The sequence below is a fragment of the Tsuneonella sp. HG222 genome, assembly GCF_053819185.1.
The window spans coordinates 1,759,042-1,871,471 of the sequence record NZ_JBSOQZ010000001.1; the positions used below are offsets into that span (position 1 = coordinate 1,759,042).

The window sequence follows — 112,430 nt, forward strand, 5'->3', positions numbered from 1 at the left end:
GATCGGCCCAGGCCTGGTAGACCCGCTCGATCGGCGCGTCGAACGTACGGGTGATGACGAACACGGGGACATCGCTGGTGGTCATGACTGATCCTTGGTCTGCTGGAGAAATTCGTCGAGCCGGTCGAAGCGGTCGGGCCAGTAGCTCGCCATCTCGCTCAGGAAGCGCTGCGCCTGTTCGATCCCTTCGGGCCGGAGGCGACGCGGGCGCGCCTTGCCCTCGCGGCCAGCCTCGATCAGGCCGGCCTCTTCCAGCAGCCTGAGATGGCGCGAAATGGCAGGTTGGCTGATGGGGAAGCCGGCGGCGATTTCCCCGACGCTGGCCTCGCCCGACGCCAATCGCAGCAGGATAGCGCGGCGGGTGGGATCCGAAAGGGCGGCGAACGCGAGGTCGAGCGGCTCTTGCATAACCGCTCGTTTATATAACAATCAGGCTATGTCAATCCCGCAGCGAAATCGGCGGCAATGACGACCCGCTCGTCGTTCCACGCAGGCACCGCGTCCGCGATCATCGGGATCATGAAACGCTTGCCCGGGCTACCGTCCACGGGCGGCCGTTCGATCTCGAGGATGTCACCCGCGCCGAAGTTCTCGATCGCCACGACGGTGCCCAGCGTCTCGCCGGCGTCGGACACAGCGGGCAGTCCGATCAGGTCGGCGTGGTAGTATTCGCCCTCTTCGAGCGGGGGGAGTTGGGCGCGCGGAACGGTCAGCAGCGTGCCGCGCAGCGCCTCGGCGGCGTTCCGGTCGGGCAGTTCGGCAAAGCGGGCGATCGCCCCGCCCTTGCCGTCGTCGCGCAGCTTTTTGAGCGTGAGCGCGCCCTCGTTGAAGCTCTTGTGCGGCTTCAGGCTCTCGAAGCCGTCACCGAACAGCTTCAGGCGGACTTCGCCCGTCACCCCGTGCGCGCCGGTGACGGCGGCCAGGGTAACGGGCTTGTCCTGTGCCAAGCGGCTCAGCCCTCGGCCTTGTCCTCGGAAGCATCCGCAGCGGGCGCTTCCTCGGCGGCGGCTTCCTCGACGACCGGGCCGCCCTCGGCGGTCTCTTCGGCCATCGCGGCGGCGTCGGCTTCGGTCGCGTCGGCCGGGGTTTCCTCGGCAACGGCGTCGGCCACGGCTTCGGCGGTGTCTTCCGACTTCACCGAACCGGTCGCGTCGTTCTCGGCTTCGGCCGGAGCAGCTTCCTCAGTCGCCTCTTCAGCCGGAGCGGCGGCGGCGGCCTTGGCCTCTTCCTCGGCCGCGGCGGCGGCTTCGGCGGCTTCGGCTTCCTTCTGAGCCCTCATCTCGAGGCGTTCCTTGGCGGCAGCACCGGGTTCACCCTTCTTGGGATTGTTGCGCGCGGGACGCTCCTGGATGCCGGCGACATCGAAGAAACGGGCAACGCGGTCGGTCGCCTGTGCGCCGACGCCGAGCCAGTAACGGGCGCGGTCCTCGTTCAGCACCACGCGCTTTTCGTCGTCCTTGGCGAGCAGCGGGTTGTAGGTGCCGATCTGCTCGAGATACTTGCCGTCGCGCGAGCTGCGCGCGTCGGCCACGACGATACGATAGTAGGGACGCTTCTTCGCACCACCGCGCGAGAGCCTGATCGAAACTGCCATTGTGTCTTACCTTTCGAATGTAATCGTTTGAAAATTATTTCTTCTTGAGAAGATTCATCATGTCCGGCGGCATTTGGCCGCCGCCCAGGCCGGGAAGTGCTGGCGGCGCGCCTGCGCCCCCGCCAATTCCGCCCATTCCGCCGCCCAGCATGGCGCCGAGGCCCTTGAGCCCGCCCATCTTGCGGATCTGCTTCATCGCGCGGCCCATCTCCATGTGCATCTTGAGCAGCTTGTTGATGTCCTGCACTTCGACGCCGGAACCGGCCGCCACGCGCTTCTTGCGCTTGGCGTTGAGCAGTTCGGGCCTGGCGCGTTCCTTGGGCGTCATCGATCCGATGATAGCGTCCATGTGGACCAGCACCTTGTGGTCCATGCCGCTGTTCGCCATCGCCGCCTTGGCCTTCTTCATGCCCGGCAGCATTCCGGCCAGCATCCCCAGACCGCCCATGTTCTGCATCTGGCGAAGCTGGGTGCGCAGGTCGTTCATGTCGAACTTGCCCGCCATCATCCGCTTGGCGAGTTCTTCGGCCTCTTCCTCCTTGATGTGGGCGGCCGCCTTCTCGACCAGGCTGACCACGTCGCCCATGCCCAGGATGCGGCCCGCCACACGATCGGGGCTGAAGGCCTCGATCGCGTCGAGCTTCTCGCCCGTGCCGGCGAACTTGATCGGCTTGCCGGTGACGGCCCGCATCGACAGCGCCGCGCCGCCGCGGGCATCGCCGTCCATCCGGGTCAGCACGACGCCGGTGAGCGGGACCTCGTCGGAGAAACTCTGCGCGACGTTGACCGCGTCCTGCCCGGTCAGGCTATCGACGACCAGCAGCACTTCGGTCGGCGTGGCGACCGCAGCCACGGCCTTCATCTCGGCCATCAGCGCTTCGTCGACGTGGAGCCGGCCTGCGGTGTCGAGCAGCAGCACGTCGACCGCCTGCAGCCTGGCCGATTCGAGCGCCCGGCGAGCGATGTCGACCGGCTGCTGGCCGGTCACGATCGGCAGCGTCGCAACCGAGACCTGCTCGCCCAGCACGGCCAGCTGTTCCTGCGCGGCCGGGCGGTTGACGTCGAGCGACGCCATCAGTGCCTTCTTGCCGTACTTTTCCTTGAGCAGCTTGCCCAGCTTGGCGGTCGTGGTCGTCTTGCCCGAGCCCTGCAGGCCGACCATCATGATCACGGCCGGCGGGCGGACGTCGAGCTCGAGCGGCGCGGTCCCGGCCCCGCCCAGCATTTCGACCAGTTCGTCGTTGACGATCTTGACGACCTGCTGGCCCGGCGTGACCGACTTCAGCACCTGCTGGCCGACGGCCTTTTCGGTGACGGCATCGATGAACTTGCGCGCCACCGGCAGGGCCACGTCGGCCTCCAGCAGCGCGACGCGCACCTCGCGCATCGCCTCGCGCACGTCGCCTTCGTTCAGCGCACCGCGCCCGCGCAGGCGGTCGAAGACCCCGGTCAGGCGATCGGACAGCGTATCGAACATCGGCTCAGCAGCACTCCAAAGCAAAAGACGCCGGCGGACGAAACCTCGTCAGCCAGCGGGAAACTCGGCAATCAAGCCATGCGATACGCATGGCGCATTTCGGTATCCGGAATGGTGGAGCCTAGCGGGATCGAACCGCTGACCTCTACAATGCCATTGTAGCGCTCTCCCAGCTGAGCTAAGGCCCCGTGCCATTCTGCCCGGCCCACCCTGGGAGGTGGACCGTCCCGGGCCAGCAGGCTCGGGAGGGCGCCCTTTAAGTGCCCGCCCGCGCGCTTGCAAGCCTGAAAATTTCCGACCCGAAGGCCTAGTTGTCGTCCTCGTCGTCGTCGGTAGCACCCGGCACACCGAGATCGTCGTCTCCGCCCAGGTCCACATCGTTGTCCGGCGAATCCTCGCCGTCGTCGATGTCTTCCAGATCCTCGTCTTCGTCCGCCAGATCGGAGTCGGCTTCCTTCGACTTGACCTTCTCTTCCTCGAACGGGATCGGCTGCTTCGACTTCAGGACCGGCTCGGGATACCACTTGTTCCCGCACTCGATGCACTCGATCGGGTCGTCCTTCGTCAGGTCGTAGAAGCGCTCAGCGCACTTGGGGCAGGTACGCTTGCTGCCCCACTCTGGCTTGACCATTGTAAATCCTCGATGCTGCCGCGCCACCGGGCGGGCGGATGTCGTGTAACTTGATGGGAACGTGTAGCCCCTGAATCAAGAGCGCGGGCGCCTTGCCACAGGCCCGGGGCGCTGTCAAAGACCCGCGCCGTGAACCACCTCGACGCCCCTCGCCCCCGGCGCTTCCTGCCGGCCGGTCCGCTGCGCGGCCGCATCCGCGTTCCGGGCGACAAGTCGATCAGCCACCGCGCGCTGATGTTCGGCGCGCTGGCGGTGGGCGAAACCCGCGTGACCGGCCTGCTCGAAGGCGAGGACGTGCTCGCCACCGCAACCGCGCTTCGCGCCATGGGCGCGACGATCGGGAAGGATGGCGACGTCTGGTCGATCCACGGCGTGGGCGTGGGCTCGCTGCTGCAGCCCGGCGGTCCGCTCGACATGGGCAACTCGGGAACGTCCACGCGGCTGCTCATGGGCCTGGTCGCCAGCCACCCGCTCACCGTGCAGTTCACTGGCGATGCCAGCCTGTCGAAGCGCCCCATGGCGCGGGTGACAGAGCCGCTCGGCCTGATGGGCGCCCAGTTCTCGGCCACCACCCTGCCCCTCACGGTACGCGGCATCAGCCCGGCCGTGCCGATCGAATATCGTCTGCCGGTCGCCAGCGCGCAGGTGAAGAGCGCGGTGCTGCTTGCCGGTCTCAACACTGCGGGCGTGACCACCGTGATCGAGCCGGTGCCGACGCGCGACCATACCGAGCGCATGTTGCGCGGTTTCGGCGCCGACCTGACGGTCGAGACCACCGGAACCGAGCGCTTCATTTGCATCCGCGGGGAAGCGGAATTGCGACCCCAGGTCATCGAGGTCCCCGGCGACCCGTCGTCTGCCGCCTTCTTCGCCGTCGCCGCGTTGATCGTTCCGGGTAGCGAGCTGGTGATTGAAAACGTGGGCTTGAATCCGACCCGCGCCGGCCTGTTCGAGGTCCTGCGCCAGATGGGCGGTCAGATCGAGGAACTCGTCCGCCGCGAAGTGGGCGGCGAACCGGTAGCCGATCTGCTCGTCAAACATTCGAACCTGAAGGGTATCAAGGTCGACCCGGCCATTGCCCCGGCAATGATCGACGAGTTTCCCGTCCTCTTCGTCGCCGCCGCGCTGGCCGAGGGGACGACCACCACCAGCGGCCTCGACGAGTTGCGCGTCAAGGAGAGCGATCGCCTGTCTGCCATGGCCGCAGCGCTCATTGGCGCGGGCGCGCGGATTTTGGAGCGCGAGGACGGCCTGGTCATCGAAGGCACCGGGGGCGAGCCACTGCCGGGCGGCAATACCGTCGCCACGCACCTCGACCATCGCATCGCCATGAGCATGGCCATCGCCGGTCTCGCCAGCCGCGCGGGCGTGGAGGTCGACGACACCCGCCCGGTCGCCACCAGCTTCCCCGCGTTCGAGGACCTGCTCGACCGCGCCGCGCGCTAGGCCGGGCTGGAAAACTTCATTAGCCCGATCCCCGCGACGATCAGCCCTGCGGCCAGCAAGCGCAGGGGTGTTGCCGCCTCACCCAGCACCACGATGCCGACGACGAACGCGCCGACCGCGCCGATCCCCGTCCAAACCATATAGGCCGTGCCCAGCGGAAGGGATTTCATTGCCAGACCGAGTAGCGCGATACTGATTGCCATCGCGGCAAACGTCGCCACCGTGGGACCGGGTCGCGCGAAACCATCCGACAGCTTCATGTAATAGGCCCAGACCGTTTCAAAAACGCCGGCGGTAATGAGCAGTATCCAGGGCATGGCAGCCTCCTGTGTTAGGTTAGCTGCCGGGCCGTCCCGGTCTTGACCGCCCCAACGTCAGTCGATCCGGGGCGCGGGGGACGTGGCCGCCCGCAGGCGCCAGATAGGTCGCACATGGGCGGTTCTCAAGCCGATTTTCCCGCTCTACAGCCGCCCCCATGATCATCGCCGTCGACGGACCGACCGCCTCGGGCAAGGGCACTATCGCCAGGGCGCTGGCCGCCCATTTCGGGTTGCCACACCTCGACACGGGGCTGCTCTATCGCGCGGTCGGCCGGCAGGTGTTCCTCGATGGGGGCGATCCCGACAATTCGGGCGATGCCCTCGCAGCAACGACCTTTCCCGATAGCCTGCTGCTCGATCCGGTTCTCCGCTCGGAGGAAAGCGGCGGCCTAGCAAGCCGGGTGTCGGTCCATCCTTCGGTGCGCGAGGCCCTTTACGAGCGCCAGCGAAGCTTCGCCAAGCAGCCGGGCGGCGCGGTCCTCGACGGGCGCGACATCGGCACGGTCATCGCGCCCGAGGCCGACCTGAAGCTGTTCGTCACCGCCAGCGTCGAAGCGCGGGCAGAGCGTCGCTGGAAGGAAATGGAAGCGCGCAGCGACCGTTCGTCGCTCGAGGAAATCGTGGCCGACCTCCGGCGGCGCGATGAGAGGGACACGAACCGCAAGGACGCCCCCCTGCGTGCCGCGGACGATGCCATGATCCTCGATACATCGGCGCTTAATCGTGAGGCTGCCATCGCCGCGGCGATACGGCTGGCCGAGGGGCGGCTGGCTGCTGGAAACCGGGGAAGCGCGACGTGAAACTGTTGTTCGGTGCACTGGCACTGTGCCTTGCAGTTCCGGGCGCGGGCAAGGGGTATGGCCCCGCGCCGGTCGAAGCCATCCATTACGAGATGTATCGCGGCGACACGCTCGATGTCCCGATCGGCAGGGAAGCCTCGTGGGTCGAAGTCGACGGTAATGCCGTGGCCGCGCAGATCCTCGAAGGCGGCAAGGTACGGATCGTTGCCATCAAGAAGGGCTCGGCCAAAGTATCGCTCAAGGATGGCGAGGCCCTGGTCTGGCAGGCTGAAGTCATCGTCCGCTAGACTGCGGCGACCGCCGTGCGATCGGCACCCGCCTTCAAGGCTGGATTTTCACCCAGAGATTTCAGGGCCTTCCGCCATCGCGGATCCACAAGTGTTCCGAGCAAAGCGGCTCCGGCCAGCGATAGAAGCAGGCTGACGGTCCAGTGCAGTCCCGCCACGAAGGCTATCGTCTGCAGCGGATAATGCATTGCATAGAGCGGGAACGAGAATGCCCCCAGCAAAACGGCAATTCGCGAAGGTCCCGTCGCCAAACTCAGGACGAGAATCGCCGGCCCGCCGAGCAGCACGAAGGCGGGCTCGGCTGCACGCGGCAACCACCACGCAGCAGCCATGATAAGCAGGGGAAAGATCGCCACCGCTGCCCAGCCGGCCCAGGCCGGCGAGCGCGCTTTGTCACCGAGAGTACGCCAGAGAGCGATTCCGGCCAGATAGGACATCGCGACGCGGACGAAACCCAGAGCGAACGTCTCGCCTTGCCCGACGTCCAGTCCGTGCGGACCGGCGGTCGCAGTCAACATGACGGCGCACCCCATTACGATTGCCAGCAACGCCACCGTCGGCAGCCTGCCGAACACGAGCGCATGACACCAGTTCGCGACCAGTTCGAAGAAGATCGACCAGGCTGGATGGTTGAACAAGATCGCGAAACCGAAGACGGGAAGGATCGCAAGGCCCGCGACCAGATGCATCGCGTAAGTCCAGCCTTCGATCGGCGCGACCGAGAAAAGGACGGCTCCCAATCCGACACCCGCGGCGATCGGCGGCCAGAGCCGGACCAACCTCAGCCTCAGAAAGGTGGAGGCGCCCGGCATTCGCCCTTCGAAGGCCCGGGCCAGGATGTACCCCGACAACAGGAAGAAGAAGTCGACCGCGAGATACGACCGCGACAGAAGATGCGAAATTGCATCGGGATACCCGGCAATGAATCCGGCATGGTTGATTGCGACCACCAAGGCAGCAATGCCGCGCAGAGCTTCAAGGCCGAACAACCGGTGCTGCATGGCAACGACCTACGCCGATCGGCTGAAGAAAGGGTGAAACCGGGCTGTTGTGCACGGCCCCGCTGCGCCGGTTTCCCTTGCTTTCGGGTAACATTTCACCTAGGCGCGCGGCCGTCCGACGGACCTCTCCCGACGATGCCTGACAACGCTGTGCCACACGGCGCGGCCGACGGCATCTTGCGGGAATGGTCCCAAGGATGTTCGCGGCGGCATGCGGCCCCGCGGGCAATTCGGCCTCTTGGCCCGCCGACGCAATGGTGCGGAAGGCGGAGAAAAGACCGGCGGATACAACCGCCTGGCCGGAACAACGTGAAGGAAATTGCCTTATGGCCACTACTGCCAATCCCACGCGCGCCGATTTCGAGGCGATGCTCAACGAACAACTCGGCGGCGCCGGCGAAGAGGGCTTCGAAGGCCGCGTCGTCAAGGGCACCGTCACCGCCATCGAGAACGGCATGGCGCTGATCGACGTCGGCCTGAAGAGCGAAGGCCGCGTGTCGTTGCGTGAATTCGGCCGCGGCGAAGATGAAAACCCCGCAGATTTGTCGGTCGGTGACGAAGTCGAAGTCTTCGTCGACCGGGTCGAGAACGCCGACGGCGAAGCCATGCTCAGCCGCGACCGCGCCCGCCGCGAAGCCGCCTGGGACAAGCTCGAAAGCGAATTCGGCGAAGGCAAGCGCGTCGAAGGGCGCATCTTCGGCCGCGTCAAGGGCGGCTTCACGGTCGACCTCGATGGCGCCGTGGCCTTCCTTCCCGGCAGCCAGGTCGACATTCGCCCCGTGCGCGATGTCGGCCCGCTGATGGACATGCCGCAGCCGTTCCAGATCCTGAAGATGGACCGCCGCCGCGGCAACATCGTCGTCTCGCGCCGCGCGGTGCTGGAAGAGACCCGCGCCGAACAGCGCAGCGAGCTGATCGACAAGCTGGCCGAGGGCCAGGTGATCGACGGCGTGGTCAAGAACATCACCGATTACGGTGCGTTCGTCGACCTGGGCGGTATCGACGGCCTGCTGCACGTCACCGACATGAGCTACAAGCGGGTCAACCACCCGAGCGAAGTGATCAACATCGGCGACACCGTCACCGTGCAGATCGTCCGCATCAATCCCGACACCCAGCGCATCAGCCTGGGCATGAAGCAGCTCGAAAGCGATCCCTGGGACGGCGTCAGCGCCAAGTACCCGATCGGCGGCAAGGCCACCGGCACGGTCACGAACATCACCGAATACGGCGCCTTCGTGGAGCTGGAGCCGGGCATCGAAGGCCTGGTCCACGTTTCCGAAATGTCGTGGACGAAGAAGAACGTGCACCCGGGCAAGATCGTCAGCACCTCGCAGGAAGTCGAGGTCCTGGTGCTCGAAGTCGACAGCGAGAAGCGTCGCATCTCGCTCGGTCTTAAGCAGGCCCAGCGCAATCCGTGGGAAGAGTTCGCCGAAGCCCATCCGGTCGGCTCGAAGGTCACCGGCGAAGTCAAGAACGCCACCGAGTTCGGTCTGTTCATCGGCCTGCCCGGCGACGTCGACGGCATGGTCCATATGTCGGATATCGCTTGGGGCATCTCGGGCGAAGACGCGCTGGCCCTGCACCGCAAGGGTGAAGAGGTCGAGGCCGTCGTGCTCGACGTCGACATCGAGAAGGAGCGCATCAGCCTCGGCATGAAGCAGCTCGAGAAGGGTGCCCCGTCCGCCGGCGGCGCGACCTCGGGCGGCACCAGCGGCCTGAAGAAGAACGACGTCGTCACCGTGACCGTGCTCGAAGTCCGCGATGGCGGCCTCGAGGTTCAGGTCGGCGAGGACGGCGCGACCGGCTTCATCAAGCGCAGCGACCTCGGCCGCGATCGCGACGAACAGCGTCCCGACCGCTTCCAGGTCGGCAGCAAGCTCGATGCGATGGTTACCGGCTTCGACCGTTCGAAAAAGCCGAACTTCTCGATCAAGGCGCGCCAGATCGCCGAAGAGAAGCAGGCCGTCGAACAGTACGGTTCGTCCGACTCGGGCGCCTCGCTGGGCGACATCCTGGGCGAAGCACTCAAGAAGCAGGGCGAGTAACCCGCTCCGGCTTCATCGTTGAGGCAGACAGGAAGGCCCGCCCGCTCATCAGAGCAGGCGGGCCTTTCCTATGGCGGCACAGCGCCCTAGGCTCCCCTGATGCTGCAAATTCACCAGTTCCCCTGCCTGTCCGACAACTACGGCTATCTTCTGCACGATCCCGACAGCGGCGAGACCGTCTGCATCGACACGCCCGATGCGGATGAATACCTGCGCCAGGCCGCGGCCAAGGGCTGGCGCATCACGCAAATCTGGAACACCCACTGGCACCCCGACCATGCCGGCGGGAATGAGGCGATAAAGGCTGCAACCGGCTGCACCATCGCGGCGCCGGCCGTCGATGCGCCGAAGATCGCGGCGGTCGACCGGACGGTTTCCAACGGCGACACGGTGACGATCGGCGCGTTCGAGGCCACCGTCATCGACGTTGGCGGTCACACCATGGGCCACTGCGCCTATCACCTGCCGGAAGCGGGAATCGCCTTCGTCGGCGATTCGGTCTTCGCGCTGGGCTGTGGGCGCATGTTCGAAGGGACGCCCGACCAGTTCTGGACCAGCCTTTCGCGCATCAAGGCCTTGCCGCCGCAGACCAAGCTGTACTGCGCGCATGAATATACGGCAGCCAACGCCCGGTTCGCGCTGCACGCCGATCCCGACAACATCGAGCTGCAACTCTACGCGCGGGAAATAGACGACCGGCGCGCGCGCGGCGAACCCACCGTGCCGATGGGCCTGGCCCGCGAACTGGCGACCAACCCGTTCCTGCGCGCCGACGAAGAGAACATCCGCAACCGTTGGGGCGGCACCTCGGCCCCCGAGACGTTCGCGCGGCTCAGGTCGGCCAAGGACAATTTCTGACGATATCGCACTTGGCGACAGCCGTCGTCTGAGTGCTGCGGTCCCTCCAGGCGTTCAGGGGCCGCCGCCCCCCCTGACGTCTACTTGTAGCCGACGGTGAACCGGCTGCGGATCGAGTTGCCCTGCTCGAGTTCGTCCACCATCGCGATGGCGTAGTCGGCGTAGCTGATCCGGCTCTCGCCGGCGTCGTCGAACACCATGTCGTCCTTGCCGAGACGGAAACTGTCCGGGCCCTGCCGGTCGCCGACGAAGATGTTCATCGCGGGCGAAAAGAACGTCCAGTCGGTCCCTTCGTCCTTCTTCAGGTCGTCGAGGAAATCCATCCCCGGCTTGACGATCGGCTTGAGGAACTCCGGGAAGCCCTCGGAATCGTAGACCCGGATGCCTTCCTTGTTGTTAAGGCTCGCCGCGCCGCCCATGACCAGCAGGCGCTTCACGCCCGCCTGCTTGACCGCGTCCAGCAGCGTGGCGGCAGGGACGTTGAATTGCAGCGCGCTGATGACCGCGTCGGCACCCGCAATCAGGCCAGGCAGGGCAGAGCCGTCCGATGCATCGCCGGGCCGCTGCTCCACACCGTCGCCGCTGGGCAGTGTCTCCACATTGCGCCCTACCGCGATGACCTCGTGCCCGCGCGACACCAGTTCCTTGACGATCTCCGAACCGCCCTTGCCGCCCGCTCCGAGTACTGCAACCTTCATCATGCTCTCCTGCCTGTCTTTGCGCGGCAGGCTAACGCCTTGGCGCCGCGCGCGCTAGCCGGGATAGGGCGCATCCTTCAGCAGCCCGGCAAGATGAGCAGCGTTGGCCGCGACCATGCCCGCCGTCTGGCTTACCTTGCGCGGCCGATGCTCGAGATCCTTGAAATCGACCGAACCCATCGCTTCGCCCACCCAGTAGCAGGCGGCGACGGCCGGGATCGTCCATCCGGTGTCGTTGAGGCTCTGGAACAGCTGCGACGATGCCCAGTGCGCCCCGTCCTCGTTCCCCACGATGGCCGCGACAGCCACCTTGGAATAGCTCGGCATGCGTCCCTGGTCGTCGGTTTCGGAGAGGAAGGCGTCCATCCGCTCGAGCACGCGTTTGGCGATCGAGCCGATCTGGCCCATCCAGATCGGTCCGCCGAAGATCAGGATGTCATGGTCGAGGATCTTGCGGCGGATTTCCGGCCAGTCGTCGCCCGGTCCCTCGTCCGAACTCACGCCCGGCAGCACGTTGAAGTCCGCGATCCGGATCGTCTCGCTGACGGTGACGTCGTGCTGGGCGAAGGCTTCCTCGAGCACGCCGATCATGGCGTCGGTCGAGCTCGGGCGCGCGCTGGTCTTCACCAGCGAGCAGTTGATTGCGATTGCGGAAAGGGCCACGCGTTTCTCCTCGGTTACCCGAGGAAAGCGCGCGGCCCCGTCACGATGTTCCGAAAAATCAGATGCCGGCGATGATCTTGTCGGCCAGAGCCCGATCGTCGGCCTCGCCATGCTTCGCGGCAATAAGCTGGCGCGACGCGACGGCCGCCGCGGAGGCGACCTTGGCGCGCACTTCCTCGATGGCGGCGCGCTCGGCCGAAGCGATCTTGTCGGCGGCGAGAGCCTTGTGCCGGGCAATCAGCGCGGTCGCGTCGTCCTTCGCCTTGGCGACGATTTCCTCGGCCTGGCGTTCGGCACCGGCACGCAGAGCGGCGATGTCCTGCTCGGCTTCGGCAGTCTTCTTCGCATACTCGTCGCGCAGCCGCTCGGCCTCGGCCCGCAGGGCCTTGGCTTCGTCGAGCTGCTGGCGGATACCGGCGATCTTCTGATCGAGCATCCCTGCGACCAGGCCGGGGACACCCTTCCACAGCATGATCCCGATGACCACGAGCATGGCGGTGGCCACGAAGAACCCGGGGCCGAGCGCTTCGATGCCGAAAGCACCCGGAGCGGCATGTTCCGCCTCGGCGGCGTGAGCAAGGATATCAAGCACGGGCCAGGGCCTCTGCAACGGCGGCGCGGGCGGTGGGTTCATCCACCTGCGCGCCAGTCAGCTTGGACACGATGTCCCGGGTGGCATCGGCAGCCATCGCCTCGATCTCGGTCAGCGCGGACTGCCGCGCGGCATCGAGCTCGGCGGAAGCCTTGTCGGCTTCCTCGGCGATCTTCTTGTCGGCGGTGGCGAGGCGCTTGGCCGCATCCTTCGCCGCAGCTTCCTTGGCCGCCCCGGTCACTCCCTGGGCCTCGCCATGCGCCTCGTTGATCCGGGCGCGCCAGGCATCCTCGGCCGCGTCGGCCTCGATACGCAGGCGCTCGGCCTCGGCAAGATCCGCCGCGATCTGCGCATCGCGCTGATCGACGGTCGCCTCGACCTTGGGCAGGATGCCGCGGCCGACGACGAAAAAGATGATCGCCAGGGTCAGCAGCAGCCAGAACCACTGCGACTGGTACACGAGGGCAAGTTGGGAGATCTGGGGCATCGGTCTCTCTTGACGGTCAATTGAGCGGACCCGGCGAGCGCAAGCCCGCCGGAAACCGGATCAACGCGCGTAGAGGATGATCATCGCCACGGCGAACGCCATCAGGCCGAGCAGTTCGGCGGCGGCGAAGCCGATGTAGAGAACCGTGGTCTGACCGGGAGCGGCCGACGGGTTGCGCAGGGCACCCTGAAGGAAGCTGCCGAACACGGTGCCGACACCGGCGGCCGCGGCACCCGCACCGATCGCCGCGAGACCGGCACCGATGACCTGAGCAGAAGCGAGATCCATGTTATTAACTCCGTTTCAAAAGCGATTGAAAGATCAGTGAAGATTGACCGCGTCGTTGATATACAGCGCGGTCAGCAGCGCGAACACATAGGCCTGGATACCGCCGACAAGCAGCTCCAGCGCGTTCACGAAGATGAGGAACACGAAGCACAGCGCCGCGATGACCGGGCCGAGCGCGCTTTCCGCGTTCAGGCCCTGCACCACGAAGTTGCCGAACACCTCGAGCAGCACGTGCCCGGCGAACATGGCCACGAACGGGCGCAGGCCGAGGCTGAACGGGCGGACCAGGAAGCTGACGAATTCGATCGGCGCGACGAACAGCTTCACCGCCAGCGGCGCGCCCTTAGGCACGAACAGGCTGAGGAAGTGAAGACCGTGCTTCCAGAAACCGACGCCCAGCACGATGGCGAAGCTGACGATGCTGAGCAGGCCCGTGATCGTGAACTGGCCGGTGACGGCGAAGGGATGAACGCCCGGGATGACCGCGAACGGCATCGCGCTGAGCCAGTTCGACACCAGGATGAACATGAAGGCGGTGAAGATCCACGGCAGGTACTTGCGGCCTTCCGGCCCGATCCCCTGCCTAGCGATATCGCCGACGAAACCGGTGATCCCCTCGACCGCGGCCTGCCAGCGGCCGGGCACGAGCTGGCGCTTCATGCCGCCCCACATGAAGACGATGATCGCGGCCAGCACGAACATCATCCACATCGCCGAGTTGGTGAACTGGAACGGCGTGGCTGCGAGTTCGCCGCCCCCGATGGGGGAGATGGCGAACTGGTGCATCGGGTCCATTTTGGCTTCAGCGGCCACGTCTGGTCGTATCCCTGATCTGATCGCCGGCCGTCAGCCGGCCTTGTTGGAACGGACGACCTGCAGGCAGGCGCCGAAGAAGGCGAGGAACATCAGGCCGATCATGATCCACGGACGGGTGTCGAACACGCCGTCCAGGACCCAGCCGATGATGATCCCGCCTAGCGGATAGCCGACCATGGTCGATGCAATCTGCATCGCCCGGCTGCGGCCGTCGAAGGTGTCCGGCTTGTCGCGGCCAAGCCGGTGGTCCTCAGCCTTGCGCGCGGCTTCGATACGGTCCTCGAGCGAATCGAGGGCCGGGTCTTCTCCGACAGGTGCGTTCTCGGGATCGTTTGCCACGATGAAGCGGGTGCCTCGCGCAGGGTTGCAATGAAGTGCGCGGCCGGGGTGCCCCAGCCGTCGACGCGCCGCCATTAGGGGGGGCATGGGCCCGAGTCAACCGCGCGTGCCGCACTGCAAAAAAGCAAAGCGCCGCCCGCAGGCCTTCAACCTGCGAGCGGCGCCGTGTCTCAGTCGATAGCAGCCGTCAGGGGCAGCGCGGATCGCGCATCGGCGCCCCGGCGCCGCGGGTCTGCCACGAACCGTCGGGTCCCTGGTACTTTTCCCCGGCCGCGGTGCGGGCGATGGCGAGGCAGCCGGCGGTGAAGGCATATTCCTCCAACGTGGCGTTGGCCGCCTGCGCCTTTTCGGCGTAGACGGCCCGGCGCTTAATATTGATGTCGTCGACCATGGCGCGCAGCGCCCCGTCGGCCGCCCCGACGATGCCGAGGTAGCCGTCCATCTTCTCGCCAACCCGCCCCTGCGAGCGAGCCGATTCATAGGCCGGGTCGCGCTGGGCGAAAACCGGCGAGGCGACCCCGGTCACGGCCAAGGCAAGCGCCGAAAGGGCCAGCGTGGCACGCGTCGAAATGGTCTTCATCACACACTCCATTAAAAATATCCGCCCATCAGAAGATGTCGGCATTCTGGTCGATCGTGTTCCCGGCGTCGGCCGCCAGGCGATAGATCACTTCCTGCTTGATGTTGATATTGAGCTCGATGACGATGGGCTTGTCCGGCGCATTGACCGAAACGCAGCCCCCCGCCAGGCCGGCGCCCAGCATCACCATCAGTCCGATCCGCGCCCTGCCCCTCCGGTCCATCGGAGGTTTATGCGCACGGCGCGCACGGTTGGTCAATTTCACGGCTGTCATGGCATGTCCTCGCTTTCGCGGCGCTGAATGGTGGCATCATCGGGTATGAGATCGTCGGGGGTGACCGGCGGCTCGGGTGGCGGCCCCTCGGTCTCGGTGCGCAGGGCGTTTCCTTCGGCGTCGATCAGGCCCAGCTCGCGCGGATCGCGCACCGCCGCGGGGTCGTAGAGCGACTTGAGGTTGCTCAGCAGCTGATAGAACGCGGCCTTCACGTTGATCACGAAGCGGATCGGCAGATTGGCGAAGCGCCGGGTGATGAAGTTCTGCTTAGCCCCCTCGCCCTGCCTGACGCCTTCGATATTGACCTGCGTAATGAGCTCGCCGGTCAGCGGGCCGTCGACGGTGAGCGTCATGCGCTGGTAATCGAGGGACTTGAGCGCATCGAAAGCGAAGTTCGCCATCGCGCCCATATCCTCGTAAGTCAGCGCGCCGACGTAGGAGACATTTCCGGGGCCGCGCGAGGTCAGTCTGCCGCCGATGATCCGGCCATTGCCGTTGGCATCGAAGACCAGCGGCAGCGTGCCGTCGAACACGCCGGTCGCGTTGATGTTGCCCAGCTTCATCCGCTCGACGAACTGGGCCGCTTCGAGCCCGGCGATCTCGAGGATGTAGCTGCGCACCTCGCTCGCCCCGAGATTGAGCGTGACCGGCCGCATGGTCAGCGTACCGCCCATGAAAGGCCAGGTGCCGCCCGTCAGCGCGAGCACGCGGCCATCGTGAAGCTCGATGCCGATCTCGCCGTCGTAGACCTCGATGCCCGGATTGATCGCCGCGACCTTTATCCGCTGGTTGGGGGCGGTCGTCATGCCCAGCAGGTCGGTGAAGACGACCGTGCCCGACGCGCCGCGCACCGGTCCGAAGGCGGCGGCGAAGTCCAGCGAGTCGCTGGAGAACTCCCCGCTGCTGGTCACCCCGGCGGCGCCCCAGTCGATCACGCCCTTGCCGGTCACCGTGCCCTTGGCGAGCGCGATGACGCCCTGCATCAGGCAACTGAGGCCCGGGGTGCCGCGCCCGGTCGGCAGCGGGCTGCCCGCGGGCCGCGCGGCGCAGTCGGCCGCTGCCGGCTGCAAATCCTGGTCGAACAGAATGCCCGGCACGAGCAGGTCGGCATGACCATCACCGGTCTGCAGGCTGTGGCGGATGTCGACCTGGGTCACCGTGCGCCCCGTCCGCGGTTCACGCAAAAGGGCATCGGCGGTGATCAGGTTGTCGCGCAGCCGCAACGATGCGCCTTCGGCCACCAGCGGGTCGAAGCGCGGTGCCGCCTGGCGATCGACCAGCCGGAACTTGCCGCCGCCGATCGACAGCACACCCCCGGTGTAGTCCCACGCACCGCTAGCATCGACGAGGTCGAGCGGCACGGCATAGAGGCGGACGTCGGTTCCGTCGAAGCGGCCGTTGATCGTCTTGCCGATATCCGCGGTCAGGTTGCTGATCGAAAAAGTGGTGGCGTTCGCCGGCGGGCCGAGCGTGACCAGCATCTGCCGGGCCGAGACGGCGCCGGGATAAGCGATGCCGATCGGTCCGCTGCGGATCGTCATGGGCGTTTCGCCCAGCCGCCCGGCAAGGTCGAGCGACGGCGCCCCGGCGCCAATGCGCAGGCCCCGGCCGTCATACCGCACGATCGGCTGGCCGCGTGCCGGGCACAGCGTCAGGCCGCGCCGCTCCAGCGTGAGATTGGCCAGCCGCAGCGCGTCGAACCGCAGGTTGGTGCAACTGCTCCACAGCGCGAGTTGCCCGCCCGACGTCCAGTTGCCCGACAGCGGCAGTTGCAGGTTCCGGGCGAAGCCGCCCGGCAGGTCGCCGCTGATCGTCGCATTGCCGGCAAAACCGACCCGCGACCCGTTGGTGACGAGCGTGAGGCCGGGGATGGCCAGGCTGGCCTGCCCGGCGGCGTAGCGCGCCGTCGCCAGCTTGGCCGTGAAATCGTCGGTGCCCCGCCGGTCGATCCGCCCCTCGATCGCCGGCAGGTCGGGGCCTCCGGTCGCGAAGAAGCCCGACAGGCGGGGCAGCCCCCTTTGGCTCGTCGCGTATTGCAGGCGCGAAAGGGCGAGCAAGGTATCCCCGCCGCGGTTGCGCACCTGCGCGGACGAGACGACTACCGCCAGTGCGTCGGCGGTCTTGCGCAGGCTCAGTTCCCCCGAGACCCCGCTCCCCGCGGTTTCGCGCAGCAGGGCGGTGCGGAACTTGGCCAGGAGGCTTGCGGCAAACGTCCCCTCGGCCGAGCGGACCGCGCCGGCAAGCGTCGCATCGAGAGTCTGGCCCTGGCGCAGTCCCGTGCCTTCGAACTCGGTTTCGGCGCGGATCCAGTCGAAGCCGTCGCCAGCGCGAACCGTGCCGTCGACCGCCAGGCTGGCAAGCCGCACCTGAGGATGGGAAACCTCTGCGCCGGCGAGATCGTAGGCGGCAGTCAGCGCCCCATCGCGGAAGGTCACGTCGCTCGCAATCTTCAGTTCGTCGACGGCCGCACCGAGAGCGGCAACCTGCGAGGCCGATCCGCCCAGCTTGCCCTCGACGCCCTTGAGGTCGCGATCGAGCCGGAAGTCCGCCGTCAGCGCCGATGTGCCCAGCGAAACGCCGCTTTCGGCGCAGTCGAGCGACGCCAACCTGAGGGGTCCCTTGAACGAGGGGCGCTCCGCCGCGATCGCGACCGATCCATACAGCGTCGTGCCGACCGCCCTGCATCCCGGCAAGGCCAGGTTTGGCGCCGTTGCGGCCAAGGCGCCCTTGAAGCCGCTCCGTAGATGGCCCCTGCCCTCGGCCTTGATGCCGACAGGTCCGTAGTCGGTCTCCAGCAGCGCGCGGCCGTCGACCAGGTCGAGCGCGAAGTCGGGGAATTCGAACGGCTCGTCCCCGCCCGTGAAGATCAGCGGATCGAGCGTGCCGAAACTCGGCTTGCCGTCCACCAGCGTGCCGAAGAGTCGGGGCCGGACGAGCCGGATGCTGGAAATCGCCGGGAAGCCGAGCCGGTAGCGGATGACAACTTCCGCACGCTCCACAGTCAGGTCCGGGCGGGCCGGATCGCCGACTACGATGTTGCGCAGGACTTGCCGCGTGCCGCCGATCCGTTCGATCTCGTAAGTCGCGGGAACGCCCTTGTCGACCATCGCCCCGGCGATCACGTTATCGGCGATGTCCTTGCGCTGGATCCAAAAGGCCAGGATTGCCAGGCCGAGGATTAGGACCAGCGGGAGCGCGAACCAGCGCCACCAGAAGGGTGAACGCTTGCCGGAACGAGCCTGCTCGTCCGCACCGGGTGCGGTTTCGATCGCCTCGTCCTCAGCCATTGGCGCCACACTTGCGCGAGGGGCGCTCTAAAGGCAATGCGTCATCCAAGGGTCGAAGGGGCGCATGTGGCGGAAAACCGGCAGGAACGGGATCGAGCGAATGCAACGGGAGCCGCGGGCCACCGTTCCCGATTGCGCAGCAAATTGCTGACCGGCGGCGCCGAGGCGCTGGCCGATTACGAGGTGCTCGAATACCTGCTGTTCGCGGCCATCCGGCAGGGCGATACCAAGCCGCTGGCTAAGGCCCTGATCGCCCGGTTCGGCTCGCTCTCGGCCGTTCTCAACGCGGCGCCCGGCGCGCTGCTGCAGGTCAAGGGCATGGGCGAAACCAGCGTCGCCGCGCTGAAGTCGGTCGCGCTCGCCGCCCGGCGCATGGCGCGCAACGAGGTGCAGGATCGGCCGGTGCTGGGCAGTTGGCAGGCGCTGCTCGACTACCTGACCATCGACATGGCGCACCTGACGGTCGAACGCGTGCGCGTGCTCTATCTCGACACCCGCAACCGGCTGGTGCTCGACGACCATGTCGGCGACGGGTCGATCGACGAGGCGGCGATCCATCCGCGCGAGGTCATCCGCAAGGGCCTCGACATCGGAGCCTCGGCACTGATCCTGGTGCACAACCACCCCAGCGGCAATCCCGAGCCCAGCCGGGCCGACATCCAGATCACCCAGCGCATCGCCGAGGCGGGCCGCCTGCTCGGCATCGTCGTCCACGACCACGTGATCGTCGGGCGCGAAGGCCACGTGAGCCTGAAGAGCAAGGGCTTGATCTAATGCGGCATGGGGTCGACCGGCTCCAGTAGTTCCAGCAGGCGCTTGGCAATCTCGCGCTCTCCCATCACGACCATATCGACGCCGTGGCGCTCCAAATGCAGGACCTCGTCGTCGGAATGCGCCCGCGCGAAGATCGTCAGATCGGGGTTGAGCTTGCGCGCCAGCTGGGCGATCGCGCCTGCTTCGTAGCCCTCCGGGATGGCGATGATGAGCCGGTCGGCGTTCTCTATCCCGGCCTCGATCAGCGTGCCCTTTTCGGCGGCGCTTCCGCGCACGGCGGTGAAGCCGTCGGCATTGGCGGCGCGGGCGACGTCTGCCTCACTCTCGACGATGACGACAGCCTTGTCCTTCTCGCGCGCACCTTCGGCAAGCAGGCGCCCGACCCGGCCGTAACCCACCAGGATAGAGTGGTCGTGGCGCCGCAGTTCCCGTTCCCGCTCCACCGCCTTGGCCTCGGCCGCGGCGGCGATCTTGGCCGCACCGACACGGCCCGCCACGGCTGAGAAAACGAAGGGGTTGGCCAAGATCGAGAAGATCGCGCCGGCCAGGATCAGGTCGCGCCCTTCCGCAGGGAGGATTTGCAGGCTCGTCCCCAGCCCCGCCAGAATGAAGGAGAACTCGCCGATCTGGGCGAGGCTGGCCGAGATGATCAGCGCGGTGCGCGTCGGGTGGCCGAATATCCGCACGATGGCGAAGGCTGCGGCGGACTTGCCCAGCACGATGATCAGGAAGGTCAGCAACAGCGGGATCGGCTGTTCGACGACCACTGCTGGATCGAACAGCATCCCCACTGAAACGAAGAACAGCACGGCGAATGCGTCGCGCAGCGGCAGGGTCTCTTCCGCGGCGCGCCGGCTGAGCTGGGTTTCGCCCAGGATCATCCCGGCGAAGAACGCACCCAGCGCGAACGATACGTCAAAAATGAATGCGGCACCGAATGCCACGCCCAGGGCGATGGCCAGCACGGCAAGCCGGAAGAGTTCACGCGACCCGGTGTGCGCGGCCCAATGCAGCGCAGCCGGAATTGCCCGGCGACCGATGATGAGCATGAACGCGATGAAGCCCGAAATCTTCAGCAGCGTCACACCCAGGGTCTGGGCGATGTAGGCGCCGGAGACTTCGCTGCCGTTGAGGATCTGCGCCATCGGCGGCAGGAGGACCAACGCGATGACCATCACGAGGTCTTCCACGATGAGCCAGCCGACGGCTATGCGCCCGCGCTCCGTATCGAGCAGATCCCGGGCCTGGATGGCTCGCAGAAGCACGACGGTGCTCGCGACCGACAGGGCCAGGCCGAACACCACCCCGGCGGCAATCGGCCAGCCGAGCCACTGCGACAGCGCAATGCCCAGGGTTGCGGCCACGGCGATCTGGACCAGCGCCCCGGGTATCGCGATATTTTTCACCGCCAGCAGGTCGCGCAGGGAAAAGTGCAGGCCGACCCCGAACATCAGCAGGATGACGCCGAGCTCGGCTAGTTCGTTGGCAAGCGAGACGTCGGCCACGTAGCCGGGCGTGAACGGCCCCACCAGAACCCCTGCGAAAAGATAGCCCGCCACCGGCGAGACGCGCAGGCGATGCGCGATGGCGCCCATGATGAACGCTGCGACAAGTCCGACAACGATGGTGGCGATCAGCGGCGTGTGATGCGGCATCCGGATCTCCGAAGTGTCGCGGGATCCCAGGGGATCCCGCGAACGATTCCTATTCGATCGCCGCCGCGACGATCAGGGCGATGATTCCGCCCCCGCCCGTCGCAGCGATGATGACTGCAGGGGCGAACCAACGCGGCGCCCTGCGCTTTTTCTTTTCCATGACAGCCTCCGGAAAGGCGCACCCGATCGTCTCGATCAGGTGCAGGACATGATGGCTTCGCAAGAAGCCGGTCGTGTCACGCCGTCGGAGGCCCGCGCGGGGCAAGGTTGCGGGAGACGGTGGAACCGTGCGGCCGCGCAAGTTCGGACGGAACCACAGCCGGCCCGGCGCCAGCTTGGCGCGCCGCCAGCGCAGGTGCGGCGAGTGCCTGGGTGGCAAAATCGCCTATCGAAGTGACGGGTTTTGCCGGTGGTTCGAGCTGTTGGTAGCGCTGTTCGGACGGCGCGCGGAAACGCTTGGCGCCGGTCGTGAGAGAATAGGTCGACGGGTCGAAGGCCGAGCCGATCCACTGCGTGCGCAAGGCACCGCCGGTGGGCGCAGCCGACAACAGCACCACGACCAGAGTCATCCAACCCCAGACGTCGAACGCGAAAAGCGCCTTAAGGGCGTGAAGGGGCTGCGATCTCGCCATTATCCACTTCCTATCTAGTGACCTGCCCGCGGGTTGTAAGTGCGCAGTGTTTGCAATGCCCAGCTTGCCAAGCTTTCGCGCTCGGCATAGCGGCGGGGCACCGATTTTCCGGAGTTTTCGATGGTCCCCCGTTATTCCCGCCCAGCCATGACCGCGATCTGGGAGCCGGAGGCGCGTTATCGCATCTGGTTCGAGATCGAAGCGCACGCGACGGACAAGCTCGGCGAGCTGGGCGTGGTGCCGCCAAGCGCCGGCCAGGCCCTGTGGGACTGGTGGGAGACTGATCCGAAGATCGACGTCGCCGCGATCGATGCGATCGAGGCCGTCACCAAGCACGACGTCATCGCCTTCCTCGACTGGGTGGCGCAGCAGGTCGGGCCCGAGGCGCGCTTCATGCACCAGGGCATGACCAGTTCCGACGTGCTCGACACGACCCTGGCGGTCCAGCTGGCGCGCTCGGCCGACATCCTGATCGACGATCTCGACCAGCTCCTCGCGGCGATCCGGCGGCGGGCGGAAGAGCACAAGTTCACCCCCAGCATCGGCCGCAGCCACGGCATCCATGCCGAACCGGTCACCTTCGGTCTCAAGCTGGCGGAGGCCTATGCCGAGTTCAGCCGCAATCGCGCGCGCCTCGTCGCCGCCCGGGCCGAGATTGCCACCTGCGCGATCAGCGGCGCGGTCGGCACCTTCGCCAATGTCGATCCTGCGGTGGAGGAGCATGTCGCCGAGCGGCTGGGCCTCGCGGTCGAGCCGGTGAGCACGCAGGTCATCCCGCGTGACCGGCACGCGATGTTCTTCGCCACGCTGGCGGTCATCGCCAGTTCGATCGAGCGGCTGGCGGTCGAGATCCGTCACCTCCAGCGCACCGAGGTGCTCGAGGCGGAGGAGTATTTCAGCCCGGGCCAGAAGGGTTCGAGCGCGATGCCGCACAAGCGCAATCCGATCCTGACCGAGAACCTGACCGGCCAGGCGCGGATCATCCGCAGCTATGCCATCCCGGCGATGGAGAACGTGGCCCTGTGGCACGAACGGGACATCAGCCACTCCTCGGTCGAGCGGTTCATCGGCCCGGATGCCTGCATCACGCTGGACTTCGCGCTCGCCCGCCTGACCGGCGTGGTGGACAAGCTGCTGGTCTACCCGGAACGGATGCGCAAGAACCTCGACCGGATGGGCGGGCTCGTCCATTCGCAGCGGGTGCTGCTGGCGCTCACGCAGGCCGGGCTGACGCGCGACGATGCCTATCGCCTGGTCCAGCGCAACGCGATGAAGGTCTGGGAATCCGACGGGCAGCTGTCGCTGCTCGAACTGCTCAAGGCCGATCCGGAGGTGTCCGCCGCGCTGTCCGACGCACAGCTCGAGGAAAAGTTCGACCTCGATTACCACTTCAAGCACGTCGAGACCATTTTCGCCCGGGTCTTCGGCTAGGCGTTTCAGCCGGAGCCTTCCCTTGCCGCGCCAATCGACCTAGTGTCGGGGCACTTCGGGTCAGGAGACTTCTACGATGCAGATCGTCCGCACGATCGTCTGGGTGCTGCTGCTTGTGGCGCTGCTTATCTTCTCGGCGTTCAACTGGAACCCGGTGGAGGTGAAGATATGGGAAGGTCTCGTGCTCGAGACCAAGATTCCCGCGCTGGTGGTGGTCTCCTTCCTGCTCGGGCTGATCCCGATGTGGCTGCTGCACAAGGCCAACGCTTTCTACATGAGCCGGCGCATCTCCTCGCTGGAGACGGCAGCGCGCACTGCGGCAACCACTCCGGTGGCGCCCGCCGCACCGGTTACGGAGACCGTCGTGGTCGAAAAGCCGGTCGTGGTCGATGACACGGCAACCTCCACCGATCCCGTCGTGCCCGAGAACGAAAAGCCGCGCGACAACCTGAGCCCCGAGCCGCGGTGAGCAATCCGGTCTATCTTGCGCTCGACGTCGCCCAGCTCGATGCGGCGGCGGCGCTGGCCAACAAGGTCAAGGCCCATGTCGGCGGGTTCAAGCTGGGCCTCGAATTCTTCTGCGCGCACGGCCACCACGGGGTCCACGAGATCGCCCATGTCGGCCTGCCGATCTTCCTCGACCTGAAGCTGCACGACATCCCCAACACCGTCGCCGGCGCGATGCAGGCGATCCACGTGCTCGAGCCGGCGATCGTCACCCTTCATGCCAGCGGCGGTCGGGCGATGATGGAGGACGCGAAGGCTGCGGCGGGCGAACATTGCAAGGTCGTGGCGGTGACGATGCTGACCAGCCTCGACGAGCGGGACCTGGTGCGCACCGGGGTGGCCGGGTCGGCGCACGATCAGGTCATGCGTCTGGCCGAACTGGCCGAGGCGGCCGGGCTCGACGGGATCGTCTGTTCCGGGCACGAGGTCGGCGCGGTGCGCAAGCAATGGAAGAGCGGCTACTTCGTCGTGCCCGGGCTGCGCCTGCCCGATCACGGCAAGGGCGACCAGAAACGCGTCGTCACGCCCCGCCAGGCGCGCGACGACGGGGCCAGCGTGCTGGTCGTGGGCCGCCCGATCAGCCGCGCGGACGACCCCCTGGCCGCGGCCCGGGCGATCGAGGCGACGCTCTAGCGCCATGCCGGAAACGCTGATCAAGGTGTGCGGGCTCTCGACGCCCGAGACGGTAGACGCGGCGGTCGATGCCGGGGCGACCCATCTCGGCTTCGTCCATTACGAACCCAGCCCGCGCCATGTCTCGCTCGATGACGCCCAGAAGCTCCGCCGGCGGGTTCCCCCGCGGATCAAGGTCGTGCTGCTGCTGGTCAACATGCAGGCCGAGCCGACCGCGCTGGCGCTGCAGGCGGTGCAGCCCGACGTGGTGCAGTTCCACGGCAGCGAAACGCCCGAATGGCTCGCGCTGATCAGGAACAACACGCCGTTCGAGGTATGGAAGGCGTTCGGCGTGCGCAATGCCGATTCGCTGACCAACGCGCTGAAATACAAGGATGCCGTCGACCGCATCCTCTACGACGCACCGGCCAAGTCGGCGCCCGGGGGCCAGGGCCTGGCGATCGACTGGTCGCTGCTCGCCAATCACCGCCACCAGATCGCCTGGGGCCTGGCGGGCGGCCTTTCGCCCGCCAACGTGGCCGAGGCGATCGCCCTGACCGGCGCGCCGCTGGTGGACGCCTCGACGGGGCTGGAGACCGCCCCGGGGGTGAAGGACCCGGCCCTCATCCGCGCCTATTGCGAGGCCGCCCGCGCGGCATAGGTGAGGTCGATCCGCGCCTAGCGAAGGTGTCTCGACTTCGCTGCGTGCGAACGGCATGGGGGCGCGATGACCGAGCAGCAACCCACCTCCTTCCGCAACCAGCCCGACGCCAACAGTTTCCGGCAGATGCCGGACGAGCGCGGGCACTTCGGCCAGTTCGGCGGGCGCTACGTCGCCGAAACGCTGATGCCGCTGATCCTCGACCTGGAAAAGCACTACCGCGCGGCGCGGCAGGACCCGGCCTTCCAGGAAGAGTTCGACGACCTGCTCGAGCACTACGTCGGCCGCCCCAGCCCGCTCTATTTCGCGCCGCGCCTGACGGAAGAACTGGCCCGCAATGCCCCTCCCGAGAAGGGCGCGCAAATCTGGTTCAAGCGCGACGAGCTGAACCACACCGGCGCACACAAGATCAACAACTGCGTGGGGCAGATCCTGCTCGCCATGCGCATGGGCAAGACGAAGATCATCGCCGAGACCGGCGCCGGCCAGCACGGCGTCGCCACCGCCACGGTCTGCGCGCGCTTCGGCCTGCCCTGCACGATCTTCATGGGCGCCACCGACGTCGCCCGCCAGCAGCCCAACGTGTTTCGCATGAAGCTGCTCGGCGCCGAGGTGATCCCGGTCACCAGCGGCGCGGCCACGCTGAAGGACGCGATGAACGAGGCGCTGCGCCACTGGGTCGCCAATGTCGAGGACACGTTCTACATCATCGGCACCGCCGCCGGCCCCCACCCCTACCCCGAATTGGTGCGCGATTTTCAGAGCGTGATCGGCAAGGAAGCGCGCGAACAGATGCTCGCCCGCACCGGCCGCCTGCCCGACCTGCTCGTCGCGGCGATCGGCGGCGGCAGCAATGCCATCGGCCTGTTCCACCCCTTCCTCGACGATCCGGACGTGAAGATGCTCGGCGTCGAGGCTGCCGGCCATGGCCTCGACAAGCAGCACGCCGCCAGCCTTGCCGGGGGCTTCCCCGGCGTGCTCCACGGCAACAAGACCTACCTGCTGCAGGACGAGGACGGCCAGATCGCCGAGGCGCATTCGATCAGCGCCGGGCTCGACTACCCCGGCATCGGGCCGGAACACGCCTGGCTGAAGGAAACCGGCCGCGTCGAATACACCGCCATCACCGACACGGAGGCATTGGAAGCCTTCCAACTGCTCTGCCGCACCGAAGGGATCATCCCCGCGCTCGAGCCGAGCCACGCCATTGCCGCCATCGTCAAGGTCGCGCCGACAATGCCCAGCGACGCGATCATCTGCGCCAACCTGTGCGGCCGCGGCGACAAGGACATCTTCACCGTGGCGGAGCATCTTGGGGTACAGATGTGAGCGGCAGAAATTAGCATCAAATGAGAACGCAAGCTTCGAGAACTCTTGGATGTTTTATCGTCGCCTGGTTGGTGATGTGGGTTTATCGAGCCTCAAATTGGCAAGGTTCTCATGTCCACGAAGCATGCCGAGATCTCGTCGAGGGGCAATCAAAGTTGGCATTGCAAATCTGTCAGCAGAATAATCCCAATTCATGGTCTTTCGCTGATGTCTTTTACTTGACGTCTATCGCTATCGGAGTGCCAATTTTGTTTTACCTCGTTGCACTGACACTAGTGTGGATAAATCGAGGCGACCATTGACCCGCCTTTCCGTCGCCTTCGCCAAGGGCCGGCCCGCCCTGGTCTGCTTCATCACCGCGGGTGACGGCGACACCGCGGCCAACCTCGACGCGCTGGTCGCGGGCGGCGCGGACGTGATCGAGCTGGGCATGCCGTTCACCGATCCGATGGCCGACGGTCCGGCAATCCAGGCGGCGAACCTGCGCAGCCTCGGCAAGGGCACGACCACCGCCGAGGTCTTCACGATCGCCAACGAGTTCCGCGCGCGCCATCCCGACGTGCCCCTCGTTCTGATGGGCTATGCCAACCCGATGATCCGACGCGGGCCCGAATGGTTCGCCGGCGAATGCATGGGCTGCGGCGTCGACGGGGTGATCTGCGTCGACATCCCGCCCGAGGAGGATCCCGACCTCGGCCCCGCGTTGCGCGCGCAAGGCGTCAGCCTGATCCGGCTCGCCACGCCGACGACCGATGCCGCCCGGCTCCCCGCCGTGCTCGATGGCTCGTCGGGCTTCCTCTATTACGTTTCGGTCGCGGGCATCACCGGCTTGCAACAGGCCGCCCAGGCCAGCATCGCCGATGCCGTGGCGCGCCTCAAGGCGGCCACCGACTTGCCCATCGCGGTCGGATTCGGTGTGAGAAGTCCGGAACAAGCCGCTCAAATCGCTCGCGTTGCGGACGGCGTCGTCGTCGGTTCGGCATTGGTCGAACTGGTCGGCAAGCACGGCGCCGATGCGCCGGATCACCTCAGGGAATTGACCGCGGCTCTTGCGCAGGCGGTGCATTCGGCGGCAAGGGCCTCGGCATGAGCTGGCTCACCCGCGTCCGCAACGCCCTGCCTTTCGTGCCCAAGCGCGAAACGCCCGACAACCTCTGGGTCAAGTGCCCCTCGTGCAGCGAGATGCTGTTCACGCGCGAATTCGAGGACAACCTCTACGTCTGCCCGCGCTGCGAATATCATGGTCGCATCGGCGCGGATACGCGGCTCGAACAGATCCTCGATCCCGGCTACCAGTTGCTTCCGGCGCCCGAGGTCCGCGAGGATCCGCTCAAGTTCAAGGACACCAAGCGCTACACCGACCGCCTCAAGACGGCACGCGCCAACAACGTCCATGACGATGCCTTTACCGCCGCGTTCGGCACGATCGAGGGCATCAGGGCCGTGGTCGGCGTGCAGGATTTCCTGTTCATGGGCGGCTCGATGGGCATGGCCGTGGGCGAGGCGTTCTGCGCCGGCGCCCAGCGCGCGATCGACGAGGGCTGCGGCTATGTGGTGGTCACAGCCGCGGGCGGTGCGCGGATGCAGGAAGGCATTCTCAGCCTGATGCAGATGCCCAAGGCCACGGTGATGACCCGGCGGCTGAAGGAGGCCGGCCTGCCCTACATCGTCGTGCTGGCCGATCCGACCACCGGCGGCGTCACCGCCAGCTATGCGATGCTGGGCGATGTCCATATCGCGGAGCCCGGCGCCCTGATCGGCTTCGCGGGCCAGCGGGTGATCCAGGAAACGATCCGCGAGAAGCTGCCCGAGGGATTCCAGCGCGCCGAATACCTGCACGAACACGGCATGGTCGACATGGTCGTACCGCGCAGCGATCTGCGCGCGACGCTGGCCAGCCTGCTCGGCTACATGCGCGCGGCCGAAGCGGCGTAATCCTCCCGCCGATCGGGGAGAAATTCGCTTTCCTACACGTCCCGATCCGTGCTTCAGAACGGGCCCCGACGCGATTCATTCGCCGGGGGCCGTGGCGGTGCCAAATGGTCAAGTAGAACAAGGCGTTGGCAACGCGTTTCAGTGTATAATTAGTGTCACCTTTCGATCGTCGCCGGAGTAATGTTTTGAAGGATTTCGCCACTTCCGACGACCCCCGCGTCCAGGCCCAGCTCGACCGGCTGGCGAAGCTGTCGTTGCCGCAGGGCCGGCTCGGGCTGGAGACGATCCGCGCGCTGCTCGCCCGGCTGGGCGATCCGCAGAAGCGCCTGCCGCCGGTGTTCCACGTCGCCGGCACCAACGGCAAGGGTTCGACCTGCGCATACCTGCGCGCGATGCTCGAGGCGGAGGGACTGACCGTCCATTCGGCGATCAAGCCGCACCTCGTCCGCTACAACGAGCGTATCCGCATCGCCGGTGAGCTGATCTCGGACCAGCTGCTGGCCGATCTGCTGGCAGAGGTACTCGACGCTGGCGAGGATCTGGAACCGAGCTTCTTCGAGATCACGACCGCCGCAACCTTCCTTGCCTTCGCCCGCCACCCGGCCGACGCCTGCGTGATCGAGGTGGGCCTGGGCGGCCGCTTCGACGCGACCAACGTGATGGAGCGGCCCGCGGCCTGCGGCATCGCGACGCTGGGGATCGATCACGAGGCGTTCCTGCTGGTCCCGGAGGACGGCGTTCCGCAGGAGCCGATCGTGCGTATCGCGTTCGAAAAGGCGGGCATTGCGCGGCCCGGCTCACCGATGGTGACGCAAGGCTACGAGCAGAAGGTCGAACTCGAGATCGAGCGCCGAGCCGGGCTGGCAGGCGCGCCGCTGCACATGCGCGGGCACGACTGGTGGGCCGACATCGGCGAGGCCATCTCCTATCGCGACCGCCACGGCGAACTCGACCTGCCGCTCCCCGCCCTGCCCGGCCGCCACCAGGGCGACAATGCGGCTCTGGCGGTGGCCATGCTGCGCCACCAGGACGACGTCACGGTGTCGGGCGCCGCGATGGCGCAAGGCCTGCGCTCGGCCCGCTGGCCGGCCCGCCTGCAACTGCTCGGCCCCGGACCGCTGACCGCCCTGGCGCGGGGCCATGACGTCTGGCTCGACGGCGGGCACAACCCCGACGCCGGGCTGGCGATCGGGCGCCATTTCGCGGGCGGCCGGCTGCATCTGGTGATCGGCATGCTGGCCAACCGGTATCCGTCCGCGATCCTCGACCCGCTCGAAGGCAGCCTGGTCTCCGTCACCGCCGTGCCGATCGCCGGCAGCGAGAGCCACGGTGCGGCCGCCTACGGCGAACGGGCAATATGGGCCGACACGGTCGAACAGGCGCTCGCGGCGCTGCCGCAGGACGGCGCGCCCGTGCTGATCGCGGGGTCGCTCTACCTCGCCGGCAAGGTCCTGCAGGCCAACGGCGAAGTGCCCGACTAGGCTCGCCGCGGATTTAAAGGGGCGGGTCGGCCCGCGCGTCGCCCTCGCCCACTTCGCCCGCCGTGCCCATCGCGGCATCGACCAGCCCACTGCGCATCATCCACCAGAACACCAGGATCCCCGGCAGCGCCAGGACCGTCGTCAGCAGGTAGAAATTGACGTAGCCCATGCCCTCGATCAGCGAGCCGGCCGTGGTGCCCGTCACGAACCGGCCTACCACGCTCGATCCGGCGGAGATCAGCGCGTACTGCGCCGCCGTGAAGCGCAGGTCGCATAACGCGGAGAAGTAGGCAACCACCACGACCCCGCCATAGCCGCTGGCGAAGTTCTCGAACCCGATCGCGCCCGCCATGCCGAGGTTGGAGTGCCCAGCCGCCGCCAGCCCGGCGAAGCTGAGGTTGGAGATCGCCATCAGGATCAGCGCGATCATGACCGAGCGCTTGAGGCCCAGGCGGGCGTAGATCACCCCGCCAACGAACACGCCGATCAGCAGCGCCCAGAACCCCACGCCAACGTCGTAGAGCGCGATCTCGTCGTTGCTGTAGCCTAGGTCATCGAACAGCAGGCGGAAGGTCAGGTTGGCCAGCGTGTCGCCGACCTTGTGGACGAGGATGAACAGCAGCACCAGCCAGGCGCCGTGGCGCTGGAAGAACTCCACGAACGGCCCGGCGATGGAGGCCCATATCTCGCCCAGCCCCCGCTTCTGGGCGACGATCTGCCGCCGCTCAGGCTCGCCTAGGATCAGGGCGGTGAGCATGGCCGGCAGCGCGAATGCGGCGCAGGCCATGTACGCAGCCGACCAGCCGTAGCGCGCCGCGACGACCAGTGCGACGGCCGCCGCGCTGGCCGAACCGATGCGCCAGCCGTACTGGCTCATGCCCGAGCCGACGCCGAGCTGGTAGGGTTTGAGGGTTTCGATCCGGTAGGCGTCGATCACGATGTCGAACGTCGCGCCGGCAAGCCCCAGCAGTACCGCGGAGGTTGCCGTCCAGGCGATATCTGCGCCGGGATCGGCCAGCGCCAGGTTGATCGTCGCCGCCATGACCAGCACGCCGGCGAGCAGCATCCACGATACCCGTTGGCCGAGCCCACCGAGGAGTGGCAGGCGCACACCGTCGACGATCCATGCCCACAGCGGCTTCAGGTTATAGACCAGGAACGCCAAGCTGAAGGCGGTGATGGTCGACTTGTCGATCCCGTCCTGCGCCAGCCGGGTGGTCAGGGTCGCGGCGATCATCGCGAAGGGGAATCCGCTCGACACCCCGACGAAGAAGGCGGCCAGTGATTCCTTTTCGAGATAGGGCTTGATCGATCCCCAGAGGCTGCGTTCTTCTGCCGGAACCGTCTGCTCGATCTCCGCCATCGCGGCATTCCTCCTCAAAGCGTGCATGATTAGCGCGCCCGACCGTCATGGGAAGGGTGGATGAACCGGGCATCAACAGCTAGGGCGGCGCCATGGACTCTCCCGACAGGCCCAAGGGCGAACGCATCGCCAAGCTCCTCGCGCGGGCGGGCGTCGCCAGCCGGCGCGAGGTCGAGCGGATGATTGCCGACGGGCGGGTGGCGCTGAACGGCGAGAAACTGACGACCCCGGCCACGATCCTACCCGACCTGCGCGGCATTTCCGTCGACGGCAAGCCGGTCGGCAAGGCGGAGGACACCCGGCTATTCCGCTTCAACAAGCCCAGCGGGCTGCTGACCGCCGAGAGCGATCCCAGGGGCCGGGCGACGATTTACACCGCATTGCGCAACGCCCTGCCCAGCAGCACCCCGCGGCTGATGCCGGTCGGCCGGCTGGACCTCAACACCGAGGGGCTGTTGCTGCTGACCAACGACGGCGAGCTCAAGCGGGCGATGGAACTGCCCGCCAGCGGCATTCCGCGCACCTATCGCGCGCGGACCTTCGGCGACATCAGCCAGAGCCAGCTCGAGGACCTGATCGAAGGCGTGACGATCGAGGGGATCAACTACGGCCGGATCGACGCCAACCTCGAGCGCCGGACCGGCCGCAACCAGTGGATCGAGCTGACCCTGACCGAAGGCAAGAACCGCGAGGTGCGCCGCGTGCTCGAGCATCTCGGGCTTCAGGTCAGCCGCCTGATGCGCACGTCCTATGGCCCGTTCGAACTCGGACCCTTGCCGCGCGGCACGGTGGCCGAGGTGAAGAAGGGCGAACTCGACCGGTTCCGCGGCAACCTCAAGAAAGGCCGCGCGTGAGGATAATCGCCGGCGAATGGCGCCGCCGGCAGCTCAAGGCCCCGCCGGGCGACGCCACGCGCCCAACCGCCGACCGCACCCGCGAGACGCTGTTTTCCATGCTGGCCAGCCGCCTCGGCAGCTTCGAAGGGCTGGCGGTTGCGGACCTGTTCGCGGGATCCGGCGCGCTCGGCCTCGAGGCGCTGTCGCGCGGCGCTGCCACGTGCTTGTTCGTCGAACAGGACGCCGCCGCGATCCGGGCCCTGCGCGCCAACATCGCAGCCCTGCGCGCGCAGCAGCAATGCGATGTGATCGCCGGCTCGGTTCTTTCGCTCGGTCCGCCGACGCGCGCTTACGACCTCATCCTGCTCGATCCGCCCTATCGCAGCGGGGCGGGAAACGTGGCGATCGACAAACTCGCGCGGCTCGGCTGGATCGGCGCGGGGACCTGGGTCTGTCTGGAAACGGCGGCGGACGAGCCTGCTGCCGCCAAGTCGCTCGAGATTGAGAGCGAACGCAACGTGGGTTCCGCGAAGCTCAGTTTGCTACGGCTGCCGGCTGTCTGAGCTGCCCGGTACATCCTTCAGTCTTGCAAACGAAAGGGGCCGATCCTTGCGGACCGGCCCCATCGGTGACGAACCGCTGTGCTTACGATTCGCTGGCAGGCTTGCCCGGCCAGTAGCTCAGCGCGCGCGAGCGGCCCGGGGCGCCGCCTTCGCCTGAGTTCTGGCAGTTGTCCTGCATCTTCGCGGTGCAGACCGGATAGTCCTTGTTCATGGCCGTGGCGGGCGGCGGGGTCAGCGCGCCCTTGTACGGACCACCCTGGTAGGCCGGATCGGCCGGCATGGCGGGGCGCACGTCCTGCGAGGCTGACTGCGGGGCCGGAACGCCCGTGGTCGGCACGCCGGTTCCCGGGGGGTTGGCCTGACCCGCCGGAGTGGCCGGGGTCGCCCCGGCAAGCTGCGCTTCGATCGCCCGCCAGGCAACCGTGCGCTGTTCAGGGGTCATTTCGTAGACCTGAGTGCGCTGCTCGTCCGTCAGCGCCCAGTAACCGCGCTGCTGGGCCGGGGTGAGGGTCCAGAAGTAGGTCTGATATTCCGGGCTCCAGTCGAGATAGATGGTCTGCTGCTCGGCAGGCCAGCCATCGTACATGGTCTGCTGGTCCGTGCTCATCGTGTAGCTGCCGGGGGCTGCAGCCTGAGCCACGGGTGCGGTCTCCTGACCGATGGCGGGAACGGCAGCCAGCGCAATGGCGGCGGCGCCGGCAAAGAGGAAGTTACGCATGACAATCTCCAAACTCGATATCTCCTGTCGGGCCTGAGAACGGCGCTTCCCGCCTTCAGGTTCCGGGCCCGGCGGGGTGCCGGGGTTGCGCACGCAGCGCGTGTTCCCTAGCTGTTCACGGGTGACCGACGTTTCCAGCGATACCCTGCCGACCACGGCGAGCGAGGCACCGTCCTGGGTTGCCGGGCTCAATGAGCCCCAACGCGAAGCCGTGCTGACCACCGAAGGGCCGGTGCTGATGCTGGCCGGCGCTGGTACGGGGAAAACCGCCGCCCTCACGGCGCGCCTGGCCCACCTGATCCGCAGCCGACGCGCCTGGCCGAGCGAGATCCTGTGCGTCACCTTCACCAACAAGGCGGCGCGCGAAATGCGCCACCGTGTGGGCGACCTGATCGGCGACGCGGTGGAAGGGATGCCGTGGCTTGGCACATTCCATTCAATTTGCGCCAGGATGTTGCGCAGACACGCCGAACTGGTGGGTCTGCAAAGCAACTACACGATCATCGATACCGACGATCAGATCCGGCTCCTGAAGCAGCTTATTTCGGAGAGCGATCTCGACGAAAAGCGCTGGCCTGCGCGGCAGCTGGCGGGCCTGATCGACCGCTGGAAGAATCGCGGACTCAATCCCGAAGATCTCGATGCGGTCGAGAACGAGGCCTATGCCAACGGCAAGGGCCAACAGATGTACGGTCTCTACCAGCAGCGCCTCAAGAGCCTGAACGCCTGCGACTTCGGCGACTTGCTGCTGCACATGCTCAACATCCTGAAGCGCGAGCGTGACGTGCTGTCGATGTACCAGCAGCGCTTCAAGTACGTGCTTGTCGACGAGTACCAGGACACCAACGCCGTTCAGTATCTGTGGCTGCGGTTGCTGGCGCAGGAGCGCAAGAACATCTGCGTTGTGGGTGACGACGACCAGTCGATCTATTCCTGGCGCGGGGCGGAAGTGGCCAACATCCTGCGCTTCGAGAAGGATTTTCCCGGCGCCAAGGTCATCCGCCTGGAACAGAACTATCGCTCGACGCCGCCGATCCTTGCAGCCGCCTCGGGCCTGATCGCATCCAACTCCGAACGCCTTGGCAAGACGCTGTGGACCGAACGCAACGGTGGCGACAAGGTCCGCGTCATCGGTGTGTGGGACGGGCCTGAAGAGGCGCGCCGGGTGGGCGAGGAGATCGAGCGGATCGAGCGCGAAGGCGCGTCGCTGGAACAGGTCGCCATCCTGGTGCGCGCGCAGTACCAGACGCGCGAGTTCGAAGATCGGTTCATCCAGATCGGCCTCAACTATCGCATCGTCGGCGGCTTCCGGTTCTATGAACGGGCGGAGATCCGCGATGCCCTCGCCTATCTGCGCGTGATCGCCCAGCCGCAGGACGATCTGGCGTTCGAACGGATCTACAACCAGCCCAAGCGCGGCCTTGGCGCCAAGACGCTGGAGACCATGCACCGCCATGCCCGCGCCACCGGCATGCCGCTGGCCGCCGCCTCGCTGCAACTGGCCGACAGCGACGAGCTGGCCCCCCGGGCCCGCGGCACCATCGCCGCGCTCATGGGCCAGTTCCTGCGCTGGCGCGAGCTGGCGGAGACGACCGCGCCGGGCGAACTGCTGCGCACCGTGCTGGCCGAATCCGGTTACGACGCGATGCTCAAGGCCGATCGCACCGCAGAGAGTGCCGGCCGGGCGGATAACCTAGCCGAGCTGGCCCGCGCGATGGAGGAATACGACACGCTGGGCGATTTCCTCGAGCACGTCAGCCTGGTGATGGACAACGACGCCAACGACGACGAGGAGAAGGTCACCATCATGACCATCCACGCCGCCAAGGGCCTGGAGTTCGACAATGTCTTCCTGCCCGGCTGGGAGGAAGGCGTGTTTCCCAGCCAGCGCTCGCTCGACGAAGGGGGACTCGCCTCGCTCGAGGAGGAGCGCAGGCTGGCCTATGTCGCGATTACCCGCGCGCGGCGGCGCTGCACGATCCTCCATGCGGCAAACCGGCGCATCTACGGCCAGTGGACCAGCTCGATACCGAGCCGCTTCGTTGGCGAATTGCCGGCCGACCACGTCGACAGCGAAACGACGATGACCGGCGGCGCAAGCCTGTGGCGGGCCAACTGGACCGAGCAGGAGGACCCCTTCGCCAATGTCGCGCGGCAGCAGCCCGCCCGCACCCTGACCCGCGGCCCCGGCTGGCAGCGTGCGCTGGCGACCGGCTACGATGCGACCCCCAAGCGGCTGGCCGAGCCCGGGCGCAGTGCAGCCAGCTTCGCGGCCAAGCCCCGCGCCGACATCGCCATCGGCGCGCGCGTGTTTCACGAGAAGTTCGGCTACGGCGTGGTCATTGACCAGGAAGGCAACAAGCTCGAGATCGAGTTCGAGCAGGCCGGAACCAAGCGGGTGATCGACAGCTTCGTCAAGCCGGCCTGATCGTTCCCCTGCTCAGGCGCCCGGCGGCCGCTTCCAGCGGGCGCGCCAGTTCACCCAGCGTAGGGCGCGAGCCGCCGGCGATGCCGGTCTTGCAGCGCAGGTGCGCGCTCGCATCGTCGAAAGTGCCGAACAGGCGGTCCCAGATGGAGAAGAGGCCGCCGAAGTTCTGACCCATCAGCCGCTCGTCGTCGATGTGGTGCAGCCGATGCGCTGCGGGCGAGATGAGGACCTTGCCAAACACGCCCAATGTCCACGGCAGATCGGCATGTATGAAATAGCCCCACCAGGTGCGGATCACTGCCGAGGCAGCGACGGCCCAGGCCGGGAAACCGAGCAGGATCAGCGGGATGACATCGACGAGATTGCCGAACAGGTGGCTCAGCGGATGTTTGCGGAACAGCGTGAGCCACGTCATCGCCTCGTCCGAATGGTGCGTGGCGTGGATCGGCCAGAGCAGCGGATGATGCTCGGCGCGGTGGCGCCAGTAGACGACAAACTCGTCGATCAGCAGCGCGAGCAGCAGCAGTAGGAGTTCGGGCGTGCGCTGCCAGAAGTCGGCCAACTGCGGGAACAGCCGGAACTGGTCATGAAAGCCGTCGGTTGCCAGCGCGATCAGCCCCACAAGCAGGATCGAATTGATTGCGACCAGCGCGAGGTTGGTCGTGCTTTCGCGCCACGCGGCCCGCAGCGCTGTCAGCGCCCCCGCCCGCTTGGTGAGAAACGACACCAAGGCGAAAACGACCAACGCCGGAACCAGCGCGGTCGCGACTGCCAGAGTGGAGGAAAGCAGGCCGGCCATCCCGCCAGCCTAGGCGGGGATGGCTAACGCCGGGTTAAATCAGAGCGCGGTGTTCGACAGGAAGCCGGGGACCGGACCGTTCCATTCGCCGGGCGCGGACTGATCGTCGTCAGCCGGATCGCTGCGGCGCGGCTCAGGCGGGCGGGCAGGCCGCGGGCCGGCCTTGGGTTCGGACGAACGTTCGCGCTTCTCGCGGCGCGGTTCGCGCTTGTCTTCGCGCGGTGCGCGCACTTCCTCGCGGGATTCGCGCTCTTCCTCGCGAGGGGCGCGTTTCGCTTCGCGCGGCTCGTCGGTGCGGGACTCGCGCTTAGGCCTCTCACGGCGCTCCTGCTTTGGCTCGCGCGCCTCGCCGCCCATCTCGTATATCGGGATCGAAAGCCCGGTCAGCTTCTCCACGTTAGAGATCGCCTCGGCATCTTCGGGCGTGACCAGAGTGAACGCGCGGCCCTTGGCCCCGGCGCGGCCCGTGCGGCCGATCCGGTGGATGTAGTCGTCGGGATGCCAGGGAGTGTCGTAGTTGAAGACGTGGCTTACGCCCTTCACGTCGAGCCCGCGCGCAGCGACGTCGCTGGCGACGAGGATGTTCACGTCTCCGCCTTTGAACCGGTCGAGTTCCTTGATCCGGCTCGCCTGATCCATGTCCCCGTGGATTTCGGTCGAGCGGAAGCCGAAGCGTTGCAGGGTCTTGTTGACCTCGCGCACGGTCGTCTTCCGGTTGGCGAAGATGATCGCGGTCGAGACATCGTCGTTCTGCAGCAGGTGCCGCAGGGTATCGCCCTTCCCGCGGCTGCTGGTGGCGACCTTGTGCTGGGCGATGTTGATGTTGGCCGTCGCGGGCCGCGCGACCTCGATCGACTTGGGATTGGTGAGGAACTTGTCGGCCAGCTTCTTGATCGGCGGCGGCATCGTCGCGCTGAAAAGCAGCGTCTGGCGGTTGGCCGGGAGCTTCTCGCAGATGAATTCGATGTCGGGGATGAACCCCATGTCGAGCATCCGATCGGCTTCGTCGATCACCAGAAGGTCGCACCCGGTGAGCAGGATCTTGCCCCGACCGAACAGGTCCATCAGGCGGCCCGGCGTGGCGATCAACACGTCGACGCCTTCGTCCAGAGCCTTGACCTGGTCGCCCATCTGCACGCCGCCGATGAGCAGCGCCATCGAGAGGTTGTGGTTGACGCCGTACTTCTCGAAATTCTCGGCTACCTGGACCGCGAGCTCGCGCGTCGGCTCGAGGATCAGCGAGCGCGGCATGCGCGCCCGGCGGCGGCCGTGGGCGAGGATGTCGATCATCGGCAGGACGAAGCTGGCGGTTTTGCCGGTGCCCGTCTGCGCGATGGCGATAAGGTCCTTCATCATCTGGACCTGGGGAATGGCCTGCGCCTGGATGGGCGTCGGCTCGGTGTAGCCGGCAGCTTCAACAGCTTGCAGCAGCTCGTCAGACAGGCCGAGATCGGCGAATTTCATCGTCATAATGTCCAGTACATGGGATTGTCCGGCGTTCCGCCCTGCGCCGAAGGGCGCGGCCTATGCGCTCAGGGGGCGAAAAGTCAAGGAAAGGTGGCCGATGAGGCGCTTCAATCGCGCACCGCCACCAGGCGGTTGAACTGCGCGACCTCGCAACTCGCGCCGGCCCGCGACTTGAGCATGTCGCGCCCGGCGCACATCATGCCGTCTTCGCTGCGCTCGACATAGAAGCCGGAGTAGAACGCCTGAGCGTCGCACGCCCGGTCGAGCGAGGCGCTCAGGATGCGGCGGTCGCGCATGAACAGGAGCAGCCGGTTGGGCTGCACCGGCGCGACCCCGGCAATCGAGGACAATGGCATGCACCTGTCGTCCTTCACCTCGTGAAACTGGGTCGCGATGTCGCGCCGCGGCAGGCGGGCGAGCATCTCCTCGCGCACCGCGGGCGAACTCGGCGCGATGCGGATGATGACCCGCTGCTCGATGCGCACCTGGCCCTGCACCAGGGGGACCGTGAAGCTTTCCATCGTGACGAAGGCGCCCGGCATCCGCTGCATGCTCATGGCGGGGGCCTGCTCGGGCTCACGCGCATTGCGCGCGGTCTCGCCATCGGTTGCTGACGGCGCGATGCCAAGCAGAGCTAGCGAGAGAATGAGGGCGGTCAGGCTGTCCATCGGGCTTTCGGTTTGCGAGCAGCCACGCCGCCGCTGTGAGCTCCATAAGCCATGCGCTTGAATGCCCGCTTAATCCGCAGTTTGCATTTTGCAAACCATGGCACCGCTGGCAAAGCACCGGCATGAGCCGACACGCTGACTTCCTGTCCCGAGCGAGCGAATTGCTCGGCCCACGCGGGCTGACGACAGACGCCGAACTCGTGACCCCCTGGCTGACCGACTGGCGCGGTCGATACACCGGAAAGGCGATTGCGCTCGCCTCACCGGATTCCACTGCCCAGGTTGCGGACCTCGTCAGGCTTTGTGCCGAACACCGCGTGCCCATCGTTCCCCAAGGCGGCAACAGCGGCATGTGCGGGGGCGCCACGCCCGACGAAAGCGGCGATGCCGTGGTGCTTTCGCTGCGGCGCATGAATGCCGTCCGCAAGATCGATCCCGCGGCGCGCGAAGCGATCTGCGAGGCCGGGGTGATCCTGCAGACTTTGCACGACTGCGCCGAGGACAAGGGGCTGAGGTTTCCCCTGACATTAGGCGGCAAGGGCTCTGCCACCGTGGGCGGCCTTGTTTCGACCAACGCCGGGGGCACGCAGGTGCTGCGGCATGGTTCGATGCGGGCACAGGTTCTGGGTCTCGAAGCCGTACTGGCCGACGGTTCGGTGTTCGACGCGCTGGTCCCGTTGAAGAAGGACAATCGAGGCTTCGACCTGAAGCAATTGCTGATCGGATCGGAAGGAACCCTGGGAATCGTCACCGCCGCCACGCTGCGGCTGATGCCCGCGTTGACCGACCGGCGGGTGATCTGGGCCGGCGTGACCTCACTTCACGCGGCGCGCACACTCCTGCTTCACTGCCAGGCAGCGGCTGGCGATGCGCTCGAAGGGTTCGAAGTCCTGGCCCAGCAGACCCTGGACGATGTGGTGAAGCATCTTTCCGGGGCTCGCCCCCCCCTCGCAGGCCATCACACGTGGCACGCCCTCATCGAAATCGTCGCCGAAAGCGCCGAAGGAGCCGAAGCGCTCGGCCCCATGGCGGAACGGATGCTCGAAACGGCGTTCGAGCGCGGGCTGCTCCAGGATGCCGTGATCGCGGCGAACGAAACCCAGGCCAACGCCTTCTGGCTGCTGCGCGATTCGATCGCCCCGGCCGAGCGGGAAAAGGGCCCTGCCGTGCAGCACGACATATCGGTGCCGGTCGACCGCATGCCCGACTTTGTCGAGTTTGCGGGGCCAACGATCGAAGCGGCCTGGCCGGGCACCGAGGCGCTCGCGTTTGGGCACCTGGGCGATGGCAACGTCCATTTCCACGTCATCGCGCCGCGCGGCGCCGAACCGCTCGAATGGATGACCGGGGACGGCAAGGCCATCAGCGCCCAGATCCACGAAATGGTGACGGAATGGCACGGGTCGATCAGCGCCGAACACGGCATCGGCCAGTTGAAGCGCGACGAGCTCGGCAGGCTCGGCGACCCGGTCCACCTGGCGATGATGCGATCGGTCAAGCAGGCGCTCGATCCCCTCGGGATCCTCAACCCCGGAAAACTCGTGCCGCTTGCGCCGGAAGCCTCAAGCCACTAAAGCGCGCGCTTCACGCGTGCCGGGCACCAACGTCTGGACCACCGCAACCATTTGAAATTCGGAGAGTAAGATGGCCAGCGCGCCGCAAGCCCAATTGCCGATGTTCTACAAGGACCTCACCCCGCTCAACAGCCGGGATCACTCCAACTTCCGCGCCCGTTCGACCGACCGTGCCGGCTGGGTGGCCAAGCAGCACGCCGTTCCGCTGACGTCGGACGAGTTCGTGCAGGCCATGCGGGACTTCCCGATCGTCTTCTCGTCGGGCGACAGCCCCGTCCCGCTGGCGCTGCTGGCGCTGAACGAAGGCGTGAACACCTTTTTCGAAGAAGACGGCGCCGCGAAGGGCCCGTTCTACGTGCCGGCCTACGTCCGCCGCTATCCCTATCTCCTCGCACGGATGAACGCCGACTCGCAGGACATGACCCTGTGCTTCGATCCTTCGAGCGGGCTGATTGGCGAAGGCGACGAGGGCGAGGCCCTGTTCGATGGCGACCAGCCGACCGAGCATACCAAGGGCGTGCTGCAGTTCTGCCAGTCGTTCGAGGAAGCCGGCCAGCGCACGCAGGCCTTCATCGAAGAGCTCAAGAAGCATGACCTGCTGATGGAAGGCGAAGTCGCCATTCAGCGCAATGAAGAGCCCGACACCCCCTACGTCTACCGCGGCTTCCTGATGGTTAATCAGGAGAAGCTGCAGGACATGAAGGGCGACGTCCTGCGCACCTGGAACAAGAACGGGATGCTCCCGCTGATCTACGCGCACCTGTTCTCGCTCGACAACATGCGGAACGTCTTCGCGCGCCAGGTCGAGCAGGGCTGGAAGCCCAGCGCGCCGGTCGGCAACGCCAATACCGAGGCCGTCGAAGCGTCGGCCTGAGCCGAAATCGCGACAAATTGCGACGGGCTCGCCTCTTGAAGAGGCGGGCCCGTTTGCTTAAATCGATCTTGTCCGGGCGGCGCTTCCCTCATGGCCCGCTTGGATAGGTGCACTTCGGTGCGCCTCCTCCCTGAACCTTGGCCACCTCGTGTTTTTTGCACGAGGTGGTTTTTTATGGGCTACTCGGCCGCCAGGGCGATCGGGCGGGCGAGCGCGGCCATCTCGTCCGCCAGCCTCCGCACCAGCCCCGAAATGAGATCACCGACGCTCTGCAGCGAAGCAGCCGGCTCGCGCAGGCCGGCGTCGAGATAGGCCGAACGGCACACCTCGAGCTGGAACCCGTGGATGCCGCGCGACGGGGCGCAATGGCGGTCGAGCACATACCCGCCCGCATAGGGCCGGTTGTGCGCAGTGCGCCGCCCTTCGGTTCCGAAATGGTCGAAGGTTGCCGCGCACAGGGCACCGGCGCACGAACTGCCGAACCTGTCGCCCAGCACGAATTCCGCCGCCGCCGTCCCGCGCCGCGCCGAGAGCGGAGGCATCGAATGCAGATCGATCAGCAGCGCGCAGCCCCAGCGCTTGCGCACATCGGCCAGTTCGAGCGCCAAGGCGGCATGATACGGTGCGTGTACCCCGGCGATGCGCGATTCGAGATCGTCCTGGCTCATCCTGCCGCGCCAGATTTCTCCCATGCCCGGAAGGCGCCGCGGCACCAGGCCCAGCCCGCCCCGCGCCCGCCGGCCGGTCCGCAGGATCGCCGCCTCCGGGCGACCTTCTGCCAGCATATCCCAGTCCATGTCGTCCGGCGCGCGATTGAGGTCGATCATTGCGCGAGGAGCTTCCGCAACGATCAACCCCGCGCCCGTTGCGGCAGCGACCTGCTCTCCCAGGAGATCGACATAGCGGTCTTCCAGCCGCAACCCGGCAGCATGCGGCTCGCGCATCCGGTCGAGCAGCCATTGCGGATAATTGCGGCCCGCATGGGGAACGGCGATAACCACGGGTATGGCGGAAGGCACGGCGCGGCGAATGGTGAAGGCCGCATCGCCGGCGGTGCCGGGTATCGTTCCCCCCGCGTCTGCCGTGGGCTGATCCATCGTCGATTCGCGCATTTTCAGGGTCACTCAGTGCCGTTTGCGCGGGGGTGTGTCAAAGCTGGTCACAAGCCACGAAGGGGGAGGAATTTTCAACCAATGCGGCGTATGGGGACCCCAAGCAACGAGGAATAGCGCCATGATCCGTATCCTGCTGGCCGAAGACGACCAGGCGATGCGCACTTACCTGTCGCGGGCGCTCGAGAACGCCGGTTACGAAGTCTACGCTGTGGACCGCGGAACAATGGCCCTGCCCCTGCTTGAAGGCGGCGATTTCGATCTTCTGCTGTCCGACATCGTCATGCCCGAGATGGACGGGATCGAACTGGCCCAGCGGTGCGCCGAGGTCAGCCCCCAGACGAAGGTCATGTTCATCACCGGATTCGCCGCGGTTTCGCTGCGGCCCAACCGGGAAGCGCCGCAGGCCAAGGTGCTGTCCAAGCCCTTCCATCTCAAGGACCTCGTCCTCGAGGTTGAGCGCATGTTCGAGGATGCACAGAGCGTTTCGCTCTAAGCCCCTTGCACCCGCCGAAACCGCCCGCTAATGGGCGCGCCTGCCGGCGATGGGCGTATAGCTCAGCGGTAGAGCACTGTGTTGACATCGCAGGGGTCCCAAGTTCGAACCTTGGTACGCCCACCATCGCCGGCTTACGAAGAAGCGTCGCGAAATGCGGCGCTTTTTTGTTGCCCGCGCCTATCATTTGATCGCCGGCGCCCTATTTCCCGGACATGCCGAGCTTACCCCCGGTCGCCCGCATCGTGGCGCTGGCAATCGCCTCCCCCGAAACGGACGTCGACGAGGACTATCGTCGCTGGGCGGTCGAGCATCTGGCCGACCCGCGCGAGAAGAAGCTGTTCGAGCGCATGGCCGAACGCTCGGGCATAGAACATCGCTGGTCGATATTGGGCGAAGAAGCGCGGCTGGCCCCCGGGCGCTTCTACGCACGCAGCGAGGCTCCGGGAACGGCCGAACGCATGGCGATCTATGCCCGCGAGGCCCCCAAGCTGGCGCTCGAGGCCGCGCGCCGCCTGCCTTCACTGGAGGGGGTGACTCATCTCGTCGTGGCAAGCTGCACAGGCTTCATGGCGCCCGGCCTCGACCAGGTGATCGCGCGCGAACTCGGCCTCGCGGGCAATGTCGAGCGGGTCTTGATCGGGTTCATGGGTTGTTATGCCGGGGCAACCGCCCTGCGCACCGCCGGCCACCTCGCCAAGGCCAATTCTGGCGCGCGCGTGCTGGTTGTCGCAGCGGAGCTTTGCAGCCTGCACCTGCAGGGCGACGCCGGGCTCGAACAGATGCTGGCCATGGCCCAGTTTTCCGATGGCGCGGCCGCGGCGCTGATCACTACCGAAGGGCCGGGCCTCGCGATCGGCGAGGGTCTGTCCGCCACGCTCGAGGAAAGCGGCGACCTGATCACCTGGCAGATCGGCGACAACGGCTTCGTTATGAACCTATCGGGCGAAGTTCCCGCCCGGCTGGCCCATGCACTGGCCGACCCCGAACTGGCCGAACGCATCACCGGCGGCGAGCCGGCATCGGCCATCTCCGCATGGGCGGTGCACCCGGGCGGCCGCTCGATCCTCGACGCCGTCGAGCGTGCTTTCCACCTTCCAGCGGACGCCCTCGTTGATTCGCGCGAAGTGCTGCGGGCCTTCGGCAACATGTCCTCGGCGACGATCCTGTTCGTGCTCGAACGGATCCTGGCCCGGCGGCCGCCGAGCGGGGTTGCCCTCGCCTTCGGGCCGGGCCTGGCGATGGAAGGCTTCCGCTTCGGCTGGATCGAAGACGATGCTGGCTAGCCGCCTCGAGGCCGACGAGCTGATGGACGATCCCGCGCTGGCGGAGTCGACCTATCACGCGGTCCTGTCCGATCTGGCGAAGGTCAATCGCCTGACGCTCGCCTACCGCCCCACGCTCGGCTTTCTCCGGAGGGCCGTGGGCGACAGGAAAAAGTTCAGCCTGCTCGACGTAGGTTTCGGCGACGGCGACATGCTGCGGCGGATTGCCCGCTGGGCCGCCCGGCGCGGCATCGAGGCGGACCTGACCGGGATCGACCTCAACGATCGCAGCTTGGCCGCTGCACAGGCGCATGAAAGCGACCTGCCCATTCGCTATCTGGCGGGCGACTATCACGATCTGAAGTCGGAGCGGTTCGACTTCATCGTTTCTAGCCTGGTGGCCCATCACATGAGCCACGAGCAACTCGTGTCCTTCCTCCGCTTCATGGATCGCGAGGCCGCGACGGGCTGGTTCGTCAACGACCTGCATCGGCACGGGTTCGCCCATGCCGGGTACCCTGTGCTGGCGCGGCTGATGGGCTGGCATCGCGTCGTTCGCCTCGATGGGACGATGTCGATTGCCCGCAGCTATCGCCCAGGCGAATGGCCACCCCTTCTAGTCGAAGCCGGCGTCTCCGGCGCCAGCGTTCGCCGCTTCTTTCCGTTTCGCCTGTGCGTCGAAAAGATCCACTGATCGTCGGCGCCGGGCCGGCCGGTTGCGCCGCCGCCATTACGCTCGCCCGCGGCGGCGCGAGCCCCTTGCTCATCGACCGCGACGAGTCTCCGGGCGACGCCTTGTGCGGGGGGTTCCTGAGCTGGAAGACGGCGGAAAGGCTGGCCGGTCTCGGGCTCGACGTGGAAAGGCTTGGCGCCCACAGCGTCGGCCGGCTCGCGCTCTTCGGGACGGGCAGCCCGGTGGAGGTCGCCCTGCCGCACGCGGCTTGGGGCTTGTCACGCCGTGCCCTCGATACCGCCTTGCGCGGGTTGGCCCGGGCAGCAGGCGCAAGCTTTGCAGTGCGCAATGTGCGGAACACGGATGAACTGACGGACGAGAGCACGTTCCTCGCCACCGGCAAGCACGACCTGCGCGGAGCGTCCCGCCCGCGCGAAAGCACCGATCCCGCGCTCGGGGTGCGGCTCCGGCTCCAGCCCTCCCCTACCTTGGCTCGCCGCCTTGCCGGCAAGATCGAACTTCACCTGTTCGACGGGGGCTATGCCGGCATCGTGCTGCAGGAAGGCGGCAGCGCCAACCTGTGCATGGCTGTCCGGAAGTCGCTGCTGGCTGAGACCGGTGGGAGCCCGGAAGCCCTGCTGGAAGACCTCGCGAAGCGGCACGGCCACTTCGCGCTCCGGCTCGAATCCGGCTGGCACGACGCGAAGATCGATACCATCGGATCGGTCCCCTACGGCTGGATCGCGACTTCGACCGAGCCGGGACTTTTCCGCATCGGAGACCAGGCAGCGGTCATCCCGTCGCTGGCCGGGGAAGGCATCGACATCGCTCTCTCCAGCGGCATCTCGGCGGCGGAGGCATGGCTGTCAGGCAGCGCGCAAGGCGCCCCGCAGTGGCAGGCAGGCTTTGCGCAGCGGGCCCAGTCACCGGTTCGCTGGGCCGAAGCAGCGTGGAAAGCGGGCGAGAATCCTGCCCTGGCGACGCCGGCTCTCGCGCTGGCCAGGATGGTTCCGTCGGCGTTGCTCAAACTGGTCGAGGCGACCCGTCTCGCCTGAGCCGAGGCGGCACCTTGCGCTCCCCCCGTCCGCTTCGTAAGGACGCGCAAATCCTTCCGCCTCACTCCCGAACAGACAGGACTCTCATGCAGAAGATCAAGGTTGCGAACCCCATCGTGGAGATCGACGGCGACGAGATGACGCGGATCATCTGGCAGTGGATACGCGAACGCCTGATCCTGCCCTACCTCGACGTCGATCTGAAGTATTACGACCTCGGGGTCGAGAAACGCGACGAGACCCGCGACCAGATCACCATCGATTCCGCCAACGCGATCAAGCAGTACGGCGTTGGCGTGAAGTGCGCGACGATCACCCCCGACGAGGCGCGGGTGGAGGAATTCGACCTCCACGACATGTACAAGAGCCCCAACGGGACGATCCGCAACATCCTGGGCGGCACGATCTTCCGCGAGCCGATCGTGATTCAGAACGTGCCCCGCCTGATCCCCGGTTGGACCGACCCGATCGTCGTGGGCCGCCATGCCTTCGGCGACCAGTACCGCGCGACCGACACCCTGATCCCCGGCGCGGGCAAGCTGCGCCTTGTGTTCGAAGGGGCCGACGGCAAGAACATCGATCTCGACGTGTTCGAGTTCAAGGAACCCGGCGTCGCGATGGCGATGTACAACCTCGACGAGTCGATCCGCGATTTCGCCCGGGCGAGCTTCAACTACGGTCTCGACCGCAAGTGGCCGGTCTACCTGTCGACCAAGAACACGATCCTCAAGAAGTATGACGGGCGCTTCAAGGACCTGTTCCAGGAAGTGTTCGAAACCGAAGGATTCAAGGAAAAGTTCGCCGAGGCGGGTATCGAATATCAGCACCGCCTGATCGACGACATGGTCGCCAGCGCCCTCAAGTGGAACGGCAAGTTCGTCTGGGCCTGCAAGAACTACGATGGCGACGTGCAGTCCGACCAGGTCGCGCAGGGCTTCGGCTCGCTCGGCCTGATGACGTCGGTGCTGATGACGCCTGACGGGAAGACGGTGGAAGCCGAAGCCGCGCACGGCACTGTCACCCGGCATTACCGCCAGCATCAGCAGGGCAAGGCGACCAGCACCAATCCGATCGCCAGCATCTTCGCCTGGACCCGCGGCCTCATTTATCGCGGCCGCTTCGACAACACGCCCGACGTGGTGCGGTTCGCCGAGACCCTGGAGAAGGTCTGCATCGATTGCGTCGAGAGCGGCAAGATGACCAAGGATCTCGCGCTGCTGATCGGGCCGGACCAGGCCTGGATGACCACCGAGCAGTTCTTCGAGACGATCGTCGAAGGGCTTGAGAAGGAAATGTCATCCTGGGCCTGACGCGCTGATGGCGGAACGCAAGGGCACCGCAAGGCTCGAGATCAGGCAGGCCGTGCCGGCCGACGCGCGCCCGATTTCGGCGCTCGTCAAGCGCGTGTACGGCGACTTCGAACCCTATACGCTGGGCGAGATCCGCGGGCAGTTGAACAACTATCCCGAGGGCTGCTTCGTCGCGGTGCTCGACGGCAAGACGATCGGCTATTGCGCATCGATGCGGATTGCCGCCGAAAAGGCGCTCAGCCCGCATACCTGGGACGAAATCACCGGCAACGGCTTCGGCAGCCGGCACGATCCGACCGGAGACTTCCTCTACGGGTACGAGATGTGCGTCGATCCGAAAGTGCGCGGCACCCGCATCGGACGGCGCCTTTACGAAGAACGCCGCAAGCTGGCCGAACAACTGGAACTCAAGGGCATCGCGTTCGGCGGACGCATGCCCAACCTGCGGCGCCAGTGGCGCAAGGTCGGCAATCCCGAGACCTATCTGGAGCACGTCCTCAGCGGCAAGCTGCACGATCCGGTCCTGCGGTTCCAGCTGGCCAATGGCTTCGAGCCCATCGCAATCCTGCCGAAATATCTGCCCGAGGACACGCTCTCGCGGGGCTTTGCCGTGCACATGGTGTGGCGCAATCCCTTCGTCGACCAGGAAGGGAGCGCCAAGATGCGCGTCCCTCGCGGGGTGGAAAGCGTCCGCATCGCGGCCTGCCAGCTGCAGGCGCGCGCGGTGAAGGACTTCGAGGAATTCATCGGGCAGGTCGAATATTTCGTCGACGTGGCAGCCGATTACGAGGCGGATTTCATCCTTTTCCCAGAGATGTTCACCGTCATGCTGCTCAGCGCCGAAGCGCGCGAACTGACACCGATCGAGGCGATCGAAAAGCTGAGCACCTATACCCCGCGCATCCGCGAAGCGCTGTCCGAGATGGCGCTGAAGTTCAACATCAACATCATCGGCGGCTCGCATCCGACCCGCATGGACGATGGCGACATCCACAACGTGGCCTACGTTTGCCTGCGCGACGGATCGATCCATTCGCAGGAGAAAATCCACCCGACGCCGAACGAAGCCTACTGGTGGAACATCCGCGGCGGGGATTCGATCGACGTCATCCAGACCGATTGCGGACCGATCGGCGTGCAGATCTGCTACGACAGCGAATTCCCCGAACTTTCGCGCCGTTTGGTCGACGAGGGTGCCCGGATCATCTTCGTCCCGTTCTGCACCGACAGCCGGCAGGGCTACATGCGCGTGCGATATTGCTGCGCGGCCCGCGCGATCGAGAATCAGTGCTTCATGGTTCTGAGCGGCAACGTCGGCAACCTGCCCAACGTCGCCAACATGGACATCCAGTACGCGCAAAGCTGCATCCTGACCCCGTGCGATTTCCCCTTCGCGCGTGACGGCATAGCCGCGGAAGCGACGGAGAACGTCGAGACGCTGACGATCAGCGACGTGAACCTTGCCGATCTTTCCTGGGCCCGGGCCGAAGGCACCGTTCGCAACCTCGCCGACCGGAGGTTCGATCTCTATCGTATCGAATGGGACAAGGGCTCGCCGACCGGCGACCTGCCCAACGGTCCCGCGCCGCTCCACCAGGGCGGTCCCGGCGGGGGCTAGTCCGCCGCCGCAGGAGAGCGCACGTGTTCCTGGCGCAGGCTGTGGCCGATGAAATGGCCGGGAATGCGCCGAAGCAGGGGGAAGCGCTCCAACAATCGGAGAGCCGCCGGCGGATCGCGCGGCATATCCGCCCGCCCCTCGACCAAGGGCCGCAGGATGCGTTCATGCGCCTGGCGCTGGACGCCCTGGATGACCCTAGTGGGCCACATGCGCCTGTCCTGCACCTTTGACAGCAGGCCATCGACCGCCTCGCCCCTTGCCAGCGGCGCGACAAGAATGTTGGCCGTCGCCACCGCATCCTGGATCGCCAGGTTGATGCCGACACCGCCCACCGGGCTCATCGCGTGCGCCGCGTCGCCGATCGCCAGCAGGCCCGGCGCGCTCCACTGCGTGAGCCGGTCGAGCGATACGGAGAGCAGCTTTACCGCGTCCCAATCGGGCAGAGCGGCATCGATATCCTCGATCGCGGGCAGCGCGGCTGCCACCTCCTGGCGGAATTGCGCGATTCCCCGCGCTTTCATGTTCTTGGCCCCGCCCTTGGCGATGACCGCCGCGCACTGCCAGTAGTCGCCGCGATCGATCGCGACGAACAGCCGGTTTGCGCGCACCACCCCGCGCAAGGTTGAGCCGGGCCGCGTCTTCGGGACCGCGAACCAAAGGACGTCGATCGGCGCGCCGAGCGATTGCAGTGGCAGGAGCGTGCGGACCAGCGAATCGCGGCCGTCGCACATCAGGATGAGCTTTGCGGCAGCCAGTTCCTCCCCGTCTTTCAACCGAACGCCGCAATAGCGGCCGTCTTTCGTCAGCAGTCCTTCCACCCCGGCCTCCATTTGCAAGGCGAAACCGGAAAAGCGCGTCGCTTCCGTGCGCAGGAAATCGAGGAAGTCCCATTGCGGCATCATGGCGATGAACGGCGCGGGCATCCGCAAGTGGGACAGGTCGCCCACGTTCAGCCGCCGCCCGTTGTAATCGATCTCCGCACGGTCGATCTGGTTGTGCGGCCTTTGCAGGAAACGCTGCAACAGACCCAGCTCGTCGAGGACCTGCATGGTCGATGGGTGGACCGTGTCGCCGCGAAAATCGCGGAAGAAATCGGCGTGCTTCTCCAGCACCCGCACACCGACGCCGGCCCGGGCGAGCAGATAGCCGGCCATCATCCCCGCCGGGCCACCCCCGACAATTATCACATCTGCCGTTGAGTCTGTCATCGAAGGACTGCCATAGACCAACCCCTATGCACGGCGAAGCCATCTCCCCCATGATGTCCGATGCGCTGGTGATCCTCGGGGCCGCGGGGATCGTCATCCCGGTTTTCGCCCGCTTCAGGATAACCCCCGTCATCGGCTTCATCCTGATCGGTCTTCTGGTCGGGCCGTTCGGACTTGGCCGCCTGGTGCCGGATCAGCCGTGGCTCTACTGGTTCACCATCTCCGACCAGGAAAGGCTCGCTCCCTTCGCGGAGTTCGGCATCGTCCTCCTGCTCTTCACCATCGGGCTGGAGCTGTCGTTCAATCGCCTCTGGACGATGCGCAAACTGGTCTTCGGGCTGGGCGCACTGGAACTCGGCATCATCTCCTCGCTGATCGCCGCAGGGCTCGCGGCGATGGGCCAGGGATGGAGCGGCGCGCTGGGCCTCGGCCTCGCCCTCGCCCTCAGCTCCACCGCGCTGGTGCTTCCGATCGCCGGGACGCAGACGCCGGTCGGGCGCGCGGCACTCTCGATGCTGCTGTTCGAAGATATCGCCATCGTGCCGATCATTTTCACGCTCGGCGCACTGGCGCCTTATGCCGGCCAAGAGGGGTGGTCCGGCTTGTTCACCACGATCTGGCAGGGTGTGCTGGTTGTGGCGGTGATGATGATCGGCGGGCGCCTCGCGCTGCCCCGGCTGTTCGCGCAGGCAGCGCGGACCAAGAGCCCGGAGCTGTTCCTTGCGGCCAGTCTGCTGGTCGTCATCGCAGCCAGCCTCGCCACGACACTCGTCGGGCTGTCGCCGATTGTCGGCGCGCTGATCGCCGGGCTGCTTATTGCCGAGACCGAATATCACTCCGAGGTCGAGGCGATCATCGAGCCGTTCAAGGGCCTCGCGCTGGGCGTCTTCCTGATCACCGTCGGCATGGGGATCGATCTGCGCGCACTCTGGGCCAACCTGGGCCCGATCCTCCTTGCCGTGGTCACCGTGCTGACGTTGAAGGCGGTCATCACGGGCTTCCTGCTGCGCCTCATGGGCGCGCGGCGGGGGACGGCAGCGGAAACCGGCGTGCTCATGGCCAGCCCCAGCGAGACGACCCTGATCGTCCTTGCCGCGGCCACCAGCGCGCTGCTCATCGCACCCGAGACCGCTCAGTTCTGGCAGATCGTCACCGCCATCGGCCTGACCGTGACCCCCTTGCTGGCGCGGCTCGGAAAGGTGGTGGCGCGCAAGGTCGAGCCCAATGCGACACCCGACGATCTCGATGCCGACTTTGCGGAGCCTCGCGTCATCGTCGTGGGCTGCGGCCGGGTCGGGCGCCTTGTGGGAGACATGCTCACGGTGCATGGCAGGCCTTACCTGGCGATCGATTCCGATGCCGACCTGATCGCAACTGCCCGCCGTTCGGGATATCCCGCCATGTTCGCCGACGCGGCACGCCCGGCCGCGCTCGAACGCCTGGGCCTGGCGACGGCTCCTGCGGTGATCCTGACGATGGACGAGCCTGTCCTGGCGCAGCGCATCGTGCGCAAGCTGCGCGCCGCCTACCCCGACCTTCCCATCCTCGCCCGCGCCCGCGATACCTTTCACGCCGCCGAATTGTATCGCAGCGGGGCCACGATGGCTGTTCCCGAGACTCTTGAGGCGAGCCTGCAGTTGAGTGAGGCAGTGCTGGTCGAACTCGGCGTGGCGATGGGGCCTGTCATCGCCTCGATTCACGAGAAGCGCGACGAATTCCGCGAGTCCATTCGCGAAGGCGCGGCGCTGGAGCACAAGCCGAAGCTGCGCACCAGCACGGCGGGCGAGCAGCCCTGACGCCGACCGGCGCGATTTTTCGTCCGCGAGCCGAGTTCTTCCGCGCACGCCGGACCTTTCGACGGTGCCAAGGATTGGTTAGGCGAAGGAGAGACGCGATGAGCGACGCAAAGCAGCGGCCCGATGCCGCCCCGAACCCCCACCCGCAGAACCAGACGGACGAGAACAAGGGCACCATCAAAGGGCCCCAGGTAACCGATCACAACATCAAGACGACCGACCTGCCGGCTGGCGCGGAAGGTTCGACCCGCCGCGCAAGCCACGGCAATCGATAGCTAGACGGTCTCGCGCGTAAGGGCGTCGCGCACGGCGGCGATCGCTTCGGCAGCTTTGTTGCCGTCCGGTCCGCCGCCTTGCGCCATGTCGGGCCGGCCTCCGCCGCCCTGACCGCCCAGCGCGCCGACACCGACCCGGACGAGCGCCACGGCATCGTGACGCTCGGTAAGGTCGGCGGTCACGCCCACTCCGACCGTCGCCCGCCCGTCGTTCACCGCAACGATCGCCGCGACGCCCGAACCCAGGCGCTGTTTGGCTTCGTCAATCAATCCCCGCAGGTCCTTGGGGTTCAGCCCCTCGATTACCTGCCCGGCGAACTTGATTCCGGCGATGTCCTCGTCGGCCGAACCGGCAGCATTGCCGACCCCGCCGCCCAGCGCCAGAGCTTTCTTTGCTTCGGCAAGTTCACGCTCCAGCTTGCGCCGCTCGTCGACCAATGCGGCAACGCGCGACTCGACATCATCGGGCGATGTCTTGAGCGTCGCCGCGATCGACTTGAGCGATTCCTCGCGCCCGACGATCCACTGCCGCGCGGCCTCGCCGGTCAGGGCCTCGATCCGCCGCACGCCGCTGGACACGGCGCTTTCGGAAACGATCCGGAACAGGCCGATGTCGCCCGTTGCGCGCACGTGCGTACCGCCGCACAGTTCGACCGAGTAGGTCTGGCCCGCGTCGCGCATGCTGCCCATCGACAGTACGCGCACCTCCTCGCCATACTTCTCGCCGAACAGCGCCATCGCGCCCGCCGCGATCGCGTCGTCCGGGCTCATCAGGCGCGTGCCGACGGCCTCGTTGTGGCGGATTTCGGCGTTCACTTCGGCCTCGATCGCGGCAAGCTCGGACGGGGCCAGCGCCTTGGGATGCGAAAAGTCGAACCGCAGGCGATCGTCGGCGACGAGCGATCCCTTCTGCGTCACGTGGTCGCCCAGGTGATGGCGCAGCGCGGCGTGCAGCAGGTGCGTGGCCGAATGGTTGGCACGGATCCGGTCGCGCCGCGCGGCGTCGACGGTCAGGTGCACGGTATCGCCCACCGCGATACTCCCACGGTCAATCGTGCCGCGCATCGCATGGAGCCGACCAAGGGGCTTTGAGGTATCGGCAATGGTGATCGCCAGATCGGCCGGACCCGCGATCCACCCGGCATCGCCGGTCTGGCCGCCGCTTTCGCCGTAGAATGGCGTCTGATTGGTCAGCACCGTCACATCCGCGCCCGCCTCGGCCCGGTCGACCGACTTGCCGTCGACAACCAGCGCGACCACCCGGCCCTCGCCCTCGGTCGACGCATAGCCGGTGAATTCAGTGCTGCCTTCGCGTTCGGCCAGGTCGAACCATATCTCGTCGTCCGCCGCCGCGCCCGAGCCCTTCCAGGCGGCCCGCGCAGCCGCCTTCTGGCGCGCCATCGCCGCATCGAAGCCGGGCCGATCGACGCCGATCCCGCGGGCACGCAGGGCATCCTCGGTCAGGTCGTAAGGAAAACCGAAAGTGTCGTAGAGCTTGAAGGCCGTTTCGCCGGGGAGTTCGCCGCCCTCGCCCAGCTCGCCGGTCGCTTCGTCCAGCAGGCGAAGCCCCTTTTCGAGCGTCTGGCGGAAGCGAGTCTCCTCGCGTTCGAGGACTTCCTCGATCAGCGCCTGCGCGCGGCCAAGTTCCGCGTAGGCCTGCCCCATCTCGCCCACCAGGGTCGGGACAAGGCGATGCATCAGGGGGTCCTTGGCGCCCAGCAGGTGCGCGTGGCGCATCGCGCGCCGCATGATCCGGCGCAGCACGTAGCCGCGTCCCTCGTTCGACGGCAGCACCCCGTCGGCGATCAGGAAGCTGGTCGAACGCAGATGGTCGGCGATGACACGGTGGCTGGCGAGCGAGGCTTCGTCCGCGCTTGCCCCGACCAGGTCTTCGCTGGCCGAGATCAGCGTGCGGAAGGTGTCGGTGTCGAACACGTTGCGCTGGCCCTGCAGGACGCTGGCAATCCGCTCCAGCCCCATACCGGTGTCGATGCTGGGGCGCGGCAGATCGCCGACGATCTGGTCGGCTTCCTGCAGGTGCTGCATGAAGACGAGGTTCCAGACCTCGACGAACCGATCGCCGTCCTCGTCCGGCGAGCCCGGAGGCCCCCCGACGACATCGGGGCCGTAGTCCCAGAAGATCTCAGAACACGGCCCGCAGGGGCCATCGGCGCCCATGGCCCAGAAGTTGTCCTTGGTGGGAATGCGGATGATGCGCTCGTCGGGCAGCCCGGCGATGCGCTTCCACAAGGACCAGGCTTCGTCGTCGGTGTGATAGACCGTGACCGTCAGCCGGTCCTTGTCGAGCCCAAGCTCCTTGGTGACGAGACCCCAGGCGAGTTCGATCGCCCGTTCCTTGAAATAGTCCCCGAAGCTGAAGTTGCCGAGCATCTCGAAGAAGGTCAGGTGCCGCGCGGTATAGCCGACATTGTCGAGGTCGTTGTGCTTGCCGCCCGCGCGCACGCACTTCTGGCTGCTGGCGGCGCGCGGAGCCGGGGCGGCTTCCAGGCCGGTAAACACGTTCTTGAACGGCACCATGCCCGCATTGACGAACATCAGCGTGGGATCGTTGTACGGGACAAGCGGCGCGGAAGGCACCACGCGATGATCGGCGGCGCCGAAGTAGTCGAGGAAGGCCCGGCGGATGTCGTTCGTCGATTGCATGGGGGCGAGTTAAGGCTTCGCGTGCGCGCGGACAAGACGGTTAAGGCGGTCGAGCCGTTCGCCCCAAGCGATCAACCGCCTCCCTGTGGCCCTGCGACCACGCGCAGCGCCCTTGGCCGTATGCGCAGATTGAGCGGCAGGGGGATGGTCTTGCGCTCTCCGTCCAGCGCGATCTCTAGCGCGGATCCTGGTCCTTCGATGGTCATGTCCCGCACCGTGCAGTCGAGCGCGAAGTCGCGTCGCATGTCCGGACGGCCGACGAGGGTCCGGAAGGCGAGACCCATGACCTGCCACGCCGACAGGGGCGCGAGCGCGAAGACGGACATGCGCCCGTCGGTCAGGCTGTCGCGTACGCCTGGATGGCCTTCGGATATCTCGTAGCGGTTGTTGCCCACGAACAGCATGGCCGTCACGATCTCGATGCGCTCGCCGTCGAGGACAAGGCTGAAGCGGCGTGCGCGCAGGTGAAAGAGGATGTGCAAGGCAGCGACGATCGAGGCGAGGGCCTTGGGCAAGCCGGTGTGCTGGCGCTCCCTCACCAGGTCCACGTAGGCGCCGACCGACACGTTGTTGATGAACGCCTCTCCCCCGCAGTCGCCCACGTCGATCGGCACCGCGGTGCCCCCCGCGGCGAGCTTTGCCGCTTCCTCTAGGTCGAGCGGAACGCCGAGCTGCCGGGCGAAGTGGTTGCGCGTGCCAAGCGGGAGGATCGCGAGTTCGAAGCCGTGCTCCGCCGCCAGGCCCGCAGCCGACCCGATCGTGCCGTCACCGCCGCCGACGACAATGCGGAGCGCCGTGGCGTGGGCCCGCACGGTCGCTTGCACCTGCCTGCCTTCCACCAATTGCGGCGACACCGAAGAGCCGGCAGCCGCGAACGCGGAGACGAGTTCGTCCTGCAAAGCCTCCCCCGCCCGGGAAGCGGTGCCCCCCGAGCGGTTGACGATGACCGGCAGATTGCGGGCAGGTATCGGCTCGCCCGGCGACGAACCGGGGGAACCGTCCTCAGGCGCGTTGGGCGGTGACAAGCCACGCACCGGCGCGAAGGGCCACGACACCATCGCGGCAGTTCTGCCGGGCGAGGTGCCGTATCTTCTCCAGCGTCGCCTGCCGCTCCGCGTCGTTCATCTCCGCCAGGGGGGCCGCCGCCGCGCCGATGCGGGTGAAGTAGGACAGCGCGTCGCCCACCGGATCGTCGCCCGCGCCGGCGATCATCGCGAAATCGAACGCCTCGAAGCGGACGTCTCCCCACCCCGCCGCTTCGAGAATGCCCCTGACGTACTCCCGGTCGGCGAAGGCGAAGGGGCCCGGTGCGCGCGGGTCGGGCGGGCTGGCGGGCGGGGGCAGCAGCTTGCCGAGCTCGGAAAAGGCCGGATTCTCCGCCAGAGGGCGGAAGCAGGAGAACAGCAGGTTCGCCCGGGGCGAGACGTAACCTGCGATGTTGGCGAAGGCCGCGACCGGATCGGCGAAGAACATCACCCCGTGGCGCGAGACGACCATGTCGGTCACCCCTTCCTGCTCGGGGCGCCACGCGGCGGCATCGGCCTCGACGAAGCTGACGTTGCCATGATGGGCACCGCGTTCGCGGGCGACGGCCACTAGCTGCGGCGAGAGGTCGACCCCGGTGACCTGGACTTCCGGGCGGCCGCGGCCGATGGCGAGCGAAAGCTCCCCCGCCCCGCAGCCGATGTCGACCACGTCGCGCATGGGGAAGTCGCGGGTGCGGGCGAGCAGGCGTTCGGTCAGTCCGCCGAAGCTGCGGTCGGTACGCTTCCACTCGGCCGCCCAGCTATCGCCGGTCCGCCCCTGCCAGTCGCGCACTTCCATGTCCGGCACCCTCCTGTCTGAGAGAGTTCCCTAGCGAAGCGCGGTGCGTGCCGAAAGCTCCTTCCCGCGAACGAAGAGGCCGGCGCGGGCCCCGTAGGACTGCCGCGCCGGCTCCGGTTCGTTGCGGCGCCGCTGAAAGGTGACACTAAGTATACACCAGGACAGCGCCGGTTGAGGATCAGTCTTCGGAGTTCGCGTCCGGCCCCGTCATCATCTCCTCGGCGACCTGGTCGGTGCGGCCGCGGATCGCGGCTTCCAGCCTGTCGCAAACTTCGGAATTTTCCTTCAGGTAGGTCTTGGCGTTCTCGCGGCCCTGGCCGATGCGGATCGAATCGTAGCTGAACCAGCTGCCCGACTTCTCCACCAGCCCGGCCTTCACGCCGAGATCCAGAATCTCGCCGATCTTCGAGATGCCTTCGCCGTACATGATGTCGAATTCGACCTGCTTGAACGGCGGGGCCACCTTGTTCTTGACCACCTTCACGCGGGTGGTGTTGCCGATGATCTCGTCACGATCCTTGATCTGCCCGGTGCGGCGAATGTCGAGCCGGACCGAAGCGTAGAACTTGAGCGCGTTGCCGCCGGTCGTCGTCTCGGGATTGCCGTACATCACGCCGATCTTCATGCGCAGCTGGTTGATGAAGATGACCATGCACTTGGAGCGGTTGATCGAGCCGGTCAGCTTGCGCAGCGACTGCGACATCAGGCGCGCCTGGAGGCCGACATGGCTGTCGCCCATCTCGCCCTCGATCTCGGCCCGGGGCACCAGCGCGGCGACCGAATCGACCACCAGAACGTCGATCGCGTTCGAACGCACCAGCGTGTCGACGATCTCGAGCGCCTGTTCGCCGGTGTCGGGCTGCGAGATGATCAGTTCGTCGATGTTGACGCCCAGCTTCCTGGCATAGACCGGATCAAGCGCGTGCTCGGCGTCCACGAACGCCACGGTGCCGCCGTTCTTCTGGCATTCGGCCAGCACGTGAAGCGCCAGGGTGGTCTTGCCCGAGCTTTCCGGGCCGTAGACTTCGATCACCCGGCCCTTGGGCAGGCCGCCGACGCCGAGCGCGATGTCGAGCCCGAGCGAGCCGGTCGAAATGGTTTCGACCTGCATCGTCTCCTTCTGGCCCAGCTTCATCGCCGAGCCCTTTCCAAACGCGCGGTCGATCTGCGCGAGCGCCGCATCGAGCGCCTTCTGACGGTCCGAATCCACTTCCTTGCCTTCCACCAGCTTCAGGTTCGCAGCCGCCATGACATACCCTTTCCACGTTTGGCCAGAGGCCGGTCCGGATTGGCCCGAAAACCCCTGTTGGGAAAGGATGTATCCCATTTGTTCCGACAGAACAAGAGGGGAACGTAAATTTCCTACGCAATGCAGGAAATGGCGCAATTGCGCGGTCTGGCGCTCAGTCCAGGCGGTAGGTGAAGCGCACTTCGCGCGTTCCGCTGGCCGGAACGTCGATATCCGCGACCCGCTCGCCATCCTTGACGCGGACGCCGCGCAATCCGCTGACCGCATTTTCCCCGCTGCCGCCGAGCGATAGCCGCACACGGGCAGCGGACCTTGCGGCGTTGCTGAGCCTCACGCGCATCGTCACCGTGTCGCCAGGCTCGAAGCTAGGCTCGCGGCCGATAACTTCGCATGCGGCGAAAACCTGCGCGCTCTGCCCCATCGCGATCTCGACATCCTGGCCGGCGGCATAGTTGCGCAGTTGCTGTTCGCCTGCGAGGAGGTCGCCGTAGGCGGTCGGCTCGAACACGGTGATCGCGCCGGTCGGCAGCGCCACGCCGAGCCCGTGCTTTGCGTCATTGACCGTCGCCAGGAGCATCTCGGCCGGTACGAAGGATCCGTCCTCCTGGTAGGCCCAGGGATGACAAGCCGCCTTGTAGAGCATTTCGCCCTTCACGCCGCGCCGGTCGAGGAAGGCGACCTGCTTGAGGCCCTTGGCCGATAGGGTTACCGGTTCCGGCACGCGATAGAGCTTGAGGTCGCCCAGATCCTCTTCCTCGGCGACCATGGCCGGGGCGGCCGCCATCTGCCGGGCGGAAACCTTGGAGCCGGTCACGATGATCGCCTCGTCGCTTACGGCGGAAACAGCCATTGGTGGCGGCGGCGGCGCGGGCGGCGGAGGTGCGATTCCGCCATAAGGCGAGCCGTCGGCCGTATGCCCCAGCGGATAGCAGACCAGGTTGAGCGGCCGGGCATCGGGCGGGTCCGACAGCGCCGCATAGTCGCTCTGAACGTTGAGGCGCCCCGCCACGACCATCAGGTCCGCGTCGGGAAAGCTCTGGCCGTTGTCGTTGAGCAGCGTCAGCCAGCTCATCAGCCGCATCCGGACGTCGTCGCCGCGCCCGCCTTCCTCCAGCGTCGCCACGTAGTGCGCCTGCCAGTCGAACCCCCAGGCGAGATATGTCAGCGTGACGGTGTGGGTCCCGCCGCGCTCGTCGCGCGTGTCGATCGAGAACACCGGCTGGGCCGATAGCCCGGCGGGCACCCGGTCGAAGGTCAGCCGTTCGGGCAGGCCCGAACAGCGCACCGCCTCGAAACCGGAGCCGGTCTGCAACACGATCCCGCCGTCGGCCCGTGTGCGGATGATCGCGCTCTCGGCACTTTGCGCTCCGGTCGCGGGATCGGTCCGGGTGATCGTCAACCGGTTGCCGAGAGTTCCGTCGACCAGCGCGCCCGGGCTCAGCAGGTCGGCATTGCGGTTCTTCTCGATCGTCCCCCCGGGCAGGCCGGTGACGATCGCGGTCACGGCCACCATGCCTTCCGCCACGCCTTCGAAGCGGATCGTCGATTCGCCGGGCGGCAGGGTGACGGTGCGAGTCTCGCTGATCATCGCGAAGCCCTGAGGCCAGTCGGCGCGCATCGGCTGGCTCTCTCCGCGGTTGGGATCGCGGTAGAGCGTCACCGCCAGCTTTTGCGGCGCCGAGGCGTCGACCGCGTCGCGGGCAAGCGCCGTCCCTGCCGGCAAGAGCGCCGTTGCGGCCAGAAGGAGCGCCGGAAAGCGCACTTTCCTTCCCCTCAGTACCGCGTCTCGTAGGTCACGCGGACCTCGCGCCGGCCGTTGGCGGGCACGCTGATCACGAACTTGCGCCGATCGAGATTCAGCTGCTCGCCGGGCACGTCCTCGCTGGTCACGCGAAAGTCGTTGCCCCACCAGCCACGGTCGAGCCCCGACTGGACTAGCTCGACATCGACCGGACGGCTCTGGGCGTTGGTCAGGGTGTAGCGCATCGTCGTGCGGTAGAAGGTCTTCGGCCGCTCGCCTTCGACCGTGCGGACGAGCTGTCCGTCCTCGTAGACGCGGTAGCGCGAGGTCCGCTCCCACTCCTCGCCGGTGATCGTCTCGCGCTTCTCGACCTCGGCCTGGACATAGACGTCGAACGCGTCGCCGGTCTTGAGCGTCAGTTCGCTGCCCATCGGCGTATGGCCGATGCCGTTCTCACCGATAAACTGCGGATTGCCCGCCCGGTCGCGCTGGTAGAAGCGGACGGTGCCGGCAGGAAGGGCATCGCCCAGGCCCCCCTGCCTGCTCGAGCTGAAGGAGATCGCGCTGGCCACGGCAACCGGGCCGCCATCATTGCCCAGCCAGCCGACCTCGCGGCTGTAGACCTTGCGCGCCGGCACGGTCTGCACGTCGAGGAAGCTGACCTGCTTGGTCTGCGCATTGGCGATCGTGGTCCGGCCGGCCAGCGGGTAGAGGTAGAAATCGCCGAGGCGCTCACGGTCCGGAGACTCGGTACCCGGGACAAATGCGCCGGGCGGCGGCGGAGGTGGGGGAGGCACCGGCATGCCGCGTACCGGGCGCCCGCCGGGGCGATAGACCGGCGTGCCGGTGTTCGGGTTGCCTGCCACCAGCAGGGTGTCGGCGTTGTGGAACGTGGTGCCGGTGTTGTTGGTCAGCGTGACCCAGCCCTGCATGTCGACGGTACCCTTGGTCTCGTCGTAGAGCGCGACATAGTCGGCACCCCAGCCGAGGCCGGGCGTCAGGTAGCGCAGCGAAGCGGGGCGCGTGCCGGCCCGTTCGCTCTGCAGGGTGACCGAAAGCGTCGGCCGGGCGCGCAGGTTCGCCGGCACCCGGTCGAAAATCACGCGCACGGGCAGGTCGTCGTCGCGCAGGACCTCGATACGCTCCCCGATCCGCACCACCACGCCGCCCACCGTGGACAGGACGGTCGCCCGCTCGCGCGTCTCAACGCCGGTCGCGGGATTGGTCCGCACCAGGGTGATCTGCTGGCCGATGGCCTTCTCCATCAGCTTGGTCGGGGTCAGCAGGTCGAAATCGAAGTTCTGCTCGACGATCCCGGTGTCCGCTGCGGCGAAACTGAGCGTTTCGGGGCGGATCATGGCGGAGACGTCGGGAAATTCGATCCGCGTGCGGCCCTGCGCGATGGCGATCTGGCGCACGTCCTGCACCAGCGACTGCCCGGTGTTGTAGATCGTGACGGCGAGATCGCCCTGCGCGGTCGCCTCGGTCTCGGGATCGGCCTGGGCATGAAGCGGCAGCGCCAGAGGCGCGGCCATCAGAGTGGTGGCTAGTGCAAGACTGCGGAAACGCATCGGTGCTCTCCCCTGGGAACCTCGTGCCTATGTGATAATGTTACACCGGCTTTCGGGATGCTGAACGATGCCGGAGGTTTGGTCCACTCGCGCCGCGCCCCTCACCGGCTGGCGGCAAGCACCTGCCCGACCTTGGCGGCGATCTGCTGCACGCTGAACGGCTTGGGGATGAAGTACATGTCGTCCATGTCGATGTCGTTGCGCAGCTGCTCTTCGGCATAGCCCGACATGAACAGGATCGGCAGCGCAGGGGCGAGCTTGCGGATCTCGCGCGCCATCGCCGGGCCGTCCATCGCCGGCATGACGACATCGGACACCACGAGGTCGAACTGTTCGCCGGCCTTGACCTTTTCCAGCCCCTCGTCACCGTCGCTCGCGGTGGTGACTGTATAGCCCTGCCGGGTCAGGGCCCGCTCGGCCACGGCGCGGACCATGTCCTCGTCCTCGACCAGCAGGATGCGCCCGCCGCCCGACCAGTCGGCCGCCTCTTCCGCCTGCTTCTCCTTCGCCAGCTCCTCGGGCGTGGCATGGTGGACCGGCAGGTAGATCGTGAAGCGCGCGCCCTTTATCCGCCCGTCGGGCCCGGTCACGTTGTCGGCGAAGATGAATCCGCCCGACTGCTTGACGATGCCGTAGACGGTCGAGAGGCCGAGGCCCGTGCCCTTGCCCAGCTCCTTGGTGGTGAAGAACGGCTCGAAGATCTTGGCGAGGTTTTCCGGCGGGATGCCGCCGCCGGTGTCTTCGGCGATGAGCGCGGTGTAGTGCCCGGCCGGGATGATCTCGTTGTCGCGCATCCGGCGGATGTCGGTCGCGGCCACGCGGCGGGTGGCGAAGGTCAGCGTGCCGGCCGCCGCTTCACCGCCGCGGCTCTGGATCGCGTCGCGCGCATTGACCGCCAGGTTGACGATGACCTGTTCGAGCTGGCGCGGATCGGCGCGCACGGCGCCGAGCTCGCGGTCGTGATGGGTCTTGAGCGTGATCTTGGCACCGAGCAGGCGCTTGAGCAGCTGGCCGACCTCGCTGATCACGTCCGGCAGCTGGATGATCTCGGGCTGCAGGGTCTGCTGGCGGCTGAATGCGAGCAACTGGCGCGTCAGGCTGGCGGCGCGGTTGGAATTGGCCTTGATCTGCTGGATGTCGTCGTAGTCGCTGTCGCCCGGGATGTGGCGCATCAGCATGAGGTCGCAGTAACCGATGATGGCGGTCAGCACGTTGTTGAAATCGTGCGCCACGCCGCCCGCCAGCTGGCCGACGGCCTGCATTTTCGTGGCCTGCGCGACTTGCTTCTTGAGGCGCGTCTCCTCGGTTGTGTCCGCCAGGCTCAGCAGCACGGCCGCGTCGCCCAGTCCGCGCACGCCGGCGAGACCCAGGCTGACCGGTTCTTCGGGATCGGTCCGCAGCCGCACCGCCATGTCGCCGCTTGACGCCGGGCCCTGCCCGTACCGGCGCACCGCGTCGGACATGGCGGTCTTGTCCGAGGGGACGACCAGGTCCGAGGGGTAAGGCGGCAGGTGCACCGACTTGGCGATGCCGGCCGCCCGGCGGAAGGCCGGGTTGGCGAACAGGAAGTGTCCGTCGCGGTCGGTCATGGCCAGGCCAACCGGCAGCTGCTCGAGCAGCGCCTCGAGCTGGGGCGTCTGGCCGCGGGTCTCGCCGCCCCAGCCGCCCAGGCCCACGCCGTGATCGACCAGCAGCATCAGCGACGGCGCCTGATCGGCCCCGATCCGCTCCTGCTTGCCCGGCTCGAACAGCGGGACCTGCACCAGCGTCTGCGGGCTGCCCTTGCGCCCTTCGCGGGCGAAATAGATCCGCTCGCGCTCGTCGGAGCGCAGCAGGGCGGTGAAATCCTGCCCGGCCATGCTGGCGTGCTCGTCGCCCATCGAGCGGCGCGCGAAGCCGGGGCTGGAGGCGCGGATGGCGCCCTCCGGCCCGACCAGCGCCACCTCGATGCCCGCGCCGGACAGGATGCGCCCGAATATGCCGGTCACGTACTTGCCGATCGCCTGCAACGGCTCGGTCCGGGTGACCGGGGCGAACCGCCAGACGAGATAGTCTTCCCCCCTGCCCGCCCGCACGACTTCGGCCGTCCAGGCGTTGGCTTCGTCGGCGATGGTCTCTCGCGCGCTCACCCCGTCGCGCCAGGCGGCGCGGGCGGCACGGTCGAGCGCGTCGAGCGAAGCGCCGTCGACCGGCAGCCGGGGCGGAGCATGGCTCGACCCGAACCACAATTCGAACGCGGCGTTGGCGCAGACCAGCCGGTTGGCCCGATCTGTGATGGCGACGGCGATCCCCGCCTGCTCGATCGCGGTCACCGTGACCGACCAGTCGGGCATGACGGGCGCATCGACCACGCGGGCGGAGCGGGTGCCCCGCGCCGCGGCGAACGCTATGAGGCCCAAAACCACAAGGCCGCCGGCAAAGGACAGCGTCACGACGAGGCTGGAGGCGGCGAACTGGACGAGCGCCACGCTCGCCAGGGCGGCAGCCGCGACTGCCAGCGTATCGCGCGTGCCGCTGCGGTCGCTGTCCTCGATGGCGCTCATTCCGCCGGCGCGAGCGAGGTGCTTCGGCGACGCAGCAGACGCTGGCGCTTGCGACCCGTCCGCCAGCGCCAGAACCAGCTCGACACAAGATAGCTGACTGCCGCCAGCACCACCGACAAGACGATCAGGCCGAATGCCGTGACCAGCGTTGCGCCGGTCAACCACTGGATGAATTCCTGGAACTCGGTCCGTTCGATGGCCGTGTTGACCGGCGAGACGACGCTTGCCGCATCGACTCGCAGAATGACTTCGCCGACTTTGTACGCGATCACCCAGATGAACGGCGTGGTGAAGGGATTGCTGACGAAGGTCATGGCTGCGGCGAGCGGAACGTTCGCGCGGACCGAGACGCTCAGCAGCGCCGCGAACAGGATCTGCGCGAAGGGAATGATGATCCCCACCAGCATGCCGAGGGCAACGCCGCGCGGAACCGAACGGCGGGTGAAGCGCCAAAGCTCCGAGCGCATGATCCGGCTGGCGAACGGACGCAGAAAGCGGTTCGCCGCCATCTCTTCGCGAGTCGGCATCTTGAGCAGCTTGTCAGCCAGCCATGTCTTCGAGCGCTTCGCCATCGCGCGCCTCATACACCTTTCGATTCCCAACGGAAGGAGGGGTTAGCTTGGCTGCCGCGAACGTGCGCTTAACCGCGTGGGTCAGCCCCGATCGCGCAGCAAGCGGGCCTTGTCGCGCTGCCAGTCGCGGTCCTTCATCGTCTGGCGCTTGTCGTGCGTCTGCTTGCCCTTGGCTAAGGCCAGTTCGACTTTCGCCCGCCCCTTGGAATTGAAATAGATCGACAGCGGCACCAGGGTCATGCCCTTGCGCTCGACCGCGCCGAGCATGCGCTCGACCTCGCGCGCGTGGAGCAGCAGCTTGCGCGGCCGCCGCGGCTCGTGGTTGAAACGGTTGCCGTGGCTGAACTCGGGGACGTTGGCGTTGATCAGCCAGGCCTCGCCGTCCTGCACAGCGGCATAGCTTTCGGCGATCGAGCCTTCTCCGAAGCGGAGCGATTTGACCTCGGTCCCGGTCAGCGCGATCCCGGCCTCGAAGGTCTCTTCGATGAAATAGTCGAACCGCGCCCGCCGGTTTTCGGCGACGGTCTTCTTCTTGTCGAATGTGGAGGGCTTGGGACGGGCCATGGCCGCGGCATGTAGGCGGGGAGCACGCAAAATCCTAGACTGGCCGGCGAATCGTCTTGGGAGGGACAGCGGTGGCGACGGCAGCGAAGATCGATCGGGAGCTTACGCCGGCGCGGATTCTCGCCAATGCCCAGGCCATGGCGCCGGCGATCTGCGCCCGCTCGCGGGAGATCGAGGATCTCCGGCGGCTCCCGGCCGACCTCGTCGACGACCTGCGGGAAGCGGGATTCTTCCGCATGGGGCGCAGTATCGCGAAAGACGGCCCGCAGATGACGCTGCGCCAGCATCTTGAGGTGATCGAGGTTCTGGCCGAGGCCGATCCTTCGGTCGGCTGGTGCGTGAAGATCGGGACCGACAGTGGGTTGCTGGCCGAACTCCTAGCGCCTGAGGCGTCGGCCCGTCTGCTGCCTCATCCCGACATGATCACGGCCGGACAGTTTACCTCGGGGCACGGCAGGCTCGACCGCGTCGCGGGCGGCTACGAGTTGTCCGGGCGTTTCCCGTTCGGCAGCGGCATCACCTCGGCCGACGTGGTGATGACCGGCGCCGTGGTGCACGAAGGCGGCCAGCCTGTCGTGGGCGAGAACGGAATGCCCGAATCGCGCCTCGCCTTCTGCCGGGCCGACCAGCTTGTCATCGAAGACACCTGGCACACGCTCGGCCTGCGCGGATCGGGCTCGACCCACTACCGGGCCGAGGCCGTGTTCATCCCGGAAGACCAGGCGATGCGCATCGATGCCGCGTTGTTCGAAGGCAAGGACCCGCTCTATTCGAGCGGATTCAACTGGGTGACGACGATGGCCGCCGTTCCGCTGGGCACCGCACGCCGCGCGCTCGACGAGGCGATCGCGCTGATCGCGGTCCGCAAGGGCGGCATCCCGCCCCAGCCGCTGGGCCAGTTGCCGCACGTTCGCGAGACGATCGCCGAATGCGAGACGCTTCACGGCGCAGCGCGGGCCTTTCTCTATTCGGCGGCCGACGAGTTCTGGACCGAGCTCGAATGGGGTATGCCGAAGGTCGAGACCAAGGGCCGCCTCGCCCTGGCTAACGTCAACTGCTTCCGCATGGCCGCGGACGTCACCCGCAGGCTGGTCGACCTGATCGGCGCGAATGCCATTTTCCAGGACTGCCCGCTCGAACGCCTGGCGCGCGACGCGCTGACGCTGAACCAGCACATGATCGTCGCCAGGCCCGCCCTGGCGAGCTACGGCGCGATGATGCTGGGCGAGGACCACCCCTCGCCGCTCTACTAGCGAATCAGGCGCTTAACCCGGCGAAGTCGAGCGCTTCGTCCACCGCCGTCCGCGCCGCATCCGAACACGCGACGATCGGCAGGCGCAGCTCGCCGGGAAACCACGGCTGCAGCTTGTTGAGCGCGTACTTCGCGGGGCTCGGGCTGGCGTCGAGGAACAGCGCCTTGTGCAGGCCGATCAGCTTTTCGTGCATCCGGCGCGCGGTCTCGAAATCGCCCGCGGCGCAGGCGGCATGAAAATCCGCGCATTGCCGGGGCGCGACGTTGGCGGTGACCGAAATGCAGCCGACCTGACCCATCGCATAGCCGGCCAGCGCGAGCGGATCGTCGCCCGACAGTTGGTTGAAGTCCGGCCCGAGCTCGCGGCTGTGGAGAACCGGCCGCTGCAGGTCGCCGCTGGCATCCTTGATCGAGACGATCCGGCCGGGATGCCTGCGCACCAGTTCGACCACAGTGTCGGCCTGGATGTCCACCACCGTGCGCCCGGGCACGTTGTAGAGCATGATCGGCAGGCCCGAGTTTTCCGCCAGATAGGAGAAGTGCGCGATCAGCCCGGCCTGGCTCGGCCGGTTGTAATAGGGCGAGACGACGAGCCCCGCGGCCACCCCGCCCAGCTCCTCGCAGAACTTCAGGTGATCCAGCGCCACCATCGTGTCGTTCGATCCGCATCCGGCGATCACCGGCACGCGCCCCGCGGCCTGCTCGACGCAGACCTCGATCACCCGGTGATGCTCGTCGCGGTCGAGCGTGGCGCTCTCGCCGGTCGTGCCGCAGGGCACCAGGGCGCTCGACCCGTTGTCGATCTGCCAGTCGACGAAGCGGCGAAAGGCGCCCTCGTCGAACGCTCCATCGCGAAAGGGAGTCACCAGGGCGGGAATCGAACCGGAGAACATTTGCACCGCTCCTGTATTTGAATCATGGTGTCGTCTGGGTCTGTCGCGCAAGCGACGGCGTCGTTCACCGCCTGATAAGGAGCCGCCTGCCACGATGTCCAGCATGCTTAGACTTGCCCCCATCGCCATCTTCCTCGCAACGACCGCCGGCGTGGTTCACGCCCAGGAAGCAAGTTACGGCGCGGCCGACTGGGATCGGGCGCGGGCCGACCTGGTGGCGCAAGGCCCCGGGCGCATGGCTCCTGCGATCCGCCAGTGGGAGGCGCTCAGCGCCAGCAAGGCCTATCCGTTCGAGACCTATGCCTCGTTCCTGCTGACCTATCCCGGCTTCCCGGAAGCCGCGAAGCTGCAGGATTACGCCGAGGAGCGGCTGCGATCGCAGTTCGTCGAGAACAGCCAGCTGGTAGGCTTCTTCGACCGTTACGCGCCGCAATCGAATTTCGCCCGCGCGCACTATGCGCTGGCGCTGATGACCCAGCGGCCAGGCGATGCGGCGCAGGTCGCGCTCGACGCATGGCGCGGGGGCGAGATGAGCAGCAGCGCCGAAGCGGCGATCTACGCCAGCTACGGAAGCCGCTTCACGCCGGCCGATCACGATGCGCGGATGGACGCCCTGCTGTGGCAGCGCGACGCCGCGGGCGCCGGGCGCCAGATCGCCTTTGTTTCCCCGGCCAAGCGCGAGATTCTCCAGGCGCGGCTCGCGATTCTGCAGGGCGGCGACGGCGCGACCGGCAACCCGCTGGCGCAGAGCGACCCGGGCTATCTCTACAACCGCAGCCGCGAACTGCGTACCGAAGGGCGCGCACCGGCTGCGGTTGACCTGCTCGCCAATCGCCCTCCCCTCGCATCGCTCCCCTTCGACCAGACCGCATGGGTGACCGAGCAATTGCAGGTGGCGCGCATGGGCGGGGCGAGCGCGGCGGCGCGCATCGCCGGCCGCATCGACGAGGCGTTCGCACCCGGCACCAATGTCGCCGACTTGGGCTACAAGCTGCGTGACGATTACACCTCGCTCGTCTGGCTGGGCGGGACGAAGGCATTGTGGGAACTGGGCGACGCTGCGTCCGCCGCGCCGCTATTCTACCGCTACGGCACCGCCGCGCGCACTCCGCCGACCCGCTCCAAGGGCTTCTTCTGGGCCGGCCACGCGGCCAGCCGCGCGGGCAGGACCGAGGATGCCAAGCGTTATTACGAAATGGCCGCCGCCTATCCCGACCGGTTCTATGGCCAGCTGGCGCTCGAGCGGCTCGGCCGGCCGCTCCCCGCGTTCGACGCGATGCCGACGGCCGAGCCGACTCCGGCAGAGCGCAACACCTTCGCCAGCGCCCCGCTGACCGCCGCCGTGGCCGAAGTCGCCCGCGACGCCCCGTGGGCGACGGGGGTCAAGTTCTACCGCGAGATCGCAAACCAGGCGACGACGCTGTCCGAACACCTGCTCGTCGCCAATCTCGCGCGCGATATCGGCCGGCGCGACCTGGCAGTGATCCTGGCCGATGCGGCCGGGGCCGACGGGCACAACGATTTCACCGCGCTGGGCTACCCGACGCTCGTCGCGCCGCACGGCACGAACTGGACCATGGTCCACGCCATCGCGCGGCAGGAAAGCCAGTTCGCGCAGAACGCGGTCAGCCACGCCGGCGCCCGCGGTCTGATGCAGCTGATGCCGGGCACCGCGCGCGAGGAGGCCGAGAAGGCCGGCGTCGCCTACATGTCGGCCTCGCTGGTCGACGACGCGGGCTACAACGTCCAGCTAGGCAGCAACCACATCGAACGGCTGCTGTCGCGCTACAACGGCAGCTATCCGCTCGCGATCGCGGCCTACAACGCCGGGCCCGGCAACGTGAACAAGTGGCTCGCGCAGAACGGCGACCCGCGCAACGGTTCGATCAGCTGGATCGACTGGATCGAGAAGATCCCGTTCTACGAGACGAAGAACTACGTCCAGCGCGTGCTCGAGAACGCGGTCGTCTACGAGGCTCTGCATCCGGACAAGGCACCCTACGGCAAGGCCCGGCCGCTCGGCGCGCTCCTGCGCTGAGTTCGTGCCGATAGCGTTACTCGGGGGCATGGCGTCCGGTCCAGCGGCGGGCTAAGTCCCGCCCATGGAACCCGGTTCGAACCCGATTACCGTCGAGGGGCTCGCCGCCCTGCGGGCGCGCTACGACCGGCTGCTTGGCACCGAGCGGCCGGAGATCGTCGCCATCGTGAGCTGGGCCGCGGGCAACGGCGACCGCAGCGAGAACGGGGACTACCTCTACGGCCGCAAGCGCATGCGCGAGATCGACCGCGAGCTTGCCCATCTCGCCCGGCGAATGAAGGCAGCCCGTGTGGTCGACCCGGCGGAGCAGCCGGACCGCGGCCGCGCGTGGTTCGGCGCAACCGTCACCATCGCGGACGAGGACGACAACGAGCGCACGCTCACCCTTGTGGGGGACGACGAACAAGATCCTTCGTCCGAGCGGATCGGCTGGAGCGCGCCGATCGCGCGCGCCCTGCGCGGCGCGGCCGTGGGCGACTGTCGCACGGTGCGCCTGCCGTCGGGCGAGAAGGAATGGGAAGTCGTGCGCATCGACTATCCCAGCACCGACCGATAAGGCCGCTGCGATGCGTCGCGCGCTGGCCCTTTCCGCACTGCTATTTGCCGCTCCCCTCGCCGCGAAGGACGACCTCGGCGTGTTCGAAACCTGGGCGGCGTTTCGCGATCCAGCCGTGCCGCGCTGCTATGCCATAGCCCTCGCCAGCGACACGGCGACGGCCTTCCCGGCCTTTGCCGACATCGCCACATGGCCCCGCCGCGGGGTGCGCAACCAGGTCCATTTCCGCCTCTCGCGCGCCCTGGCCGACACGCCGCGCCTGGTCCTCACGCTGGGCAGCGCCCGCTTCGAACTAACCGGTGGCGGGGTAGACGCCTGGGCGGTCGACCGGCGCATGGATGCGGCCATCGTGGCGGCGATGCGCTCGGCTTCGACGATGAACCTCTCGGCGACCGACACGGCCGGGCGGCGTTTCACCGATCGCTACGAGCTTGCCGGCGTGGCGACGGCGATGGACGCCGCGACGGTGGGCTGCGCACGAATTCGTTGACGAAGGACATACGAAGGGCCGGAGATCGCTCCCCGGCCCTTCGGCTTCCGATCGCTATGCGTCGATCAGAAGCGGATGCCTACGCTGGCAACCACCTGATGGCGGTCGGTATCGATGTCGAACCGGTCGCTGTCGACGACGTTGTTCGCTTCGAAATCGACCTCGCCCTCGCTGTAGTTGCTGTAGCGGTATTCGAGCTTGGCGAAGGCATTGCTGCCCATCTTCTGCTCGACACCGGCACCGAGACGGAAACCGTCCGTGTCGATGTTGGTCGCGTAGATGGTCGACCCATCGGTGCCCTGATAGTTGAAGCGGGCGTTGCTGTAGCCGCCCTTGGCATAGAGCAGCGTGCTGGGGGCGACCTTGAAGCCGGCGCGGGCGCCGACATAAAGGTCACGGCCCGCATCGACGCTGCCGAGGCCGAAGGTGGTGTACGGATCGCCGTAGGTCGAATCCGCGGTGGAATCGGTCAGTTCGGCCTCGGCGCCGACGACCATGGTGCCGAGGTCGAAGTCGTAACCGACCGCACCACCGTAGACCACGCCTTCGGCATTCTGGTCCCTCGGGGTGTTGATCCCGTCGTCCTGCGAGCTGCCGGCCTTGTTGATGTCATAACCGGCAACCGCAGCAACCCACGGACCGCTGAACCCGGTGTCCTGAGCCATCGCTGGAGCCGCCATGCCCAGGGCGCTGGCGGTCAGGATAAGTGCGAGACTCTTCTTCATAACGAACTCCATTCTTCACGTACTCGCGCCGCGACGTGCGGCGTGGACCCGGAGAATGACTTGAGACCGCGTCTAGTTTCATGAACCTAAGACAACGAAAATCATGATGTTTTTGTGCAACACATGCTTCGACGGACTGCGCTTGGGGCACGACGAAAGTCGGGAACTCGGCGGCAAAATGCTGCGTTCACGAGCGCCTGCGCGAGCAATAATCGCATTTCGCCGCGTAATTTCATTCGCCTGGCCGCGCGTCCTGGCCTTCGCGCTCCACCCGCCCTATATGCGCCACGTCATGGCCGACACTGCCCTTATGCCCATCCCCGGAGCGATCGATCCGGTTCCCGTCGCGCGCGACGTCACGCCGCGCGAGGACGGGCGCGTCGACCTCCTAGGGTTGTCGATGAAGCGATTGATCGATCTGTTCGGCGATGCCGGGCTCGATGCCAAGCAGGCCAAACTGCGCTCCAAGCAGGTGTTCCACTGGCTCTATCATCGCGGGGTGACGGATTTCGCGGAGATGACCGACATCTCCAAGGCCATGCGTCCGTGGCTGGCGGAGCGCTTCGTGATCGGCCGGCCGGAAGTGATCGAGGCGCAGCATTCGACCGACGGCACGCGCAAGTGGTTGCTGCGCACCGCCGACGGCCACGATTTCGAGATGGTCTTCATCCCCGACGCGGACCGCGGCACGCTGTGCGTTTCTAGCCAGGTCGGCTGCACGCTCAACTGCCGGTTCTGCCATACCGGCACGATGAAGCTGGTGCGCAACCTGACTCCGGGAGAGATCGTGGGCCAGGTCATGCTGGCGCGCGATGCGCTGGGCGAGTGGCCGAAAGGCAAGATGGACTTCGCGGAAGTGGAGGACGAGGCCGAGTACAGGGCCGACGGCCGCCTGCTGACCAACATCGTGATGATGGGCATGGGCGAGCCGCTGTACAATTTCGACAACGTGCGCGACGCGCTGCACATCGTCATGCACGGCGAAGGCCTCGCCCTGTCCAAGCGGCGCATCACCCTGTCGACCAGCGGCGTCGTTCCGATGATGGCGCGCTGCGGCGAGGAGATCGGCACCAACCTGGCGGTCAGCCTCCACGCGGTAACGAAGGACGTGCGCGACGAGATCGTGCCGCTGAACAAGAAGTACGGCATCGAGGAACTGCTCGAAGCCTGCGCGGCCTATCCCGGCGCCTCAAACGCAAGGCGGATCACCTTCGAGTACGTGATGCTCAAGGACAAGAACGACAGCGACGACGACGCGCGCGAACTCGTCCGCCTGATCAAGCACTACAACTTGCCCGCGAAGGTCAACCTGATCCCGTTCAACCCCTGGCCGGGCGCGCCCTACGAATGCTCGACACCCGAGCGGGTACGGCGTTTCTCGGAAATCGTCTTCCAGGCCGGGATCAGCGCGCCGGTCCGCACGCCGCGCGGGCGCGACATCGATGCCGCCTGCGGCCAGCTCAAGACCGCCGCCGAGAAGAAGAGCCGCGCCCAGCGCGACCGCGAGGACGCCGCGGCGCTCAGCTGAACGCCGTCAGCGCCGCGCCCTGCGCCACGATTGCGCAGCGCCCGCCGATCCAGACCGACCCGTCGGCATCCTGCACGCACTCGACCCGCCCGTCGGCACCCGTCATCCGCCCCTGCGCGGCGATGTAGCGACCCTGCGCCAGTCCGGCGGCGAACAAGTGCAGCGCCACGCCGGCGTTGAAACTGCCGGTCACCGGATCCTCGCGCAATTGGCCGTGCTGGTTGGCGAAGAAGGCACGCAGCTCCCAGTCCGCGCCCGAGCCGGGGGCGGCGGGCGCGGCGAGGCCGATGTCGGTCCCGATCGGCGCTTCGGCCGCGGGCCTGGCTGCCAGTACTTGCTCGGCGCTATCGAGCCGCAACAACTGCCATTGCGGCCCATTGGCGACATGCACCGCCTCGACCACGTGCGCCGGATCTACGCCGGCGGAACGAGTCGCAGCGGCAAGTTCGCTCTCGCTCAAGGGGCCGGTGCGGGTGAAGCCGGGGGCCTTCAGCGCCAGCGTGTTGCCATCGCCGCGAATGGCGATCAGGCCCGCCCCGCATTCCTGGACGAACTCCCCTGCCCGCTTCGCCATCCCGCCCGCCCGCAGCCAGGCGTGGCAGGTACCCAAAGTAGGGTGCCCGGCGAAAGGTAATTCACCGGCAGGATAGAAGATGCGCACCCGGTAATCCGCGGCCGGATCGCGCGGCGGCAGGAGGAAGGTCGTCTCGGAAAATCCCAGCCACTGCGTCAGACGCAGCATCTGTTCGTCGGTCAGTCCCTCCACCCCATGGACCACCGCCAGCGGATTGCCGCTGAGCGAGCCCGAGCCGAACACGTCCACCAGATCGCATTTCATATTCGTCATCCTGCAACGGTCCTGCGGCATAGGAGACGACAGACATTTCGTCCCTCGAAAATGCTCGGCTCGTCGTGAAAATCGCAGTCCATCGACCTGTTCATCTGACGTTGTGGACCCTGGCGGGAAGAGCGGGGTTCCACTCCCAGATACCGAATACGAATGAAGGGACAGCCAGATGAAAAAGACTATTCTCGCTCTCGCCGTGGCCTCGCTGGCACTGCCCGCGACCCCCGCCCTGGCCGACCGCCACCGCGACGGCCGCTACTACCAGCAGCAGGCTCCGCGCTATTACCAGTCGGACAACGGCGTGCGCTACTGGCAGGGCAATGACGGGCGCTATTACTGCAAGCGTTCGAACGGAACGACCGGCCTGATCGTCGGCGCCGCCGCCGGCGCGCTCGTGGGCCGTGCGGTCGATACCCGGGGCGAACGCGCCACCGGCACGATTCTCGGCGCGGCAGCCGGCGCGCTGCTCGGCAAGAGGGTGGCGCAGGGCCCCGTCCGCTGCCGCTGACGCTGACACTTTAGTCCGCCCAAGAAAAGGGCCGCGTGGACCAGTCCCCACGCGGCCCTTTTTCGTGTAACGGGCCAGCAAACGTCTTTGGGAGAAAGCGACCATGCTCGAAACCGCCCTCGTCTCGTGCGACGACCATCTCGATCTCAACATGCTGCCGGCCGACGCGCTGGCCAAGCGAATGGCCAGCAAGTGGGGCGATCGCACCCCGCATATCGAGGCGCCCGAGGGCGGGCCGGCGGCCTGGATCGCCGACGGCGAGCGCTGGGGGTTCTGGTCTGGCAAGAAGGGGCCCAGCCCTTTCGGCAACGGTCCCAAGCCAATTCTGACCGCCTACGATCGCGGCGGCGTGGAGGACCTGACCGAACTGCGCGCCGGCAACCCGGTGCTGCGCCTGCAGGACATGGACCGCGACCGCGTCTGGGCTCATGTCGTGTTCGGGCCGGTCACGTCGATCAAGACGACCGACGAGGAATTCCGGCGCGATTGCTACGCGGCCTACAACGACTGGCTGTACGAGGATTTCTGCTCGGTCGCCCCCGACCGGCTGATCGGCGTGGCGATGCTGCCGCCGCATCCCGAGGCGGCGTTCGAGGAACTGCAGCGGCTCGCCAAGCGCGGCGGGTGCAAGCAGGCCAACTTGCAGATCGCGGTGGCCGAGCCGCGGCTCGAGGATCCCCGCTGGGAACCGCTGTTCGACCTGCTGGAGCAAAGCGGCATCGTGCTGAGCTTCCATGTCACCGTGTTCCCCAAGGCGGGCGACGCATTCGACAAGTACAAGGGCAGCCCCGGCGCGACCTTCCTGCACGCCAAGATGTTCATCGAACAGTTCCTCGATCCCTTCGTCGACCTGTTCGCCTGGGGCATCCTGGAACGGCACCCGGGGCTCAAGATCGTCATCGCCGAAAGCGGCATCGGTTGGGTCCCCTGGGTGATCGAGGAGCTCGATTATCGGCATCACCGGCTGTGGGAATGCGCCGACTATTGGGACGACAAGGGCGGCATCCCGCACAAGATGAAACCGTCCGAGGTTTTCAAGCGCCAGGTCTACGGCACCTTCCAGCAGAGCCCCACGGCGATGCGGCTGACCGAGTTCTGGGGCCCGGACAACATGCTGTGGGCCAGCGACTATCCGCACCCCGATTCGATCTGGCCCAATTCGGTGCGCACGATCGACCAGACGATGGGCCACATGGACCCCGCCACGGTCGCCAAACTGGTGGGCGGAAACGCGGCCAAGCTCTACGGCCTCGATCTGGGCAAGGCGACCGTCAAGGCCAGGCTCGACGTGGGCGCGCGCGAGGCCGCCTGAGCGGGGAACCCTCTGCCCCCAAAGGACATTCCTCGCGGCATAAGGCCATGCAGCGAGGAACTGACATGCAAGCGGACACTCTGTCCCCGATCCTGCCGCCCGCCGTTTCCGATCGGGCCTGCAAGGTGCTGGACCTGGCGCACGAGAAGGGCGTGAAGCTCGCCACCGCGGAAAGCTGCACGGGCGGGCTACTCGCCGCGCTGTTGACCGACGTGCGCGGCCGCGGCCATGTGTTCGACCGGGGATTCGTCACCTACTCGCTCGACGCCAAGTGCGACATTCTCGGGCTGGATCATGCCGAGGTCGACGCCTGCAAGGGCGTGAGCCGCAATGTCGCGCTGCAGATGGCTGCCGGCGCGCTGCACCGTTCGCAGGCCGACCTCGCGGTCGCCATCACCGGGTTTGCTGGCCCGGGCGGCGACGAGGATGAGGAAGGCCTCGTCCATTTGTGCGCCCGCAGACGCGGCGGCCCGGTCCATCACCGCGAGGAGCATTTCGGCCCGATCGGGCGCGACGGGGTGCGGATCGCTTCGCTCGAAGCCGCGCTGGAGCTGCTCGAAAAAGGTTTGCGGGAATGATGCTCTTGCTCGGAGTATCCTTTGGGGATACTGATTGATCATGCATCTTGCCGGAGAGAAAATTCGCGCCTGGCGCGAAAGCCAGTTGCCGCCGCTGACCGCCGCCGGATTCGGCGAGAAATACGGCGATCCAGATCCTTGGCCCAGCCGGACCGTCTATGGGTGGGAAACCAAGGGCAAGGTTCCGCGCCCGGGTATCCAGCGGCGCCTGGCCGAACTGGGTATCTGCGAGCCGGGCGACTGGCTGGAACCGGCGCGCGGCGGGCCGGACCCCGCAGCAGAGGGCCGCACCCATCCATTCTACGACATGCACCGCCACGGCTTCGTGCGGGTGGCGACGAGCACGCCCCGGGTCCGCACTGCCGACGTGAGCTACAACTGCGCCGGGATCGTCGACGAGGCGCAGCGCGCCCACGCCGCCCACGTCGATCTGGTCGTCTATCCCGAGCTCTGCCTGTCGTCCTACGCGCTCGACGACCTGGTCATGCAGGGCGCGCTGCTGGATGCGGTCGAGGCGGGGGTGGCCGAGGTCGTGCGTGCCAGCAAAGGGTTGTCGCCGGTCCTGCTGATTGGCGCCCCGCTGCGGCACGAAGGGCGGCTCTACAACTGCGCGCTGGCGATCGCCGACGGGGTCCTGCTCGGGGTCGTGCCCAAAAGCTACCTGCCCAACTACCGCGAATTCTATGAAAAGCGCTGGTTCGCCCACGGGCGCAATGTGCGCGGAAAGGCGATCCGCGTGGCAGGCAGCGAGGTGCCGTTCGGGGTCGACCTTGTCTTCGCCTCCAACCAGCTGCCCGGCTTCAAGCTGTTCGTGGAGATCTGCGAGGATTACTGGGCGCCCGACCCGCCCTCCACCCGCGGCGCGCTGGCCGGGGCGACGATCCTAGCCAACCTCTCGGCCTCCGACATCGTGATCGGCAAGAGCGACGAGCGCCACCTGCTGTGCCGCGCCCAATCGGCCCGCACCGCCAGCGCCTATGTCTATTCGGCCGCCGGGCACGGCGAGAGCACGACCGATCTGGCCTGGGACGGCCAGGGGATGATCTTCGAACTGGGCGACCTGCTGGCCGAAAGCGAGCGGTTCGAACTGCGGCCCGAACTATGCATCGCCGATGTCGACACCGACCGCATCCTGGCCGACCGGCTGCGCTGGCAGACGTTCAACGACGCGGCCGAGGCCGCCGGGCGCCCAGAGGACAGATTCCGCACGATCCGGTTCGATCACGCCCCAGCGCGAGGCGACATCGGGCTTGCCCGCACGATCCGGCGCTTCCCCTTCGTGCCCAACCGCCAGCACAAGTTGGACGAGGATTGCTTCGAGGCGTTCAACATCCAGGTCGACGGCCTGATGCGGCGGTTCGAGGCGACGAGCGGCGAGTCCATGGTCATCGGCATATCGGGCGGCCTCGATTCGACCCATGCGCTGATCGTTGCGGCCAAGGTCTGCGACCGGCTGAAACTACCGCGCTCGACCATTCGCGGCTACACCATGCCCGGCTTCGGCACCTCGGAAGGGACCAAGTCGAATGCCTGGAAGCTGATGGAAGCGTTCGGCATCACGGCCGAGGAGATCGACATCCGCCCCACGGCGGAGCGCATGTTGCGCGACATCGGCCATCCCTTCGCGGAGGGAAAGCCGATCTACGACACCACGTTCGAGAATGTGCAGGCGGGCCTGCGGACCGATTACCTGTTCCGCCTGGCGGGGCATCATCGCGGGTTCGTGATCGGCACCGGCGACCTCAGCGAGCTGGCGCTGGGTTGGTGCACCTACGGCGTGGGCGACCAGATGAGCCACTACGCGGTCAACGCCGGGGTGCCCAAGACGTTGATCCAGTATTTGATCCGCTGGACAACCCGGACCGACCAGTTCGATCACGGGATCGACAGCGTGCTCGAGGCCGTGCTGGCGACCGAGATCAGCCCCGAGCTCATCCCGCCCGGCGCGGACGGCGCCATCCAGAGCACCGAGGAGAAGATCGGGCCCTATTCGCTGGCCGACTTCTATCTCCACCACATGATCCGTTTCGGCCAGACCCCCGCCAAGGTGGCGTTCCTGGCCTGGCACGCGTGGCGCGACGCCAATCGCGGCTTGTGGCCGCACGCCTTCCCCGAAGGGGCCAAGCGCGAGTACGACCTGGCCGAGATCCGCAAGTGGCTGGAAAGCTTCTGCAGGCGGTTCTTCGAATTTAGCCAGTTCAAGCGCAGCGCGATCCCCAACGGGCCCAAGGTTTCGTCGGGCGGCGCGCTGTCCCCGCGCGGCGACTGGCGCGCGCCGAGCGATGCCGTGGCCGCCGTTTGGCTGGACGACCTGCGCCGGAATGTGCCCGAAAGCTGAGGTTCAGCGGCCCGTCGCTATCGCTGCTTGCAAAGCCGGCCCGCCGTGCCCGATAGTCGCCGAAATCCGAGAGGAATACGATGAAGAAGTTGTTTGTTGCCGTGCCTGCCCTTGCCCTGGGCCTTGCCGCGCTTTCGCCGGGCCAGGTCGCCACCGCTGCCGCCAGCAATGCACCGGCGTGGACCATTCAGCCCGGCGGCGAGCTGGGTTTCGCCGTCGCGCAGGACGGTACCGACATCGTGGGCAAGTTCGCCAAGTGGGGCGGCCAGATCAATTTCGATCCCGACGCGCCGGCCGAAGCCGCGATCGCGATCGACATCGACCTGCTCAGCTCCACGGTGAACGACGGCTATAAGGACAGCCTGCTGCACGGCGACGAATTCTTCGACGCCAATGCCAATCCCACGGCCACGTTCAGGAGCACCAGCGTCGAGGCCCTGCCCGACGGTCGATTTATCGCGCACGGCGACCTGTCGCTGCGCAGCCTGTCAGTCGCGCAGGATGTCGAGTTCCGCCTGACCGGCAGTGGCGACACCCGCCGCGTGGAGGGCAAGGCCGACATCAACCGCCTGCCCTTCGGCGTCGGCACCGGATCGCATGGCGACGGCATCGACCAGACCGTGGGCGTGACTTTCGCGTTCGACGCCAAGCGCGGGTGATCTCGAAGCCGGCCGTTTGCGTTACCGGCGGCGCGCGCCGCATCGGCGCGGCGATCTGCCGCCGGTTCGCAGCGGAAGGCTGGCACGTCGTCATCCATTGCAATACCTCGCGGCGCGAGGCCGAAGCTCTGGCGGCCGAATTGCCCGCTGCCGAGGTCGCGGCGTGCGACCTGGCTGATCTGGGCGCGGTGGAAGCCATGGCGGCCGGCCTCGCCGAACGGCTGGGAGACTGGCGCGCGCTGATCAACTCCGCGTCGCTGTTCGAGCCTGACAGGGTGGAGGGTCTCGATCCCGAAATACTGGCGGCGGCGATGCAGGTGAATGCGCGTGCGCCCGCATTTCTCGCCCAGCGCTATCTCGCCCTCGCCCGGTCGTCCGCCGGCCGCCGCGTGATCCAGGTGACCGACCAGAAGCTGGCCAACCCCAATCCCGATTTCTTCAGCTACACGCTGAGCAAGCACGCGCTTGCCGCGACCGTGCCGATGCTGGCGATGGCGGCCGGTCCGGCCGACCGCGTCTACGCCCTCGCCCCCGGAGCCATCCTCGCCAGTCACGACCAGTCGCCCGACGAAGCCGAGCGGTCGCACCGCTTGAACCTGCTTGCCCGGCGCACGGATGCCGACGAGGTCGCCGATGCCGCTTGGTTCCTCGCCACGGGCCCCTTGCAGAGCGGACAGACGCTCTTTGTGGATTCCGGCCAGCATCTGCTAAGCCAGCCGCGCGATGTGATGTTTCTCGCGCGGGAAGGACTGCAATGAAGCGCCATTCGCTGGCGACCCGGCTGTGGCACTGGATCAACGTCCTCGCGCTGGTCATGCTGTTCATGTCCGGCCTCAACATCTCCAACGCTCACCGCCACCTTTACTGGGGCAAGTGGGGTTTCGGCGGCGACGGTGCCTGGCTCGATGTCATGCGGTTTCCCGGATGGGCGACCATCCCCGACTATTACAGCCTTGCCGTGGCGCGGCAGTGGCACCTGCTGTTCGCGTGGGTCTTCGCGCTGGGGCTGCTGTTCTACATGATCGCCAGCCTCATCAACCGGCACTTCCGCCGCGACATTGCGACCCGCCGCAGCGAATGGCGGTGGAACGCGATCCGCAGCGACATCGCAGCGCATCTTCGGTTCGATTTCGCGCACCGTGATGGCAAGTACAACTTCCTGCAGAAGGTCGCTTACGGTCTGGTGCTTTTCGTCCTGCTGCCAGCGATGATCCTGACCGGCATGGCGATCAGCCCGGGCACCAACGCCTCGCTTCCTTTCCTCGTCGACCTGTTCGGCGGGCGGCAGGGCGCTCGCTCGGTCCATTTCATCGCGGCCTGGGGACTGTTCGGGTTCTTCGTCCTGCACGTGGCGCTCGTGCTGGCATCGCACCCGCTGCGGCAGATGCGCGCCATGATCACCGGGGGACGGTTCGATGAAGCGGCGTAACCTTCTTCTCGCCCTCGCCGCCGGCCTGGTCTCGGGCTGCACCAAGGTGGGCAAGACCAAGCCGATGCAGGACCTGTTCGGGCTGGCGGAGGATTGGCATCGTGGCGCGCATCGCCTGCTCGCCGGCCGCGATGCGCTGGCGCCCGAATTCTCGCCGGCCGACATCTCGCCCTTCTTCCGCGGCAACGGCACGACCAGCATCGATCGGCCCGACTATCTCGCGGCGGCCGAGAGCGGCTTCGCCGACTGGTCGCTTGCCATCGGCGGGCTGGTGGACAATCCGCGCCGCTATTCGCTCGCCGAGCTCAAGTCCCTGCCCCAGCGCACCCAGATCACCCGGCACGACTGCGTCGAGGGGTGGAGCGCGATCGGCCAATGGACCGGGCCGCAACTGTCCGCGGTGCTCGAGGCGGCAAAGCTGAAGCCGGAGGCGCGCTACATCGTGTTTCGCTGCGCCGACGACTTCAACGGCAACCCCTACTACGAAAGCGTCGATCTGGTGGACGCCTTCCATCCGCAAACCATCGTCGCCCACGCGCTCAACGGCGAGCCCCTGCCGGTCCGCAACGGCGCCCCGCTGCGCGTGCGGATCGAGCGGCAACTGGGCTACAAGAGCGCCAAGTACCTGACCGGGATCGAGGCGGTCGCGAGCCTGGAGGGGATCGAAGGCGGCAAGGGCGGCTACTGGGAAGACCGCGGCTATCACTGGTATGCCGGCGCCTGACGCCTAGTCCGGATAGCTTTCGAGCGAGTTCGCCCAGCTCAGGGCGATCATTTCCTCCAGCACGGCGAGATCGATGTCCGCCAGTTTGTTGACGTACAGGCACCCACCGTTGCCGCGCGCGGTCTTGCCCAGACGCTCGACCATTGCAGTGAAGCGCGGGTCCTCCTCGCCCTTGCAGTTGCACGAAACGTAGAGCGAGTGTCTGGCCTTGCGCGGGCTGAAACCCACGCGGCACATCTCGCCCTCGCGCCCGCTGTCATACCTATAACGGTAGCGGCCGTAGCCGATGATCGTCGGGCCCCACATGCGGGCCTCTTCCCCGGTCACCCGGCGAAACAAGACATCCAGCACCGCAGCGTCCTCGCGCTTGCCGGGATGGTCGATTGCCGCGATGAACCCCGCGACGCTCGCCTCGTTCGCCTTGGTCTTGTTCTCGGCCATCGGCGATACTGTAACCCGCAATTGACTTACGGCAATCCAGCGCGTTCAACCGCTTCCGAGGGAAACACGTTTGGGGAGATGCGCGGGACATGTGGTTGCTCGACAAGTTTTTGAAGAAGGCGATCCGGACCGGCAAGCTGGTCGTCACCGATTACAACGGCAAGGTCTACGAATACGGGCCCGGCGTGGGGGAAGTGAGCGGTGTCGCCGAGCTGCGGATCCGCCTGACCGATCGCAAGGCCGCGCGTCACATCGCGACCTATCCGCAGGTCGGCGCTGGCGAAGCGTACATGTGGGGCTGGCTGGAGGTCGAGCCGCCGCACGACATCCGCGACATGGTGCTGTTCGTGACCGGCAACTCCAAGAGCCAGGGCGACCGCTCGCTCCACCCCAAGGGCCCGCTGCGCAAGGCGGCCCAGCGGCTGATCGCGAAAGCCGACGGCGTCAACTTGAAGGGCAAGGCGCGCAAGAACGCCGAGCATACCTACAACCTGACGCGCCGCCTGTACGAACTGTTCCTCGACGAGGACCGGCAGTACACGATGGGCTATTACCGCGACACGTCGAACAGCCTGGAGAAGGCGCAGCTCGACAAGAAGGCCCACATGGCGGCCAAGATGTACATCAAGCCGGGCATGAAGGTGCTCGACATCGGCTGCGGTTGGGGCGGCTTCGCGCTTTACCTCAACAAGCACTACGGCTGCGAGGTGCTCGGCGTGGCGCTGGCGCCCGACCAGATCGCCTTCTGCAAGGAACGTGCGAAAGCCGCGGGCGTGGACGACAAGGTCAAGTTCGCGCTGATGGATTATCGCGACGTCGAGGGCGAATTCGACCGCATCAGCTCGGTCGGCCTGCTCGAGCATGTCGGCACGGTCCATTACCCGCAGTTCTTCGCCCACACGGCCAAGCTGCTGAAACGCGACGGGGTGATGTTCAGCCACTGTTGCGGCCGCGCCAACACCCCCGGCTTCACCGACGCCTGGACACGCAAGTACATCTTCCCCGGTGGCTATATCCCGGCGCTGTCGGAACTCGTCACCGAGGCGGAAAAGCACGCGTGGCAGGTCATGGACGTGGAGGCGATGCGCTTCCACTACAGCCACACGCTGGAGGAATGGTACAACCGCACCGTCATGCACCGCGACGAGATCGTCGATATGTACGACGAGAAGTTCTACCGCATGTGGCAGTTCTATCTCGCCGGCGCGGAACAGAGCTTCCGCCACGGGAAGATGGTCAACTGGCAGATCGTCTACGTGAAGGACCGCAGCGCGCTGCCGATGACGCGCGAGTTCATGCACCACGAGAGCGAGCGTCTGCGCGAGAGCGAGGAGCCGCCGGTTTGGCACCTCGACCCGATGCTGCGAGAAGCCGCCGAGTGATCCTTCGGCGCGCCGCCACTTGTATCGCGCTTCTGCTATCGGCAGCGGCGGCGGCGCAGCAGGGCCCGCCTCCCGGGATCGCCACGCCGACGCTTGCGGGCGGTCCGTGGACCTTCGACACGGCCGAGCAGCACCGGATCAAAGTGACCGTGCTGGCCGAAGGCTTCGCCCGGCCCTTCGCGATCGATTTCCTGCCCGGGGGCGATCTGCTGATCGTGGAACGGGGTATCGGGCTGCGCGTGCTGCACGGCGCCACGGGTCCGTCGCCGCGGCTCGACAGTGCCCTCGTGGCCGGCGTGCCGACGGCCGATCCCGAGGTATTCAGTTGGGGCGTGCAGGATATCGCGCTGCATCCCGACTTCGCCCGCAACAGCCTGGTCTATTTCACCTTCAACGCCATCGCCCCGATGCCGGAAGGCGCCAATCCGCAGCAGCGGCAGGGTTTCTTCAAGGTGCTGCGCGGCAAATGGGAGAACGGGCGCGTCACCCAGGTCGAGACGATCCTCGAGATCGACAAGGCATCCTACGCCGGCGGGTCGCGGGTTCACGTCGCGGCCGACGGCAAGGTCTGGGTCGCCACCGGCGGGCCGTTCGGCAAGGAATCGCAGGACCCTGCGTCGGTCTACGGCAAGGTGCTGCGGCTCGAGGGTGACGGCGGCATACCGCCGGACAATCCCTTAGCCGGCAAACAAGGACACCACCCCGCAGTCTACAGCATGGGTCACCGCGACCAGCACGGGCTGACCACCCATCCCCAGACTGGCCAGGCGCTGACCGTGGAGCACGGCCCCAACGGCGGTGACGAGGCGAACCTGATCAAGCCGGGGGCGAATTATGGCTGGCCCGATTTCTCGTTCGGCCGGGCCTATGACGGCGGGGCGCATTCCGCGCTCCCCTTCGGCCCGGGCACAGAGGCACCGCTGATCGTCTGGGCTCCCTCCATCGCGCCTTCGGGGATGCTGTTCTACACCGGCGACAGATTCCCGGCGTGGAAGGGCAACCTGTTCGTCGGCAGCGGCCGCTGGGGGGAAATCAACCACACCGGGAGCCTGCAGCGGGTGGTTCTGGGCAAGGACATGGGCGACGTCCGGCGCGAGGCGTTGCTGTCCCAGTTGCACCACCGGGTGCGCGACATGGCGCAGGGGCCCGACGGGCTCATCTACGTGCTGACCGACGGACCGACCAACGCCGTGCTGCGGATCGAACCTGCCGACTGACGAGCCTCCCCCGCCGCCGATCCTGACCCGCCGCGCGGTCCTCGCGCAGGCCTGGCCGCTCATGCTCGGGCAGGCCTCGATCCCTCTGGTCGGGCTGGTCGACACGGCGGTCATCGGCCGAACCGGTGCGCCTTCCGGGCTTGCCGGCGTTGCGCTGGGCGCGACCGTCATCGCGCTGGTATTCTGGACCTTCGGGTTCCTGCGCATGGGCATGACCGGGCTGACCGCCCAGGCCGACGGCGCCGGGGACCGGGGCGAAGTGTCTGCCCTGCTCGTCCGCGGCTTGGTAATTGGTGGGGCGATCGGCGGCACCTTGCTGCTGCTCGCCTGGCCGCTGCGCGAACTTGCCCTGGCGGTGTTCTCCGGCGGGGCGGCCATCACTGGGGAGGCGCGCGACTACGTGACCATGCGCTTCCTCGGCGCGCCGGCGGCCCTGGCCGTCTACGCGGCGACAGGCTGGCTGTTCGGCTTGGGCCGCAGCCGCGAGGCGCTGGTGCTGCAGATCGTCATGAATGCGGCAAACGTGGCGTTCGATGTCGCGCTGGTGTTCGGCTTGGGCATGGGGGCGGCAGGCGTCGGCCTCGGCACCGCGCTCGCCGAATGGGTCGCGCTGGTCGCGGCGCTGGTGATCGTTTCCCGCATCGCCGGCGCCGGGCCCGTCGCCCTCGCCCGCCGCGCGGGGCGCGAACGGCTGTGGAACCGCGCCGCGCTGACCAACCTGTTCGCGGTCAACCGCGACCTGATGATCCGCACCATCGCGCTGCTGATCATGTTCGCCTGGTTCGCCAACGCAGGTGCCAGGCTGGGGGCGGTCGCGCTGGCGGCGCAGCACGTGCTGATGCAGTTCGTGAACGTCGCCGCCTTCGTGCTCGACGCCTTTGCCTTCACCACCGAGGCCCGCGTCGGCCAGGCCATTGGCGCCCGCTCGCGCGCGGCGTTCCTGCGGGCGGTGCGGCTGACCGGCGAGTTCGCGCTTGCCGCGGGGGCCGTCTTGGCCGCGCTGTTCTGGGCCTTCGGCAACGAGATCATCTCCCTTATCACGACCGACCCGGAGGTCCGCCGCCAAGCGGCCCGCTTCCTGCCGTTCGCCGCCCTCATCCCCCTGATCGGGATGCCAAGCTGGATGCTCGACGGCGTTTTCATCGGCGCGACCCGCGGCACGGCCCTGCGCAACGCCGGCATAGCGGCGACCGTGCTTTACCTCGCGACCGACCTCGCGCTGCGGCCTTTGGGCGGGCTCGGCGTGTGGCTGGGACTGTGGGCTGCCTACCTCTACCGTGCAGGTGGCCTGGCGATCGCATTCCCGCGCTTGCTGCGCGCAATCGAGCCGGTTGAACCGCGCACCGCGCCCGCCTAACGAAGGCGCATGTTGCGTCGCATCCTGTTCGTCCTCGCCACCGCCCTTGCTCTGTTCGCCGTGGCCCAACCGGCCCAGGCGAAGGTGCGCGTCTCGTTCCACAGCTTCAACGGGTCGGTCTTCTTCGGCCGTTACCCGCACACCTTCGTGGTGTTCGAAGGGACGCTGGACGACACCGGGCAGAAGGTCGACGAGAACTTCGGCTTCACCGCCAAGACGGTCTCGCCCGCCGTCCTCACGGGTCCGGTCAAGCAGATGATCTACGTCGAAGAGCCGAAGTGGGTGAAGAAGACCAACCGGCATTTCACCCTGACGGTCGACGATGCGACTTATCGCAAGATGCGCGCGGAGGTCGAGACGTGGCGCAACGCGCCCGGCGCATTCTACGATCTCGACAAGAACAACTGCATCCATTTCGTCGGCAAGATCGCGCAGATGGGCGGCCTGAAGGTGGATTATCCCAAGGAACTGCTGCGCAAGCCGCGCGCCTGGCTCAACCGCGTGGCCGGGATGAACCCGCAACTGGGTGCCAAACCGATCAACGGTTGACCACCAGCGCCATTGCGGGCGCCGCCCCCGGCTGTTAGGCGCGCGGCCGTTTCAAGCGGAGTCCTGCCCCCATGTCCGACAAGATCAACAAGGTCGTCCTCGCCTATTCGGGCGGTCTCGATACCAGCGTGATCCTCAAGTGGCTGCAGGTCACCTACGGCTGCGAAGTGGTGACTTTCACCGCCGACCTCGGCCAGGGCGAAGAACTGGAGCCGGCCCGCGCCAAGGCCAAGCTGATGGGCCTTCCGGACGAACATATCTATATCGACGACCTGCGCGAGGAGTTCGTCCGCGACTTCGTCTTCCCGATGATGCGCGCCAACGCCCGCTACGAAGGCGACTATCTGCTCGGCACCAGCATCGCCCGCCCGCTCATCTCCAAGCGGTTGATCGAGATCGCGCGCGAGACCGGGGCCGACGCCATCGCGCACGGTGCGACCGGCAAGGGCAATGACCAGGTCCGCTTCGAACTGTCGGCCTATGCCCTCGCCCCCGACATCAAGGTTATCGCCCCGTGGCGCGAATGGGACCTGACCAGCCGGACGGCGCTCATTGCGTGGGCCGAAGCGCACCAGATTCCCGTTCCCAAGGACAAGCGCGGCGAAAGCCCGTTCTCGACCGATGCGAACCTCCTGCACACCTCGTCCGAGGGCAAGGTGCTCGAAGACCCGTGGGAAGAAGTGCCCGACTACGTCTACAGCCGGACCGACAATCCCGAGGACGCGCCCGACGCGCCGGAATACATCACCATCGACTTCGAGAAGGGTGACGGCGTCGCGCTCGACGGGAAGGCGATGAGCCCGGCCACCCTGCTCGCCGCGCTGAACGACCTGGGCCGCAAGCACGGAATCGGACGGCTCGATCTGGTCGAGAACCGCTTCGTCGGCATGAAGAGCCGCGGCATGTACGAAACCCCCGGCGGCGAGATCTACGCCCGCGCGCATCGGGGCATCGAGCAGATCACGCTCGATCGCGGCGCAGCACATCTCAAGGACGAGCTGATGCCCAAGTATGCCGAGCTCATCTACAACGGCTTCTGGTTCGCCCCGGAGCGCGAGATGCTGCAGGCTGCCATCGACCTGAGCCAGGAAAAGGTGTCCGGCACGGTGCGGCTCAAGCTCTACAAGGGGATGGCGCAGGTCGTCGGGCGAAAGAGCCCCAATTCGCTCTATTCCGAGCGGCACGTGACCTTCGAGGACGACGCCGGCGCCTACGATCAGACCGACGCGCAAGGTTTCATCAAACTCAACGCACTGCGCTTGCGGCTACTTGCGCAGCGGGATCGCTGACGGAAGCGAAGTTATGCGACGAACGGTGGAGTTATCCACCCTCGTCCACAGGCAAATCGGTTGAAAGTGGAAAAGTCGGGCTTCGCGCGCTTGCCCGACTCAGCGATTGCACGCATCTTCAAGTCATCGAGAGCGGCGATTGGCTCTTCGGATCGAAGGGGTAACACCCTGAAAAACGAAGAGATTTTGGAACCGTTCCTGATGCGACCGCGAGATGCCGCGGGGTGGAGCGAAGGTAAGCGAAAGATCTTCGGATCTGTCAAATACCCTAGCGTTGAAACCGCGAAGGTGCGCAGTCGGAAGGCCGGACGAACCGGACCGATTTCGATGGGCTGGAGATCTTCGGATCGAAGGACCGCTTGAGAGAACGGTAACGACGAACGGTCTCGGTACTGCCGATGGCAAGGGATGGATCCTCGGATCGAACCCGGCAACCGACAGAACCGGCACCGGCGCGAGCGCCGGACGACAGAGCGAGGCTGCTTCACAGCTAGCGCGCGAAACGTCAGGCGATAAGCGTCCCTCGGGACCCACCGCCGGTGAGAGTGGGGTCGGCAGCAATGCCGGCCCCATTTCCGTTGTGCGCCCCCACCGAAGTCCATTTTGACCTACAGCAGCATGCCTTCCCTCGGTCGATTCGTTCGGGGCCCGTAAGAACCGCAATGCGACGACCCGAAAGCGGAATCCTTTCCGCATCATGGTTAAGGTTCCCTAGCCCCACGATGAATTGAGGCCGAAACGGGGCAAGGCGAGCGTCGATAGGTATTTTCGTCCGGCCAAGCCGCGTAAATCCGCCGGGTGAACTTGGACGGGAACTTTTTCGGATCGCGCAAGCTGCTTCTGCTTGCCGGTGCTGTCGTAGCCCTCGGGGCATCGGTCGCGCCGGGCTGGGCGATCGAGACGACCGCGGAGACCGGGCCGGAGCTCGCCGAAAGCTTCGACGCCACCCTGCCCCGGTTCGAGCCGGCGGCCGATACCGCTCCCGCCGACCTCGGCATGGCGCAGGCCGAAACCGATGACGAGTGGACCCAGTACGGCAGCGGCATGGCCAGCTACTACGCCAGCAAGTTCGACGGCCGCCGCACCGCCAGCGGCGAGCGGTTCGACAACGACGAGTACACTGCCGCCCACCGCACCCTGCCCTTCGGCACCCGCGTGCGCCTGAGCCGCAACGGGCGCGACGTGGTCGTGCGCATCAACGACCGCGGCCCCTTCACCCGCGGGCGCGAGATCGACGTCAGCCAAGCCGCCGCGCGCGACCTGGGGCTGATCGGCCCGGGCCACGGCCGGGTGACCCTCGCCGTCTTCGACGACCGCAACTCCTGACGCCACCATCTTTGCTCGGTCACATCGGCTAGCAGCCGATGGTTGCCGCTTGCCTCCACCAATGTTTTTCGGTGCCCTCCGGAAAGTCCGGCGCATCCGCGCATTGTGACTCCAGTAGCGAGCGCAAAACGACAGGAGACGAAGCATGTTCGGCAGTATCTGGGGCTGGGTCACGATAGCAGGGCCGATCCTGCTGCTGGTGGTCGTAATCTGGGTGTGGCAGCGCAACCGCTCCGCCTCGCAAGGCACCGTCGACCGGGCGGAGCGCGGTGCGCGCGAGCTGCGCGAGGGACTGAACCGCGAGGATACGCGCGGCGAGCAATAGCACCGCGGCCCACGCCCCTTCCCCCACCCTGCGCCGTCGAGGATTGCGCCGCCCCGCCCCGGCGCGCTAGCGTCCGCCCCCTGGGCAACGTGGGGGCAAGCGGATGGACGACTTCAGCTACGTGTTCGAGCTGTTCGCGCTGCTGCTGGGGCTGGCGGTGGCGGAAATGCTCGGCGGGTTCGGCCATGTGCTGAAGCTGCGCGCCCGCCGCAAGGCCAACCAGCTCTATCCCGAACGGGCCGACGACGAGGCGATCCGCGTCAGGATCGGCTGGATGGTGCCGCTCCTCGGCCTCATGGTGCTCGTCGACCTGGCGACCTTCTGGTACGGCCTGTGGTCGGCGCGGGCGGGGATCCAGATGTCGATGCTCACCGTGTTCGCGGTGATGCTCCTGATCGGCGGCTACTACCTCGTCGCCACGCAGGTTTTTCCCGACCATCCCGAGCGCTGGCCCGACTTCGACCAGTACTACGCGCTGCAGAAGCGCTTCGTGGTGCTGGGCGTGCTGGTCATCAACGTCGCGGCGCAGGGGCTGCTTGCGCTGACCGCCCCGATGCCGCAGCTGACCGCGGACCAGGCCGCCGCCATCCCCGAGCTGCTCGCCGCCTCGCTGCTGATCATGCTCAACCTGCCGGCGATGCTGTGGCTGGCGCTGTCGAAGCGCAGGGGCATCGACGTGGCGCTGATCGCCTTCATCGTGGGGACGCAGTTCTTCTACGCCTGGGCCGCGATGGGGGTGGACGGGCTGGCATGAGCGAGCCGACCGACCCGGCCCGCGAGGGCTAGGGGAGCACGCGCCAGCTCGCGGCCCCGCCCTCCGCGCCCGAGTGTCCCTCGTCCAGGCATTCCTCCTCGTCCGGGTCCTCCTCGGTCCAGTCCTCGTCGCTGTCCTCATCGCCTGCGGCCTCGCCCGCGCCGTCCGCCTCGTCCGCGATCCCGGCCTCGGGCATGGCCAGCCACCACTCGGCCCTGCCCGCGATGAAGGCGGCGAGCTGGGCGTCCTCGACCGCGATCGGCGCAACCCCGGCGGCGCCCGCCTGCTCCAGCATGGTGGGCACCCCCGCAGGGCGCAGGTCCTCCATCTGGAACAGGCGCGGGTCGATCCACATGCAGTCGCCCTCGCCCATTTCTTCCTCGGGTCCGTTGCAGCGCCCGTTGCAATTCCCGCAGGGCGGGTAGGCGTGCGGCCACGCCGCGCCCCATTGGTCAGACCGGACCGCGTGGTCCTCGCTTTCAGGGGAGGACATGGACCGGTTGTTACACGGTCCAGGGGAAGAATTGTCCGGCGCCCCGGCAGGCTCCGGCCCGGCCGCCGGGTCCTCGCCGCGGGCGAAGCGCTCCATCGCCGCGTCCCAGTCGTCGGCGACGGCCTGGATCGCCGGGTCCGCCACCAGCCTGTCGAGCCGAGCAAGGTGAGCCAGCAGCAGACGGTCGGAATAGCGCACCCGGGTGGCGACCACCTCGCCGTGGTAGAACACCTGCTCCTCGATCCCGTCGATCGCGCGGGCGGCGAGCACCGCGTCGGCATGGGCCCGCGCGCCGACCATCGCCGCGTCCCACGCGGTGCGGAACGCCCCCTGCGAGCGCCGCGCGCGATAGGCCGTCTGGTGCGAGACCCCGGCCGCTGCCGCCGCCGAGCGGACCGAGCCGGTGACCGAGAGATTCTCGAGGAACAGCACCTGCCGCTCGCGGGTGAACTCGGTCTGCGGCTTGCGGGTGCGATCGCCGGGCATCGCGGCGATCAGGGCGGGGAGATTGGGGGTGTGGGCGGTCATCGGTCCAGGCTCCGCGTGGGTGGAGGTGAACCGAGTCCTCTATGCGCGAGCGGGGGCTGTAGGAAAATGTTTTTGAAGGATCACCCCTCCCATCGACGGGAAGGTTGGGGGCGCCGTACCTTAGAACAGGCAACTCCATCTCTTTGGACCCAATTGAAAGGCCAGCTTACTTAAGTTCACCTGGAGGCGCAGAAAATCTAGCGAAGCGGCGCCGCAATCCACGCTGACCTCGGAATCCCCGACGCATCGAGCTAGCATCAATTCCAGGACTTCATTGCCGCTTGCAATCTATCTCCAAGCGCATAAGCCAACCACATCACAATCAGATGAGCATACAAAATGAACCCTGTTGTTAAGGCACAAGCGGGTCAATTCAAAATCGACGAAAGCTTGCACCATCTGAAAGAGTCAGAGGTCTTCGAGTCATACACCATCTATTCTGTGCTCTCTAGTCAGCTGGGAAATTCCGTTGACCCGCTCCGCGCTCACCTAAAGGGGGACGAATTCGGATTGGATGGTGCGGCCGTGATCATTCAGGGCAACCTCGCCACCGACACGGACGAAGCCAACGCACTTCTTGAGGACGTTCGTAATCCCGAAGTGGAATTCGTATTTTTTCAGTCTAAAACCGGGACTGGGTACGATTATGGAGATATAGGAAAGCTTTTCGACGCGGTAGTCGAATTCTTCCAGGATGAGCTCGTCGGTGAAAGTGATCAACTCGACGATTTGATTGATGTGAAGAATTTGGTGTACCGCAAGGCGGTGACCCGGAATAATCCTGGGTTGAGGATTTATTACGCAACAACTGGCTCCTATAGAAAACCAACCAAGATTGAAAAGTTAATCCGCGATAGGACGGCTAAGTTACAGGAACTCAGCATATTCGACAATTCGAGAATTGTTGTGGAAATGCTTGGTGCCGATCAATTGCAAGCTTTCTATCGCTCAGCCACTCGATCCACCCAGGTGAAGATTGAGTTTCCACGCCAGGTTCCGCTTCCTAAGAACCCCAAAGTTCAGCAGGGCTTTATCGGCTTTCTTGAAGCTAAAGAACTCGTGAAGATGGTTTCAGTTTACGATGAAGATGGACAAACGATTGGAATAAATAGGTTTGTTTTTTTCGACAATGTACGGGACTATAATGAGGGGTCCTCGTTAAATAAAAAGATATCCGGAACGATTGAGAAACACGAAGGCCATGACTTTGTATTTCGCAACAACGGGGTGACAGTAATAGCTAAGTCAATTCTCCAAACAGCGGAGGAGTTTCGAGTTGAAGATTATCAAATTGTGAATGGATGCCAGACTACGAATATTCTTTTTGAGAATCGTGATAACTTAGACGATGTTTACGTGCCATTTCGCCTCATCGGCTCGACCGACGACACGTTTATTTCGTCTATTATCGTTGGCACCAATAGCCAGAATCAAATTAAAGAAGAGCAGTTTTTGGCATTGCTTCCTTTTATGAAAAATCTAGAGGAGTACGCACAGTCGATTGATCAGCATCTTCAAGTTTTCATTGAACGTCGCGAGAATCAGTATCAACGCGAAGCTCTTGAGAGAGCTCGCATAATGCCGCTCGCGGTACTTATGAAGGCTGTCTCCGCCACATTGCTTGGTCAACCCAACAGATCAGCGCGTGATTACAAAAGGATTTTCAAGGAAAATTCCAACATTATTTTCAAGGAGAATGATGACGTTCGGCTTTATCATGCCATTGCCTATCTCTATTATCGACTCGAATTTTTGTGGCGCAATCAGCGCATAGACAATGCTCTAAAGATTTTTCGTTATTATATTCTCTGGGGCGTCTGGCAATTGGCGGTCGGAGGAGCAACTTTAGTTAAAAACCCAAAGCCGCGGGATGTGGCCAATGCTGCCAAGGCGGTCATCGATCTAGCGAGCGACGAAGCTAAATTCAAACGAGCAGTGAAGCAGATTGGTCGGATCCTTGAGGAACAATCAAAGCAACTCAGTCAGGAGAATCGGGAACGGCTACGCGACGCCATCCGATCGGACACTTTCTTTGCCTCTGTGAAGGCAGCCCTTGTCAGTTAATATATCAAAGACACGACAACTCTAAGGAAAGCGGGATTGCGGTAATCATTCTACCGCTTCATTCACTTGCTCGCGAGCTACGCCCGCCTTACCCAACATCGGCGCCAGATACTGCCCGGTAAAGCTCCGCACATTTCCCGCCACCGCCTCCGGCGTACCCTCCGCGACAATCTCCCCACCCCGCACGCCGCCTTCCGGCCCGAGGTCGACGATCCAGTCCGCCGTCTTAATCACGTCGAGGTTGTGCTCGATCACCACGACCGAGTTGCCCTGGTCGACCAGCCGCTGGAGCACTTCGAGCAGCTTGCGGACGTCCTCGAAGTGCAGGCCGGTGGTCGGTTCGTCGAGGATGTAGAGCGTCTGCCCGGTGCTGCGGCGGCTGAGTTCCTTGGCGAGTTTCACCCGCTGCGCCTCGCCGCCCGAGAGCGTGGTGGCCTGCTGGCCGACCTTGACGTAGCCCAGGCCGACCTCGTTCAGCATGTGCATCTTGTCGCGGATCGGAGGGACGGCCTTGAAGAATTCCTCCGCGTCCTCGATCGTCATGTCGAGCACGTCGGCGATGCTGAGGCCCTTGAACTTCACCTCCAGCGTCTCGCGGTTGTAGCGCCGGCCGTGGCATTCCTCGCACGTCACGTAGACGTCGGGCAGGAAGTGCATCTCGATCTTGATCAACCCGTCGCCCTGGCACGCCTCGCACCGGCCGCCCTTGACGTTGAAGCTGAAGCGCCCGGGCTTGTAGCCGCGCGCCTGGCTTTCGGGCAGGCCGGCGAACCAGTCGCGGATCTGGGTGAAGGCGCCGGTGTAGGTCGCCGGGTTGGAGCGCGGGGTGCGGCCGATCGGCGACTGGTCGATCTCGATCACCTTGTCGCAGAACTCCAGCCCCGTGACCTTGTCGTGCGCCCCTGCGATGACCCGCGCGCCGTTGAGCGTGCGGGCGGCGGAGGCATAGAGCGTGTCGATCGTGAAGCTGGACTTGCCGCTGCCCGACACGCCGGTCACGCAGGTGAAGGTGCCCAGCGGGATCGCCGCGGTGACGTTGCGCAGGTTGTTGGCCCGCGCGCCGTGGACGGTCAGCTTGTGGCCGTTGCCCTTGCGGCGCTTCTTGGGGATTTCGATCGAGCGCGTGCCGTTGAGATAGGCGGCGGTGAGCGACTTCTTGCTCTTGAGCACCTGCTTGAGCGTGCCTTCGGCCACCACCTCGCCCCCGTGCACCCCGGCGCCGGGGCCGAGATCGACCACGTGGTCCGCGGCGCGGATGGCGTCCTCGTCGTGCTCGACCACGATGACCGTGTTGCCAAGGTCGCGCAGGCGCTTGAGGGTTTCGAGCAGCCGGTCGTTGTCGCGCTGGTGCAGGCCGATGCTCGGCTCGTCGAGCACGTAGAGCACGCCCGACAGCCCGCTGCCGATCTGGCTGGCGAGGCGGATGCGCTGGCTTTCCCCGCCGCTCAGCGTGCCGCTGGTCCGGTCGAGGTTGAGGTAGTCGAGCCCGACGTTGTCGAGGAAGCCCAGCCGCTCGTTGATTTCCTTGAGGATCGCGCGGGCGATCTGCTGCTGGGTTTCGGTCAGGTGGTCGGGCAGCGCGAGGAACCAGTCCTTCGCCGCGTTGACCGCCATCTGGGTGGGAGTGGCGATGTCGGTGCCGGCGATCTTCACCGCCAGCGCCTTTTCATTGAGGCGCTTGCCGTGGCACACCTCGCACGGCTGCGCGGTCTGGAACTTGCCCAGCTCCTCGCGCATCCACGCGCTGTCGGTCTGCAGCATGCGGCGGTTGAGGTTGCCGATCACCCCCTCGAACGCCTTGCGCACCGTGTATTCCTTGCGCCCGTCCTTGAAGGTGAGCGGGATCGCCCTGCCCTTCGTGCCGTGCAGGATCACGTCGCGGATCTCCTGGTCGAAGTCGGCCCAAGGCGTCGTCAGGTCGAACTCGTATTCCTTCGCCAGGCTGGCGAGGACCTGCATGTAATAGGGCGACGGCGGGTTGGACTTGGCCCACGGCACCACCGCCCCCTGCTTGAGGGTGAGCGCCTCGTTCGGCACCACGAGCTGGGGATCGAACAGCAGCTTCTCGCCCAGCCCGTCGCATGCCGCGCAGGCGCCCTGCGGGGCGTTGAAGCTGAACAGTCGCGGCTCGACCTCCTCGATCGTGAAGCCGGAGACCGGGCAGGCGAACTTTTCGGAAAAGACGATGCGGTTGGCCGGGATGCCCGCACCCTTGAGCTGGCCCCCGCTCTCCACCTCGCCCTCGCGCCCGGGAACCACGCCGTCGGCCAGGTCGACATAGGCCAGCCCCTCGGCCAGCTTGAGCGCCTGCTCGAAGCTGTCGGCCAGCCGGGTCTCGATACCCTCGCGCACGGCGAGCCGGTCGACCACCACCTCGATGTCGTGCTTGTACTTCTTGTCGAGCGCGGGCGCCTCGCCGATCTCGTAGATCTCGCCGTCGATCCGCACGCGGGTGAAGCCGGCCTTCTGCCACTCGGCCAGTTCCTTGCGGTACTCGCCCTTGCGCCCGCGCACGGCCGGCGCGAGCAGGAACAGCCGCGTCCCCTCTGGCAGCGCCATGACCCGGTCGACCATGTTGGACACGGTCTGCGCCTCGATCGGCAGGCCGGTGGCGGGCGAATAGGGCACGCCTACGCGCGCCCACAGCAGGCGCATGTAGTCGTAGATCTCGGTGACCGTCGCCACGGTCGAGCGCGGGTTGCGGCTGGTGGTCTTCTGCTCGATCGAGATCGCGGGGCTGAGCCCGTCGATATGCTCGACATCGGGCTTCTGCATCATCTCGAGGAACTGGCGCGCATAGGCCGACAGGCTCTCGACATAGCGCCGTTGCCCCTCGGCATAGATCGTGTCGAACGCCAGCGAGGACTTCCCCGAGCCGCTGAGCCCGGTGATCACGATCAGCGCATCGCGCGGCAGGTCGATGTCGATGCCCTTGAGATTATGCTCGCGGGCGCCGCGGACGGAGATTTGCGTGAGGGCCATAGGGTGGCGATGTTCCGTAAATGTTCGCGATGGTCAAGGGGGTGCGGAGGGCGGCCCACAGGTGTTGGGGCGATGTGGGGGATGCGCCGTGAATTGCAACACGGGGCGACTCCGTTGCTCTGCTCACGTCCCGTCGCTTTGGGGTGGCACCTGCGCGCCTGCCGTGCCAGACATGCCTTTCGATTAGAACGAGACTCCGCCGGACACTGCTCCGGGTCGCACGAGGGAGCTTGCTATGGCTGATTACGTGAACCCTACCACTAGCGTAGACGGGACTTCGGCGGACGACACTTTCACTTTTAACCAACCACTTCACCCCAAAATCCCGTGGGACCGCAAGTGGTCAAGGGTGGGGCGGGAACCGACAAACTGATCTTGAATCCTGGCACGCCAGGGCAGATCGTTGCGACCTACTTGGACGGATCGATTTTTGGAGATTTTTACTCGTCTTCTGCACATCTTGCGTATTACGAATTTGAATCGGTTGAATTCCTAGGCTCGGCCCAGACCGATAGTGTTTCCTTCCGCATTCTAGGCAATCCACTGACGCTCAATACCCGGTTCGATGGAGGCGCCGGGAACGACCGAATGAGCTTCAATTTCGATTCCACGAGCCGCGACATCGTCTTCGACGCGACTTCGGGCACCGTCACGACCGCTTTTGGAACCTTCACTAATTTCGAGAGCTACGTCGTTTTTACAGGTGGTGGCCGCGACACGATCAGGACCGGTGACGGCGATGATCATGTAAATTCAAGCAACAGTTTCGACACCGCCGCGGGCATCGACACGGTTTCGACCGGGGGCGGCAATGACGTCGTCATGACCTTTTCTGCCGGTTCGTATGATGGGGGCACGGGCTACGATACCGTCGCTGCCAGTTTTGCTTATGTGGGCGGAGCCATCAACACCGCGAACCTAAGTTTCAATGTTGGTGAGACGATTACTGTTTCCAACAGCACCAGCATGGTCAATTTCGAGAATGTCGGGCTTGAGGGCGGGTCCGGCGACGACACCTTCATGCTGACGCGATTGGGAACAGTTGCTTTGCGTGGCGGGGAGGGGCGGGATTCGCTCACGATTGCCGTTCCAGCGTCCGATGCTTTTAGCGCGCAGCTAACGGCAAACGGAAGCGGATCGATGGAAGGAACTCTTGGCGATATCCGGTTCACCTCGTTTGAGACACTTTCGTTGACTGGGTCGGCCGGGGATGATCGCGTGGCGTTCTTCGGCGTCGTCGCGGCTGCCGACCTGGTTATCGACGGTGCTGGTGGCACCGACACTCTTAACCTGCGGGTTCCTACCAATTTTACGGACAGCGTGACTGTGTCTGTGTCGGGCTCTACGCTCAACAGCCCATTTGGCAGCTTCAGCAATTTCGCGAATTACGAAATCGAGACAGGAACTGGTGCCGACTCAATCACCACCGGCGCCGGGAACGACATCGTCATCCCGAGCTATGTGTTCAATCGTGGGGGGCCCGACACTGTCGACACCGGGGCGGGAGATGACAAGGTTATCGCGTTTGACCCTGGGACCTTCGATGGCGGTAGTGGCACCGACACATTCATCGGCGAGTTCGGCGGGATAACCGGTTCGTCCACCTTCACTCCACTGACGTTCACGCTCGATAAGAACATTGCGATTTCAAATGGAACTACCATTGTCAATTTTGAAAATGGACAGCTCATTTCCAGCGCGGGCGACGATCGCTTCATAGTCAAAACCGACATGGAGTTCGGGCTGAATGGGCGCGGTGGGACCGACCGGCTGACGGTCATGGTCGACACCGGCGGTTCTCAGACCTTCATTGTCGAAGGTAACTCGGCGGGGGGACTGGCCGGCACAGCCAACTCAATCACCTTTGCGTTCATGGAAGTGGTCGATTTCACCGGGAGCGCGCTGGACGACAATTTCGAGATCTCATGGACTTACGGCCCCGATCAGGTTCGATTCGATGGCGCGGAAGGAAACGATTTCCTGAAAGCCGATCTCAGCAGCTTTGCTGACGCCAATCTATTCGAAGTGGGGGCTGACGGCACGATCACCAACAATCGCGGAAGCTTCATCTCGTTCGAGCGGTTCGAACTATTCGGCGGCGCGCGCGACGACCGCTTCGTGACCGGTGATGGGAACGATAGGTTGTGGGGCGGAGCAGGCAGTGATTATTTGTCGGGAGGTGCGGGGGACGATTGGCTGACCGGCGACGCGGGCGTCGACACGCTCATTGGCGGACTCGGCGACGACCGGTACTATGTCTACGGCACGGAAGACATCATTGTCGAAAATGCTGGCGAAGGCTTTGACACCGTGTTCACGACGGTATCGTTTACGCTTTCACCAAGCGTCTCGCTCGAAGGCATGGCCTCGATCTCTGGTGCCGACCTGACATTGACCGGCAACGAACTCGACAACACGATAACCGGTGGCAGCGGCTCGGACACGCTTGTCGGCGGGCTCGGCGCAGATGCGCTCGATGGTGGCGACGGCACCGACACTGCCAGTTATGCCAACGACGGTGCGGCCGTCTTTGTAAATCTCACTCTGGGCAAAGGGTACACCAACTCGGCTTTCGGTGACACGTATGCCAATGTCGAAAACGTCATCGGTTCCTCCGCCAACGACTTCATCATCGGCGACACGGAAGTAAACAGGCTCGACGGCGGCGACGGCAACGACGTGCTGCTTGGCGCATTCGGGGCCGACCAACTCATCGGCGGGGGCGGAAGCGACTGGGCGAGTTACGAGGAGAATTCCGGCACCGTCTTCGTCAACCTGACGCTCGGCCGGGGATACAACAACGGGGCCGAGGGCGACACGCTGGAAGGCATCGAGAACCTCGTCGGCGGGTTGTTCGACGATTTCTTCATCGGTGACGCCAATGCCAACCGCCTGAACGGGGCGATGGGGGCCGATACGCTGCTGGGCGCGGGCGGTGCGGACGTGTTCATGTTCACCTATGCCCCCGGGACGACGAGCAGCTACGGCAAGCCCAACGTCGACCTGATCCTCGACTTCAAGAGCGGCGAGGACAAGATCGAGCTGTCCTCGGCGGCGTTCACCGGTCTGGCCGCGGGCGCCCTGCCTGCATCGGCCTTTGTCGCCGGCACGGCGGCGGCGGATGCCGACGACCGGATCATCTACGACCAGGCGACGGGCCGGCTGTTCTTCGATGCGGATGGCAACGGGGCGGGTGCGGCGGTGCTGTTCGCGACCCTGGGCGAAAGCAGCCATCCGGCCATCGCGGCGACGGACTTCGCGGTGGTCTGACCTTCGGGCGCTACGGGCGCAGTTCCGCGCTCAGCCCCGCTTATTCAGCCGCGGGCAAACTCGCCCGCGGCAGATCGATCGGTGTGCCGAGGGACCGGCATTCGGGAGGGTTCGCGAAACGATGATCATCAGGCTCATGGCTGGCGCGCTGGCGCTGGCGGTTTCGGCCGTTCCGGGCGCGGCATGGGCCGACGATCCCTCCGATCCTTCGATGCGAAGCAAGGCTGCGCGCGAGCGCGACGCGGCGATCATCCGCAAGCTCAACGAAGACCAGCTGGCCTACGTGCGCAAGCGCGACGCGGAGTATGCCCGGCAGTGGCAGGCCCAGCGCGACGCGCCGCGGCAGAACGCCCGAGCGCAGGAGGAGTATCGCCGGCAGATGGCCGAATGGCGCCGCGCCGTCGCGCTGTGCCAGAGCGGCCGGCACGAGTACTGCGCGCGCTAGCCGAGAGCCGATTCCAGCGCGGCCTCCTCGCTGCCGAGGGCGCCCTTCATCTCGAGCAGCGACTGGTGCATCGCGGCGATGTTGGTGCCCACGTCCACCAGCGCCCGCTGGGTCTTGCCCAGCAGGTTCATTGCCTTGTCGAGCTCGTTTTCCAGCTTCGCGACATCGCGCGCCAGCCGGGCCTTCTCCGTCGAACCGGGTTGTCTCATCCGTGCCTCCTGCCGCTCCGCAATAGCGGGCGACGATCGATTTCCTCTCCCTCTCCTCGCTCCGCCGCCCGACCAGGGTCCGGGACATTGCGCAGGGGGGAGTTGCTGCCCCGTTAAGCACGACGGCGGGTTGCAGAAGCGTGTGGCAAGAAGGTCAAGACGGGGTTTAAACCGCCCTGTTTGCCCTGTTGCGCAGGCCCGTCGGGCGGTAAGTACTGGGCACCATGCGCCTGTTCGTCGCCCTTAGCCTGCCCGCACCCTTGCGCGAACGGCTGCTCGCGCTGATGGACGGGGTCGCCGGCGCGCGCTGGCAGGACGACGCGCAACTGCACATCACCCTCGCCTTCCTGGGCGACGTGCCGGACGAGCGGATCGACGACCTGTCGGTTGCGCTCGCAGGTGTGCGAAGCGCTCCGTTTCCGCTGGCGATCCGCGGCGTCGGCCACTTCGAACGCAAGGGACGGCCGACCGCCCTGTGGGCCGGGGTCGAGCCGTCCGATGCGCTGACCGCGCTCCATGCGCGCGTCGTCGCGGCATGCCGCCGGGCCGGCGCGCCGCCTGATGCCAAGGCTTTCAAGCCGCACGTCACGCTCGCGCGGCTGCCCGGCGGCGCCGGCCCGGTCGGGCCCTGGATTGCGGCGCACGGCCTGCTCGCGGTCGGACCGTGGGAGGCGGACCGGTTTGCGCTCTATGCGAGCCACCTGCGCCCCGGGGGCTCGGTCTACGAACCTCTGCTGGACTTCAAGCTCAGTCCGTAAACGCGCTCCGGCCCGTGCGTCGGACCGGACGAGCCGTGGACCTTGGCCGGGTGTTCGCCGTTGATCGGGTGACGGGGCGGCAATCGGGCATTGCCGGCCATGCGCCCGGTTCCGTCCGCCTGTTTCCCCCCAACGACCCGCTCACGTCAACAGGAGCCCCGCAATGACTCCACCCGAAATGCCCGATTCCGTCCGCAATCCCCGGCAGCGGCGGCGCGGCCGCGACCGCGTGAAGGGCCTGATCAAACGGCTGCAGGACAGGTCGAGGGCCCGCAAGGGAATGCTCGGCCGCCGGATGCGGCGGCGCAAGGCAGCCCTCGCCCTGTCGGCGGGCGTAATGGGCTTCAACACCGGCGCGGCCTTCCCGGAAAACGGCCAGCCGGCCTTCTCCGTCGCGATCGACCAGCGGCTGCCCGCGGCCCTACTGCGCGTAAGCGGTTCGCTCAAGCGTGCGATGATCGAGGAGGAGGGCGTGCGCTATACCGTTTACCGCGATGTCGCCGGTCATCCGACCGTGGGCGTGGGCCATCTCGTCACGCCGGCGGATGGCCTGGCGGTCGGTGACCGGATCAGCCCCGGGCGGGTGCTGGACTTCCTGGAGCAGGACCTGCAGATCGCCGAAGCCGGGGTCGCTCGCCTGGTCGGCAAGCTGCCGCTCTATCAGTACGAATTCGATGCGCTGGTCGATCTTGTCTTCAACGTCGGCGAGGGCAATGTGTCGGCCCAGAACAGCCCGCGGCTCAACGCCGCGATCGACAGCGGCGATTACTATGCGATGGCGGAAGAACTCGGCTACACCTTTGCCGGCGACGCGGTTGCGGCTGGGCTGGTCCACCGCAGCGAGCGCCGCGAGAACATTTTCACCCTGGCCAGCTATGATAACACCCGCCCGGGCGCGCCGGAGTTCCCCTCCGGTTCGATCTGACCCGGCATGGCGCCTGGCGACGGTGCTGCTGCTCGCCGGGTGCCAGCCGCCGGCGGGCGATGCGCCCTCCCCCGCACCCTCTCAGATAATCCTTCCCGTCGCGGGCGGAGCCGAAGGCTGTCTGAAACCGGTCTGGCAGGCGCAGACCACGCAGGATCGCGCATTCGATCTGGCGCACGACGATGCAGAGGGTGGCTCGATCTCTTGCGCCACTGGCACCAGCGCCAGCCGGTTCGTGGAGGCGCTGGCCACGCTGCGCGCAGCCGCGGCGAGCGGCGACAGGACGCAGCTTTCGGACGCGATCGCGCAGCCGCTGCTGTTCATCGATGTCGACGGCAACCGCCGCGAACTGGGCCGCGACGCGTTGAGCCCCGCCGTGCTTGGGGACGTGTTCGACCGGAGCACGCTGGACCTGCTGGCGCGCCTGGAGCTCGGCGATCTCACCGTCGTCGCCGGACAGGGCGCGTTCGTGGAACTCGGCGGGATCTGGCTGGTGGCCGACCGCATGGGCGGCCGCCCGCGCATCGCCACCGTAAACCATCAGGCGCTGGCCGAGGCCGCCGCAGCCGCTGCGCGCAAGGCGGGCGACGGGCGGGCCATTCCCACGCAAGGCGAGCGGCCCTGACGAAAGGATAGCCCAACCCCGCACGGCCGCCCGGCCGTGCGGGGCTTTGGGGCCGGGCCTACTGCTTGACGCCGGAGACCGTGCCGACCGCTTCCATCGTCGGCGTTTCCAGATACGTCGTGTAACCCACTTCCTCGGCGTTGGGGCCGAAGAAGGACCCGTACCAGCGGCCGGTCGTGCCGCCCCAGGTGCCGGCGAAATCGGCGCCCGAGGTGATCGTGGCGGTCCCGTTGAAGGTGCCGAAATCCTTCGTGGCCGAGGTAATTTCGTCCTTGCCGATCAGGTGAAGCGTCGTGGCGACCGAGCCGGCGCCGAAGTTGGCCGTCAGCGTACCGGTCGAATTGGGCTGGAAGTTGTAGGCAGTGAAGGTCCGGTCGTGGCCGGTCAGGCCGATGCCCTTGTCGAGCTTGTAGGTCGCGCTCCCGCTCGGCAGCGTGACGGTCTTGTTGCCGAAGAGGAAGAACTCGTTCGTCCTGAGGTCGCCCGGGTTCCCGGTGTTGACCTGGGTCCAGGCGCCGATGACGTGATAGGTCAGTGCGAAGGCGCCGGGCGCCGCGGTGCCGACCTTGGTCAGCACGACGTCGTTCTGGATCCCGCCCGACGTGACCCGCCACTGCGTGTGATAGGCATCGCCCGCGGAGGAGACGATGTGGCTGTCGTTGAAGCCCACCGTCTGGCCGTCGTTGCGCGTGATGCGGTACCCGGGATCACCCAGGAATTCGACCTTCGTGCCAGTAGCCGGCGGCCTGGCATCGAGCGTGTAGTCGAGCCCGGTCGCGCCGAGGCCCACCTTGAAGCTGGACATCTGCGCGTTGTAGGTCGTCGGCCCGTTTGCCCCCAGACCAAGCGCACCGACCTGCCCCGGACGAGGGGTGGGGAAGGACGGCGTGGGCGTCGGGGTCGGCGTGGGTGTTGGGGTCGGCGTGGGTGTTGGGGTCGGTGTCGGAGTAGGCGTCGGTGTCGGAGTAGGCGTCGGGGTCGGAGTGGGCGTCGGCGTCGGCGTGGGCGTCGGAGTTGGCGTTGGTGTGGGAGTCGGCGTCGGCGTCGGCGTGGGAGTAGGCGTAGGCGTCGGCGTCGGTGTGGGAGTGGGCGTGGGAGTCGGAGTAGGCGTCGGCGTGGGTGTCGGCGTCGGAGTCGGAGCAGGCGTCGGCGTCGGAGTAGGTGTCGGCGTGGGTGTCGGCGTAGGCGTGGGTGTCGGCGTAGGCGTAGGCGTCGGCGTCGGAGTGGGCGTCGGAGTCGGCGTCGGAGCAGGCGCCGGTGCAGGCGTCGGCGCCGGAGTGTTGTTCGGCGTGTAGTTCGAATTGGCGAACAGGAAGCAGCCGCTGAGCGAGAAGCTCAGGGCGACGGCCGAAGCGGAGGTGAGGATACGGTTCTTGATCATGGCTTTAAACTCCCGAGCTTAAAATGCTGAAACAATGCCGATTTCACCGGCAAGACGTGTGAAGTCGTAGATCGCAACGGAGGAAAAATTGCGCTCCCAGCGCACGCGCAGAAGCGGGGCGAACGTGCCCACGGTCAGCGCGCGGAACGTGCCCGAAAGGCTTGCCGCGATCCGGTCGTCGCGGCGCTTTTCCGGATAGAGGGCCAGCCGCCGATCCGCCTCCAGATGGCTGTAGCCGACGTCGATCACCGCGGTCGTGCGGCCGATCTCGCGGTAGTAGTAGGCGCCGGTCGCGCCTTGGGTGGTCGAGTAGCCGGGGTCCCGCGCCGCGAAGCGGTTGGCCGAAAGCGACAGGCCGGCGCCCGAGTCCCGCGTCAGCGCCAGGTCGAGCGAGCCCGCCAGGCCATACCGCTCGCCGGTCTGCAGGCTGTTGACCCGGTTGATCTCGCGGGTGCCCGATGCGTCGAAGCGGATCTGCGCACGCGGCGTGAGCGGGTGGCGCCATGTCCCGGCGAGCCCGTAGTTCACCAGGTAGGACTTGTAGCCGAACCAGCGGTGCGACACCGCGGCCGACAGCGCCAGCTGGTCGCGCCCCCAGCGCCATTCCGGCCCGATCTGCGCGCCGACAGCGATGTCGCTGAAATCGCTGCGGCGGTAGATGTCGGCATCGCCCGAGATGCGGGCGAGCAGCTGCGCAGTCGCCGATAGCGGTATCCGGCGATAGGCCTGGCCGCGCAGCGACAGCCCGACGCCGGAAGTCGCCCGGGCATCCTCGTTGAGCACGAAATCGCCGATCACCGTATCGAGCGTGGAGCGGCTGGTCGCCCGGTTGATGTTGCTGCTGGGCGCAAGCGCGATGGCCAGGCTGCCGCCGCTCGGCTTCCCGCTGGCGAGCGCGCTGGCGTAGAAGCGGATCATCTGCTGCACTTGCGGCGGCAGCTCGCCGGCCGAGACAGAGCGCAGCTCGCGCTCGGCCGCCGCATAGTTGCCCATCATCGCCTGGACGCGCGCGAGCTCGATACGGATCGACGGCTCGTCAGGCTTGTCGTCCAGGATGCGGCGCAGAAGAACCGCGGCATCGCGCGGGCGGTTCATCAGGTCGGCGTACATCCGCGCAAGGCGAAAGCGCGCCTCGGTCCGCATTTCGAGGTCGGGGTCGTTGGTCAGCGCGGTGTAGGCCGCTTCGGCGAAGGCATGATCGCCCTGGTCGCGCGCGGCGTCGGCCAGGATGAACACGTCCGCCGCGGCGAGGGTCGGCGACGGGTCCGCCGCAGGCGGTGCAACCGCGCCCCCGTCCTGCGCTGCGGCCCCGTGGAAGGGGAACAGTACAGTTCCGAGAGCGATCAGGATCGCATGAATTCGCAAGTGCCCCCCACGATTGACGCGGGGACGATGCGGGGGCGGCGGGTGGCTGTCTACGCCCCCACAGCGCTTGCCATCAACCTAACAAACATTGTCATTCCCGTTGGTTGCGGGTGAAACGGCAATCGACAGCGCGCGGCTGCCGTCCTCGCCCAGCCAGCGCGTCCGCACGCCCCACACGCGGTGAATTTCCTCTTCCGACAGCGCCGCGCGCGGCGGCCCGTCAGCGCACAGGCGCCCACCGTTCAGCACGATCGCGCGGTCGGCATGGTTCATCGCCAGCGCGAGGTCATGCAGCACCAGCACAACCCCCGCCCCGCCCCGGGCCGCACGGCGCAGGCTGGCAAGAAGGGCGGCCTGGTGCGCCAGATCGAGCGCGGCGAGCGGCTCGTCGGCCAGGATCCAGTGCGGCTCTCCGGCCAGGACGCGGGCCAGCAGGGCGCGCGACCGTTCCCCGCCCGACAGCGTCGAGACTGGCCGCGCCGCCAGATGCTCGAGGTCGAGCGCGGCCAAGGCCCGATCGACCGGTTCGGTCGCGCCGTCGCCGTGCGGCAGGCGGCCCAGCGCGGCCAGGCTGCGGACCGAGACATCCCACGCGACCTCGCCCGCCTGCGGCAGATATCCGATTCGCCTCGCCCGCTCGCGTGGATGCAGCGAGCCGAGCGCCCGGTCGTCCAGGCGCACTTCGCCGCCGACCGGAAGCAGACCCGCCAGCGCCTGCAGCAGGCTGGACTTACCCGCGCCGTTCGGGCCGCAGATAGCGGTAATCTCACCCGGGCGCAGGACCGCCGACACGCCTTCGAGGCGCCCGGGGCAGGACAACTCGCGCGCTTCGAGCGTCATGCCAGGCTCCGCCGCATGGTCAGGAGCAAGCGCAGGAAGAAGGGCGCGCCGATCAGGCTCAGCGCGATGCCCAGCCGCAGTTCGGTGACCAGCGGCAGAATGCGGCACACGACGTCGGCGGTCAGCACCAGCACAGACCCGGCGAGCGCGCTGGGGACGATCAGGCTGGACGGCCGGCGGTCGGTAAACGGCCGGACGAGATGCGGCACGATCAGGCCGACGAAGCCGATCACCCCGGCCACCGCCACCCCGGCGCCCACCGTCAGGCCCACGCCTGCGATCAGCAGCGCCTGCAGCCGGACTGGATTGACCCCGAGCGACCGCGCCGCCGCCTCGCCCAGCGTCAGCGCGTCGAGCGCGGTACCCGCCCGCCGCAGCAGCACGATACCGCCGATCGTCAGCGGCAGCGCAAGCCACAGGTCTGGCCAGCCCCGGTCGGTCAGCGCACCCATCAGCCAGGTCACAATCTCGCTCTGCGCGAAGGCGTTGGGCGCCATGCTGATGACGAGGCTGGTCAGCGCACCGGCAAGGCTGGCGATCATCATGCCGGCCAGCGTGAACAGCGCGATCCCTCCGGTCCGCCCGGCGATCGCGGCGAGCAGCGCCATTGCGCCCGCCGCGCCGGCGAGCGCGAAGAGCGGCAGCAGCACCGGATTGGCGGCATAGCCGAACCACAGGCTCGCCGCCGCGCCGAGCGCCGCACCGGGCGCGACGCCGAAGAGGCCGGGATCGGCCAGCGGATTGCGCAGATAGCCCTGCATCGCCGCGCCCGCCGCGCCGAGACCCGCACCCAGGGTCACCGCCAGCAAGGCGCGCGGCAGGCGCAACTCGCCAAGAATGAGCGCGGCGTTGGACGTCGACCACGGATCGAGCCAGACGCGCCCCGCCAGCAGCGACAGCGGCACGGCCAGCGCGAGCAGAATCACCAGCAGGAGGTTGGTCCGGCTCACAAGGCGTCCCTTACCTCTGCCAGGCGACGGGCGAGGCGCGGGATCGTCGGCCCTCCGCAGTAGAGAAGCGCCGGGTCGATTCGCTCGTAGCGCACGCCCTCCAGCGCCTGCAGCGCCGGGTGGCGGAGCATGCGCTCGCTGCCCGCCGCGAGGATGACCTGCGGGGGATCGGCCAGCACCTGCTCGAGCGGGAGATAGGCGCCCTGCCCCATGCCCCGCGCGGCGGCGTGGCTGGCGAACCCCGTGTGCGCGAGCATGGCGGCCACGAGCGAGCCGTCCCCGCCGACCAGCCCGCCCTGCTGCCACAGCAGCGCGGGTACCGCCCCTGTGCGGCGCGTCTCCTCGAGAGCGGTCTCGATTTCCTCCACCAGCCGCTCGCCTTGCTCCGGCGCGCCGGCCAACGCGGCGAGCTGCCGGACCTGCGCGAGGCTGGCTGCCGGCGACGAGGCGATATCGACCGTCTCGACCCTGATGCCCAGGCGCTCGAACGAGGCGCGCGTGGCGGGCGCCATGAACGGATCGCCGACGACGATGTCCGGAGCGAGGGCGAGCACTTCCTCGACCGTGCCCCCGGTCGCGGGGAAGCTCCTAGCCTCCTCCAGCGGCATCGAGGTCGCGCGGGGTGAGTGGCTGTAGTGCGAGACCGCCAGCAACTGGCCCGGCCGGGTCACTCGCGAAAGGATCGCGTCGCTGCAGGGGTTGAGGCTGACGATGGTCGGGCGCGGGCCGTCCGCACGGGCGACGGGAGCGCAGCCGCTCAAGACCAGCAAGGCGGCCAGCCAGCCCTTCACCGCAGGCGCACGCCCACGAACGCCGCCCTGCCCTGCGTGCCGTAGCCGGCAGCGGTCTGATACCGTTCGTCGAACAGGTTCTCGACACGCCCGAACAGCTCGACCGGGCCCAGGTCCCACGCCGCGCGCAGCGTCGCGACCTCGTACCCCTCGAGCCTGACGGTGCCGGCCGCATCGTCGAAGCTGGACGAGACGAGCCGCAGGTCCGCGCCGAGCGACAGCTTGCCCGAGGCCCATTCGCCGCTCAGGGTCGCGGCGTGACGGGGGCGGCGGGCAAGGGGCTTGCCCGTCGCGCGGTCCTCGCTGTCCACGAACGCGTACGCCGCCGACAGGCCAAGGCCCGCGACTGGCTCGAAACCCGCCTCGAGTTCGAAACCCTGCGAGCGTGCCCGGCCGATGTTCGCGTAGGTGCCGAACGGGCGGTTGGCGCAGATACCGGTCGTGGATCCGAAGCACGAGACAAAGCCGATCAGGTTCTCGCTCTCGCGCCGGAACAGGGTGAGGCCTGCATGGCGCGTGTCACCGCGCCGCTTCCACGCCAGGCCGAGGTCGCCGCCGGTGCTGCGTTCCGGCCGTAGCGCCGGGTTGCCGAAGTCCGAATGGAGCTGGAACAGGCTGGGCGCCTTAAACCCTTCGCCGATACTGGCGCGAAGCCGCAGATCGGGCGCCGCTTCCCACGAGATGTCGGCGCCAAGGCTCGTCGCACCGCCGAAATCGCGATGGTCGTCCTGCCGCGCGCCGAGATGGCCCGAGATGGCGCCGAACTCGATTCCCAGCTGCGCATAGGCCCCGGTGATGGCCGTGGTCCGGGCCGGATCGAACAGGGTCGAAAAGCGCGACCATTCGCGGCTCGCGCCGAAATCGACCAGCAGCGGGCCGATGGCGCGCCATTCGCCGCGCAGCGCAAGGCGGCGGGAGGTCCCGTCTGTTGTGTAGCCGGGGGCGGCGCCAGCCGCCGGATTGAAGTTCTCCCGCTCGGTATCGGCAAGCGAGAAATCCCCCGCCACGTAGAGCACGCCGCTGTCGTAGACCGCGCCTGCCGCGCCCGACCACTGGCGGGTCACCTGATACTCGGCCGTGTCGACCGGGATCGGCGAGAACCCGACGAAGCCGTCGAGGTCGAGCCGTCCGCGCGCATACCTGCCGCGCGCGAAAACCTCGAACACGTCCGACAGATAGAGCCTGCCCTGCGCGTTGCCCTCGGCCTGGTCGAAACCGTCCGCTTCGGAGCCGCCCGCGGCGGAGGAAAAGCCGTCTGTGCGATACCAGCCGGCCGAGCCGCCGAGAAAGCCGCCCGGCCCGCCGATCCCGCCCGAGGCCGTCAGATAGGCGCTGTCGTCGGCACCATACTCGCCGCTCCCGCGCAGCCCGCTCTCGGCGCGCGTCGAGGCGACGAGGACCCCGCCGATGGCATCGCTGCCCCAGATGGTCGAGTTGGAGCCGCGCAGAAGCTCGATCTTCTCCAGAGTCCCGGCGGCAAGGTTGCCGAAGTCGAAACCGCCCGCCGGAGCGGCCGGATCCATCTGGCGGATGCCGTCGACGACAACGACGAGCTGCTCGGCGTCTGCGCCGCGGACCCTGAGGCCGGTGAAGCCGCCGGGCGCTCCGTTGCGGCTGTAGGTCACGCCGGGGACCCGTTCGAGCACCCGCACCACATCGGCGCCCTGCACTTCCTCGATCTCGGCCCTGCCGATGACCGAAACGGCCTGCCCGGTATCCTCAACTTCCGAACGGACTCCGGTGGCGGTCACGGTGATCGACGTCTCGTCGACCGTCCGCTCGCCGGACAGGACGATGGGTTGCCCGCCATCCTGCCCCAAAGCAGGATAGGCGCCCGTCAAGGCGAACAAAAACAGTATTTTACGCACGAAACCTCCCTGACCACGCGAACGCGTCGTTCGTGGCGGGAGGGCCTGTCAGGGCCGACCTACGCTTGCTTCCGGTACACCCCGCCCGGCGCGGAACGACGTGTCGCGGACAGGTTTCCTGGCTCGCCGGATCAGCGGGCCGCTCCCGTCTTCCCATCCCGCGCAAGCTTGGGACAGTGACGTGGTGGGAGCGCCCTCCCCGGCCACAGTTGCGGGGGCAGCGCGGGCTTGGGACCCGCTTCCCTCGCGGCGACATCGTCGCCGCGGCCCGGTCTCCCGGACACTCCATGACACGCCGCGGCCATACCGGGGCGGTCGGCACGCTTCAAGGTTAATGCGTGTTAACGCCTTGAATCCCTGCGTCCCACCGCGGGACGGCGCAAGTTGCGCGGATGCGGAATTGGTCGTTCTCGCATAGGGGCGCGCACAGATGTCCGCCGCTAGCCCATCCTGGCCTCCCGCCGAACTGCTCGAACGCCGCCGCCAGCGGTCGCGCGCGGGCGTGGCGGGCCGTGTCAAAGCCTTCTTCACCGAAGCCCCGCGGCGCACCCTGCGAAAGCGCTTCGCCGTCCTGGTCGCCGTGATCGCCGTTCCCGCGATGGCCGCGCCGGCCGAATGGACCGTCCCCTTCGCCGATGCCGAACCCGCCGCGCCCATGGCGATGGCCTTCGAGACGGCCGGCGAGAGCTTTCCCGGGTCGGCGTTCTACTATCTCGACGACGAGGGCTATGTCCCCTTGCCGATCGAGAGCGAAATCCGCTCCGACGGTGCGCCCGCCCCGCTCGCACCGCCCACCGCGCTTGCCCAGGCGGTCGACGGTGGGCCGGCAGCCGGCGCGCTGCGGTCGGCCGGTTCCGGGCTCGACATGGCCCGCGCCCAGCAATGCCTGACGATGGCGATCTATTACGAGGCGGCGAGCGAGCCCGATGCCGGGCAGCGCGCCGTCGCCCAGGTCGTGCTCAACCGCGTCGCCCATCCCAGCTATCCCAATACGGTTTGCGGCGTGGTGTTTCAGGGCTCGGAACGGCGCACCGGCTGCCAGTTCACCTTCACCTGCGACGGCGCGCTGTCGCGCCAGCCGGTCAAGGCCTTCTGGGACCGCGCGGCCAACGTGGCGCGGCAGGCGCTGGCGGGCGCAGTCTACGCCCCGGTCGGCCTGGCGACCCATTATCACACGGTCGCGATCCATCCCTATTGGGCCGACAGCCTCAACCGCGTGACGGTGGTCGGGGCGCACATTTTCTACCGCTGGAAGGGTGCCGCCGGCCAACGCAACGCCTTCAATTTCGCCTATCGCGGCGGCGAGCCGATGGCGCGGGCTCACGCCCGTACTTCGGAACCGACACCGGCGAGCGAGGCCGATCCGATCGCGCTCGCCAAGGCTTTCGAAAGCGGGCGCAAGGCAGCCCAGTCGGCGGCCGTTGCCAGCACCTACGTGGCGCCGCCTGCCTACTCGGACGCAGTGCAGGCGCGCGGCGGCGACGCCCTGTTCACGGCCAACAACCTGCCCACCAGCGGCCAGGTTTTGCCGGGACTGGAACGCAGCGGCCAATGGCTGCGCCAGCCGGGCAACTGAGCGGCCGCTTCGCGCATCATGTGTAACAACACGGAAACCATGTCGCCACACGAAGGCTTAGCCGCGATGCCCTAGGCCGGGCACTCTTCCGAACACCGCAGGGTCGCTTTCCTCAGCATGTCCATCCGTTTCGCCGCTCCGCCCCAGGCCATGATCCACCGCCTCCGCGGTGCGCAGGCCCGCGCGGCGATGACCCTGCCGGCCAACGACAACGGTGCGGGCGAAAGCGGCGAGGCGGTGTTGCGCGCGTCGCTGCGCTACTTTGCCGAGCACGGCCTCGCCGCCGCGACCCTCGCCAGGGCCACCGCCGAAGCGGCGTGGTTCTCGGGCGACCGGGACTCCTATCGCTGGTGGCTGGGCATCTGCCGCACACTCGACCGCCGCATGGCGCGCGAACTCGCCGCCACGACGAGAGACGCCGGCTAAGCGACTGTACGGATAAGGGTAATCGGAGCCTTAACCATTAGGTGACCTGTTGTTGGTAGGGCTCCGGTTGCGAGGAGTACGACCGATCAAGCGTCTGAGCGCCATTTTCAGGACTTACCGCCAGGTTGGCGACCAGACCCAGCTTGTCAGCAGCAAACTGGTCGGCTCGCTGTATGCCCAGCCGGTCAGCCTCGCTCTCGGTGCCCTGGGCGGAATCGCCACGGCCGGGACGGCGATCATCGAGACCAGTTCGCCGCTTCTTTTCGGACTTTGCGTCGCCCTCGTCGCCGTCGCCGTAGTCCGCGTCGCGATTTCGATCTGGCTCAAGAACCGCAGCCTTTCGGGCGCGGGCGACACCTGGGTGCTGGGCATGGTCTACGAGACCGGCGCCCTCAGTTATGCCTTCCTCGTAGGCTCGATCGGCGCAACCATCCTGTTCCAGGGCGGGTCGGCCCATCTCCAGACTCTCGCCGTGAGTTATGCGTTGGTCTACGGCACCAGCATCGCGGCGCGCAACGCCGGCAAGCCCTCGATGGCGATCGGGCAGCTCCTCCTCACCTGCCTGCCGATCACGGTAGTCGCCGTGGGGATCGGCGACATCGCGATGTACGCGCTGGCGGGGATCATCGTGTTCCTCGTTCTCGGCATGACCTCGATCACGCTCAACGTCTTCAAGGTCCTGCGCGACCAGATCCTTGCCGCCGACGCGAGCGAGAAGATGGCGCTGAAGATGCGCGAGCAGTCGCGCACGGACGTCGTGACCGGCCTGCTCAACCGGGCGGGCCTCAACCACGAGCTCGTCGAACAGCTCATGCGCCTGCCCCCCGGGCGAAAGCTGGCGCTGTTCTGGCTCGATCTCGACCGCTTCAAGGAAATCAACGACACGCTCGGACACACCGTGGGCGACGGCGTGCTGGTCGAAGTCGGCAAGCGACTGGTCGCCACGGTTCCGAGCGCCGGTACCGTCGCCCGCTTCGGCGGGGACGAGTTCATCGCCGCCTGTATCGTGACCGACCGCGGGGAGAGCGAGCAACTCGCCACCTCGATCATCGCCGACATGTCCCGCCCCTTCCGCATCGACGGCAACCGGGTCACCAGCGGTGCATCCATGGGGGTGGCGCTGCTGCCTGACGACGGCAGCGACATCGAGACGGTCATGCAGGGCGCGGACCTGGCGCTGTACCACGCCAAGGTACACGGCCGGAACCAGCTGCGCTTCTTCGACCAGTCCATGACGCGCGACCTGGTCCGCAAGAAGGAGATCGAAAGCGAGCTTCGCGCCGCGATCCAGAAGGACGAGCTGTCGATATTCTTCCAGCCGATCGTCGACCTCAAGACCGGGCGCATCCGCACCTTCGAGGCGCTGGTGCGCTGGTTCCATCCCGAAAAGGGCGAGCTGCGGCCCGACGAATTCATCCCGGTGGCCGAGGAAACCGGCGTGATCATCACGCTGGGCAACTGGATCACCGCGCAGGCTGCCAAGGCGGCCGTGCAGTGGCCCGAGGACGTGACCATCGCGGTCAACCTCTCCCCGCTGCAAATCCGCGCGCCCGGTGCGGCGCTCGGCATCCTCAACGCGCTGAAGGAAGCAGGCCTTCCGCCGCATCGGCTCGAGCTGGAGGTGACCGAAAGCCTGTTCATCGAGGACGCCGAACACACCGCCAGCTTCATGGAGCAGCTATCCGCGAAGGGTGTGCGGTTCGCGCTCGACGATTTCGGGACGGGCTATTCCTCGCTGGGGTATATCAACCAGTTCCCCTTCAAGAAGATCAAGGTCGACCGCAGCTTCGTCTCGGGCCCCAACATCGGCCGCAAGAGCGACGCGATCATCCGCGCAGTGGCCGAAATGGGCTCCACGCTCGAGATGGAAATCGTCGCCGAAGGGCTTGAAACCATCGAGCAGGTCCAAGCCGTGCGCAACGCCGGCTGTACCCTTGGCCAGGGCTATTACTTCAGCCGCGCCGTGCCGGACTTCCTTGCCGCGATGCTGCTGAGCCAGGAACGCGACGGCGACCAGGGCGCCTCCCGCCTCGCCGGCTGAGCATCCACAACCTGTCGGGGAAGCACTCACAGCGCTGCCGAGCGTCG

At 66.7% G+C, this 112,430-nt stretch carries 107 protein-coding genes, 2 tRNA genes, 1 pseudogene and 1 riboswitch (1 of these 111 running past the window's edge); of the genes and pseudogenes, 59 read left to right on the forward strand and 51 right to left on the reverse strand.

The annotated features are described in order from the left end of the window. The 7 genes and pseudogenes from ACWPMZ_RS08955 to ACWPMZ_RS08985 all read right to left on the reverse strand — a co-directional run. Window positions 1–85 carry the 5' portion of an SRPBCC family protein gene (locus ACWPMZ_RS08955; RefSeq protein WP_455703662.1) on the reverse strand. Its footprint begins 410 nt before the window's first position, so the window shows 85 of its 495 coding nt (coding positions 1–85); its start codon is at window positions 83–85; its stop codon lies beyond the left edge, outside the window. Next, window positions 82–408: an ArsR/SmtB family transcription factor gene (locus tag ACWPMZ_RS08960; protein ID WP_455703663.1), complete on the reverse strand. Its 327-nt coding sequence runs from the start codon at window positions 406–408 to the stop codon at window positions 82–84. The genes ACWPMZ_RS08955 and ACWPMZ_RS08960 overlap by 4 nt, the downstream gene beginning before the upstream one ends. 26 nt (window positions 409–434) lie before the next feature. Then, window positions 435–947, reverse strand: coding sequence for a ribosome maturation factor RimM (rimM, locus tag ACWPMZ_RS08965; protein WP_455703664.1), 513 nt, complete (start codon window positions 945–947; stop codon window positions 435–437). Window positions 948–1,111: 164 nt separating this feature from the next. Beyond that, window positions 1,112–1,594: pseudogene (gene rpsP / locus ACWPMZ_RS08970) on the reverse strand (30S ribosomal protein S16); the annotation flags it as partial. Between the two features lie 34 nt (window positions 1,595–1,628). Beyond that, window positions 1,629–3,071 (reverse strand): signal recognition particle protein, encoded by a 1,443-nt coding sequence (gene ffh, locus ACWPMZ_RS08975; RefSeq protein ID WP_455703665.1) that lies wholly within the window; start codon window positions 3,069–3,071, stop codon window positions 1,629–1,631. A gap of 112 nt (window positions 3,072–3,183) precedes the next feature. Then, window positions 3,184–3,259 (reverse strand) — tRNA-Ala (locus ACWPMZ_RS08980). A 119-nt stretch (window positions 3,260–3,378) separates the two neighbouring features. Beyond that, window positions 3,379–3,702, reverse strand: a complete 324-nt coding sequence (locus ACWPMZ_RS08985; RefSeq protein WP_455703666.1) for a TIGR02300 family protein — start codon at window positions 3,700–3,702, stop codon at window positions 3,379–3,381. Between the two features lie 129 nt (window positions 3,703–3,831). On the opposite strand from ACWPMZ_RS08985, the gene aroA reads away from it, so the two are divergent. Beyond that, window positions 3,832–5,148 carry a 3-phosphoshikimate 1-carboxyvinyltransferase gene (aroA, locus tag ACWPMZ_RS08990; RefSeq protein WP_455703667.1) on the forward strand — a complete coding sequence of 439 codons (1,317 nt, stop codon included), beginning with the start codon at window positions 3,832–3,834 and terminating at the stop codon, window positions 5,146–5,148. On the opposite strand, the gene ACWPMZ_RS08995 is transcribed toward aroA, so the two are convergent. Continuing rightward, entirely contained in the window at window positions 5,145–5,465 is a 321-nt protein-coding gene (locus ACWPMZ_RS08995; protein WP_455703668.1) for a DMT family transporter, read from the reverse strand. The two genes, aroA and ACWPMZ_RS08995, sit on opposite strands and share 4 nt — an antisense overlap. Window positions 5,466–5,623: 158 nt before the next feature. On the opposite strand from ACWPMZ_RS08995, the gene ACWPMZ_RS09000 reads away from it, so the two are divergent. Both ACWPMZ_RS09000 and ACWPMZ_RS09005 read left to right on the forward strand, forming a co-directional pair. Further along, a complete protein-coding gene (locus ACWPMZ_RS09000; protein WP_455703669.1) occupies window positions 5,624–6,268 on the forward strand; it encodes a (d)CMP kinase in 645 nt (214 codons plus the stop codon). Then, the gene (locus ACWPMZ_RS09005; RefSeq protein WP_455703670.1) at window positions 6,265–6,555 is read left to right on the forward strand and encodes a hypothetical protein; all 291 of its coding nucleotides are present in this window, start codon (window positions 6,265–6,267) and stop codon (window positions 6,553–6,555) included. The genes ACWPMZ_RS09000 and ACWPMZ_RS09005 overlap by 4 nt, the downstream gene beginning before the upstream one ends. Here ACWPMZ_RS09005 and ACWPMZ_RS09010 read toward each other — a convergent pair. Next, window positions 6,552–7,556: an acyltransferase family protein gene (locus ACWPMZ_RS09010; protein ID WP_455703671.1), complete on the reverse strand. Its 1,005-nt coding sequence runs from the start codon at window positions 7,554–7,556 to the stop codon at window positions 6,552–6,554. The two genes, ACWPMZ_RS09005 and ACWPMZ_RS09010, sit on opposite strands and share 4 nt — an antisense overlap. A gap of 326 nt (window positions 7,557–7,882) precedes the next feature. Here ACWPMZ_RS09010 and rpsA point away from each other — a divergent pair, with 326 nt between their 5' ends. Together rpsA and gloB are read left to right on the forward strand one after the other, a co-directional pair. Then, window positions 7,883–9,604, forward strand: a complete 1,722-nt coding sequence (gene rpsA, locus ACWPMZ_RS09015) for a 30S ribosomal protein S1 (protein WP_455703672.1) — start codon at window positions 7,883–7,885, stop codon at window positions 9,602–9,604. Between the two features lie 99 nt (window positions 9,605–9,703). Then, a complete protein-coding gene (gloB, locus tag ACWPMZ_RS09020; RefSeq protein ID WP_455703673.1) occupies window positions 9,704–10,462 on the forward strand; it encodes a hydroxyacylglutathione hydrolase in 759 nt (252 codons plus the stop codon). Window positions 10,463–10,542: 80 nt separating this feature from the next. On the opposite strand, the gene ACWPMZ_RS09025 is transcribed toward gloB, so the two are convergent. From ACWPMZ_RS09025 to ACWPMZ_RS09070, 10 genes are all read right to left on the reverse strand, one after another. Next, window positions 10,543–11,163 carry an NAD(P)-dependent oxidoreductase gene (locus tag ACWPMZ_RS09025; protein ID WP_455703674.1) on the reverse strand — a complete coding sequence of 207 codons (621 nt, stop codon included), beginning with the start codon at window positions 11,161–11,163 and terminating at the stop codon, window positions 10,543–10,545. 51 nt (window positions 11,164–11,214) lie between these two features. Further along, window positions 11,215–11,823, reverse strand: coding sequence for a flavodoxin family protein (locus ACWPMZ_RS09030; protein ID WP_455703675.1), 609 nt, complete (start codon window positions 11,821–11,823; stop codon window positions 11,215–11,217). Between the two features lie 58 nt (window positions 11,824–11,881). Continuing rightward, on the reverse strand, window positions 11,882–12,415 hold the full coding sequence (locus tag ACWPMZ_RS09035) for a F0F1 ATP synthase subunit B family protein (RefSeq protein WP_455703676.1): 534 nt from the start codon (window positions 12,413–12,415) through the stop codon (window positions 11,882–11,884). Continuing rightward, entirely contained in the window at window positions 12,408–12,902 is a 495-nt protein-coding gene (locus ACWPMZ_RS09040; RefSeq protein WP_455703677.1) for a F0F1 ATP synthase subunit B family protein, read from the reverse strand. The genes ACWPMZ_RS09035 and ACWPMZ_RS09040 overlap by 8 nt, the downstream gene beginning before the upstream one ends. A 60-nt stretch (window positions 12,903–12,962) precedes the next feature. Further along, a complete protein-coding gene (locus tag ACWPMZ_RS09045) occupies window positions 12,963–13,190 on the reverse strand; it encodes a F0F1 ATP synthase subunit C (protein ID WP_455703678.1) in 228 nt (75 codons plus the stop codon). 33 nt (window positions 13,191–13,223) lie between these two features. Beyond that, a complete protein-coding gene (locus tag ACWPMZ_RS09050; protein WP_455703679.1) occupies window positions 13,224–14,003 on the reverse strand; it encodes a F0F1 ATP synthase subunit A in 780 nt (259 codons plus the stop codon). Window positions 14,004–14,036: 33 nt separating this feature from the next. Continuing rightward, the gene (locus ACWPMZ_RS09055; RefSeq protein ID WP_455703680.1) at window positions 14,037–14,345 is read right to left on the reverse strand and encodes an AtpZ/AtpI family protein; all 309 of its coding nucleotides are present in this window, start codon (window positions 14,343–14,345) and stop codon (window positions 14,037–14,039) included. Window positions 14,346–14,532: 187 nt separating this feature from the next. Further along, a complete protein-coding gene (locus tag ACWPMZ_RS09060) occupies window positions 14,533–14,925 on the reverse strand; it encodes a YdbL family protein (RefSeq protein WP_455703681.1) in 393 nt (130 codons plus the stop codon). A 28-nt stretch (window positions 14,926–14,953) separates the two neighbouring features. Beyond that, window positions 14,954–15,199: a YnbE family lipoprotein gene (locus ACWPMZ_RS09065; RefSeq protein ID WP_455703682.1), complete on the reverse strand. Its 246-nt coding sequence runs from the start codon at window positions 15,197–15,199 to the stop codon at window positions 14,954–14,956. After that, entirely contained in the window at window positions 15,196–18,486 is a 3,291-nt protein-coding gene (locus ACWPMZ_RS09070) for an intermembrane phospholipid transport protein YdbH family protein (protein ID WP_455703683.1), read from the reverse strand. The genes ACWPMZ_RS09065 and ACWPMZ_RS09070 overlap by 4 nt, the downstream gene beginning before the upstream one ends. A gap of 36 nt (window positions 18,487–18,522) precedes the next feature. On the opposite strand from ACWPMZ_RS09070, the gene radC reads away from it, so the two are divergent. Further along, on the forward strand, window positions 18,523–19,260 hold the full coding sequence (radC, locus tag ACWPMZ_RS09075; RefSeq protein ID WP_455703684.1) for a RadC family protein: 738 nt from the start codon (window positions 18,523–18,525) through the stop codon (window positions 19,258–19,260). On the opposite strand, the gene ybaL is transcribed toward radC, so the two are convergent. The 3 genes from ybaL to ACWPMZ_RS09090 are packed head-to-tail and all read right to left on the reverse strand — an operon-like array spanning window position 19,257 to window position 21,547. Beyond that, the gene (gene ybaL / locus ACWPMZ_RS09080; RefSeq protein WP_455703685.1) at window positions 19,257–20,915 is read right to left on the reverse strand and encodes a YbaL family putative K(+) efflux transporter; all 1,659 of its coding nucleotides are present in this window, start codon (window positions 20,913–20,915) and stop codon (window positions 19,257–19,259) included. The genes radC and ybaL overlap by 4 nt on opposite strands. Window positions 20,916–20,964: 49 nt before the next feature. Continuing rightward, complete coding sequence (locus ACWPMZ_RS09085) at window positions 20,965–21,138, reverse strand: hypothetical protein (protein WP_455703686.1); 174 nt, start codon at window positions 21,136–21,138, stop codon at window positions 20,965–20,967. Window positions 21,139–21,151: 13 nt separating this feature from the next. Further along, window positions 21,152–21,547 carry a hypothetical protein gene (locus ACWPMZ_RS09090; protein WP_455703687.1) on the reverse strand — a complete coding sequence of 132 codons (396 nt, stop codon included), beginning with the start codon at window positions 21,545–21,547 and terminating at the stop codon, window positions 21,152–21,154. 120 nt (window positions 21,548–21,667) lie between these two features. Between ACWPMZ_RS09090 and purB the strand changes: the two genes are divergently transcribed. The 8 genes from purB to ACWPMZ_RS09130 all read left to right on the forward strand — a co-directional run bounded on the left by purB (window position 21,668) and on the right by ACWPMZ_RS09130 (window position 29,503). After that, complete coding sequence (gene purB / locus ACWPMZ_RS09095; protein ID WP_455703688.1) at window positions 21,668–22,978, forward strand: adenylosuccinate lyase; 1,311 nt, start codon at window positions 21,668–21,670, stop codon at window positions 22,976–22,978. Window positions 22,979–23,054: 76 nt separating this feature from the next. Further along, on the forward strand, window positions 23,055–23,447 hold the full coding sequence (locus ACWPMZ_RS09100; protein WP_455703689.1) for a DUF1049 domain-containing protein: 393 nt from the start codon (window positions 23,055–23,057) through the stop codon (window positions 23,445–23,447). Continuing rightward, a complete protein-coding gene (gene pyrF, locus ACWPMZ_RS09105; protein ID WP_455703690.1) occupies window positions 23,444–24,118 on the forward strand; it encodes an orotidine-5'-phosphate decarboxylase in 675 nt (224 codons plus the stop codon). The genes ACWPMZ_RS09100 and pyrF overlap by 4 nt, the downstream gene beginning before the upstream one ends. A gap of 4 nt (window positions 24,119–24,122) precedes the next feature. Then, window positions 24,123–24,758, forward strand: a complete 636-nt coding sequence (locus ACWPMZ_RS09110) for a phosphoribosylanthranilate isomerase (RefSeq protein WP_455703691.1) — start codon at window positions 24,123–24,125, stop codon at window positions 24,756–24,758. Window positions 24,759–24,824: 66 nt separating this feature from the next. Further along, window positions 24,825–26,087, forward strand: a complete 1,263-nt coding sequence (gene trpB / locus ACWPMZ_RS09115; RefSeq protein WP_455703692.1) for a tryptophan synthase subunit beta — start codon at window positions 24,825–24,827, stop codon at window positions 26,085–26,087. 298 nt (window positions 26,088–26,385) lie between these two features. Further along, window positions 26,386–27,177 (forward strand): tryptophan synthase subunit alpha, encoded by a 792-nt coding sequence (gene trpA / locus ACWPMZ_RS09120; protein ID WP_455703693.1) that lies wholly within the window; start codon window positions 26,386–26,388, stop codon window positions 27,175–27,177. Beyond that, a complete protein-coding gene (accD, locus tag ACWPMZ_RS09125) occupies window positions 27,174–28,022 on the forward strand; it encodes an acetyl-CoA carboxylase, carboxyltransferase subunit beta (protein WP_455703694.1) in 849 nt (282 codons plus the stop codon). The genes trpA and accD overlap by 4 nt, the downstream gene beginning before the upstream one ends. Window positions 28,023–28,207: 185 nt before the next feature. Continuing rightward, complete coding sequence (locus ACWPMZ_RS09130; RefSeq protein WP_455703695.1) at window positions 28,208–29,503, forward strand: bifunctional folylpolyglutamate synthase/dihydrofolate synthase; 1,296 nt, start codon at window positions 28,208–28,210, stop codon at window positions 29,501–29,503. A gap of 13 nt (window positions 29,504–29,516) precedes the next feature. On the opposite strand, the gene ACWPMZ_RS09135 is transcribed toward ACWPMZ_RS09130, so the two are convergent. Next, window positions 29,517–30,866, reverse strand: coding sequence for an AmpG family muropeptide MFS transporter (locus ACWPMZ_RS09135; RefSeq protein ID WP_455703696.1), 1,350 nt, complete (start codon window positions 30,864–30,866; stop codon window positions 29,517–29,519). A 92-nt stretch (window positions 30,867–30,958) separates the two neighbouring features. Here ACWPMZ_RS09135 and ACWPMZ_RS09140 point away from each other — a divergent pair, with 92 nt between their 5' ends. Next, on the forward strand, window positions 30,959–31,720 hold the full coding sequence (locus ACWPMZ_RS09140) for a pseudouridine synthase (RefSeq protein WP_455703697.1): 762 nt from the start codon (window positions 30,959–30,961) through the stop codon (window positions 31,718–31,720). Next, on the forward strand, window positions 31,717–32,265 hold the full coding sequence (rsmD, locus tag ACWPMZ_RS09145; RefSeq protein WP_455703698.1) for a 16S rRNA (guanine(966)-N(2))-methyltransferase RsmD: 549 nt from the start codon (window positions 31,717–31,719) through the stop codon (window positions 32,263–32,265). The genes ACWPMZ_RS09140 and rsmD overlap by 4 nt, the downstream gene beginning before the upstream one ends. A gap of 82 nt (window positions 32,266–32,347) precedes the next feature. On the opposite strand, the gene ACWPMZ_RS09150 is transcribed toward rsmD, so the two are convergent. Continuing rightward, window positions 32,348–32,983, reverse strand: coding sequence for a hypothetical protein (locus ACWPMZ_RS09150; protein WP_455703699.1), 636 nt, complete (start codon window positions 32,981–32,983; stop codon window positions 32,348–32,350). 121 nt (window positions 32,984–33,104) lie between these two features. On the opposite strand from ACWPMZ_RS09150, the gene ACWPMZ_RS09155 reads away from it, so the two are divergent. After that, entirely contained in the window at window positions 33,105–35,411 is a 2,307-nt protein-coding gene (locus ACWPMZ_RS09155) for an ATP-dependent helicase (protein ID WP_455703700.1), read from the forward strand. Here ACWPMZ_RS09155 and ACWPMZ_RS09160 read toward each other — a convergent pair. From ACWPMZ_RS09160 to ACWPMZ_RS09170, 3 genes are all read right to left on the reverse strand, one after another. Further along, window positions 35,398–36,210 (reverse strand): sterol desaturase family protein, encoded by an 813-nt coding sequence (locus ACWPMZ_RS09160; RefSeq protein ID WP_455703701.1) that lies wholly within the window; start codon window positions 36,208–36,210, stop codon window positions 35,398–35,400. The two genes, ACWPMZ_RS09155 and ACWPMZ_RS09160, sit on opposite strands and share 14 nt — an antisense overlap. A gap of 39 nt (window positions 36,211–36,249) precedes the next feature. Next, complete coding sequence (locus ACWPMZ_RS09165) at window positions 36,250–37,674, reverse strand: DEAD/DEAH box helicase (protein ID WP_455703702.1); 1,425 nt, start codon at window positions 37,672–37,674, stop codon at window positions 36,250–36,252. Between the two features lie 110 nt (window positions 37,675–37,784). Next, window positions 37,785–38,345: a hypothetical protein gene (locus tag ACWPMZ_RS09170; RefSeq protein WP_455703703.1), complete on the reverse strand. Its 561-nt coding sequence runs from the start codon at window positions 38,343–38,345 to the stop codon at window positions 37,785–37,787. Between the two features lie 122 nt (window positions 38,346–38,467). Here ACWPMZ_RS09170 and ACWPMZ_RS09175 point away from each other — a divergent pair, with 122 nt between their 5' ends. Then, window positions 38,468–39,919 (forward strand): FAD-binding oxidoreductase, encoded by a 1,452-nt coding sequence (locus ACWPMZ_RS09175; RefSeq protein WP_455703704.1) that lies wholly within the window; start codon window positions 38,468–38,470, stop codon window positions 39,917–39,919. Window positions 39,920–39,989: 70 nt separating this feature from the next. Continuing rightward, the gene (locus ACWPMZ_RS09180) at window positions 39,990–40,793 is read left to right on the forward strand and encodes a SapC family protein (RefSeq protein ID WP_455703705.1); all 804 of its coding nucleotides are present in this window, start codon (window positions 39,990–39,992) and stop codon (window positions 40,791–40,793) included. Between the two features lie 179 nt (window positions 40,794–40,972). Here the strand turns inward: ACWPMZ_RS09180 and ACWPMZ_RS09185 are convergent, their stop codons facing one another. After that, window positions 40,973–41,917 carry an N-formylglutamate amidohydrolase gene (locus ACWPMZ_RS09185; RefSeq protein WP_455703706.1) on the reverse strand — a complete coding sequence of 315 codons (945 nt, stop codon included), beginning with the start codon at window positions 41,915–41,917 and terminating at the stop codon, window positions 40,973–40,975. Window positions 41,918–42,026: 109 nt separating this feature from the next. Between ACWPMZ_RS09185 and cpdR the strand changes: the two genes are divergently transcribed. The 7 genes from cpdR (at window position 42,027) to ACWPMZ_RS09220 (ending at window position 48,322) form a co-directional block, all read left to right on the forward strand. Further along, complete coding sequence (gene cpdR / locus ACWPMZ_RS09190; RefSeq protein WP_455703707.1) at window positions 42,027–42,401, forward strand: cell cycle two-component system response regulator CpdR; 375 nt, start codon at window positions 42,027–42,029, stop codon at window positions 42,399–42,401. A 51-nt stretch (window positions 42,402–42,452) separates the two neighbouring features. Beyond that, window positions 42,453–42,527: transfer RNA gene (locus tag ACWPMZ_RS09195), tRNA-Val, on the forward strand. 89 nt (window positions 42,528–42,616) lie between these two features. Beyond that, window positions 42,617–43,687 carry a type III polyketide synthase gene (locus ACWPMZ_RS09200; RefSeq protein ID WP_455703708.1) on the forward strand — a complete coding sequence of 357 codons (1,071 nt, stop codon included), beginning with the start codon at window positions 42,617–42,619 and terminating at the stop codon, window positions 43,685–43,687. Further along, window positions 43,677–44,360 carry a methyltransferase domain-containing protein gene (locus ACWPMZ_RS09205; protein WP_455703709.1) on the forward strand — a complete coding sequence of 228 codons (684 nt, stop codon included), beginning with the start codon at window positions 43,677–43,679 and terminating at the stop codon, window positions 44,358–44,360. The genes ACWPMZ_RS09200 and ACWPMZ_RS09205 overlap by 11 nt, the downstream gene beginning before the upstream one ends. Next, window positions 44,339–45,394 (forward strand): NAD(P)/FAD-dependent oxidoreductase, encoded by a 1,056-nt coding sequence (locus ACWPMZ_RS09210; protein WP_455703710.1) that lies wholly within the window; start codon window positions 44,339–44,341, stop codon window positions 45,392–45,394. The genes ACWPMZ_RS09205 and ACWPMZ_RS09210 overlap by 22 nt, the downstream gene beginning before the upstream one ends. A gap of 86 nt (window positions 45,395–45,480) precedes the next feature. Next, on the forward strand, window positions 45,481–46,704 hold the full coding sequence (locus ACWPMZ_RS09215) for an NADP-dependent isocitrate dehydrogenase (protein WP_455703711.1): 1,224 nt from the start codon (window positions 45,481–45,483) through the stop codon (window positions 46,702–46,704). 7 nt (window positions 46,705–46,711) lie between these two features. Beyond that, window positions 46,712–48,322, forward strand: a complete 1,611-nt coding sequence (locus ACWPMZ_RS09220) for a GNAT family N-acetyltransferase (protein ID WP_455703712.1) — start codon at window positions 46,712–46,714, stop codon at window positions 48,320–48,322. Here the strand turns inward: ACWPMZ_RS09220 and ACWPMZ_RS09225 are convergent. Further along, window positions 48,319–49,530: an FAD-dependent oxidoreductase gene (locus ACWPMZ_RS09225; RefSeq protein WP_455703713.1), complete on the reverse strand. Its 1,212-nt coding sequence runs from the start codon at window positions 49,528–49,530 to the stop codon at window positions 48,319–48,321. The genes ACWPMZ_RS09220 and ACWPMZ_RS09225 overlap by 4 nt on opposite strands. A gap of 26 nt (window positions 49,531–49,556) precedes the next feature. On the opposite strand from ACWPMZ_RS09225, the gene ACWPMZ_RS09230 reads away from it, so the two are divergent. Both ACWPMZ_RS09230 and ACWPMZ_RS09235 read left to right on the forward strand, forming a co-directional pair. Then, window positions 49,557–51,326, forward strand: coding sequence for a cation:proton antiporter domain-containing protein (locus ACWPMZ_RS09230; RefSeq protein WP_455703714.1), 1,770 nt, complete (start codon window positions 49,557–49,559; stop codon window positions 51,324–51,326). A gap of 98 nt (window positions 51,327–51,424) precedes the next feature. Beyond that, window positions 51,425–51,601 carry a hypothetical protein gene (locus ACWPMZ_RS09235; RefSeq protein WP_455703715.1) on the forward strand — a complete coding sequence of 59 codons (177 nt, stop codon included), beginning with the start codon at window positions 51,425–51,427 and terminating at the stop codon, window positions 51,599–51,601. Here the strand turns inward: ACWPMZ_RS09235 and alaS are convergent, their stop codons facing one another. The 9 genes from alaS to smpB form a co-directional block, all read right to left on the reverse strand. Beyond that, on the reverse strand, window positions 51,602–54,265 hold the full coding sequence (alaS, locus tag ACWPMZ_RS09240) for an alanine--tRNA ligase (protein ID WP_455703716.1): 2,664 nt from the start codon (window positions 54,263–54,265) through the stop codon (window positions 51,602–51,604). A gap of 71 nt (window positions 54,266–54,336) precedes the next feature. Further along, the gene (locus tag ACWPMZ_RS09245) at window positions 54,337–55,290 is read right to left on the reverse strand and encodes a diacylglycerol/lipid kinase family protein (protein ID WP_455703717.1); all 954 of its coding nucleotides are present in this window, start codon (window positions 55,288–55,290) and stop codon (window positions 54,337–54,339) included. Continuing rightward, entirely contained in the window at window positions 55,268–56,089 is an 822-nt protein-coding gene (locus ACWPMZ_RS09250) for a class I SAM-dependent methyltransferase (protein WP_455703718.1), read from the reverse strand. The genes ACWPMZ_RS09245 and ACWPMZ_RS09250 overlap by 23 nt, the downstream gene beginning before the upstream one ends. Before the next feature lie 178 nt (window positions 56,090–56,267). Then, window positions 56,268–57,338: a recombinase RecA gene (gene recA, locus ACWPMZ_RS09255; RefSeq protein WP_455703719.1), complete on the reverse strand. Its 1,071-nt coding sequence runs from the start codon at window positions 57,336–57,338 to the stop codon at window positions 56,268–56,270. A 154-nt stretch (window positions 57,339–57,492) separates the two neighbouring features. Further along, window positions 57,493–59,100 (reverse strand): DUF4139 domain-containing protein, encoded by a 1,608-nt coding sequence (locus ACWPMZ_RS09260; protein ID WP_455703720.1) that lies wholly within the window; start codon window positions 59,098–59,100, stop codon window positions 57,493–57,495. Window positions 59,101–59,111: 11 nt separating this feature from the next. Further along, entirely contained in the window at window positions 59,112–60,650 is a 1,539-nt protein-coding gene (locus tag ACWPMZ_RS09265) for a DUF4139 domain-containing protein (RefSeq protein ID WP_455703721.1), read from the reverse strand. A 101-nt stretch (window positions 60,651–60,751) separates the two neighbouring features. Then, entirely contained in the window at window positions 60,752–63,193 is a 2,442-nt protein-coding gene (locus ACWPMZ_RS09270) for a response regulator (RefSeq protein WP_455703722.1), read from the reverse strand. Next, complete coding sequence (locus ACWPMZ_RS09275; protein WP_455703723.1) at window positions 63,190–63,765, reverse strand: DUF2062 domain-containing protein; 576 nt, start codon at window positions 63,763–63,765, stop codon at window positions 63,190–63,192. The genes ACWPMZ_RS09270 and ACWPMZ_RS09275 overlap by 4 nt, the downstream gene beginning before the upstream one ends. A gap of 81 nt (window positions 63,766–63,846) precedes the next feature. Then, entirely contained in the window at window positions 63,847–64,329 is a 483-nt protein-coding gene (smpB, locus tag ACWPMZ_RS09280; protein WP_455703724.1) for an SsrA-binding protein SmpB, read from the reverse strand. 71 nt (window positions 64,330–64,400) lie between these two features. Between smpB and ACWPMZ_RS09285 the strand changes: the two genes are divergently transcribed. Next, window positions 64,401–65,582, forward strand: a complete 1,182-nt coding sequence (locus tag ACWPMZ_RS09285) for an acyl-CoA dehydrogenase family protein (protein ID WP_455703725.1) — start codon at window positions 64,401–64,403, stop codon at window positions 65,580–65,582. Window positions 65,583–65,586: 4 nt separating this feature from the next. On the opposite strand, the gene dapA is transcribed toward ACWPMZ_RS09285, so the two are convergent. After that, window positions 65,587–66,474, reverse strand: a complete 888-nt coding sequence (gene dapA, locus ACWPMZ_RS09290) for a 4-hydroxy-tetrahydrodipicolinate synthase (protein ID WP_455703726.1) — start codon at window positions 66,472–66,474, stop codon at window positions 65,587–65,589. Between the two features lie 103 nt (window positions 66,475–66,577). Here dapA and ACWPMZ_RS09295 point away from each other — a divergent pair, with 103 nt between their 5' ends. The 3 genes from ACWPMZ_RS09295 (at window position 66,578) to ACWPMZ_RS09305 (ending at window position 69,558) form a co-directional block, all read left to right on the forward strand. Then, window positions 66,578–68,512, forward strand: a complete 1,935-nt coding sequence (locus ACWPMZ_RS09295) for a lytic transglycosylase domain-containing protein (RefSeq protein WP_455703727.1) — start codon at window positions 66,578–66,580, stop codon at window positions 68,510–68,512. Window positions 68,513–68,576: 64 nt separating this feature from the next. Then, on the forward strand, window positions 68,577–69,068 hold the full coding sequence (locus ACWPMZ_RS09300) for a GreA/GreB family elongation factor (protein ID WP_455703728.1): 492 nt from the start codon (window positions 68,577–68,579) through the stop codon (window positions 69,066–69,068). 10 nt (window positions 69,069–69,078) lie between these two features. Beyond that, window positions 69,079–69,558, forward strand: a complete 480-nt coding sequence (locus ACWPMZ_RS09305; protein ID WP_455703729.1) for an invasion associated locus B family protein — start codon at window positions 69,079–69,081, stop codon at window positions 69,556–69,558. Between the two features lie 65 nt (window positions 69,559–69,623). Here ACWPMZ_RS09305 and ACWPMZ_RS09310 read toward each other — a convergent pair whose 3' ends face one another. After that, the gene (locus ACWPMZ_RS09310) at window positions 69,624–70,283 is read right to left on the reverse strand and encodes an outer membrane protein (RefSeq protein WP_455703730.1); all 660 of its coding nucleotides are present in this window, start codon (window positions 70,281–70,283) and stop codon (window positions 69,624–69,626) included. A gap of 292 nt (window positions 70,284–70,575) precedes the next feature. On the opposite strand from ACWPMZ_RS09310, the gene rlmN reads away from it, so the two are divergent. After that, window positions 70,576–71,811, forward strand: coding sequence for a 23S rRNA (adenine(2503)-C(2))-methyltransferase RlmN (rlmN, locus tag ACWPMZ_RS09315; protein ID WP_455703731.1), 1,236 nt, complete (start codon window positions 70,576–70,578; stop codon window positions 71,809–71,811). Here the strand turns inward: rlmN and ACWPMZ_RS09320 are convergent. Next, window positions 71,804–72,658, reverse strand: a complete 855-nt coding sequence (locus ACWPMZ_RS09320; RefSeq protein WP_455703732.1) for a PhzF family phenazine biosynthesis protein — start codon at window positions 72,656–72,658, stop codon at window positions 71,804–71,806. The two genes, rlmN and ACWPMZ_RS09320, sit on opposite strands and share 8 nt — an antisense overlap. A gap of 169 nt (window positions 72,659–72,827) precedes the next feature. Here ACWPMZ_RS09320 and ACWPMZ_RS09325 point away from each other — a divergent pair, with 169 nt between their 5' ends. The 8 genes from ACWPMZ_RS09325 (at window position 72,828) to ACWPMZ_RS09360 (ending at window position 80,206) form a co-directional block, all read left to right on the forward strand. Then, window positions 72,828–73,166 carry a glycine zipper 2TM domain-containing protein gene (locus ACWPMZ_RS09325; RefSeq protein ID WP_455703733.1) on the forward strand — a complete coding sequence of 113 codons (339 nt, stop codon included), beginning with the start codon at window positions 72,828–72,830 and terminating at the stop codon, window positions 73,164–73,166. Window positions 73,167–73,269: 103 nt separating this feature from the next. Beyond that, the gene (locus ACWPMZ_RS09330; protein WP_455703734.1) at window positions 73,270–74,478 is read left to right on the forward strand and encodes an amidohydrolase family protein; all 1,209 of its coding nucleotides are present in this window, start codon (window positions 73,270–73,272) and stop codon (window positions 74,476–74,478) included. A 65-nt stretch (window positions 74,479–74,543) separates the two neighbouring features. Beyond that, window positions 74,544–75,056: a CinA family protein gene (locus tag ACWPMZ_RS09335; RefSeq protein WP_455703735.1), complete on the forward strand. Its 513-nt coding sequence runs from the start codon at window positions 74,544–74,546 to the stop codon at window positions 75,054–75,056. A 307-nt stretch (window positions 75,057–75,363) separates the two neighbouring features. After that, on the forward strand, window positions 75,364–77,394 hold the full coding sequence (locus tag ACWPMZ_RS09340; RefSeq protein ID WP_455704184.1) for an NAD(+) synthase: 2,031 nt from the start codon (window positions 75,364–75,366) through the stop codon (window positions 77,392–77,394). 80 nt (window positions 77,395–77,474) lie between these two features. Next, window positions 77,475–78,053: a YceI family protein gene (locus ACWPMZ_RS09345; RefSeq protein WP_455703736.1), complete on the forward strand. Its 579-nt coding sequence runs from the start codon at window positions 77,475–77,477 to the stop codon at window positions 78,051–78,053. After that, entirely contained in the window at window positions 78,053–78,811 is a 759-nt protein-coding gene (locus tag ACWPMZ_RS09350) for an SDR family oxidoreductase (RefSeq protein WP_455704185.1), read from the forward strand. The genes ACWPMZ_RS09345 and ACWPMZ_RS09350 overlap by 1 nt, the downstream gene beginning before the upstream one ends. Beyond that, on the forward strand, window positions 78,808–79,482 hold the full coding sequence (locus tag ACWPMZ_RS09355) for a cytochrome b/b6 domain-containing protein (RefSeq protein WP_455703737.1): 675 nt from the start codon (window positions 78,808–78,810) through the stop codon (window positions 79,480–79,482). Before ACWPMZ_RS09350 ends, ACWPMZ_RS09355 begins: the two co-directional genes overlap by 4 nt. Further along, complete coding sequence (locus ACWPMZ_RS09360) at window positions 79,469–80,206, forward strand: molybdopterin-dependent oxidoreductase (protein WP_455703738.1); 738 nt, start codon at window positions 79,469–79,471, stop codon at window positions 80,204–80,206. Before ACWPMZ_RS09355 ends, ACWPMZ_RS09360 begins: the two co-directional genes overlap by 14 nt. Window positions 80,207–80,209: 3 nt before the next feature. Here ACWPMZ_RS09360 and ACWPMZ_RS09365 read toward each other — a convergent pair whose 3' ends face one another. Further along, entirely contained in the window at window positions 80,210–80,647 is a 438-nt protein-coding gene (locus ACWPMZ_RS09365; protein ID WP_455703739.1) for a DUF1801 domain-containing protein, read from the reverse strand. An 89-nt stretch (window positions 80,648–80,736) separates the two neighbouring features. Between ACWPMZ_RS09365 and ACWPMZ_RS09370 the strand changes: the two genes are divergently transcribed. From ACWPMZ_RS09370 to ACWPMZ_RS09405, 8 genes are all read left to right on the forward strand, one after another. Next, a complete protein-coding gene (locus ACWPMZ_RS09370) occupies window positions 80,737–82,029 on the forward strand; it encodes a class I SAM-dependent methyltransferase (protein WP_455703740.1) in 1,293 nt (430 codons plus the stop codon). Further along, a complete protein-coding gene (locus tag ACWPMZ_RS09375; RefSeq protein ID WP_455703741.1) occupies window positions 82,026–83,246 on the forward strand; it encodes a PQQ-dependent sugar dehydrogenase in 1,221 nt (406 codons plus the stop codon). The genes ACWPMZ_RS09370 and ACWPMZ_RS09375 overlap by 4 nt, the downstream gene beginning before the upstream one ends. 61 nt (window positions 83,247–83,307) lie before the next feature. Beyond that, window positions 83,308–84,603 (forward strand): MATE family efflux transporter, encoded by a 1,296-nt coding sequence (locus ACWPMZ_RS09380; RefSeq protein WP_455703742.1) that lies wholly within the window; start codon window positions 83,308–83,310, stop codon window positions 84,601–84,603. Window positions 84,604–84,612: 9 nt separating this feature from the next. After that, complete coding sequence (locus tag ACWPMZ_RS09385) at window positions 84,613–85,152, forward strand: hypothetical protein (RefSeq protein ID WP_455703743.1); 540 nt, start codon at window positions 84,613–84,615, stop codon at window positions 85,150–85,152. 71 nt (window positions 85,153–85,223) lie between these two features. After that, complete coding sequence (locus ACWPMZ_RS09390) at window positions 85,224–86,441, forward strand: argininosuccinate synthase (RefSeq protein ID WP_455703744.1); 1,218 nt, start codon at window positions 85,224–85,226, stop codon at window positions 86,439–86,441. An 804-nt stretch (window positions 86,442–87,245) separates the two neighbouring features. Continuing rightward, complete coding sequence (locus ACWPMZ_RS09395; RefSeq protein WP_455703745.1) at window positions 87,246–87,767, forward strand: septal ring lytic transglycosylase RlpA family protein; 522 nt, start codon at window positions 87,246–87,248, stop codon at window positions 87,765–87,767. Between the two features lie 145 nt (window positions 87,768–87,912). Then, entirely contained in the window at window positions 87,913–88,092 is a 180-nt protein-coding gene (locus tag ACWPMZ_RS09400; RefSeq protein WP_455703746.1) for a hypothetical protein, read from the forward strand. A 103-nt stretch (window positions 88,093–88,195) separates the two neighbouring features. Continuing rightward, window positions 88,196–88,846, forward strand: a complete 651-nt coding sequence (locus ACWPMZ_RS09405) for a hypothetical protein (RefSeq protein ID WP_455703747.1) — start codon at window positions 88,196–88,198, stop codon at window positions 88,844–88,846. 28 nt (window positions 88,847–88,874) lie between these two features. Here the strand turns inward: ACWPMZ_RS09405 and ACWPMZ_RS09410 are convergent, their stop codons facing one another. Further along, window positions 88,875–89,867 carry a hypothetical protein gene (locus ACWPMZ_RS09410; protein ID WP_455703748.1) on the reverse strand — a complete coding sequence of 331 codons (993 nt, stop codon included), beginning with the start codon at window positions 89,865–89,867 and terminating at the stop codon, window positions 88,875–88,877. 339 nt (window positions 89,868–90,206) lie between these two features. Here ACWPMZ_RS09410 and ACWPMZ_RS09415 point away from each other — a divergent pair, with 339 nt between their 5' ends. Next, entirely contained in the window at window positions 90,207–91,931 is a 1,725-nt protein-coding gene (locus tag ACWPMZ_RS09415; protein ID WP_455703749.1) for an AIPR family protein, read from the forward strand. Window positions 91,932–91,976: 45 nt separating this feature from the next. On the opposite strand, the gene uvrA is transcribed toward ACWPMZ_RS09415, so the two are convergent. Then, window positions 91,977–94,913: an excinuclease ABC subunit UvrA gene (gene uvrA, locus ACWPMZ_RS09420; protein WP_455703750.1), complete on the reverse strand. Its 2,937-nt coding sequence runs from the start codon at window positions 94,911–94,913 to the stop codon at window positions 91,977–91,979. 339 nt (window positions 94,914–95,252) lie between these two features. Between uvrA and ACWPMZ_RS09425 the strand changes: the two genes are divergently transcribed. Then, window positions 95,253–98,183 (forward strand): beta strand repeat-containing protein, encoded by a 2,931-nt coding sequence (locus tag ACWPMZ_RS09425; protein ID WP_455703751.1) that lies wholly within the window; start codon window positions 95,253–95,255, stop codon window positions 98,181–98,183. 121 nt (window positions 98,184–98,304) lie between these two features. Then, a complete protein-coding gene (locus ACWPMZ_RS09430; protein WP_455703752.1) occupies window positions 98,305–98,628 on the forward strand; it encodes a hypothetical protein in 324 nt (107 codons plus the stop codon). Here the strand turns inward: ACWPMZ_RS09430 and ACWPMZ_RS09435 are convergent. Further along, entirely contained in the window at window positions 98,625–98,837 is a 213-nt protein-coding gene (locus ACWPMZ_RS09435; RefSeq protein WP_455703753.1) for a hypothetical protein, read from the reverse strand. The two genes, ACWPMZ_RS09430 and ACWPMZ_RS09435, sit on opposite strands and share 4 nt — an antisense overlap. A gap of 224 nt (window positions 98,838–99,061) precedes the next feature. Here ACWPMZ_RS09435 and thpR point away from each other — a divergent pair, with 224 nt between their 5' ends. The 3 genes from thpR (at window position 99,062) to ACWPMZ_RS09450 (ending at window position 101,145) form a co-directional block, all read left to right on the forward strand. Next, complete coding sequence (gene thpR, locus ACWPMZ_RS09440; RefSeq protein ID WP_455703754.1) at window positions 99,062–99,595, forward strand: RNA 2',3'-cyclic phosphodiesterase; 534 nt, start codon at window positions 99,062–99,064, stop codon at window positions 99,593–99,595. A 163-nt stretch (window positions 99,596–99,758) separates the two neighbouring features. Then, window positions 99,759–100,520 (forward strand): lysozyme, encoded by a 762-nt coding sequence (locus tag ACWPMZ_RS09445; RefSeq protein WP_455703755.1) that lies wholly within the window; start codon window positions 99,759–99,761, stop codon window positions 100,518–100,520. Window positions 100,521–100,542: 22 nt separating this feature from the next. Further along, window positions 100,543–101,145 (forward strand): hypothetical protein, encoded by a 603-nt coding sequence (locus ACWPMZ_RS09450; RefSeq protein ID WP_455703756.1) that lies wholly within the window; start codon window positions 100,543–100,545, stop codon window positions 101,143–101,145. A gap of 58 nt (window positions 101,146–101,203) precedes the next feature. On the opposite strand, the gene ACWPMZ_RS09455 is transcribed toward ACWPMZ_RS09450, so the two are convergent. Further along, window positions 101,204–101,950 (reverse strand): transferrin-binding protein-like solute binding protein, encoded by a 747-nt coding sequence (locus tag ACWPMZ_RS09455; protein ID WP_455703757.1) that lies wholly within the window; start codon window positions 101,948–101,950, stop codon window positions 101,204–101,206. Between the two features lie 286 nt (window positions 101,951–102,236). Here ACWPMZ_RS09455 and ACWPMZ_RS09460 point away from each other — a divergent pair, with 286 nt between their 5' ends. After that, the gene (locus ACWPMZ_RS09460; protein WP_455703758.1) at window positions 102,237–102,440 is read left to right on the forward strand and encodes a hypothetical protein; all 204 of its coding nucleotides are present in this window, start codon (window positions 102,237–102,239) and stop codon (window positions 102,438–102,440) included. Window positions 102,441–102,544: 104 nt separating this feature from the next. On the opposite strand, the gene ACWPMZ_RS09465 is transcribed toward ACWPMZ_RS09460, so the two are convergent. The 5 genes from ACWPMZ_RS09465 to ACWPMZ_RS09485 all read right to left on the reverse strand — a co-directional run bounded on the left by ACWPMZ_RS09465 (window position 102,545) and on the right by ACWPMZ_RS09485 (window position 108,340). Continuing rightward, window positions 102,545–103,891, reverse strand: coding sequence for a surface lipoprotein assembly modifier (locus ACWPMZ_RS09465; RefSeq protein WP_455703759.1), 1,347 nt, complete (start codon window positions 103,889–103,891; stop codon window positions 102,545–102,547). 78 nt (window positions 103,892–103,969) lie between these two features. Continuing rightward, window positions 103,970–104,731, reverse strand: a complete 762-nt coding sequence (locus ACWPMZ_RS09470; protein WP_455703760.1) for an ABC transporter ATP-binding protein — start codon at window positions 104,729–104,731, stop codon at window positions 103,970–103,972. Further along, on the reverse strand, window positions 104,728–105,681 hold the full coding sequence (locus ACWPMZ_RS09475) for a FecCD family ABC transporter permease (protein WP_455703761.1): 954 nt from the start codon (window positions 105,679–105,681) through the stop codon (window positions 104,728–104,730). Before ACWPMZ_RS09475 ends, ACWPMZ_RS09470 begins: the two co-directional genes overlap by 4 nt. Further along, a complete protein-coding gene (locus tag ACWPMZ_RS09480) occupies window positions 105,678–106,472 on the reverse strand; it encodes an ABC transporter substrate-binding protein (protein WP_455703762.1) in 795 nt (264 codons plus the stop codon). Before ACWPMZ_RS09480 ends, ACWPMZ_RS09475 begins: the two co-directional genes overlap by 4 nt. Continuing rightward, complete coding sequence (locus tag ACWPMZ_RS09485; protein WP_455703763.1) at window positions 106,469–108,340, reverse strand: TonB-dependent receptor plug domain-containing protein; 1,872 nt, start codon at window positions 108,338–108,340, stop codon at window positions 106,469–106,471. Before ACWPMZ_RS09485 ends, ACWPMZ_RS09480 begins: the two co-directional genes overlap by 4 nt. 111 nt (window positions 108,341–108,451) lie before the next feature. Next, window positions 108,452–108,585: riboswitch (cobalamin riboswitch) on the reverse strand. A gap of 185 nt (window positions 108,586–108,770) precedes the next feature. Between ACWPMZ_RS09485 and ACWPMZ_RS09490 the strand changes: the two genes are divergently transcribed. From ACWPMZ_RS09490 to ACWPMZ_RS09500, 3 genes are all read left to right on the forward strand, one after another. Beyond that, window positions 108,771–109,916 (forward strand): cell wall hydrolase, encoded by a 1,146-nt coding sequence (locus tag ACWPMZ_RS09490; protein WP_455703764.1) that lies wholly within the window; start codon window positions 108,771–108,773, stop codon window positions 109,914–109,916. 117 nt (window positions 109,917–110,033) lie between these two features. Next, window positions 110,034–110,342 (forward strand): hypothetical protein, encoded by a 309-nt coding sequence (locus ACWPMZ_RS09495; RefSeq protein ID WP_455703765.1) that lies wholly within the window; start codon window positions 110,034–110,036, stop codon window positions 110,340–110,342. 67 nt (window positions 110,343–110,409) lie between these two features. Next, on the forward strand, window positions 110,410–112,383 hold the full coding sequence (locus ACWPMZ_RS09500; protein WP_455703766.1) for a putative bifunctional diguanylate cyclase/phosphodiesterase: 1,974 nt from the start codon (window positions 110,410–110,412) through the stop codon (window positions 112,381–112,383). Window positions 112,384–112,430: the final 47 nt, after the last annotated feature.

Excerpts from the sequence above, each read along its gene's own strand:
- ACWPMZ_RS08960 (WP_455703663.1), bottom strand. The coding sequence starts at position 408 with ATGCAAGAGCCGCTCGACCTCGCGTTCGCCGCCCTTTCGGATCCCACC.
- ffh (WP_455703665.1), bottom strand. The coding sequence starts at position 3,071 with ATGTTCGATACGCTGTCCGATCGCCTGACCGGGGTCTTCGACCGCCTG.
- ACWPMZ_RS08985 (WP_455703666.1), bottom strand. The coding sequence starts at position 3,702 with ATGGTCAAGCCAGAGTGGGGCAGCAAGCGTACCTGCCCCAAGTGCGCT.
- ACWPMZ_RS08995 (WP_455703668.1), bottom strand. The coding sequence starts at position 5,465 with ATGCCCTGGATACTGCTCATTACCGCCGGCGTTTTTGAAACGGTCTGG.
- ACWPMZ_RS09000 (WP_455703669.1), top strand. The coding sequence starts at position 5,624 with ATGATCATCGCCGTCGACGGACCGACCGCCTCGGGCAAGGGCACTATC.
- ACWPMZ_RS09010 (WP_455703671.1), bottom strand. The coding sequence starts at position 7,556 with ATGCAGCACCGGTTGTTCGGCCTTGAAGCTCTGCGCGGCATTGCTGCC.
- rpsA (WP_455703672.1), top strand. The coding sequence starts at position 7,883 with ATGGCCACTACTGCCAATCCCACGCGCGCCGATTTCGAGGCGATGCTC.
- gloB (WP_455703673.1), top strand. The coding sequence starts at position 9,704 with ATGCTGCAAATTCACCAGTTCCCCTGCCTGTCCGACAACTACGGCTAT.
- ACWPMZ_RS09025 (WP_455703674.1), bottom strand. The coding sequence starts at position 11,163 with ATGATGAAGGTTGCAGTACTCGGAGCGGGCGGCAAGGGCGGTTCGGAG.
- ACWPMZ_RS09040 (WP_455703677.1), bottom strand. The coding sequence starts at position 12,902 with ATGCCCCAGATCTCCCAACTTGCCCTCGTGTACCAGTCGCAGTGGTTC.
- ACWPMZ_RS09045 (WP_455703678.1), bottom strand. The coding sequence starts at position 13,190 with ATGGATCTCGCTTCTGCTCAGGTCATCGGTGCCGGTCTCGCGGCGATC.
- ACWPMZ_RS09060 (WP_455703681.1), bottom strand. The coding sequence starts at position 14,925 with ATGAAGACCATTTCGACGCGTGCCACGCTGGCCCTTTCGGCGCTTGCC.
- ACWPMZ_RS09065 (WP_455703682.1), bottom strand. The coding sequence starts at position 15,199 with ATGACAGCCGTGAAATTGACCAACCGTGCGCGCCGTGCGCATAAACCT.
- ACWPMZ_RS09070 (WP_455703683.1), bottom strand. The coding sequence starts at position 18,486 with ATGGCTGAGGACGAGGCGATCGAAACCGCACCCGGTGCGGACGAGCAG.
- radC (WP_455703684.1), top strand. The coding sequence starts at position 18,523 with ATGCGTCATCCAAGGGTCGAAGGGGCGCATGTGGCGGAAAACCGGCAG.
- ybaL (WP_455703685.1), bottom strand. The coding sequence starts at position 20,915 with ATGCCGCATCACACGCCGCTGATCGCCACCATCGTTGTCGGACTTGTC.
- ACWPMZ_RS09090 (WP_455703687.1), bottom strand. The coding sequence starts at position 21,547 with ATGGCGAGATCGCAGCCCCTTCACGCCCTTAAGGCGCTTTTCGCGTTC.
- purB (WP_455703688.1), top strand. The coding sequence starts at position 21,668 with ATGGTCCCCCGTTATTCCCGCCCAGCCATGACCGCGATCTGGGAGCCG.
- ACWPMZ_RS09100 (WP_455703689.1), top strand. The coding sequence starts at position 23,055 with ATGCAGATCGTCCGCACGATCGTCTGGGTGCTGCTGCTTGTGGCGCTG.
- ACWPMZ_RS09110 (WP_455703691.1), top strand. The coding sequence starts at position 24,123 with ATGCCGGAAACGCTGATCAAGGTGTGCGGGCTCTCGACGCCCGAGACG.
- trpB (WP_455703692.1), top strand. The coding sequence starts at position 24,825 with ATGACCGAGCAGCAACCCACCTCCTTCCGCAACCAGCCCGACGCCAAC.
- accD (WP_455703694.1), top strand. The coding sequence starts at position 27,174 with ATGAGCTGGCTCACCCGCGTCCGCAACGCCCTGCCTTTCGTGCCCAAG.
- ACWPMZ_RS09135 (WP_455703696.1), bottom strand. The coding sequence starts at position 30,866 with ATGGCGGAGATCGAGCAGACGGTTCCGGCAGAAGAACGCAGCCTCTGG.
- ACWPMZ_RS09140 (WP_455703697.1), top strand. The coding sequence starts at position 30,959 with ATGGACTCTCCCGACAGGCCCAAGGGCGAACGCATCGCCAAGCTCCTC.
- ACWPMZ_RS09150 (WP_455703699.1), bottom strand. The coding sequence starts at position 32,983 with ATGCGTAACTTCCTCTTTGCCGGCGCCGCCGCCATTGCGCTGGCTGCC.
- ACWPMZ_RS09160 (WP_455703701.1), bottom strand. The coding sequence starts at position 36,210 with ATGGCCGGCCTGCTTTCCTCCACTCTGGCAGTCGCGACCGCGCTGGTT.
- ACWPMZ_RS09165 (WP_455703702.1), bottom strand. The coding sequence starts at position 37,674 with ATGAAATTCGCCGATCTCGGCCTGTCTGACGAGCTGCTGCAAGCTGTT.
- ACWPMZ_RS09170 (WP_455703703.1), bottom strand. The coding sequence starts at position 38,345 with ATGGACAGCCTGACCGCCCTCATTCTCTCGCTAGCTCTGCTTGGCATC.
- ACWPMZ_RS09175 (WP_455703704.1), top strand. The coding sequence starts at position 38,468 with ATGAGCCGACACGCTGACTTCCTGTCCCGAGCGAGCGAATTGCTCGGC.
- ACWPMZ_RS09180 (WP_455703705.1), top strand. The coding sequence starts at position 39,990 with ATGGCCAGCGCGCCGCAAGCCCAATTGCCGATGTTCTACAAGGACCTC.
- cpdR (WP_455703707.1), top strand. The coding sequence starts at position 42,027 with ATGATCCGTATCCTGCTGGCCGAAGACGACCAGGCGATGCGCACTTAC.
- ACWPMZ_RS09200 (WP_455703708.1), top strand. The coding sequence starts at position 42,617 with ATGCCGAGCTTACCCCCGGTCGCCCGCATCGTGGCGCTGGCAATCGCC.
- ACWPMZ_RS09205 (WP_455703709.1), top strand. The coding sequence starts at position 43,677 with ATGCTGGCTAGCCGCCTCGAGGCCGACGAGCTGATGGACGATCCCGCG.
- ACWPMZ_RS09215 (WP_455703711.1), top strand. The coding sequence starts at position 45,481 with ATGCAGAAGATCAAGGTTGCGAACCCCATCGTGGAGATCGACGGCGAC.
- ACWPMZ_RS09220 (WP_455703712.1), top strand. The coding sequence starts at position 46,712 with ATGGCGGAACGCAAGGGCACCGCAAGGCTCGAGATCAGGCAGGCCGTG.
- ACWPMZ_RS09225 (WP_455703713.1), bottom strand. The coding sequence starts at position 49,530 with ATGACAGACTCAACGGCAGATGTGATAATTGTCGGGGGTGGCCCGGCG.
- ACWPMZ_RS09230 (WP_455703714.1), top strand. The coding sequence starts at position 49,557 with ATGCACGGCGAAGCCATCTCCCCCATGATGTCCGATGCGCTGGTGATC.
- ACWPMZ_RS09235 (WP_455703715.1), top strand. The coding sequence starts at position 51,425 with ATGAGCGACGCAAAGCAGCGGCCCGATGCCGCCCCGAACCCCCACCCG.
- alaS (WP_455703716.1), bottom strand. The coding sequence starts at position 54,265 with ATGCAATCGACGAACGACATCCGCCGGGCCTTCCTCGACTACTTCGGC.
- ACWPMZ_RS09250 (WP_455703718.1), bottom strand. The coding sequence starts at position 56,089 with ATGGAAGTGCGCGACTGGCAGGGGCGGACCGGCGATAGCTGGGCGGCC.
- recA (WP_455703719.1), bottom strand. The coding sequence starts at position 57,338 with ATGGCGGCTGCGAACCTGAAGCTGGTGGAAGGCAAGGAAGTGGATTCG.
- ACWPMZ_RS09265 (WP_455703721.1), bottom strand. The coding sequence starts at position 60,650 with ATGCGTTTCCGCAGTCTTGCACTAGCCACCACTCTGATGGCCGCGCCT.
- ACWPMZ_RS09270 (WP_455703722.1), bottom strand. The coding sequence starts at position 63,193 with ATGAGCGCCATCGAGGACAGCGACCGCAGCGGCACGCGCGATACGCTG.
- ACWPMZ_RS09275 (WP_455703723.1), bottom strand. The coding sequence starts at position 63,765 with ATGGCGAAGCGCTCGAAGACATGGCTGGCTGACAAGCTGCTCAAGATG.
- smpB (WP_455703724.1), bottom strand. The coding sequence starts at position 64,329 with ATGGCCCGTCCCAAGCCCTCCACATTCGACAAGAAGAAGACCGTCGCC.
- dapA (WP_455703726.1), bottom strand. The coding sequence starts at position 66,474 with ATGTTCTCCGGTTCGATTCCCGCCCTGGTGACTCCCTTTCGCGATGGA.
- ACWPMZ_RS09295 (WP_455703727.1), top strand. The coding sequence starts at position 66,578 with ATGCTTAGACTTGCCCCCATCGCCATCTTCCTCGCAACGACCGCCGGC.
- ACWPMZ_RS09300 (WP_455703728.1), top strand. The coding sequence starts at position 68,577 with ATGGAACCCGGTTCGAACCCGATTACCGTCGAGGGGCTCGCCGCCCTG.
- ACWPMZ_RS09305 (WP_455703729.1), top strand. The coding sequence starts at position 69,079 with ATGCGTCGCGCGCTGGCCCTTTCCGCACTGCTATTTGCCGCTCCCCTC.
- ACWPMZ_RS09310 (WP_455703730.1), bottom strand. The coding sequence starts at position 70,283 with ATGAAGAAGAGTCTCGCACTTATCCTGACCGCCAGCGCCCTGGGCATG.
- rlmN (WP_455703731.1), top strand. The coding sequence starts at position 70,576 with ATGGCCGACACTGCCCTTATGCCCATCCCCGGAGCGATCGATCCGGTT.
- ACWPMZ_RS09320 (WP_455703732.1), bottom strand. The coding sequence starts at position 72,658 with ATGACGAATATGAAATGCGATCTGGTGGACGTGTTCGGCTCGGGCTCG.
- ACWPMZ_RS09325 (WP_455703733.1), top strand. The coding sequence starts at position 72,828 with ATGAAAAAGACTATTCTCGCTCTCGCCGTGGCCTCGCTGGCACTGCCC.
- ACWPMZ_RS09330 (WP_455703734.1), top strand. The coding sequence starts at position 73,270 with ATGCTCGAAACCGCCCTCGTCTCGTGCGACGACCATCTCGATCTCAAC.
- ACWPMZ_RS09335 (WP_455703735.1), top strand. The coding sequence starts at position 74,544 with ATGCAAGCGGACACTCTGTCCCCGATCCTGCCGCCCGCCGTTTCCGAT.
- ACWPMZ_RS09340 (WP_455704184.1), top strand. The coding sequence starts at position 75,364 with ATGCACCGCCACGGCTTCGTGCGGGTGGCGACGAGCACGCCCCGGGTC.
- ACWPMZ_RS09345 (WP_455703736.1), top strand. The coding sequence starts at position 77,475 with ATGAAGAAGTTGTTTGTTGCCGTGCCTGCCCTTGCCCTGGGCCTTGCC.
- ACWPMZ_RS09355 (WP_455703737.1), top strand. The coding sequence starts at position 78,808 with ATGAAGCGCCATTCGCTGGCGACCCGGCTGTGGCACTGGATCAACGTC.
- ACWPMZ_RS09360 (WP_455703738.1), top strand. The coding sequence starts at position 79,469 with ATGAAGCGGCGTAACCTTCTTCTCGCCCTCGCCGCCGGCCTGGTCTCG.
- ACWPMZ_RS09365 (WP_455703739.1), bottom strand. The coding sequence starts at position 80,647 with ATGGCCGAGAACAAGACCAAGGCGAACGAGGCGAGCGTCGCGGGGTTC.
- ACWPMZ_RS09370 (WP_455703740.1), top strand. The coding sequence starts at position 80,737 with ATGTGGTTGCTCGACAAGTTTTTGAAGAAGGCGATCCGGACCGGCAAG.
- ACWPMZ_RS09380 (WP_455703742.1), top strand. The coding sequence starts at position 83,308 with ATGCTCGGGCAGGCCTCGATCCCTCTGGTCGGGCTGGTCGACACGGCG.
- ACWPMZ_RS09385 (WP_455703743.1), top strand. The coding sequence starts at position 84,613 with ATGTTGCGTCGCATCCTGTTCGTCCTCGCCACCGCCCTTGCTCTGTTC.
- ACWPMZ_RS09390 (WP_455703744.1), top strand. The coding sequence starts at position 85,224 with ATGTCCGACAAGATCAACAAGGTCGTCCTCGCCTATTCGGGCGGTCTC.
- ACWPMZ_RS09400 (WP_455703746.1), top strand. The coding sequence starts at position 87,913 with ATGTTCGGCAGTATCTGGGGCTGGGTCACGATAGCAGGGCCGATCCTG.
- ACWPMZ_RS09405 (WP_455703747.1), top strand. The coding sequence starts at position 88,196 with ATGGACGACTTCAGCTACGTGTTCGAGCTGTTCGCGCTGCTGCTGGGG.
- ACWPMZ_RS09410 (WP_455703748.1), bottom strand. The coding sequence starts at position 89,867 with ATGACCGCCCACACCCCCAATCTCCCCGCCCTGATCGCCGCGATGCCC.
- ACWPMZ_RS09415 (WP_455703749.1), top strand. The coding sequence starts at position 90,207 with ATGAACCCTGTTGTTAAGGCACAAGCGGGTCAATTCAAAATCGACGAA.
- uvrA (WP_455703750.1), bottom strand. The coding sequence starts at position 94,913 with ATGGCCCTCACGCAAATCTCCGTCCGCGGCGCCCGCGAGCATAATCTC.
- ACWPMZ_RS09430 (WP_455703752.1), top strand. The coding sequence starts at position 98,305 with ATGATCATCAGGCTCATGGCTGGCGCGCTGGCGCTGGCGGTTTCGGCC.
- ACWPMZ_RS09435 (WP_455703753.1), bottom strand. The coding sequence starts at position 98,837 with ATGAGACAACCCGGTTCGACGGAGAAGGCCCGGCTGGCGCGCGATGTC.
- thpR (WP_455703754.1), top strand. The coding sequence starts at position 99,062 with ATGCGCCTGTTCGTCGCCCTTAGCCTGCCCGCACCCTTGCGCGAACGG.
- ACWPMZ_RS09445 (WP_455703755.1), top strand. The coding sequence starts at position 99,759 with ATGACTCCACCCGAAATGCCCGATTCCGTCCGCAATCCCCGGCAGCGG.
- ACWPMZ_RS09455 (WP_455703757.1), bottom strand. The coding sequence starts at position 101,950 with ATGTCCAGCTTCAAGGTGGGCCTCGGCGCGACCGGGCTCGACTACACG.
- ACWPMZ_RS09470 (WP_455703760.1), bottom strand. The coding sequence starts at position 104,731 with ATGACGCTCGAAGCGCGCGAGTTGTCCTGCCCCGGGCGCCTCGAAGGC.
- ACWPMZ_RS09490 (WP_455703764.1), top strand. The coding sequence starts at position 108,771 with ATGTCCGCCGCTAGCCCATCCTGGCCTCCCGCCGAACTGCTCGAACGC.
- ACWPMZ_RS09495 (WP_455703765.1), top strand. The coding sequence starts at position 110,034 with ATGTCCATCCGTTTCGCCGCTCCGCCCCAGGCCATGATCCACCGCCTC.